Origin of the sequence: Photobacterium rosenbergii (assembly GCF_033022775.1) — a bacterium.
Lineage (GTDB): Bacteria > Pseudomonadota > Gammaproteobacteria > Enterobacterales > Vibrionaceae > Photobacterium > Photobacterium rosenbergii_A.
In genome coordinates, this window is record NZ_JAWJZI010000002.1 from 540,446 (window position 1) to 655,788 (window position 115,343).

General features: G+C 46.7%; 102 protein-coding genes and 1 pseudogene (1 of these 103 cut by a window edge). 60 read left to right on the top strand and 43 right to left on the bottom strand.

Annotation, left to right across the window (positions count from 1 at the left end):
* Positions 1-354, top strand: the 3' portion of a protein-coding gene (locus tag R2X38_RS06600; protein ID WP_166645511.1) for a hypothetical protein. Its footprint begins 51 nt before the window's first position; only the last 354 of its 405 coding nucleotides appear in the window; its start codon lies off the left edge, out of view; it ends in the stop codon at positions 352-354.
* Positions 355-447: 93 nt separating this feature from the next.
* Here the strand turns inward: R2X38_RS06600 and R2X38_RS06605 are convergent, their stop codons facing one another.
* The 7 genes from R2X38_RS06605 to sbcB form a co-directional block, all read right to left on the bottom strand.
* A complete protein-coding gene (locus tag R2X38_RS06605) occupies positions 448-1,419 on the bottom strand; it encodes a TAXI family TRAP transporter solute-binding subunit (RefSeq protein WP_317521380.1) in 972 nt (323 codons plus the stop codon).
* A 146-nt stretch (positions 1,420-1,565) separates the two neighbouring features.
* The gene (locus R2X38_RS06610) at positions 1,566-2,456 is read right to left on the bottom strand and encodes a DMT family transporter (RefSeq protein ID WP_317521381.1); all 891 of its coding nucleotides are present in this window, start codon (positions 2,454-2,456) and stop codon (positions 1,566-1,568) included.
* A 185-nt stretch (positions 2,457-2,641) separates the two neighbouring features.
* Positions 2,642-3,529, bottom strand: coding sequence for a cytidine deaminase (gene cdd, locus R2X38_RS06615; RefSeq protein ID WP_317521382.1), 888 nt, complete (start codon positions 3,527-3,529; stop codon positions 2,642-2,644).
* A gap of 189 nt (positions 3,530-3,718) precedes the next feature.
* Positions 3,719-4,399, bottom strand: a complete 681-nt coding sequence (locus R2X38_RS06620) for a CidB/LrgB family autolysis modulator (protein ID WP_317521383.1) — start codon at positions 4,397-4,399, stop codon at positions 3,719-3,721.
* Positions 4,396-4,737 (bottom strand): CidA/LrgA family protein, encoded by a 342-nt coding sequence (locus R2X38_RS06625; protein ID WP_317521384.1) that lies wholly within the window; start codon positions 4,735-4,737, stop codon positions 4,396-4,398. Before R2X38_RS06625 ends, R2X38_RS06620 begins: the two co-directional genes overlap by 4 nt.
* Before the next feature lie 108 nt (positions 4,738-4,845).
* On the bottom strand, positions 4,846-5,385 hold the full coding sequence (locus tag R2X38_RS06630; protein ID WP_317521385.1) for a hypothetical protein: 540 nt from the start codon (positions 5,383-5,385) through the stop codon (positions 4,846-4,848).
* Positions 5,386-5,599: 214 nt separating this feature from the next.
* Complete coding sequence (sbcB, locus tag R2X38_RS06635; RefSeq protein WP_317521386.1) at positions 5,600-7,024, bottom strand: exodeoxyribonuclease I; 1,425 nt, start codon at positions 7,022-7,024, stop codon at positions 5,600-5,602.
* A 306-nt stretch (positions 7,025-7,330) separates the two neighbouring features.
* Between sbcB and R2X38_RS06640 the strand changes: the two genes are divergently transcribed.
* Together R2X38_RS06640 and R2X38_RS06645 are read left to right on the top strand one after the other, a co-directional pair.
* Positions 7,331-8,089 carry a TSUP family transporter gene (locus tag R2X38_RS06640; RefSeq protein ID WP_317521387.1) on the top strand — a complete coding sequence of 253 codons (759 nt, stop codon included), beginning with the start codon at positions 7,331-7,333 and terminating at the stop codon, positions 8,087-8,089.
* A 262-nt stretch (positions 8,090-8,351) separates the two neighbouring features.
* Positions 8,352-10,055 carry a protein adenylyltransferase SelO gene (locus tag R2X38_RS06645; protein WP_317521388.1) on the top strand — a complete coding sequence of 568 codons (1,704 nt, stop codon included), beginning with the start codon at positions 8,352-8,354 and terminating at the stop codon, positions 10,053-10,055.
* Between the two features lie 69 nt (positions 10,056-10,124).
* Here the strand turns inward: R2X38_RS06645 and R2X38_RS06650 are convergent, their stop codons facing one another.
* Positions 10,125-11,165, bottom strand: a complete 1,041-nt coding sequence (locus tag R2X38_RS06650) for a GGDEF domain-containing protein (protein WP_317521389.1) — start codon at positions 11,163-11,165, stop codon at positions 10,125-10,127.
* A gap of 379 nt (positions 11,166-11,544) precedes the next feature.
* Here R2X38_RS06650 and R2X38_RS06655 point away from each other — a divergent pair, with 379 nt between their 5' ends.
* From R2X38_RS06655 to R2X38_RS06720, 14 genes are all read left to right on the top strand, one after another.
* Positions 11,545-11,757 (top strand): hypothetical protein, encoded by a 213-nt coding sequence (locus tag R2X38_RS06655; protein ID WP_317521391.1) that lies wholly within the window; start codon positions 11,545-11,547, stop codon positions 11,755-11,757.
* Between the two features lie 12 nt (positions 11,758-11,769).
* The gene (locus R2X38_RS06660; protein WP_317521392.1) at positions 11,770-12,180 is read left to right on the top strand and encodes a prepilin peptidase; all 411 of its coding nucleotides are present in this window, start codon (positions 11,770-11,772) and stop codon (positions 12,178-12,180) included.
* Positions 12,177-12,644 (top strand): TadE/TadG family type IV pilus assembly protein, encoded by a 468-nt coding sequence (locus R2X38_RS06665; RefSeq protein WP_317521393.1) that lies wholly within the window; start codon positions 12,177-12,179, stop codon positions 12,642-12,644. Before R2X38_RS06660 ends, R2X38_RS06665 begins: the two co-directional genes overlap by 4 nt.
* Positions 12,645-12,714: 70 nt before the next feature.
* Complete coding sequence (gene cpaB, locus R2X38_RS06670; RefSeq protein WP_317521394.1) at positions 12,715-13,578, top strand: Flp pilus assembly protein CpaB; 864 nt, start codon at positions 12,715-12,717, stop codon at positions 13,576-13,578.
* A gap of 9 nt (positions 13,579-13,587) precedes the next feature.
* Entirely contained in the window at positions 13,588-14,766 is a 1,179-nt protein-coding gene (locus tag R2X38_RS06675; RefSeq protein WP_317521395.1) for a type II and III secretion system protein family protein, read from the top strand.
* Between the two features lies 1 nt (position 14,767).
* Positions 14,768-15,883, top strand: coding sequence for a hypothetical protein (locus R2X38_RS06680; RefSeq protein ID WP_317521396.1), 1,116 nt, complete (start codon positions 14,768-14,770; stop codon positions 15,881-15,883).
* Positions 15,876-17,132 carry a CpaF family protein gene (locus R2X38_RS06685; protein WP_317521397.1) on the top strand — a complete coding sequence of 419 codons (1,257 nt, stop codon included), beginning with the start codon at positions 15,876-15,878 and terminating at the stop codon, positions 17,130-17,132. Before R2X38_RS06680 ends, R2X38_RS06685 begins: the two co-directional genes overlap by 8 nt.
* Positions 17,129-18,010 (top strand): type II secretion system F family protein, encoded by an 882-nt coding sequence (locus tag R2X38_RS06690; protein WP_317521399.1) that lies wholly within the window; start codon positions 17,129-17,131, stop codon positions 18,008-18,010. Before R2X38_RS06685 ends, R2X38_RS06690 begins: the two co-directional genes overlap by 4 nt.
* A gap of 74 nt (positions 18,011-18,084) precedes the next feature.
* Positions 18,085-18,984 carry a type II secretion system F family protein gene (locus tag R2X38_RS06695; protein WP_317521400.1) on the top strand — a complete coding sequence of 300 codons (900 nt, stop codon included), beginning with the start codon at positions 18,085-18,087 and terminating at the stop codon, positions 18,982-18,984.
* Between the two features lie 20 nt (positions 18,985-19,004).
* Entirely contained in the window at positions 19,005-19,715 is a 711-nt protein-coding gene (locus R2X38_RS06700; protein WP_317521401.1) for a hypothetical protein, read from the top strand.
* Entirely contained in the window at positions 19,712-20,104 is a 393-nt protein-coding gene (locus R2X38_RS06705; protein ID WP_317521402.1) for a DUF3613 domain-containing protein, read from the top strand. The genes R2X38_RS06700 and R2X38_RS06705 overlap by 4 nt, the downstream gene beginning before the upstream one ends.
* Positions 20,105-20,146: 42 nt before the next feature.
* Positions 20,147-21,829 carry a pilus assembly protein TadG-related protein gene (locus R2X38_RS06710; RefSeq protein WP_317521694.1) on the top strand — a complete coding sequence of 561 codons (1,683 nt, stop codon included), beginning with the start codon at positions 20,147-20,149 and terminating at the stop codon, positions 21,827-21,829.
* A gap of 351 nt (positions 21,830-22,180) precedes the next feature.
* Entirely contained in the window at positions 22,181-23,155 is a 975-nt protein-coding gene (locus R2X38_RS06715; RefSeq protein WP_317521403.1) for a DUF1852 domain-containing protein, read from the top strand.
* 29 nt (positions 23,156-23,184) lie between these two features.
* Positions 23,185-24,246: a methionine synthase gene (locus R2X38_RS06720; protein WP_317521404.1), complete on the top strand. Its 1,062-nt coding sequence runs from the start codon at positions 23,185-23,187 to the stop codon at positions 24,244-24,246.
* On the opposite strand, the gene R2X38_RS06725 is transcribed toward R2X38_RS06720, so the two are convergent.
* Together R2X38_RS06725 and R2X38_RS06730 are read right to left on the bottom strand one after the other, a co-directional pair.
* On the bottom strand, positions 24,206-24,577 hold the full coding sequence (locus R2X38_RS06725; protein WP_317521405.1) for a DUF2237 domain-containing protein: 372 nt from the start codon (positions 24,575-24,577) through the stop codon (positions 24,206-24,208). The two genes, R2X38_RS06720 and R2X38_RS06725, sit on opposite strands and share 41 nt — an antisense overlap.
* A 94-nt stretch (positions 24,578-24,671) precedes the next feature.
* Positions 24,672-25,052, bottom strand: a complete 381-nt coding sequence (locus R2X38_RS06730) for a helix-turn-helix domain-containing protein (protein WP_317521406.1) — start codon at positions 25,050-25,052, stop codon at positions 24,672-24,674.
* Between the two features lie 147 nt (positions 25,053-25,199).
* Here R2X38_RS06730 and R2X38_RS06735 point away from each other — a divergent pair, with 147 nt between their 5' ends.
* From R2X38_RS06735 to R2X38_RS06765, 7 genes are all read left to right on the top strand, one after another.
* Positions 25,200-25,742, top strand: coding sequence for a nuclear transport factor 2 family protein (locus tag R2X38_RS06735; RefSeq protein WP_317521408.1), 543 nt, complete (start codon positions 25,200-25,202; stop codon positions 25,740-25,742).
* Positions 25,743-26,005: 263 nt separating this feature from the next.
* Positions 26,006-26,845, top strand: a complete 840-nt coding sequence (locus R2X38_RS06740; protein WP_411184748.1) for a phosphate/phosphite/phosphonate ABC transporter substrate-binding protein — start codon at positions 26,006-26,008, stop codon at positions 26,843-26,845.
* A 40-nt stretch (positions 26,846-26,885) separates the two neighbouring features.
* Positions 26,886-29,180, top strand: a complete 2,295-nt coding sequence (locus R2X38_RS06745; RefSeq protein ID WP_317521409.1) for an ATP-binding protein — start codon at positions 26,886-26,888, stop codon at positions 29,178-29,180.
* Positions 29,181-29,490: 310 nt separating this feature from the next.
* A complete protein-coding gene (locus tag R2X38_RS06750) occupies positions 29,491-29,946 on the top strand; it encodes a Fur family transcriptional regulator (protein WP_317521410.1) in 456 nt (151 codons plus the stop codon).
* Between the two features lie 84 nt (positions 29,947-30,030).
* Positions 30,031-31,365, top strand: a complete 1,335-nt coding sequence (locus tag R2X38_RS06755; RefSeq protein WP_317521696.1) for a dihydroorotase — start codon at positions 30,031-30,033, stop codon at positions 31,363-31,365.
* Positions 31,366-31,424: 59 nt separating this feature from the next.
* Entirely contained in the window at positions 31,425-31,985 is a 561-nt protein-coding gene (locus R2X38_RS06760; protein WP_317521411.1) for a DapH/DapD/GlmU-related protein, read from the top strand.
* Entirely contained in the window at positions 31,975-32,976 is a 1,002-nt protein-coding gene (locus tag R2X38_RS06765; RefSeq protein WP_317521412.1) for a GTP-binding protein, read from the top strand. The genes R2X38_RS06760 and R2X38_RS06765 overlap by 11 nt, the downstream gene beginning before the upstream one ends.
* Before the next feature lie 115 nt (positions 32,977-33,091).
* Here R2X38_RS06765 and R2X38_RS06770 read toward each other — a convergent pair whose 3' ends face one another.
* Positions 33,092-34,792 carry an alkaline phosphatase family protein gene (locus R2X38_RS06770; RefSeq protein ID WP_317521413.1) on the bottom strand — a complete coding sequence of 567 codons (1,701 nt, stop codon included), beginning with the start codon at positions 34,790-34,792 and terminating at the stop codon, positions 33,092-33,094.
* 76 nt (positions 34,793-34,868) lie between these two features.
* Positions 34,869-35,570, bottom strand: a pseudogene (locus tag R2X38_RS06775) (formylglycine-generating enzyme family protein); the annotation flags it as partial.
* 260 nt (positions 35,571-35,830) lie between these two features.
* Between R2X38_RS06775 and R2X38_RS06780 the strand changes: the two are divergent.
* Genes R2X38_RS06780 through R2X38_RS06790 form a run of 3 tightly spaced genes read left to right on the top strand, consistent with a single transcriptional unit; the run spans position 35,831 to position 39,447 of the window.
* On the top strand, positions 35,831-37,180 hold the full coding sequence (locus tag R2X38_RS06780; protein ID WP_317521414.1) for an anaerobic sulfatase maturase: 1,350 nt from the start codon (positions 35,831-35,833) through the stop codon (positions 37,178-37,180).
* Between the two features lie 15 nt (positions 37,181-37,195).
* On the top strand, positions 37,196-38,227 hold the full coding sequence (locus tag R2X38_RS06785; protein WP_317521415.1) for a tetratricopeptide repeat protein: 1,032 nt from the start codon (positions 37,196-37,198) through the stop codon (positions 38,225-38,227).
* Positions 38,228-38,262: 35 nt separating this feature from the next.
* Positions 38,263-39,447 carry an OmpP1/FadL family transporter gene (locus tag R2X38_RS06790; protein WP_317521416.1) on the top strand — a complete coding sequence of 395 codons (1,185 nt, stop codon included), beginning with the start codon at positions 38,263-38,265 and terminating at the stop codon, positions 39,445-39,447.
* Between the two features lie 249 nt (positions 39,448-39,696).
* On the opposite strand, the gene R2X38_RS06795 is transcribed toward R2X38_RS06790, so the two are convergent.
* A complete protein-coding gene (locus tag R2X38_RS06795) occupies positions 39,697-40,497 on the bottom strand; it encodes a LysR family transcriptional regulator (protein WP_317521417.1) in 801 nt (266 codons plus the stop codon).
* Between the two features lie 257 nt (positions 40,498-40,754).
* On the opposite strand from R2X38_RS06795, the gene R2X38_RS06800 reads away from it, so the two are divergent.
* Positions 40,755-41,894, top strand: a complete 1,140-nt coding sequence (locus R2X38_RS06800) for a GGDEF domain-containing protein (RefSeq protein ID WP_317521418.1) — start codon at positions 40,755-40,757, stop codon at positions 41,892-41,894.
* A gap of 66 nt (positions 41,895-41,960) precedes the next feature.
* Here R2X38_RS06800 and R2X38_RS06805 read toward each other — a convergent pair whose 3' ends face one another.
* The gene (locus R2X38_RS06805; RefSeq protein WP_317521419.1) at positions 41,961-42,857 is read right to left on the bottom strand and encodes a 1,4-dihydroxy-2-naphthoyl-CoA synthase; all 897 of its coding nucleotides are present in this window, start codon (positions 42,855-42,857) and stop codon (positions 41,961-41,963) included.
* A gap of 231 nt (positions 42,858-43,088) precedes the next feature.
* The gene (locus R2X38_RS06810; RefSeq protein WP_317521420.1) at positions 43,089-44,084 is read right to left on the bottom strand and encodes an NADP-dependent oxidoreductase; all 996 of its coding nucleotides are present in this window, start codon (positions 44,082-44,084) and stop codon (positions 43,089-43,091) included.
* A gap of 239 nt (positions 44,085-44,323) precedes the next feature.
* Between R2X38_RS06810 and R2X38_RS06815 the strand changes: the two genes are divergently transcribed.
* Positions 44,324-44,743 (top strand): MarR family winged helix-turn-helix transcriptional regulator, encoded by a 420-nt coding sequence (locus R2X38_RS06815; RefSeq protein WP_317521422.1) that lies wholly within the window; start codon positions 44,324-44,326, stop codon positions 44,741-44,743.
* A gap of 126 nt (positions 44,744-44,869) precedes the next feature.
* Here R2X38_RS06815 and R2X38_RS06820 read toward each other — a convergent pair whose 3' ends face one another.
* A complete protein-coding gene (locus tag R2X38_RS06820; protein ID WP_317521423.1) occupies positions 44,870-45,169 on the bottom strand; it encodes a hypothetical protein in 300 nt (99 codons plus the stop codon).
* A gap of 216 nt (positions 45,170-45,385) precedes the next feature.
* On the opposite strand from R2X38_RS06820, the gene R2X38_RS06825 reads away from it, so the two are divergent.
* Complete coding sequence (locus tag R2X38_RS06825; RefSeq protein WP_317521424.1) at positions 45,386-47,764, top strand: helicase-related protein; 2,379 nt, start codon at positions 45,386-45,388, stop codon at positions 47,762-47,764.
* Positions 47,765-47,944: 180 nt separating this feature from the next.
* Entirely contained in the window at positions 47,945-48,079 is a 135-nt protein-coding gene (locus tag R2X38_RS06830; protein WP_317521426.1) for a hypothetical protein, read from the top strand.
* 88 nt (positions 48,080-48,167) lie between these two features.
* On the opposite strand, the gene R2X38_RS06835 is transcribed toward R2X38_RS06830, so the two are convergent.
* Together R2X38_RS06835 and R2X38_RS06840 are read right to left on the bottom strand one after the other, a co-directional pair.
* Positions 48,168-48,641 (bottom strand): TerB family tellurite resistance protein, encoded by a 474-nt coding sequence (locus R2X38_RS06835; protein ID WP_317521428.1) that lies wholly within the window; start codon positions 48,639-48,641, stop codon positions 48,168-48,170.
* A gap of 197 nt (positions 48,642-48,838) precedes the next feature.
* Positions 48,839-49,372: an LA_2272 family surface repeat-containing protein gene (locus R2X38_RS06840; protein ID WP_317521430.1), complete on the bottom strand. Its 534-nt coding sequence runs from the start codon at positions 49,370-49,372 to the stop codon at positions 48,839-48,841.
* Positions 49,373-49,554: 182 nt separating this feature from the next.
* On the opposite strand from R2X38_RS06840, the gene hrpA reads away from it, so the two are divergent.
* The 6 genes from hrpA to R2X38_RS06870 all read left to right on the top strand — a co-directional run bounded on the left by hrpA (position 49,555) and on the right by R2X38_RS06870 (position 59,847).
* Entirely contained in the window at positions 49,555-53,469 is a 3,915-nt protein-coding gene (gene hrpA, locus R2X38_RS06845) for an ATP-dependent RNA helicase HrpA (RefSeq protein ID WP_317521432.1), read from the top strand.
* Positions 53,470-53,805: 336 nt separating this feature from the next.
* On the top strand, positions 53,806-56,232 hold the full coding sequence (locus R2X38_RS06850) for a DMSO/selenate family reductase complex A subunit (RefSeq protein WP_317521434.1): 2,427 nt from the start codon (positions 53,806-53,808) through the stop codon (positions 56,230-56,232).
* A gap of 10 nt (positions 56,233-56,242) precedes the next feature.
* Entirely contained in the window at positions 56,243-56,860 is a 618-nt protein-coding gene (locus R2X38_RS06855; protein WP_317521435.1) for a DMSO/selenate family reductase complex B subunit, read from the top strand.
* Positions 56,861-56,862: 2 nt separating this feature from the next.
* Positions 56,863-57,642: a dimethyl sulfoxide reductase anchor subunit family protein gene (locus R2X38_RS06860; RefSeq protein ID WP_317521436.1), complete on the top strand. Its 780-nt coding sequence runs from the start codon at positions 56,863-56,865 to the stop codon at positions 57,640-57,642.
* A 220-nt stretch (positions 57,643-57,862) separates the two neighbouring features.
* Positions 57,863-59,176 carry a molybdopterin-dependent oxidoreductase gene (locus tag R2X38_RS06865; protein ID WP_317521437.1) on the top strand — a complete coding sequence of 438 codons (1,314 nt, stop codon included), beginning with the start codon at positions 57,863-57,865 and terminating at the stop codon, positions 59,174-59,176.
* Positions 59,177-59,196: 20 nt separating this feature from the next.
* A complete protein-coding gene (locus tag R2X38_RS06870) occupies positions 59,197-59,847 on the top strand; it encodes a c-type cytochrome (protein WP_317521438.1) in 651 nt (216 codons plus the stop codon).
* A gap of 36 nt (positions 59,848-59,883) precedes the next feature.
* On the opposite strand, the gene R2X38_RS06875 is transcribed toward R2X38_RS06870, so the two are convergent.
* A complete protein-coding gene (locus tag R2X38_RS06875; RefSeq protein WP_317521439.1) occupies positions 59,884-61,188 on the bottom strand; it encodes an inosine/guanosine kinase in 1,305 nt (434 codons plus the stop codon).
* Between the two features lie 276 nt (positions 61,189-61,464).
* The gene (locus R2X38_RS06880; RefSeq protein ID WP_317521441.1) at positions 61,465-62,160 is read right to left on the bottom strand and encodes a DUF2786 domain-containing protein; all 696 of its coding nucleotides are present in this window, start codon (positions 62,158-62,160) and stop codon (positions 61,465-61,467) included.
* A gap of 233 nt (positions 62,161-62,393) precedes the next feature.
* On the opposite strand from R2X38_RS06880, the gene R2X38_RS06885 reads away from it, so the two are divergent.
* Together R2X38_RS06885 and R2X38_RS06890 are read left to right on the top strand one after the other, a co-directional pair.
* Entirely contained in the window at positions 62,394-63,356 is a 963-nt protein-coding gene (locus R2X38_RS06885) for a hypothetical protein (protein WP_317521442.1), read from the top strand.
* Positions 63,357-63,780: 424 nt separating this feature from the next.
* Positions 63,781-64,137, top strand: coding sequence for a helix-turn-helix transcriptional regulator (locus tag R2X38_RS06890; RefSeq protein ID WP_317521443.1), 357 nt, complete (start codon positions 63,781-63,783; stop codon positions 64,135-64,137).
* A gap of 187 nt (positions 64,138-64,324) precedes the next feature.
* Here R2X38_RS06890 and R2X38_RS06895 read toward each other — a convergent pair whose 3' ends face one another.
* The gene (locus tag R2X38_RS06895) at positions 64,325-65,083 is read right to left on the bottom strand and encodes a phosphatase PAP2 family protein (protein WP_317521444.1); all 759 of its coding nucleotides are present in this window, start codon (positions 65,081-65,083) and stop codon (positions 64,325-64,327) included.
* 105 nt (positions 65,084-65,188) lie between these two features.
* On the opposite strand from R2X38_RS06895, the gene R2X38_RS06900 reads away from it, so the two are divergent.
* Together R2X38_RS06900 and R2X38_RS06905 are read left to right on the top strand one after the other, a co-directional pair.
* On the top strand, positions 65,189-66,124 hold the full coding sequence (locus R2X38_RS06900) for a Gfo/Idh/MocA family oxidoreductase (protein ID WP_317521446.1): 936 nt from the start codon (positions 65,189-65,191) through the stop codon (positions 66,122-66,124).
* A gap of 258 nt (positions 66,125-66,382) precedes the next feature.
* Positions 66,383-67,957, top strand: a complete 1,575-nt coding sequence (locus R2X38_RS06905; protein WP_317521447.1) for a BCCT family transporter — start codon at positions 66,383-66,385, stop codon at positions 67,955-67,957.
* 71 nt (positions 67,958-68,028) lie between these two features.
* Here R2X38_RS06905 and dgcA read toward each other — a convergent pair whose 3' ends face one another.
* The 6 genes from dgcA to R2X38_RS06935 form a co-directional block, all read right to left on the bottom strand.
* Positions 68,029-68,997, bottom strand: coding sequence for an N-acetyl-D-Glu racemase DgcA (gene dgcA / locus R2X38_RS06910; protein WP_317521448.1), 969 nt, complete (start codon positions 68,995-68,997; stop codon positions 68,029-68,031).
* Positions 68,998-69,007: 10 nt separating this feature from the next.
* On the bottom strand, positions 69,008-70,012 hold the full coding sequence (gene dgcN / locus R2X38_RS06915) for an N-acetyltransferase DgcN (RefSeq protein ID WP_317521449.1): 1,005 nt from the start codon (positions 70,010-70,012) through the stop codon (positions 69,008-69,010).
* 748 nt (positions 70,013-70,760) lie between these two features.
* A complete protein-coding gene (locus tag R2X38_RS06920; protein ID WP_317521450.1) occupies positions 70,761-72,296 on the bottom strand; it encodes a TolC family protein in 1,536 nt (511 codons plus the stop codon).
* Positions 72,289-75,420: an efflux RND transporter permease subunit gene (locus tag R2X38_RS06925; protein WP_317521451.1), complete on the bottom strand. Its 3,132-nt coding sequence runs from the start codon at positions 75,418-75,420 to the stop codon at positions 72,289-72,291. The genes R2X38_RS06920 and R2X38_RS06925 overlap by 8 nt, the downstream gene beginning before the upstream one ends.
* A 13-nt stretch (positions 75,421-75,433) precedes the next feature.
* Positions 75,434-76,612, bottom strand: a complete 1,179-nt coding sequence (locus R2X38_RS06930; protein WP_317521452.1) for an efflux RND transporter periplasmic adaptor subunit — start codon at positions 76,610-76,612, stop codon at positions 75,434-75,436.
* 104 nt (positions 76,613-76,716) lie between these two features.
* On the bottom strand, positions 76,717-77,604 hold the full coding sequence (locus R2X38_RS06935) for a LysR family transcriptional regulator (protein WP_317521453.1): 888 nt from the start codon (positions 77,602-77,604) through the stop codon (positions 76,717-76,719).
* A 406-nt stretch (positions 77,605-78,010) separates the two neighbouring features.
* Between R2X38_RS06935 and R2X38_RS06940 the strand changes: the two genes are divergently transcribed.
* On the top strand, positions 78,011-79,528 hold the full coding sequence (locus tag R2X38_RS06940) for a hypothetical protein (RefSeq protein ID WP_317521454.1): 1,518 nt from the start codon (positions 78,011-78,013) through the stop codon (positions 79,526-79,528).
* Positions 79,529-79,602: 74 nt separating this feature from the next.
* On the opposite strand, the gene R2X38_RS06945 is transcribed toward R2X38_RS06940, so the two are convergent.
* The 7 genes from R2X38_RS06945 to R2X38_RS06975 form a co-directional block, all read right to left on the bottom strand.
* Positions 79,603-80,163 (bottom strand): hypothetical protein, encoded by a 561-nt coding sequence (locus R2X38_RS06945; protein WP_317521455.1) that lies wholly within the window; start codon positions 80,161-80,163, stop codon positions 79,603-79,605.
* A gap of 191 nt (positions 80,164-80,354) precedes the next feature.
* A complete protein-coding gene (locus R2X38_RS06950; protein ID WP_317521456.1) occupies positions 80,355-81,071 on the bottom strand; it encodes a DUF3581 domain-containing protein in 717 nt (238 codons plus the stop codon).
* Between the two features lie 676 nt (positions 81,072-81,747).
* Positions 81,748-83,517 (bottom strand): bifunctional molybdopterin-guanine dinucleotide biosynthesis adaptor protein MobB/molybdopterin molybdotransferase MoeA, encoded by a 1,770-nt coding sequence (locus R2X38_RS06955; RefSeq protein WP_317521457.1) that lies wholly within the window; start codon positions 83,515-83,517, stop codon positions 81,748-81,750.
* Entirely contained in the window at positions 83,514-84,098 is a 585-nt protein-coding gene (mobA, locus tag R2X38_RS06960; protein ID WP_317521458.1) for a molybdenum cofactor guanylyltransferase MobA, read from the bottom strand. Before mobA ends, R2X38_RS06955 begins: the two co-directional genes overlap by 4 nt.
* Positions 84,082-84,789, bottom strand: coding sequence for an energy-coupling factor ABC transporter ATP-binding protein (locus R2X38_RS06965; protein WP_317521459.1), 708 nt, complete (start codon positions 84,787-84,789; stop codon positions 84,082-84,084). Before R2X38_RS06965 ends, mobA begins: the two co-directional genes overlap by 17 nt.
* 13 nt (positions 84,790-84,802) lie before the next feature.
* Entirely contained in the window at positions 84,803-85,504 is a 702-nt protein-coding gene (locus tag R2X38_RS06970) for an ABC transporter permease (RefSeq protein ID WP_317521460.1), read from the bottom strand.
* Positions 85,505-86,317, bottom strand: coding sequence for a substrate-binding domain-containing protein (locus R2X38_RS06975; RefSeq protein ID WP_317521461.1), 813 nt, complete (start codon positions 86,315-86,317; stop codon positions 85,505-85,507).
* A 287-nt stretch (positions 86,318-86,604) separates the two neighbouring features.
* On the opposite strand from R2X38_RS06975, the gene R2X38_RS06980 reads away from it, so the two are divergent.
* The 3 genes from R2X38_RS06980 to R2X38_RS06990 all read left to right on the top strand — a co-directional run bounded on the left by R2X38_RS06980 (position 86,605) and on the right by R2X38_RS06990 (position 90,934).
* A complete protein-coding gene (locus R2X38_RS06980) occupies positions 86,605-88,092 on the top strand; it encodes a sigma-54 dependent transcriptional regulator (RefSeq protein ID WP_317521462.1) in 1,488 nt (495 codons plus the stop codon).
* An 11-nt stretch (positions 88,093-88,103) separates the two neighbouring features.
* Entirely contained in the window at positions 88,104-90,143 is a 2,040-nt protein-coding gene (locus R2X38_RS06985) for a cache domain-containing protein (protein ID WP_317521463.1), read from the top strand.
* A 404-nt stretch (positions 90,144-90,547) separates the two neighbouring features.
* Positions 90,548-90,934 carry a hypothetical protein gene (locus R2X38_RS06990; RefSeq protein WP_317521464.1) on the top strand — a complete coding sequence of 129 codons (387 nt, stop codon included), beginning with the start codon at positions 90,548-90,550 and terminating at the stop codon, positions 90,932-90,934.
* Between the two features lie 74 nt (positions 90,935-91,008).
* On the opposite strand, the gene R2X38_RS06995 is transcribed toward R2X38_RS06990, so the two are convergent.
* Positions 91,009-92,283 carry a transglycosylase SLT domain-containing protein gene (locus R2X38_RS06995; protein ID WP_317521466.1) on the bottom strand — a complete coding sequence of 425 codons (1,275 nt, stop codon included), beginning with the start codon at positions 92,281-92,283 and terminating at the stop codon, positions 91,009-91,011.
* Positions 92,284-92,504: 221 nt separating this feature from the next.
* Between R2X38_RS06995 and R2X38_RS07000 the strand changes: the two genes are divergently transcribed.
* The 5 genes from R2X38_RS07000 (at position 92,505) to R2X38_RS07020 (ending at position 96,010) form a co-directional block, all read left to right on the top strand.
* Positions 92,505-93,020: a lecithin retinol acyltransferase family protein gene (locus R2X38_RS07000; RefSeq protein WP_317521467.1), complete on the top strand. Its 516-nt coding sequence runs from the start codon at positions 92,505-92,507 to the stop codon at positions 93,018-93,020.
* Between the two features lie 161 nt (positions 93,021-93,181).
* Positions 93,182-93,463 (top strand): polyhydroxyalkanoic acid system family protein, encoded by a 282-nt coding sequence (locus tag R2X38_RS07005; protein ID WP_317521469.1) that lies wholly within the window; start codon positions 93,182-93,184, stop codon positions 93,461-93,463.
* A gap of 233 nt (positions 93,464-93,696) precedes the next feature.
* A complete protein-coding gene (locus R2X38_RS07010) occupies positions 93,697-94,326 on the top strand; it encodes a phasin-related domain-containing protein (RefSeq protein ID WP_317521470.1) in 630 nt (209 codons plus the stop codon).
* A 77-nt stretch (positions 94,327-94,403) separates the two neighbouring features.
* Positions 94,404-94,763 (top strand): phasin family protein, encoded by a 360-nt coding sequence (locus tag R2X38_RS07015; RefSeq protein ID WP_317521471.1) that lies wholly within the window; start codon positions 94,404-94,406, stop codon positions 94,761-94,763.
* Positions 94,764-95,071: 308 nt separating this feature from the next.
* Positions 95,072-96,010 (top strand): alpha/beta hydrolase, encoded by a 939-nt coding sequence (locus R2X38_RS07020; RefSeq protein ID WP_317521472.1) that lies wholly within the window; start codon positions 95,072-95,074, stop codon positions 96,008-96,010.
* Between the two features lie 81 nt (positions 96,011-96,091).
* Here R2X38_RS07020 and pbpG read toward each other — a convergent pair whose 3' ends face one another.
* From pbpG to fdhD, 7 genes are all read right to left on the bottom strand, one after another.
* Positions 96,092-96,988, bottom strand: a complete 897-nt coding sequence (gene pbpG / locus R2X38_RS07025) for a D-alanyl-D-alanine endopeptidase (RefSeq protein ID WP_411184765.1) — start codon at positions 96,986-96,988, stop codon at positions 96,092-96,094.
* A gap of 130 nt (positions 96,989-97,118) precedes the next feature.
* The gene (locus tag R2X38_RS07030) at positions 97,119-97,472 is read right to left on the bottom strand and encodes a hypothetical protein (RefSeq protein ID WP_317521474.1); all 354 of its coding nucleotides are present in this window, start codon (positions 97,470-97,472) and stop codon (positions 97,119-97,121) included.
* Positions 97,473-97,701: 229 nt separating this feature from the next.
* Positions 97,702-98,334: a TetR/AcrR family transcriptional regulator gene (locus R2X38_RS07035; RefSeq protein WP_317521475.1), complete on the bottom strand. Its 633-nt coding sequence runs from the start codon at positions 98,332-98,334 to the stop codon at positions 97,702-97,704.
* Between the two features lie 85 nt (positions 98,335-98,419).
* Positions 98,420-98,938, bottom strand: coding sequence for a DUF2505 domain-containing protein (locus R2X38_RS07040; protein ID WP_317521476.1), 519 nt, complete (start codon positions 98,936-98,938; stop codon positions 98,420-98,422).
* A gap of 11 nt (positions 98,939-98,949) precedes the next feature.
* Entirely contained in the window at positions 98,950-100,935 is a 1,986-nt protein-coding gene (locus R2X38_RS07045) for an SDR family oxidoreductase (RefSeq protein WP_317521477.1), read from the bottom strand.
* A 568-nt stretch (positions 100,936-101,503) separates the two neighbouring features.
* Positions 101,504-102,418 carry a helix-turn-helix transcriptional regulator gene (locus R2X38_RS07050; protein ID WP_317521479.1) on the bottom strand — a complete coding sequence of 305 codons (915 nt, stop codon included), beginning with the start codon at positions 102,416-102,418 and terminating at the stop codon, positions 101,504-101,506.
* Entirely contained in the window at positions 102,418-103,335 is a 918-nt protein-coding gene (fdhD, locus tag R2X38_RS07055; protein WP_317521480.1) for a formate dehydrogenase accessory sulfurtransferase FdhD, read from the bottom strand. Before fdhD ends, R2X38_RS07050 begins: the two co-directional genes overlap by 1 nt.
* Before the next feature lie 271 nt (positions 103,336-103,606).
* On the opposite strand from fdhD, the gene R2X38_RS07060 reads away from it, so the two are divergent.
* The 10 genes from R2X38_RS07060 (at position 103,607) to R2X38_RS07105 (ending at position 113,993) form a co-directional block, all read left to right on the top strand.
* On the top strand, positions 103,607-104,077 hold the full coding sequence (locus R2X38_RS07060; protein WP_317521482.1) for a DUF3305 domain-containing protein: 471 nt from the start codon (positions 103,607-103,609) through the stop codon (positions 104,075-104,077).
* A complete protein-coding gene (locus tag R2X38_RS07065; RefSeq protein ID WP_317521484.1) occupies positions 104,067-104,777 on the top strand; it encodes a DUF3306 domain-containing protein in 711 nt (236 codons plus the stop codon). The genes R2X38_RS07060 and R2X38_RS07065 overlap by 11 nt, the downstream gene beginning before the upstream one ends.
* A gap of 281 nt (positions 104,778-105,058) precedes the next feature.
* Positions 105,059-106,738: a 4Fe-4S binding protein gene (locus tag R2X38_RS07070; protein WP_317521485.1), complete on the top strand. Its 1,680-nt coding sequence runs from the start codon at positions 105,059-105,061 to the stop codon at positions 106,736-106,738.
* Positions 106,739-106,747: 9 nt separating this feature from the next.
* Complete coding sequence (locus tag R2X38_RS07075; RefSeq protein WP_317521489.1) at positions 106,748-107,353, top strand: molecular chaperone; 606 nt, start codon at positions 106,748-106,750, stop codon at positions 107,351-107,353.
* Between the two features lie 199 nt (positions 107,354-107,552).
* A complete protein-coding gene (locus tag R2X38_RS07080; RefSeq protein ID WP_317521491.1) occupies positions 107,553-107,792 on the top strand; it encodes a twin-arginine translocation signal domain-containing protein in 240 nt (79 codons plus the stop codon).
* Between the two features lie 13 nt (positions 107,793-107,805).
* Positions 107,806-110,661, top strand: coding sequence for a formate dehydrogenase subunit alpha (locus R2X38_RS07085; protein ID WP_317521492.1), 2,856 nt, complete (start codon positions 107,806-107,808; stop codon positions 110,659-110,661).
* A 12-nt stretch (positions 110,662-110,673) separates the two neighbouring features.
* Positions 110,674-111,291, top strand: a complete 618-nt coding sequence (gene fdh3B, locus R2X38_RS07090; RefSeq protein WP_187462056.1) for a formate dehydrogenase FDH3 subunit beta — start codon at positions 110,674-110,676, stop codon at positions 111,289-111,291.
* A gap of 99 nt (positions 111,292-111,390) precedes the next feature.
* The gene (locus R2X38_RS07095) at positions 111,391-112,467 is read left to right on the top strand and encodes a formate dehydrogenase subunit gamma (protein ID WP_317521493.1); all 1,077 of its coding nucleotides are present in this window, start codon (positions 111,391-111,393) and stop codon (positions 112,465-112,467) included.
* A 260-nt stretch (positions 112,468-112,727) separates the two neighbouring features.
* Positions 112,728-113,438, top strand: a complete 711-nt coding sequence (gene cobB, locus R2X38_RS07100; RefSeq protein WP_317521495.1) for a Sir2 family NAD+-dependent deacetylase — start codon at positions 112,728-112,730, stop codon at positions 113,436-113,438.
* A gap of 99 nt (positions 113,439-113,537) precedes the next feature.
* Positions 113,538-113,993, top strand: a complete 456-nt coding sequence (locus R2X38_RS07105; RefSeq protein WP_317521496.1) for a hypothetical protein — start codon at positions 113,538-113,540, stop codon at positions 113,991-113,993.
* Positions 113,994-114,046: 53 nt separating this feature from the next.
* On the opposite strand, the gene R2X38_RS07110 is transcribed toward R2X38_RS07105, so the two are convergent.
* Positions 114,047-115,090, bottom strand: coding sequence for an extracellular solute-binding protein (locus R2X38_RS07110; RefSeq protein ID WP_317521497.1), 1,044 nt, complete (start codon positions 115,088-115,090; stop codon positions 114,047-114,049).
* Positions 115,091-115,343: the final 253 nt, after the last annotated feature.

Consider the following 115,343-nt stretch of genomic DNA (forward strand, 5'->3'; position numbering starts at 1 on the left):
GCTCATGCATCGCAAGCTGTTGGTATCTTCTTTGGTAGCCCGATGTCGGGTATTCAGTACAAGCACAATGATCTGCGTTTCTCATTGGGTATCGACGACTTTGGCTTGGCTTTCGACAAAACCTTCAACCTAGGCTCTCTAACTCAAGATCCAGGTATGAACAACCTTTACACTTTTGTGGGTGCTCAATACGTTGACAACAAATACAACAAACTTGGTGTTCGTGGTGGTATTGGCTTCCAGGTGCCGGTAAACAGCTTCGAGTTCTACGGTGAAGTTGGTCCGACTCTGTATGTAGTCGAAGATGTCGACCTAGACCTTGAAGGTCAGCTAGGTTTCCGTATTCGTTTCTAATTTATTAGCGGAATACTGTTTGCCCAAGCTGCTTGGGAAAAGCGAGGAGCATCGTGTAAAACGATCTCCTCGTTTTTGTTTGGGTATATCTAACTACTCTTCTATTAGCTTAGCTTCCAGATAATACTTTCTTGCACCATCGTGGAGTGGTGCAGTGAGACCGTCTGCGACCATTTGCTCCTTGGTGAGGATGGCAAAAGCGGGATGAAGCTTTTTGAAGTTCTCAAAGTTATTGAACACCGATTTGACCACTTCATAGATGATATTTTCATTTACAGCCGCTGATGACACAAGGGTGGCACCGACCCCGAAGGTTTGCACGTTGTGGTTGTTACCGCGATACATTTTCGCCGGTATGGTTGTCGTGCGATAGAAACTGTTCTCCTCAACCAATCGGTCCACCACTGGGCCAGAGACATCGACAATCACACTCTCGCAGGCTGTCGTAGCTTCCTTGATTGCACCGCTAGGGTGGCCAACGGTATAGACGATGGCATCGATTTTGTTCTCGCACAGGGCGTGAGATTGGTAAGACGCCTTTAATTCGCTAACCTGGGCAAAGTCTTTTTTCGTCCAGCCATAGGCTTTCATTAGCATTTCCATCGTATTGCGTTGACCCGAGCCCGGGTTGCCGATGTTCACCCGTTTGCCTTTGAGATCCTCAAAATTCTTGATGCCGGAATCTGCCCGGGCGACCACAGTGAAAGGTTCAGGGTGAATAGAAAACAAGGAACGCAGTGATTTGAACGGGCCTTTGCTTTTAAATTTACTGGTGCCGTTGTAGGCATGATATTGCCAATCTGATTGAGCGATCCCTAAGTCCAGCTCGCCGGCACGGATGGTGTTGATGTTATATATAGAGCCGCCGGTAGACTCAACCGAGCATCTTACGCCATGCTTCTTTCGATCTTTATTGACCAGGCGGCATATGGCACCGCCTGTCGGGTAGTAGACGCCGGTTACACCACCGGTACCGATAGTGACAAAAGATTGAGCTTGTGACATTGAAGAAAGTGATAGCAGAGCGCTGCTAATAAATAAGAAAGCTAAAGCACGCCAAGACATTCCGTAAACCTCGTATCTATCTGGTTAGGCTGAGTGTAGACGGTGAGGTTATGAGATTTGTCGTGCGAATAAGACAATCCCCGGTTGCCTTGGGAATTATCACCAACCGGGGATTGAGTCTGAAACAGACGGGGTTATTGTGCCGGTTATCCCTCCGTCCGCACCGCTTTTTTGTTTTCCCACTGGGTAATGAAAGCAACAGAAGCAATAATGATCGCAGCGCCTAACCATAATCGACCTGGTGGTACCCAGCCAAATACCAACCAACCGCCAAGGACATTGAGCGGCAATTTGGCGTGATCAAACGGCTGTACAAAAGACGCATCGGCAACCGCATACGCTTTGGCGATAGCCCATTGTGCTAAGGCTGTGAGCAAGCCTGCAGCACCGAGTAGCAACCAGGTCAAACCGGTTTGCGGCAGGGTGAACTCTGGTACAGCAAGGAATAGGTTGTAAGGTGTGATAAGGATCAGCAGGTAAACCACAATGGTGGTTGGTGATTCACTGGCCGACATCTTCTTGACCATCAGCGAGTAGCACGCCCAGAAAAACGCAGCCGCGACGGGTAACAGTGTTGCCCAGCTGAAGCCGTCAGACCAAGGTTCGAGAATGATCATGGCACCGCTGAAACCAGCAAGGGTCGCCAACCAGCGCGCGGTACCGACGTTTTCTTTGAGGAATATGCCTGCACCAATGGTGGCGAATAGTGGGGAAGTCATTAGTAACGCGATACCTTGCCAGATAGGCACAGGGTAGGCCAATGCCCAAAGCCATAGCTGAATACCGATAACAGCGAGAAATACGCGAAAACAGTGTTGGCCAAAATGCTGGGTACGTAGGGCATTGCGAAGTCCCAGGGTTCTAAGCCAGGGAAAGATAGCGACCAAAGCGATAAAGTATTGAAACAGAGCAACAGTGGTTGACGGAATATGAAGAATCATACTCAAATATTGCGCTAGGCTGTTAACGATAGCGAAAGCCAGGCCGGCAGTGATCATCCAGCTGGCCCCTTGGAGCGGGTTGTGTTGATGCGACATGTAATAATGATTGGTTGAGTTTATAACTTGAAAATCATACTCCTACCGCTAGCAAGAGAAAACCGCTTTGTAAGAGAAAACTACTTTTATGAGAACACAACCGACAATGACAAAAAAAGCATAAATACAAAAAAACCGCCAATTGACGGTTTTTTCAGTCAGATGCTTTATTCAGTCAGATAAAGTTAGGCAGCAACATAAGACAGCGGAATATCTGGGTTCAACGCTTCCAAGGTGGTTTGCGTATCAGATAGGTGGCTAATAGTGCTGTCCGCTTTCTCTACCAATGCCGCTTCTTCAATCTCAGCCAACGGGTAACCAGCCATATTCATGTTAATCAAAGCAACCTGTAGTGGAGGAAGGCTTGGATTAAACGCCGCGTTCTCGGCATACATACCAATGAAAGTTCTACCGTCTTTTGCTTTCAACGCTACACCGCTGAAGTTCTTGGTGTAAGGAGCATGGGCACGGTTAGCTGCTTGGCATGCAAGCTGAACAAGCTCTTCAGAGGCTTCTGTTTCAATACCGTTGTCCACTTTGGTAAGTAGTGCATCAGTAATGTTCAGGTCGGCAGGGCCAAAAGATTCAGGTAGGTATTCTTGTAACGACTTTGCAGCACGTTCAGGCAGTTGAACAACCAGCTCTTTTGCGGTTGTTAGTTCGTTCATGAACTGACGGCAGTGACCACAAGGGCTGTAGTTAATCGTGATATCAGAAATACCGGTTTCGCCTTTCACCCAAGCGTGGCTGATGGCAGATTGTTCGGCGTGGACCGTTTGAGAAAGGCAAGCGCCAACGAATTCCATGTTAGCACCGAAGTAAAGCGTACCAGATTGACCACGTACAATCGCGCCAACATAGAAGTTAGAAATAGGTGCAACAGAATAAGCAGCGGCAAGCGGAAGTAATGCAACACGCAATTCACTGTCAGTCATGTTAGTTTTCGACATTAACTGAGCAAACACCTCAGGGCTTAAGGTGGCATCGAAATTCTCGGCTTCTAACACTGGTTTGATGGCAGAAGCTAGATCAGCGGGTAGAGCGCCTAAAGCATCCATTACTTTAGTGTGCATGAGTTTTCACTCCGTCTTGTGTATGGAGAAACATTGTAGGCTTGGTAATCGCATATTTGGGTGATCTTGATCACATTTAGCAATGTGCTGTTGCATGGTTTGCATTAATGCGAGTCGGGTCACACAGGTTCTAAAAAAATTATAGAATATTATCAGTTATTTAGTATTGTATTCGATTACTAGCACAAGCTAGCTAAACACTGCCATGATGAGTGGAAACAATAAAGGCGCCAAAATTGACGTTATTACACCACAAATCACCAGTGCCAATGAGCTAAATGCCCCTTCCTGATAATTCTCTTCTGCAGCCTTTGCCGTGCCTAATGCATGGGAAACGGTTCCCATGGTTAAGCCTTTAGCAATAGGTGCTTTTACGCCGATAAGCCGAAACAAGGGATAACCCAATACTGCACCGAACAAGCCAGCAATAATAACCATAATAGCGGCAACAGAAGGTAGTCCGCCAACTTGCTCTGCAACGGCCATTGCAATAGGTGTGGTAACAGACTTGGGCAAGATAGAAGCTGTAAGCTGTGCATCTGCGCCAAGCGCCAAGGCAATACCCGCACCGGTAACCATAGAAAGTATACTACCCACTAAGCAGGCTGAGAAAATGACCTTCCACTTTTTTCGGATTTGGCTTAATTGTTCATAAAGCGGGAAAGCCAAGGCAACCACTGCAGGTTCAAGTAGCGCATTTAGCCATTTATTCTGCTCAAAATAGTTCTCGTAGGGGACTTCGAGCCACATCAGCAGCGGAATAATTACAAGCAAACAGATGAGAAGCGGGTTAACGATCGGATGCTGGATATGCTTGGAGATATAACGAGCCGTATAGAACACGACCAAGGTAGTCAGCAGCCAGATCATTGTTTTTCCTTATAGTGTGTTGCCAGGCCAATAACGACGAAAACCACCACACTACTACCGATAGTGCTAAGAAGAATGATAAGAGTGTTATTGGTAAGTAGATCGAGGTAGTTAATCAAGCCGATGCCGACAGGCACAAACAGCAGTGCCATATGGCGTATTAAAAAATGACAGCCTTGCATAGCCCAGTGAGCAGGGATAAGCCCCATAGAGAGAATGGTAAACAAAATCAGCATGCCGATGATGCTACCTGGGATGGCTAAACCGGTAAGGTGTTGAATGCCTTTGCCTAACATTAGGCAGACAAAAATGATAAAGAAAGAACGTAGATATGCCATGAGCCCTTCAGGTGTGGGTGAAGAAACTCATTTATCATACAAAATAAATGTGATCTAAGCCACACTTAGTTGCTTCGGATTTTTATAGTTATGCTTTGGATTTTGCAGTTATAAATAGCCCATAAAAGAAGCGGTAATGACTCCGAGCGCCATTAATGCCAATACAGCCACAGACACTTTATGCGCAACACTGGTTTTGACTATTTCTTCTGTTGCCGAGCGAAACTCTTGATCATCGTGCTGTTGAGCTGGCGGTGTTTCAGGGGCTTTTGTTTGTTCTGGTTCATGTACCAACCGACACATTTGGTCCGGTAAGGGCACCCTGAAACCATATGGCGCAACGACTTCTATGTCGATTGCCATTTTGCCGTGCTGGTCGAGTTTGGCCACTAGAGGTTTAAGCACGGTGTTAAGATCGTAGCGATGGTTGCCGCTGTCTTCATATGGGTCTAGCTGACTGAAGGTTTTGTTGTGCAGTTGTTCATGGCTGATAACCTCACCAGCACAATAGCATAGCGCCTCAAGCAAACGAGACTCGTGTAAGGTAAGTGGGGTTTCTGTTTTGTCTCGCCATACCAACAAGTGGACATCTGGCTCGAAATCGACATTAGGAAACCGGAAACAGCGTGTTAAAGATTGTGTTGTCATATCAATCACTACAATTCAACCTTCGAATCCATGAATGACAATTTAAAGATCCATCACTACTTAGTGTTGGTGCACTTGCGGTGTTGCGCAATCTCACAACGAAGAATCATGACTGTTAAAAAGCCCCTTGGCTGCATGAGCACAAGGGGCTAAAAAATTTTGACCAAATTTCAGCTAGCTAGCAAAGAAGCGAGTTTTGCCTATGGTGTCTAGTTTACACGAGCGTTTGTACGTAATCGTAGACAGCTTTTAGGATCTTCATGTTCTTCTCACTAGACTGGTGCTCCATGGCGACGTCCTCGAGGTTTTGCATGTAGCTTGGCAGGTTCTGTTCAAAGAAGTCCTGGCAGTGATGCTTCCACTGCTGCTGCTCTTGGTAATCCAGCGTCATTGGAAAGTTGCGAGCACGGTAGCGGAACAATAGGGGCTTGATACGTTTATCGCTGACATTCAGCTCTAGCTTGCCCAACTCTTCTTCTGGAGTTTTCTGGATGATGTCGATGGTCGAACGATCAGCATTAGAGAAGAAACCGTCGTAAAGCATGGCATCGACATTGTCATGTTTTTCAAACTCACGCTCGACGCTGTAAATCGCCAATAGCTTCTCACGTACTTCTGGGTGTGCTTTCAAGGTGGCCAGGTTCTTCAGGCAAGCTTCACGGTCGATGCCGATACGGGCAGCATCTTCAGCACGTAAGGTTTTCGCCGGCGCAAGTACTGGGCACTTGTTCAGGTGAATAAGCTTAAGGGGTACCGGTAGCTCGTCTGGGCCTAGATCGGCACGCTTGGTGTAGAGACGCTCACGCAGCTCATCGGCAGATAGCTCGATAAGCGGGGTAGGATCCAATGCCAAGTTAACCGTGATCACCGCATTCTTGTTATCCGGGTGCCACGCCATCGGTACAATCCAGCTGGTATTGCCGCACTCAACACCGAACATGCCTGAGACATGCATCAGCGGTGTCATTTCAACAATATCAACCAGCTCCTGCAGCTTACGTTTGTTGCGCAGTTTGAAGAAGTAATCAAACAGTTTCGGCTGGTTTTGTTTAACGATTTTTGCCAACTCGATAGTAGCGTATACATCGGCCATCGCATCGTGGGCATTGGCGTGCTCGATACCGTTGGCTACAGACAGGTGTTCCAGCTTAAAGCTTGGCAAACCTTCTTCGTTGGTCGGCCAATTCATGCCGTCCGGACGCAGCGCATAACACGTACGCATGATATCCAATAGATCCCAGCGCGAATTGCCGTTTTGCCAGCTCCAGGCATATGGGTCGTAGAAGTTACGGTAAAGGGTATAACGGGTAACTTCGTCATCGAAACGCACATTGTTGTAGCCAATCACACAGGTATTCGGCCTGGACAGCTCTTGGTGAATGCGGGCAATGAACTCGGGCTCTGACAAGCCTTTCTCATGGGCTTCCTGCGGCGTGATCCCGGTGATGAGGCAAGCTTCAGGTGAAGGTAGGTAATCCACAGGCGGCTTACAGTAGATCACCAGCGGCTCACCGATGATGTTCATGTCCATGTCGGTACGCACACCAGCAAACTGGCAAGGGCGGTCTAGTGCCGGGTTAGCACCGAAAGTTTCATAATCCAGCCAAAACAGGGTTGGCTGATTGTCATTGTTGCTCATTTTTATCTTCACACGGGTAAAGTGTCATCTGGCTTAATGATAACAAAGAATTAGGGGTAGGGGCATGGCTAAATTTGTGTTCAAATCCTCGACAGTTTCTGATGCTGTTTACCTTTTTGGTTATCCATATATTGAGATGTCTAACACTTCAACTCTCATTGACTCGTTGTGACTATTTATCGAACCACTGTATGAACCTTACCCGCCAATCTTACTTACATTTTTTAAGGCGAAGCCCATAGAAATGATATAGGTAAGACGTCACTATATTGGCCTTAATATTGATGTGTTGTTTAAAGGTGAGCTGTGGAAGTTACATTGGACCTTGTTGCGATTTTTTTCTTCGTGGCATTACTGGCTGGTTTTATCGACGCAATTGGAGGTGGGGGCGGACTGATCATTCTTCCTGCATTGTTGTTGGCAGGTCTAAGCCCTGCGCAAGCATTGGCTACAAATAAATTTCAGGCTATTTTTGGCAAGATATCTTCTGTGGGGTACTTCGCCAAACAAGGTTTTTTGGATATATCAAGCCTGAAAGTCCCTTTGCTATTTTCATTTCTAAGCGCTGGCTTTGGTGCTTTCTTGGTTCAGCGTATTCCATCATCAATACTTGGCCAGTTTTTGCCCTTTATGATTTTGGCGGCCATGGTGTATATATTATTGTCACCACGCCTTGCAGACTTTGATACCCAAAGTCGGATTTCTATGGGCGTGTACAGTTTTACATTCGGTGCATTGATCTCTTTCTATGATGGCTTTTTTGGCCCGGCATCAGGTTCATTTTTTGTGATCAGTTTTGTCGCCCTGTTGGGCTTTAGCACGGCTAAAGCTGTCGCTCACGCCAAGCTATTATTGCTCGTGACTAATCTTGCCGCTGTGTTGATGTTTATGACTGGAGGGGAAATTCTCTGGACGTTGGGGGGCGCCATGGCAGCAGGACAATGGATTGGTGCTAAATACGGCTCGAAATTGGTCCATCATAAAGGTAGCAAGGTCGTCAAACCAGCCCTCATAGCGGTGTGCTCGATCATGCTAGGGAAATTGGTTTATGCTAATTTGTTCTAGGTTACTTAGATAGATAACGGCGGGAAACTCCCGCTTTTTGCGTAGTTTTATACTTTTTCTTTGGCACAAATTCGCATACATCCTTGCTAGTGGTCGATATAGCATCAACACCTGAACCTAGGGCAATGTGTGCAGTTTCTTCGTCGCAAATCAATAGCCCAGCAGGTGGCTTGTCGAAGTGATTAATGCCTTTTCGTCGATGTAGACGTATCATTGCTAATAGACACTTAGGTGTAAGTTGAAGACATGGAGACTTAAAGCGATGAGTAAACAAGATAGGGCTGGGAAGTCAGCCAACATATTTAATCTTAATGAGTTTGCTAAGGCTTCTGATTACTCTTTGCTAGATACGCTCAATCCAGACCCCGATGCCACAGAAGACGGTATCGACTATTTTCCGAGACAAGTGTTATCAGGGCATTATGTGCCAGTTAAACCTTCACCGATTGCTGAACCTATCTATGTCAGCCATAGCCATCAGTTTTTCGAGGAGCTGGGATTAGACGATAGCTTGGCGCTAACGGAAGAGTTTGCAAAGCTATTTTCTGGTGATATTGCCGATGTACCTGCACCGATGCGAAAGATGGGCTGGGCGACAGGTTATGCGTTATCCATTTTTGGCAATGAATACACAGAGCAGTGTCCCTTTAAAACGGGTAACGGCTATGGTGATGGCCGAGCCATTTCGGTGTTTGAAGGGGTACTAAATAATAAGCGGTGGGAGATGCAGTTAAAAGGCGGTGGACCGACGCCATACTGCCGCGGTGCCGATGGAAGGGCCGTGCTGCGTTCGAGTGTGAGAGAATTTCTAGCTCAAGAGTATATGCATGCTCTTGGCGTACCATCAACCCGTTCGTTAAGCCTGTTTGTATCGCAAACCGAAACCGTGGACCGCCCATGGTACAGCGAGGGATCTCGCTCGGAAAACCCGGATATTATGGTCTCCAACCCTGTGGCTATTTCTACTCGCGTTGCCCCTTCATTCTTGCGAGTTGGCCAGTTGGAACTCTTTGGCAGAAGGGCTCGTGTTGGCTCCCGCCCAAATGCAATGGCAGAGCTTGAAATGATGGTGCTGCACATTATCGAGCGGGAGTACAAAGACCAGATTGCTGCTGATCTGCCAATGGCAGATAAGTTAATTACTCTCGCGACAGAGTTTCGGGACAGATTGACGTCCTTGATCGCCAACTGGCTGCGAGTTGGTTATTGCCAAGGCAATTTCAATAGCGATAACTGTGCTGTGGGGGGATTTACCATAGATTACGGCCCATTTGGCTTCTGTGAATACTTTGACCCTTACTTCCAGCCTTGGACGGGCGGTGGCCGCCATTTTGCTTTCTTCAACCAACCATTGGCTGCTGAGAAGAACTTCGATTCTTTTTGTTCAGCGTTAAGGCCACTGCTGCAATCAAACCCACAAGCATTAGAGCAACTGGAACAAATCATCGTGGGTTTCTCCACGGTGATGGAGGATAAAGTCAGTAGCATGTGGGCTGCGAAACTTGGGCTAGAAACACTCGATAGCGAGTTGTTTACCCAACTTTTATCATTGATGATGAAAACCCATGTTGATTACACCATCTTCTTCCGCCAGCTCTCAAATCTTCCAGAGGAGATTTCCGGGATTTCGGAGAGCTTCTATGCAACGCCAAGTAAAGAGCTTGAAGAAGCATGGAACCAATGGCTGAGCTTATGGCGTGAGAAGTTCAACCCAGCACTGAGTTTTGACGAGATTTCAAAACAAATGAAGCGGGTGAATCCAAAATACACCTGGCGTGAGTGGCTCGTTGTTCCTGCTTATGAAAAAGCGACGAATGGTGATTTTGCGCTTATCCATGAACTGCAGCAAATTCTTGCCAATCCATACGATGAACAGTCTGAATGGGTGGAGCAGAAATATAATCAGTTAAGACCGTTAGAGTTTTTCACCGCTGGCGGCGTATCTCATTACAGTTGCTCATCTTAGAGGTTTGAGGCAGCACTGTTGTTATGGTGATGATATTTAGAATAACGATGTCTGGAGCCCATCATTTTCTTATTTGATGGCTTTTGCGGTATCGCGCTCGGCTTCGGCGATATCGCTGAAGTATATATAACGGTTTTTTCCTGCATGTTTGGCGTTATACATTGCGCTATCAGCAGCGCTGATCAATGATTCGGCAGATAGGGCATCGTCGGGGAAAATGGCAATACCGATGCTGGCAGTGACGTGGCAGTTTTCATGAGCAATGGTAAAAGGGTTGGCCAGGCTGCGTTGCAATTTCGTCGCAATAATATCTAAATGTTGCCTGTGAGGGCTACTTTCTAGGCAGGACGTCTTTGCTGACGTATTGGGTTCAACGCCGATGTCTGAATTAGGCTTTACCAGCTGGATCCAAATGACAAACTCATCGCCGCCGAGCCTGAACACCTCATCTTGGATCCGCATACAACTGCGCATACGTTTCGCTCCTAGCTTTAGTAGAATATCGCCGGTGTCATGGCCCAGTGTGTCATTAACTACCTTGAACCCGTCGAGATCAATAAACATCAGAGCGAAGGGAGCCTCGAGAAGTTTTCCCTGTTCCATGTATTCGGATAAACGGATTTCCAATGCCCGCAGGTTTGAAAGTCCTGTTAATGGGTCTTCGTAGGCTGCTTGATGGAGAGACCTTTCTTTTGAAAGGGCGGCTGTAATATCGCGCTGGGTCCCGACCAATCGGTTGGGATCGCCTGGCAGGCCACAGGCAAGCAGTTCTACAACGCGTTGTGAATGACTGTCTGCGCTTGCAATACTCAGCCTAAGTATTTGTTGCTCTGATTTACCGGCCAGCGATGAAAGTGACTCCAGCTTGGCGGCATCCCAATGAGATAGAAACCCCCGCCAGTCAGAAAAGTTTAGTGGGCGATGTGACTGGATCCCGTAGAATTGGAATAAATATGGGTTGAAATAGATCTTACCGGTGGTGAGATCCCACTCCCAAACCCCTAAACCGGCAGCCGTGGTACTGATATTAAATCTTTGATTGGCATAAAATCGGGATTTAAGTTTACGCAGTTGAATGTTTTGCTTTATCCACAGTATCGCTAGGGTCAATATAATAAATAAACTTGACCCGAAGTAAATAATGGGGAAAGACAAAGACTTTATGCTGGTAAGCATTCAGTACCCAACCACTCAATTAATAAGATTAAAAATAAGAGTCTTTTAATAAATATATTTTAGTGGGAAATAAAGTTAATTACTTGGTAGTTATAGAAATCTTGAACATGATCACACAATAATAGCGGTGTAAATCTATAGGTTATGAATTTTTGACTATCATGCTAGAAAAATTGGACAATCAAGTTTGTTCTTCTAATCTTTAATCTTGAAGTCGGTGATAGAAGTAAATGTTGTTGATTTTAATTATGAATACGAGATAACTCCATTCAAATGAATAATCGTTTACTGTGTTTTTGTGTGAGGAAGTATGATGAAGGGACTATTGGACCGCACTAAAGGCTTGCTGGTACGTCTGGCTCGTGATGATAAAGGGGCGTCGGGGATTGAGTATGTATTGATTGCCGCGGTGGTGGTGGCTGCAGTTTTGACGTTGAAAGATAATATTGATAGTGCCTTTACAACTAGTTCAGATACATTAAGTGCTGCTGTTAGTTCTGCTAATTCAACTATAACCAGTCCGTAAAAAAAGCACTTGATGATACTTGTTATTGTTTTATTGCTAATAGCCATCGCCTATTGTGATTTGGAAGCAATGACAGTGAGCAACGGCTTGATCGCGGCTTTTAGTTTGCTGACGTTGACAATGGCTGTAACACAACAGGGGCTGGTGGCGAGTACCGCCTTCCATTTTTCGCCCTGGCCGATGGTCGTGGTGTTGCTGATCACCCTGCCGGGCTTTGCCGCAGGGTTATTTGGCGGGGCTGATGTAAAAGTGTTAGCGGCGCTCTCCTTGATCACTTCGTTGTCGCAGATACTGGCAATATTGCTGCTGGCCTTTGCCCTGTTTGCCTTCTATTGGCTGGTGGCTATTCGGGAGCGGCAGCAGAAAGGGCCGTTTATACCGAGTTTGCTGGTTGCGACAGCGGTGGTGGCATGGCTCGGATGAGAAGACTAACCAGTAATACAAACAGAGTATGTCGTCAGTACGGTGCTGCTGCCCTTGAGACGATATTGCTGATGCCTCTGGTGTTGGGATTGCTGTTCATGATGGCCCATTACAGCCTGATTTTTGTCACCATCCAGCTGTTTAACTTCACTGTCGAGGAAGCATTGCGTCAGGGAGTCCGTTATGTTGATGAAGAATGCTATTACGGTGGCGGTTGTGACAGCTCGGCATTGCAAGCTCAGCTTGAATCCAACGCTGACGCGATACTTCATGGGCTAACCGGCGACAGCTTGTTCGGCCAGACTCTGGATGACAAGTTTACGTCAACCGCATCGTTACTTGATAGTGGCGGCTGTTGTCAGTTGATGGTCAGTTACCCGTATTCAGAGGCGCCTTTTCTACCTGTATTTCTTGATTTCACAATACCAAATACTTTATCAGCATCGGCAGTTTTGGAGTATTAAGCGAGCTAGCACCAGACATTTAAGAGCTATTTTGGCAGGGACGCAAGATGATAGGCAGGGGAGAAATGCCATGCAGGAACACTATTTAAAAATAGCAGCTGCAATGCTGATTGGCTTGGCACTGCTTATCGGCGTCTATGGGATATTCCTCGGCCAGCCGGAAACCCAGCGGATTGATAGAGCCACACCCAAGCCATTGGTAACCGTGGTTCGCTACACCTCCAACCTTCCTGCTGGAACCTTACTTAGTGCAGATATGATAGAAACAGCGCCGATCACCGATCCAATGGCTGGAGATATTCGCGATCCTCAGCAGTATCTCGGCAGGAGGTTGGCCTTCAGTGTTCGGGCTGGAAGCAGGTTGCGCGATGCCCAGTTTGCGTTGCCACGTCCGTTGCTGGATGCCCTCGAGCCGGGATACCGTGCCCTGGCCTTGCGATCAGATGCGTTAGTCATTGTGGGCGGTCATCTGAGAAGTGGGGACTGGGTGGACGTACTGTATCTGTTACGGGCCAATAAGGAGTCTGGCCATAACAGTACCGCGAGGCGATTGCTGAGTCGGGTCAAAGTATTGGCTGTCGGGGCTGAGACCGGTGTTGAGACTGCAGCCGCTACGCAAACTTCTAAGCAGTCGAACAAACGCAAGTCAGCGAGCAGCGGTGGGGCGGGAACCCTTGTGTTGGCCGTACCAGAAGAAGAAGTGACACAGCTGATGTTGGCAGAAAGTACAGGCCAGATCAGATTGGCGTTGGTCGGCACCCAGGAACCATTGACGGCCAGTGCCAGCCATGTCATTTCGCTAAGGTCGTTGGGTGAATACAAAGAGGTTGATGTTGTGGCTCCCAAGCCTAAGACCATGAAATACCGTTATGTGGCCCCCCAGGTAGAAATCTACCAGGGGGAGGAGCGCACATTGGTTCGAACTCGTAACTGACAGGGAGCAATGCATAAAATGCAAGGATGTTGGCAGGGTGCGTTGTTTGTGCTGGTGCTGTCTTGGTCGTCTTGGCTATCGGCGACAGACTATACAGTTACGACTGGAGAGCAGCAACTGGTGCGCGAAACCCGTTCGATTACCCGGGCTGCGGTTGGCGACCCGGATATAGCGGGACTTAAGGTGATCAGTACCAAGGAAATGATGCTGACGGGTAAGCTGCCTGGTTCTACCACTTTGCTGCTTTGGTCGCGGGGAGCGGATGAGCCGCAGCGACACCGGATCACTGTGTTGCCACAGTCGGTCGCCACCACCGATATTCAGGTCCAGACTGATATCAAGGTTGTGGAGATCAGCCGTAGTGCACTGAAGGAAGCGGGGTTTTTCTTTGGTAAACAGGGCAATACTGTTGTAGGCATTGGCAACGCAGCTTCAATGTCTGGGGTCGATTTTACTGAAGATGCGATAAGCCTCCTGAGTAACAATAACTTTCTGCCGGGCTCTGGCGCCTTCAATTTGGTAATCGGCAATGTATCTGATGCATTGCTCGGCACCATCAGCGCGTTGAGCCGCAATGGCTTTGCCTATACCTTGGCTGAACCGAGCTTGGTGACCATGTCCGGTCACTCTGCAACCTTTCTTGCCGGCGGTGAGTTTCCCTATCCGGTCAACGGCGGTGATGGGGATGTGACCATCGAATTTAAGGAGTTCGGGATCCGACTCAATCTGACCCCGACCGTGCTTAAGGATAACCGTATTATTCTCAAGGTCGCACCTGAGGTCAGCGAACTTAATTATGCCCAGGGGATCAGCTCGACCGGAGTGCTGGTACCGGCCCTGTCAGTGCGACGGACTGATACCACGGTACAGTTGGGGGACGGTGAAAGCTTCGTGATCAGCGGGCTGGTAAGCCGAAACACCATGAAAAATGCCGATCGTTTCCCTGGCCTGGGGGACATTCCTATCTTGGGTGCGTTTTTTAGCTCTAGTCATTTCAACAGCGAAGACAAAGAGATCATGATGGTGGTAACTCCGCATTTGGTCAAGCCATTCGCCCGCAACATGCCTTTGCCTCCTTTACCGGGTGAGATGTACCGTCGCTTTGAACCAGGCTTTTTCGAACTTATCTTCCTTGATGCGGAGCCCGATCCGCTACCCGCAGGAATGGGTTTCTCTCAGGAGTACTAATATGTATATCATTGCCTATGACAAGGATGGTCGATATCAAGATGATATAGCTGCAGCCCTTCCATCGGGCGGTGAGATCATCTGGCTCACTTCGCCAAAGGATCTTGTCTCTCAGGAAATATGGTGGCAGGCCCAAGTGCTGGTGATTGCAGCAGAGCATTGGCCGGATGAAACGGTTGAACAACTGCTTGATACCTTTTCGCCACGCCATTGTATATTGCTTGATTTCACCCCTGAGTGCCAATGGTATGGGTTGCCGCACCGTGACAATTTGTCTCTTTGTGAGCCGGAAGATCTGGCTCACCGCTTGTCAGGGTTGGTGTCTATGGAAACACACCCGCCCAAACGTTTGGCTTTGATGTCGGCGACCCAAGGATTTGATGTTTGCTTGTTGTCGTTATCGCTGGCCTGGCAAGTGACGGCCAGGTCTAAACAGCCTGTCTTGATCTTGGATCTTGGCCAGCCGGGTAGCGATATTGCCGGCTACCTCAATAAGCCTGCTGGGGTCAACTTTATCCGCCTTCTGGAGCATAGTACGGTTATCAACCCGTCTTGGTTGAGTGCCAACGGTGCTGAGTTGGTCGCGGGGATCCATGTTGTTGGCATGCCGGAGAGTGAGTCGTTCGACGCCCCGGACAAAGACAGTCTAGTGACACTGATGGATCAGTTAGAGGCGAGTTACAGCACCATTATTATTAATCTGGACGGTATGCCGCCGTGTCCGTTGTTGTATCTGTTTGCGGCGCGTTGTGATCAGCACTGGTTATTGACCGGCCAAAAAAATGTCAGTTTGGTAAAAACCCGCCGTTTGGCTGAGAGCTTATATAACAAAGGGGTGCGCCCCGGTGGCGTGAATTTGATTCTAGCTCCGTATTTGTTATCGGTACTGCCAGACAAAGAAACTATAGCTGAGCAGCTTGATTTGCCAGTTCGTGGTGTGTTGCCTTGTGCCCATTCTTTGATCACTGATATCAATGCTGGGACACTCTTGCCTCCGACAGGAGAGTATAAGCAGTTTTTGCATGCTGTTGACCAGCTGTTGCGGGTACGTTCGAAGAAAATGCCTTGGTTTAACAAAATTACCGGGATGTTCAACCGAGAGGTAAAGTATGAGTGAATCCCTTTGGTGGCCAAGCCGCGAGGTCAAGGTTCAGCATGATGAAACACGGCTTGAACTCAAAGCCGAACTTCACCGTTATGTGATTGAGCGGTTGGAAGAAGATGATCTGATGCATGAAATGGAGAGGGCTGAGTTGCACCCGCATATATATGACTACGTGCGTGCTTATCTCAGACGTCACCAGCCTGTTGTTGTCCAGGATGATATTAATGTTTTAGTGGCTGAACTACTCGACGAGATCTTAGGGTTTGGACCGTTGCAAAGCCTGCTGGACGATGACGAAGTCGATGACATTATGATCAATGGCCCCAAACTGATCTATGTCGAGCGACAGGGACAGCTAGTTAAAGTGCCATACCGATTCATGGACGATCAGCATGTGCTACGGGTGATCCGTCGGATGATAGCGCCACTGGGGCGGCGTATTGATGAAGCTAACCCTATGGTCGATGCTCGACTGGCTAACGGGAGCCGGATTAATGCGGTGATACCTCCCCTGGCCGTTGATGGCCCTTGCTTGTCGGTGCGTAAGTTCAAAACCGAGAGGATCACGGCTGAATTTCTGATCCAAAAGGGGTCCATGAGCTTGGCCATGCATCAGTTATTGAAGAGCAGCGCTAGAGCGCGGCGTAATATATTGATCAGCGGTTCGACCGGATCAGGTAAAACCACCTTGCTCAATGTGCTCAGTCAGTATATCAACTCCGGTGAACGAGTGGTGACGATAGAAGATGCCGCCGAATTGCAGCTGCGTAATGGCCATGTAGTGCGATTGGAGACACGCCCGCCCAATACTGAAGGCAATGGAGAAGTTACCCCACGTGATTTGCTGAAGAATGCCCTGCGAATGCGTCCGGACAGAATTATTCTCGGTGAAAGCCGGGGTGGGGAAGTTCTGGATGTATTGCAGGCGATGAACACCGGGCATCAGGGATCGATGAGTACCCTACATGCCAACTCCCCCCAGGATGCGTTGATCAGATTGGAAATGATGGTGAACATGACAGGTTTCACCTTGTCCCCGTTGCTGCTCAAGCAAATGATTTCGACTGCCTTGGATCTGGTGGTGCAAATAGCCCGGCTGCCGAGTGGGCAGCGTGTGATCACCCACATTATCGAGGTCATGGATGTTGCCGACGGTCAGATCAGGACGCAGTTATTGTATCAATACCGCAACGGAACATTTGAAAAGGTTGATAACATGTCTCCTAAACTGTCCGCAGAGCTGGAGGAGGAGTCGCAGTGAAGTTTTGGCTGCTGCTGGCTTCGGGACTGTTGCTAATTGGTGGCGGTTTATTGTTGCTGGCAGCTCGTATGGCGAATGGTGAATCGGTACTAGAGAAACGGGGAGATTCGCAGCCACCAACGTTTCCGCTAGCCGCTCGCTCAAAGGGGGAGCGCTGGCAGGAGCTGGCCAGAAAGCTGGGGCTGAGTGATGAATGGCTTTTTTGGGTTGGGGGCTTATCTGTACTGGGTGCTGGCTGTGCGGCGGCTTGGTATTGGTCGGGGTGGCTTGCCGCTGGCGGATTCTTTGTTCTCTTTGTACTCAGCCTGCTGGTTTGTGGTTATATCCGAAAGCAGGCGTTCAAGCGCCGGATCCTACATCAGCTACCAAGCTTTATCGCACAGGTCAATCGTCGGGTTAAAGTCGGCATGTCGTTGCATCAGGCCGTCGTGAATTCTGTCGATGGTAGCGCCTACCCTTTGCAAGATATTGTGATCCGTGTTGGCCAACGAGAAGCTTTGGGGGCAGAGCTAGATGCGGCTTTTATGCGGGAAGCACAGATCACCGGGGTCAAAGAGTTTATGTTGCTGGGAGCTGTATTGAAGGTCAATCGCCAATACGGTGGCAGCGTCAGCTTGTCGTTGGAAAACTTGATAGAGCTACTCCATCAAAATGAACGTAGCCAGCGCGAGCTAAAATCCCTGACAGGTGAAAACCGGATAACAGCATGGGTGATGGGACTCACTCCGTCGGTGATGGGAGGGTATATGTTTGTTGATGATCCGCAGGGGTTGCTGAGTATGTGGCAAGATCCCTCCGGGCAGCATGTATTGCTTATCGCTTTGGGAGCACAGGTCGCTGGCGCATTGATGCTGTGGCGCATGTTTCGCTCATTGTGAAGGTTCGAGCAATTGTTCACTGCATCGGTTTTTATTTTCACAAAGGGTGTGGGTCACTGTTAAAAGAGGAGTGAGTGTTGAGGCAAATACCTGATGTGATCATATGGTGTAGCCTGGGAATGGCCATGCTGGCGCTTGTGTTGTTTGTTGTGGCTGCAAGGCAGCAGCGGGCAAGAAAGGTTGAACGTAACCTGGCCAATCGTTTGGGTAAAGGTCATCGTCGAGAGCAAGTGCTCCAGCAAGGGCAGCTGTGGTGGAGTAGAACTAAGCGCTATGATCACTCTTTTATTGTCGATGTCATTGGGATGCTGCGTCGAGCTGGATATATATCAAACCGTGAGCAACTGCAGTGCCTGCTCAAGCTTCTAATGCTCTGGTTAGGCATTCAGGCAGCTATGATCGGCTTGTTGGTAGAGGGCGTTGCATCACAGCACCCAGTTGGCTTTATGGTTATCGCTGCTGCGGGTGGGGCTTATGTACTGATCTTGTGGTTGCGTCGTCGTGCAGCTGCAAGGACTCGGTTGATAGATGAAGAAATAATAGTCGGCTTGCAGATGATGAAGAGCTTATGGGAGGTTGGGTTGTCATTGGAAAGCTTGCTTAGGGTCTATACCCAAGAGTTGGCACTAATCACTCCAGAGATCAATAAGGAGTTTCGGTTGGTGCTAAGCAAAATAGAAGCTGGCCAGGATCGAAATATGGTATTTACTGAAGGTGCAAAGGCTACCGACTCGCCTGGTTTGCAGGATGTGCTGACCATGTTTGCTCAGGCTTCGGTTTCAGGAGGAAGCATGTCAAATACTTTCAACCAGTTGACATTGCTGTTACGGGATCGGCGGCGTACGCAATTGCAGGAGAAAGTCACCAAACTTTCTGGACAGATGTCAGTGGTGATGATCGTGTTCCTGTTTCCGGCCTTGCTGGTGGTAATGGCCGGACCCGGTATGATGTTGCTAGGTCAGGCGCTGGGCTAAATGCGCGGAGGAGTATAGAAATGAAAGCAAGGGAAGCTGCAACTCGCTTGTTATTGGTGGTGCTGTTGCTGGGGCTCGGTGGCTGCCAGAATCCGGGGCAAGCAAGCAAACAGAAGATAGAAACAACGGGAAGCTGCGGTGACCGGTTGTCTTCGGAGCAGGGTATGGCGATGTCGATGATCCAGCAGCAAATAATGGGCCGACATTTTTACTCCGCTCTGGCGGAACTTGAGCGCCTGCCTTTGTCGCCTGACACTCGCTTGCTCAAGGCAGACAGTTACCGTCATTTGGGTAAATGGCACCAGGCCGAACCATTGTATAAGCAATTGGTTGGTACCTGCCTGGCGGGGCGGGCCTATCATGGTTTAGGGCTAGTGTCTGCCTATCAGGGCGACACCGATTCGGCGATGGATTGGCTTGAGCAGGCAGTCAGCGCTGCACCGGTTTCGGCTGATATCCGCAATGATTTTGGTTTCTTGCTGCTGGTGATGGGGCAAGACGACAGGGCTTACGATCAGTTGTTTACTGCACTCGAACTTGAGCCCGAGCATCCTAACGCGGGTAAGAACCTTTGGTTTTTGCTGTTGAAAAATGAACAGCACCGCCAGGCCGAGACTTTGGCAAGCCGATATCATTGGGGAGAGCAGACTCAGCAGGAGATGCTTTCTGCCATTAGCCGGTTTAGGCCATTGGCGCTTAACTCTACCATCTCCTTAGGAGAGCAGAAATGAACATATCTTTGATCTTGTATATACAGTGGTTTTGGCTGTTGCTGGCTGGTGTGGCTTTTACTTGTCAGGTACATGCTGGGCTTGATCCCGTAGGGACGAACCAGGAGGATAAGTTGGCACCAAGTGCTGTGCCTAGCGCATCGAGTGGTGATGTCTCTGACTGGGCTTTGGGAAGCGAGCCGGCGATATCTAACCGCCCCCGTCAACATAACCAAGCGCTGGGGAATACCCGGATGTGGCTCAAGTTGCAATCTGGCGGTCAATTGGCCACCAAGCATACCGATAGCTTGTTGCCGGATGCTGCTAATAAGGTAGAGGTTAGAATGCTCAACAGTTTCTCAACACCGATCCCAAGTAGATTTATTTCTGACTCGCTCGGGGGCGGCTAGGATATGGCCTGTCAATATCAGCGGATTTCTTTTCAACGAGGGATGGCAACCGGGTTAATTGTTTTGATGGTAGCTATGATAGCCTGCGTTGCCTTCGCTGTTGATTCTGGGCGGTTGTTGATGGAAAAGCGGCGCCTTCAGGATCAAGCTGATATGGCCGCCTTGGCGGCGGGGCGGCTCGGTTGTTATATTGATGCAGAACATGAAGCAGATGAACTAAAGTCGGCGGTGGAGGCGAACCTAGTAGCAAACGGTTTTGATTTTCATCTCGATGGTAATGAATACACTGTCGGTTTTGGATGGTCAGAGGCCGATTTTTCTCAGGGCTCCTGGGTAATTCACGATAACTCTGACAGCGTACGCGATGCCGCCAGGGTGACCTTGAAAAAGGACGTTTCCGCCAGCCTGTTTCCCCGTCTGTTCTCTGGAACCTCAACTGTTACCCTGATGGCCAATGCTGGAATAAATAAGCAGGCCTGGGTTCGGTTTGGGGTCGGTAGCACAGCGGCGAGTGTGGGAGCGGTGCACAACAGTACGGTAGCACTGGAACTGATAAACCTGATTCTGATGGACTGGGTTGGGGTAGAATTGACAGCATTGTCGTATCGGGAGCTGTTGTCAAGTACTGTCTCGGTCGGCGAGATGAGTGCTTCGGTGGGCGATGATATGGGTGACACCGTGTCTATGGGGGATGTGATCGATGTCCTCAACCAGGTTTCGGCCCTTAGTGCTGAAACCCTAAATACCCTGGATAGCATCAAAATTGCAGCTGGTGACGAAACCCTCTCCTTAGCAGATTTTGTTTCGGTGGTTTCAGAACCGACCGATAACTCGTCGCAATTGGCGAGTGAACTCTCCGCCTATGACTGGCTGTCGGCGTCGTTGTTGGTGGCAGTAACAAATTCTGGCGATGTATTTGATGCGACAGGGTTATTGTCGGAATCGACGGTTACTGCGTTGGGCTTCGATAGCTTGGGCGTTTCTTTGCAGGTGACCGAACCCGCGAAGTTTCAAGTCGGACGGTTACCGGCAGAGGGAGACTATGTAAGTGAAGCCAAAACAGCCCAGCTTGAGCTGGAGCTACAGGTTAATGCTATAAGTATTTTATCTGGGCTAGACCTCGGTATAATCTCGGTAAAAAGTGCGGCTCTAGCTGTAAAGGTCGTTGGGGCTCAGGCCGAGACCAAATTAATGGATATTGATGGTTGCTTTTGGGGTGAGGACAACACGGAGACTGTGGCTTTTGAATTCGAGTCTAAGTCCTCACTACAAGATTTACAGCTCGGGGGGGAAAGCGGTACTAGCCAGCCATTTTCGATTGGGGTTGAAGTACGGCTTGCTGTGATTAAAGTGCCGATAGATATCAATATCAGCGCGGTTTTTACAAATGACTCTGATGTATACTCGCCGCATAGCGAAACTCTACTTGCCAGCGAGGCCTTGCCTAAAACGTTTAGCCATGTAGCGTCTAGCTCTGTGGATGAGATGTTTTCCGATGTATCGTTATCTGCTTCGATTGCCGATGCAGGGAGTATCAGCTCGGTGCTCGGCATTGTGAATGGATTGATTGCGGATGTACTGCTGCCGGGGATTTTGGACCTGGTACTGCAGCCATTAGCGAACACTGTTATCTCCCCTTTGCTGGCCGATCTCGGTGTTGCAGTTGGCGAGGCTGATGTGATTGTCTTCGATATCACCTTTGAAGGTGGCAGGCTGATTGAATAGCCTGTTTGTTCAACCGGATTAAACGAAATCCTGCTGCTGAATATCCCAAGGCCATGCCTCATAGGAACTGTTTCCTGTGGTGTAGGCTATCAGCGTCGATACCGTATCCTTAGCCCTACACCATGAACGACAAATATAAAATTTGGCATTCAACCCAACCCGAATCATGAAATTTCCTCATGTTCTTTGTGAAGCAAAACCAATTTTATTCAACACGTGAACACAGTATAAAAAAGACTGCTCTTAGCGTTAGGTAATTAACGGTTGGGAAAATATAAACAAAACTATCCCCATAAAAAGAGTAAGGAATAAGGTCAGTTGTTTTCAAAGGATATAGGATACCAGTTCACGATGACTAAAGATTTTACATTTGCTATTAAAAGCATTTGTTTTGATGAGAATTATCAACCATCAGACAATACGCGTATCACGACTAATTTTGCTAATTTGGCTCGAGGAAACAGCCGCCAAGCGAACCTTCGCAATGCACTACGAATGATCGACAACCGCTTTAATGCCTTGGCGCATTGGGATAACCCTAATGGTGACCGTTATTCAGTTGAGCTTGAAATCATCTCTGTAGATATGAATATTCAAGGCAATGGTGAAGCCTTTCCATCAATTGAAGTATTGAAAACCAATATTGTTGATCGAAAAACCAACGAGCGTATTGAAGGGATTGTTGGCAATAACTTTTCCTCATATGTAAGAGATTACGATTTTAGTGTTCTGCTGTTAGATCATAACAAGAACCAAGCCCAATTCAGTATTCCAGATAACTTTGGTGAATTGCATGGCAAGCTCTTTAAGTCTTTTGTGAGCTCAGAATCTTACCAGCAGCAATTCAAAAAACCGCCAGTGATCTGTTTGAGCGTGTCGGACAATAAAGTTTATCGTCGCACTGAGAATCAGCATCCTGTGTTGGGCTTCGAATATCAGCCAAATGAGTCGTCATTGACCGAGCAATATTTCAAAAAGATGGGCTTACAGGTTCGCTACTTTATGCCGCCGAACAGCGTTGCACCGTTAGCGTTCTACTTCTTCGGTGATTTGCTCAATGATTACTCAAACCTTGAGTTAATTAGCACGATTAGCACTATGGAGACATTCCAAAAGATTTACCGACCTGAAATTTATAATGCCAATGCGGTTGCCGGTAAGTGTTATCAACCAAACTTGAAGAATTTAGACCACTCGTTAACTCAAATTGTTTACGACCGTAAAGAACGCAGTCAGTTAGCGATTGAGCAGGGGAGATTTGCCGAGCAGCATTTCATCAAACCCTATCAATCTATTCTGGAGCGATGGTCTGAAAATTACGCGTAATCAATAACGAGAATCTGGACGGAAAAACGATGAAAATACTATTACCGACTTCAACGGCGGGAAGCTTACCTAAGCCTTCATGGCTGGCTCAACCTGAAACATTGTGGTCACCATGGAAACTGCAAGGTGACGAGTTGATTGATGGCAAACGCGATGCTTTACGTGTCTCTTTGCATGAACAAGAACTGGCCGGGATTGATATCGTGTGTGACGGCGAGCAAACGCGCCAGCACTTTGTCACCACCTTTATCGAACATCTAAGCGGCGTAGATTTTAATAGTCGCAAAACAGTTAAAATTCGTGACCGTTATGAAGCAAGCGTACCGACGGTAGTGGGGTCGGCGAGTCGCCCAAATTCGGTCTTTGTTGAAGACGCTAAATTCTTACGTCAACAAACTAAAAAACCAATTAAATGGGCGCTGCCCGGTCCAATGACGATGATCGACACCCTTTACGATGATCATTATGGCAGTCGGGAAAAATTGGCATGGGAGTTCGCCAAAATACTTAATCAGGAAGCCAAGGAATTAGAGGCGGCAGGGGTCGATATCATTCAATTTGATGAACCAGCATTTAATGTGTTCTTTGATGAGGTGAATGATTGGGGCATTGCTTGTTTAGAGCGTGCAATCGAAGGATTAAAATGCGAGACGGCAGTACATATCTGCTACGGCTACGGTATTAAAGCCAATACCGACTGGAAGAAAACACTTGGCTCTGAGTGGCGACAATATGAAGAAGTGTTCCCTAAATTGCAGCAGTCGAATATCGATATTATCTCGCTAGAATGTCATAACTCACGAGTGCCTATCGACTTGCTTGAGCTTATTCGAGGCAAGAAAGTGATGGTAGGGGCGATTGATGTCGCCACAAATACCATTGAAACCCCTGAGGAAGTTGCTAGTACATTGCGTAAAGCATTGAAGTATGTTGATGCCGACAAGCTTTATCCTTGCACTAACTGTGGTATGGCGCCTCTGTCACGGGAAGTCTCTACAGCTAAACTTAACGCCTTAAGTGCGGGGGCAGATATTGTGCGAAGAGAGCTTTCTAGTGTGCATCAACCGCGTGCTGCTTTAGTACATCAATAGGGATTATATCTAAGGTAGTTACTTCGCAACTGGCCAATATTACTGGTGGCGCGCAACCTGCCTGCAATGCCTCTTTCCAGCGCTGGGCACATAGGCACCAACGATCGCCGGGGGCGAGGCCGAGAAAGCCAATTTCCGGCCTTGGCGTAGACAAATCATTGCCCTGTGCTTTGGTAAAGGCGAGAAACTCTTCCGTTACCAAGGCACATACGACATGACGACCAGCATCGCTATCATCTGTGCGGCAATAGCCATCCCTAAAAAAGCCGGTTGTAGGCGAGCAGTTACAGAGAGCCAAGGGGCCGCCTAACACGTTAATTTTACCAGTCATGGTCACACCTTGTTTTAGACTCTTTTACAGGCTAAACGATCAAAGTGTAGTTGATAGCTTCTTGCAGCCATCAAGGAAATAAGAGTCGTCAGATTCAACTTCTTTCATCATAGGCTTTTCGAGCTTGTCTGATATCGTCTTGGTGCTGATCTGCCCAAGTGACTAATTGGTACAATGGTTTAACTAAGTCGCGTCCCATTTCTGTCAGGCAATACTCGACTTTTACCGGGACTTCAGGATATACGGTCCTGTTAACATAACCTTCGCGTTCTAAATCTCTTAACGTTTGGGTCAGCATGCGTTGGGAAATTCCTTCCACCCGGGACTTCAGCGCATTAAACCTTTCTGTTCCGTCAACTAAAGCAAACAGAATAAGCATTGACCATTTGTCACCGATCTGCGCGACAACATTGCGTACCGGGCAATCGTCATTGTTATAATAAACGCGTCTTTCTGGCTTGGCTGTTGTTGTCACTTTTCTATTCCTTCTCGCCGTTGGATTGAACACAGGTTACCAAAATGTGCCTACCGCACATTTCGGTGCCTTCTTGTACTGTAGGTTACTATTAATTACTATGGTTATCAATGTATACCTAATTGGAAAAGTGCTTAGGAGTGAGTTATGTGGAAAGCAATGACATGTTTGATTTTTCTATTAGCAAGTAACGTAGTTGATGCCAAAAGTTCTGATAACCTGATCATCGATCTGGATTCACTGCAAAAAACGAATTGGACAGAGCAGGAATTAAACAACGCAAAAATAGTGACTGATTTTGTACAAAACCTTATGAATAATCATAACTTTGAGTATGTTCTGGAGCACTACAACGATAGTGCTTATGTTCAGCACAATAGAAACCTACCGGATAAAATTACCGGGTTAGTGGGCTTTCTTGAAGAGTTTGTAGAGGAATACCCTGACTACACGTATGACGTTAAGCATATCTATGCCGATGGTGACTTCGTGATATTCCATTCTCATGCCACGTTAAATAAAGAAGATAGAGGCAATGATCAAAAAGGCATGAATATTATCGATACCTGGCGCATCGAAGAAGGCAGAATTGTTGAGCATTGGGATTCTATTCAGGCACTTGATTTCTCAATGAGGGTATACTCACTCATCAGTGGCGGCGATATCGCTAACTCGAATGGCGTGTTTTAGGCAGCTAACAGCACTTTATATGAAGCTCTGTATTGATGGTGAGTGACAATGATTGAATACGCATGCCTCACCATGAATATTAGAGCTTTTATATATCTCAATATCTAGGTAACGTCCTCTCTTTTATTTTCCCTCTTCGCACTGCCTAAACTTGGCACCTTTCTTGACTATCTTTCTGTATCAACAGCAGAGTGCTGTTAAATACATGAACTCGCCTTGATGCGGAAGAGATCTGATCATAGGCAGTCAAAGGGAGAGGCAAGATGCGAATCAATTTGAAAAACAAAATCACATTTGCAGCTTTCGCCATGGCGTTGTGGTTTACCTGCGGTGTAGCAGCAAATTCTAAAGCGGAGAATACCCCAAAACAAACACTGGTTTTTGGTGTTGTGCCTCAGCAATCAGCCGCCAAGCTTGCCCAGCAATGGGGGCCGCTGCTCAAGGCATGGAGTGAGGTGACCGGCTTAGATATTCGCTTTGCAACCGCACGAGATATTCCCACTTTTGAGCAGCGCTTGGCCGCTGGCGAGTACGACCTAGCTTACATGAACCCGTACCATTTTACCCTTGTTAACCAGAGTCCAGGCTATACCGCACTTGCAAGAGCGAAAGATAAGCGGATTACAGGGATCATGGTTGCGAAAAAAGATTGGCAGGGAAGGATTGAGGACTTTGATAATGTATTTCTTGCCTTCCCGGCGCCACGCGCCTTTGCCGCATCAATCCTGACCCAATCAGAACTACGCCAGAAGGGGCTCTCCATCTCCCCTAAGTATGTGGGCTCGCACGATTCGGTCTACATGGCTGTAGCAAAAGGCCTCTATCCCGCAGGTGGCGGGGTAATGCGGACTTTCAATAGTTTGGATGTGTCAATCAAGCAGCAACTCACTGTGATTTACCGAACCAATAGCTATACCCCTCACGCTATTGCATTTGCCGATGACTTGGATGGATCAACGGTTTCAGCTTTGCAGCAGAGCATAAATGTATTGAACCAGCACGCTGACGCGAAAGCGGCTTTTGCAAAGCTAAGTATAAAAGGGCTTGAGCCGGCAAAAGACAGTGACTGGGATGATGTCGTCGCACTCGATATCCAATTGTAAGCATCAACAATGCTGAAGCTGAAATTAGTGAGGCTAGGTTATGACACTACGTACAAAAACGATATTTGGTATCGCACTAATAGAAGCCTTGGTGTTGGCCGTTTTGATTTTTACCGGGCTGAAGTGGCTTAAGACTTCTAACGATAGTCGTCTTGAAACGGGCAGCAAACAGCTAGTCAGCGTGTTTGCGAGTGCTTCTCGGGATGCTGTTTTGGCAACGGATTTGGCCTATTTGGACAGTTTTGCACAATCTATTACCGCTGAGCACAATCTTGTCTATGTCCGTATAACTGATCGTAATGGCTTGGAATTAACCCGTCATGGTGACTATCAAAATGTCACAACCCATAACTTACCATCAGAAGTCCATGATGGTGTCTATGATGTCTGTAGCGAGATAGTGGTTGCTGGTGAATATTATGGCAAAGTCGAAATGGGGGTGAGGGTTAAGGATTTTCAAGCCCTAATGTCTCAGGCTACACGAATGAGCTTACTGATTGCTCTAATAGAAATGACCTTGGTTGCTATCTTTTCGTTTGCCCTTGGTACCTATTTATTACGCCGGTTAGAGCAACTAAAAAAAGGGGTAGAGCAAGTTGGTGAAATTGGACCCGGTGGGCAAATTACCATTACGGGTAATGATGAAGTTACCAGGGTTGGTGAAGCATTTAACCAGATGTCACTATCGCTGGCCAATGCACAGGCAGACCTAGCTAAAAAACACCAACAGCAAATTGCATTGACAGAGAAGGTCACAGAGCTTGCTCAAGTTGCAGAGCATGCCCGTGATGTCATTATCATTACTGATGCCAAAGGCTGTATTACCTGGGTTAACCCCGCCTTTGAAGCCCTTACCGGTTACTCAGCAAAAGAGGTATTGGGGAGGCAACCTGGTGAGTTGCTGCAAGGAAAGGGGACAGATAGCGAAACTGTCACGCAGATGTCTGATGCATTAGCTGAAAAGAAAGCGATTAAAGTCGAACTGCTAAATTATACCAAGCAAGGGCAAGCTTACTGGGTTGAGATGGATATTTCGCCTGTGCTGAATGACGCTGGAGAGGTCGTTCGCTTTATTGCTGTTGAGCGTGATATCACCGAGCGCCGCCAAGTCAATAAGCGCCTTGAAGAAGCGTTGGAGCAGGCAACAAAAGCTAACACAGCCAAGTCAGAATTTTTGGCTAATATGAGCCATGAAATCAGAACCCCGATGAATGCGGTAATGGGGCTCAGTGAAATGCTACTGGATAGCGAAGTGACTTCCGAGCAGCGTGAAAAATTGAAAATCATTAATCAATCTGCAGAAAACCTTGTGGCTATCATTAACGATATTTTGGATTACAGCAAAATTGAAGCAGGAAAATTGACCCTCAATGATGCGCCTTTCGATTTGCGTGAGGTATTAGAACAAGCCGTTGAACTGAGCGCTTACCAAGCTAAGAATAAAGGCTTACCAGTGATACTGGATATGACGCCAAGTATCAATACTCAAGTGATCGGTGATAAAGGACGTCTGAACCAAATACTATTAAATCTCCTGGGTAACGCAGTGAAGTTTACCCCCAAAGGCTATGTAAAATTGTCGGTTAAAGAAGATCTTTCAGGTCAAACACCAACTTTCCGGTTTACAGTAGAAGACACAGGGATGGGCATACCGGCAGAACGCCTACCGTTTATCATGGATAAATTTGAGCAGGTCGATAACTCAGCTACGCGTGAATTTGAGGGAACCGGCCTGGGGCTGGCTATTTGCAATCATCTCGTTGCGTTATTCGGCGGTAAGCTGCAGGTTGAATCAGAAGAAGGTAAAGGTTCAACGTTCTCATTTTTAATTGGTTTTAAACCGCAAGCTTCTTATGTCGCAGGTACATTTGATGTGATTGCTCGGGCTGATAATTCTCACTTTGTTGATGAAAGTAAGTTACCTGTTTTAACTGTGCTGTTGGCAGAAGATAGTCAGGTAAACCGCATGTTGGTAGAAGCGATGTTAGCTAACAGCAACTTGAAACTGATTTTTGCCAAAGATGGAGTAGAAGCTGTAGAACTGTATCAACAGCATCAGCCCGATATGGTTATCACGGATATCTCAATGCCGAACAAAGATGGTTACGCTGTCACTAAAGAAATCAGAGAAATGCAGCAAAGTAGTCAATCCAATTGGTGTCCGATCATTGCCTTGTCAGCTCATGCGATGCTAGAAGAGCAAGAAAACTGTCACCAGCGAGGGTTGGATGATTATCTAACTAAGCCGGTTAAGAAAAATGAGCTGGTGGCTATGATCGCGAAGTGGGGTGATCTTGCTGATAGCGCTCCCGAATGTAGTTCAAGATATGTTTAATCTGGCTCTGCGCATGTCTACGGCCAAGGTAGTAAGCGTACATGTCGTGGTATTCGGTATTCTTGTAAGCGGCACGGTAATGGGAAAAATGTTGCTGCTTCCATAAGCTAATTATTAATCGTCACCAGGAGCTCATGGATTAATGAGCTCCTTCAGCCTTCCTCACATGATACCCACCAAATTGTCTAATCAAATTCTACTTTATAAGATGCTAGCTTGCTGAAACTAAACATTATGTTATAACATAACATTAATGGATTGGTTTTATTGAGAAGGTCTTATTAAACATAAGGTTTCAAGGGTATACACAATGAGCAACATCGACGCTCTTTTAGAGCATGCAGAGCAGAGTTGTAAAGCTCGGGGTAAGCAGTTAACAGTTAAAAGAAAGCAGGTGCTACATGGGTTACTGCACTCCCAAAAAGCACTGTCGGCTTATGAGTTGATAGATTATTGCAAGGAGCAATTCAACCATAGCCTGCAAGCGATGTCGGTATACCGAATTTTGGATTTCCTCGAGCAAGAGCATTTAGTTCATAAGCTTAAGGTATCGAATAAATATGTGGCTTGCTCTCATATCCTTTGTGACCATGAACATGGGATCCCGCAATTTTTGATTTGTTCAAGTTGCAATAAAATCAGAGAGTTAACTATTGATAAGGGCATGATAAATAGCCTGAAAGCTAATGCCCGCGAAGAGGGGTTTACTGTGATCAGCCCTCAACTTGAAATTAGTTGTGTATGTGATGAATGTATTAATTCGTAAAGTACATCAACAGAACATAGTGTGAAGAACAATTAGGAAAGGCATTTAGAAATAGCTTTCTACACATGGAGACCATATAGAGTGATGTCATCAACGCTAATTAAAAACGCCAGGGTGGTTAACGAGGGCAAGGTGATTGAAGCCGATGTGCGGATTGTCGGCCAAAAGATTGAAACAGTTGAGAATGACATTTCAGCAAAACAAGCAGACCAAGTGATAGATGCTAAAGGCAGTTATCTATTACCGGGTATGATCGATGATCAAGTCCACTTTCGGGAACCAGGTTTAACGCATAAAGGGTCTATTGCGACGGAATCACGTGCAGCTGTTGCTGGTGGTATAACGAGCTATATGGAAATGCCTAATGTCAGTCCTGCAACGACAACCATTGAAGCGCTCGAAAAAAAATATGCCATTGCAGCGCAAAAATCACTGGCAAACTATTCATTTTATCTAGGAGCGACGGAAGATAATTTAGAGCAAATCAAACGACTTGATCCGACAAGGCATTGTGGTGTCAAAGTCTTTATGGGGGCTTCGACAGGAGACTTGTTAGTGGAGCACCCTCAGGCACTTGATTCAATATTTCGAGAATCACCGGTGCTCATTGTTACCCACTGTGAGAGTGGGCCGGTTATCAGCCAAAATCGTGAAGCTCTTCTTAAAACCAAATCAGAATTGACTATTGCTGACCACCCTAGGTTACGAGATGCGAATGCATGCTTTGCTTCGTCGTCGCATGCAGTTGACCTAGCCAAGAAATATCAAAGCCAGCTCCATGTGCTGCACATCACTACCGAGAAAGAGTTGTCATTGTTCGAGTCAGGCCCTATTCAAAATAAGCATATTACTGCTGAAGCTTGTATTCATCATTTATGGTTTTCTAATCAGGATTATGCCCAGTTGGGTAACCTGATTAAATGTAATCCTGCTATTAAATACCCGTCAGATCGCGATGCGTTAATCCAAGCATTGCATAACAATCAGATCGATATCATCGCAACAGACCATGCGCCACATACCTTGGAAGAAAAGCAAGTTCCCTATGAGCAAGCGCCAGCCGGCCTTCCTTTGGTACAGCACGCCTTGTTAACCTTGTTAGACCATGTAGCTAAGGGGCGGTTGAGCATTACCCAGGTTGTTGAGAAAACAGCGCATAACCCTGCAATACGCTATGCAATCAACGACAGGGGATACATCAAAGAGGGGTATTTCGCTGATTTGGTGTTGGTTGATGAGCATTCACCGACGATTGTGACCCACGAAAACAGCCTTTATCACTGCGGCTGGACGCCTTTTGCGGGCTATCAGTTTTCGTCGAAGATTAAGAGCACTTGGGTAAATGGCCAACAGGTATTTGATGGCGAAAGATTGACTGCCAGCAGTGTGCCAGCGATGGCAATGACATTCGACCGATAATGGCTTGATGAGCAGAGTTACATTAACAAAGATTCAGAAAATAAAATTAAGAGCACATTATGATTAGAAGAAACCCAAGCGGCCACCTGCCAGTTGTCTCTGAAACTGCTTTTATCGACCCAACCGCTATCATTTGTGGCAAAGTCATTATTGAAGATAACGTGTTCATCGGCCCTTACGCGGTCATTCGTGCCGATGAAGTTAATGAAAATGGCGACATGGAGCCTATTTTGATTAAACGTGACACCAACATCCAAGATGGGGTAGTCATTCATTCAAAGGCTGGTGCTGCCGTTACTATCGGAGAACGTTCATCCATTGCCCATCGCTCTATTATTCATGGCCCATGTACAGTGAGCGATGATGTGTTCATCGGTTTCAACTCGGTTGTGTTTAGTACTGTGATTGGTCAAGGCTGTGTGATCCGCCATAACTGTGTTGTTGATGGGCTCGACTTACCAGAGCATTTCCACGTACCGCCAATGACAAACATCGGCGCTGATTTTGACTTAAACAGTATTTCAAAAGTCCCTCCAGAGTATTCCGCTTTCTCGGAATCTGTTGTCTCTGCAAACCATACCCTTGTTCAGGGCTATAGGAGAATTGCAAATGAACTCTGACAATGAACAAATACTCGCGGTACCCACCAATATCGTGACAGGCTTTTTGGGGGTAGGAAAAACATCCGCCATTCTGAATTTGATGAAACACAAACCAGACAATGAACGCTGGGCGGTTCTGGTTAATGAATTTGGCGAAATAGGTGTTGATGGCAGCCTGTTTGAAGGGCAGAGAAGCCAAGAGCAACAGGTGTTTATTCGTGAAGTCCCGGGTGGCTGTATGTGTTGTGCAGCTGGTTTGCCGATGCAAATTGCGCTAAATCAATTGTTATCGGAAGCTAAGCCGGATCGATTACTGATAGAGCCTACAGGGCTTGGCCATCCTAAAGAGGTTTTGCAGGTGCTCTCATCAGAGCATTATCGCAATGTACTTTCATTGCAGAAAACGCTGACCTTGGTCGATGCCAGAAAATTGTCTGACTCTCGATATACTAGCCACGATACCTTTAATCAGCAAATCGCTATTGCCGATACCGTAGTGGGTAATAAAGTCGATCTTTACCAAGGAAACGAAAAAGAGCAGCTTCATGCTTATGTAGAACTACATGGTAAGGCGCATACCCAAGTCATCTTTGCTCAGCATGGAAACATTGCGCTGTCTGAATTTGAAGGGCCAACCGCTGCTCAAGAACAACCGGCACACCATCACCACCATGGTCATTCAAAGCCACTAGTGTCTGAACAACCTATGCCAGAAACGGGGGTGCTTAAGGCAACGAATGAGGGTGAGGGGTTTGTAAGTGTAGGCTGGCGTTTTGCACCGGATAAAGTCTTTAGTCGTCAAAAATTGGTTACTTTACTTGTGAGCTTGAATGTAGAGCGGATGAAAGCGGTATTTATCACTGATTATGGCGTGTTTGGTTACAACCTAACTCCAGACGGGCTGACAGAAGTCGAATTGGATGATTGTATGGAAAGTCGTATCGAGCTTATCTCTGATAACTTAGACGATACACTTGAAGAGCAGATATTTAGTTGTGTAGAGGGTTAACCTTGTATTACCTCTGACAGCCAAGGATCTCTGTCAGAGGTATTACCTAGAGACAATATCACTATTTTGAAATGACAATGTTACCTATAAGTCACTGTTACCTATTGGTCACTGCCTAGTTTCCATTATTCACTTCTTTCAGTACCTCTCCCGTTGCACCACTAGGCAAAGTAATGCCAAGCGTATTCGACAAGGTTGGAGCAATATCATATGGGGTGATCTCGCGTGTCACTTTATTGGCTTCTATACCATTACCTGCGAAGATAACCGGGACATGGGTGTCGTATCGCCACGGTGAACCGTGAGTAGATGCGATAGTTAATCCATCCATATCATTGATATAGGTACGTGGGGTGAATACCAAGTATATGTCACCAGAACGTTGTGGATGGTGGTTATTTGTCACCAGGCGCATTACACGGTTATCAGGCAGTGTATTGCGCATGATATCTGTGCTAGTGACGGCATGTTCTATGCCTTTAACTTTTTCGACTTCTTCTGCAACTGCCCGTTGTACTGCTTCAAGTGAGACCCCTTTGTCTTTAATTACCTCATGGTTGAGATAGATGTACGGTTGTGAGTACAAGCGAATGGCGTCTTCACCCAAGCCAAACTCTTTGTTTAGCCGGCTAACCAGTTGTTCGCTGATAATGGTGTCTTTGTTGAAGTACTTTGCGGTGTTATAGCCTAGTGCGTTCACCGTTGGGGCAGCTTCTGGTACGCCATGATCGGCTGACAGTACGATCAGGGTATTATCCAAGCCGACTTGCTTTTCGACATTCCCCAAGAAGTTAGCCAGCGTCTGATCAAGGCGGATCAAGTTATCTTCTGTTTCGAGGCTTGATGGACCATACATATGGATAACGTAGTCATTAGACGAAAAGCTTACGGCAAGATAATCGGTGAAGTTGCCTTGGCCTAACATTTCTTGCTCAAGCAGCGCCGAGGCAAAATCAGCGGTGAGCTCATCGCCCGCAGGGCTTAGTGTCAGCATGGTGCTGAAATATTGAAAGCTTGAAGGGCCATAAGGGTGCGGGAAAGTTCGCTTGAACCCTGCAAGATCAACCTTTTGCTCTTGCGGACCTTCTTTCAGCGTGTACTTTTCCCTTTCAAGGCTGAGATCCCACTTCTGTTTGCTGTAACGAGCAGGGTAGCCTTGGGCATTCCACTCGGTGACCCAAGCTGGGTATTCATCATAGTAGTAATTGCTGGTGACAAACTCAGACTGGGCTTTAGAGAACCAGAAGGCTTTGCCCGAATGGCCTGCCAATGAAATTGCACCACGATCTTTTACCGATACCGAATAGATTTTTGATTCGCCATTGCTGGCAACCGCCAGTTCATCGCTGAAAGTAGTCGAAAGAATAGGAACCGGTGAGCGGCCATCAAGCTTGGCGGTTTTCTGGGTCGGGTCGATTTCCGTCGACTGATTAACGCCTGCACCTTGGGTCAGCATCGCGTAGTCACCATCTTCGACGTTATAGACCAAGCGCTCTTTTTGACGGTCGTACCAAACGTTGCCGACCATGCCATGGACACTCGGCGGCGCACCTGTCGCCAGAGAAACGTGGCCAACAATGGTCTCGGTATTGCCATGCTGATAATGGGCGTTAGTGTAATAGACGCCTTCGTCCATTAAATAACGGAAGCCTTTATCACCGAAATTGTGTTTATAACGCTCCAGCAAATCACCACGCAGGCCATCAACGGTGATCTGTAAAACTAATTTCGGCGAAGATTGTGGGGCGGCCACAGCATGTGCTGAGAGTAAACTTAAGCTAAGACATAACAGGCGGGGTACTGTTGCTATCTTCATTGATAGAGGCTCCGATATTATTTTTAAGAACACTTGAAGTGTAGAAGAGAAGTTAACTTCTTTCGTTACTGGGATATTAATTGGCGTCTCGAACAAGCCTTAATCCCATGTCCGCCATGATGATGTTTTGGCTGGCAAAATCACGTCGGTAGCTTTCCGATAAGTTTTCATCATAAGCAAAACTGCCACCACGCACTGATTTATGGGCGAGGCCAATTTTGGAATCTTGCGTGTTATTAGGGTTGTCAGTTGGGCCATAGCGGTAGAAACCTTCGTCATAGGCATCAATCACAAACTCACCGACGTTGCCTGTCATGTCGTATAGGCCAAGCTCGTTAGGCATTTTCTGGCCAACAGGGTGAGCGCGGTTATTGGCATTACCGGCATACCAGGCCACATCTTCGATACTGTCTGAGCCGCTATAGGTATAGCCTTGGCTATTGTTGCCCCCTTTGGCGGCAAATTCCCACTCAGCCTCGGTTGGCAGGCGGTAATTGGCTCCCGTTAGGGTGTTGAGTTGCTCGATAAAGTAGTTTGCCTGCTGCCAGCTTAAGTTATTCACCGGCACATCAGGATCGCTGAAATAGCTCATTGAAGAGCCCATCACTGACTCAAATAATGATTGTGTCACTTCGAATTTAGAGATGTAGAAGCTATCAACCGACACGGTTCTGGCTGGCGATTCTGCCTTGCTGGCCTCTGACAAGTTTGAACCCATCTCAAATTGCCCACCGTTGACTAGCACCATATCCGTTTCAATTTGCTTCATCACCGGATGAGGTTCGCTGGCAAACAGATCTTTGTTGATCCAAGTTGCAGCGGCGACCAAGGTGAGCCCTGATAGAGTAATAAATGTAGCCCGTTTTAATGTTGGTGATGGCATAAAGGGTCTCCGTGAATCAACAAACAGATCATTGAATTTAGGAGAAACATTGTATGGAATTTTGCCATACCTAAAGGTTATAAGGGGTATAACAAGCGCCTTGGTGTAGCACGCATTATTATTTACTAACTTAATTGTTCATAAGTAGGTGGAATATGCTGATTACTCAGGGCCCGCAATACAACGGTAAGGCATCAAAGCGATTACATGTAATGGCAAAACCGATTGGCGCCATGTGCAATATTGACTGCACATATTGTTATTACCTGAGTAAGCAGGATTTGCTTGAGTACAAAAAAGGTTGTTCTCCTATGATGGATGAGGGCACCTTGGAAACCTACATCCGACAATATATCGAAGGCCAGAACACGCCAGAAATCATTTTCTCATGGCAGGGCGGTGAACCGACCATGCTGGGTGTTGATTACTTCCGGAAGGTGGTTGAGCTACAAAAGAAGTACCAGCCAAAAGGTGTCGTGATTTCGAACGACCTGCAAACCAACGGGACGCTGCTTAATGATGAGTGGTGTGAGTTTCTGGCCGAAAACAATTTCTTAGTTGGTCTCAGCATCGATGGCCCAGAAATGCTGCATAACGCTTACCGAACTAACAGGGCGGGGCGTGGCACCTTCAAGCAGGTCATGGCTGCCGTTGAGGTACTGCACAAGCACCAAGTGAAATTCGCTACGCTGACCTGCGTGAACAACTTAACGAGCAAGAACCCGTTAGAGGTATACCGCTTCTTGAGAGACGAAGTGAGATCGCCTCAGGTCCAGTTTATCCCCATTGTCGAGCAGAAGACATTCCGTACTACAGCCCCACAGAAATGGAATCCGCACGAGCAATTACGCCAAGGCGATAAGCGTTTAAATCCATGGCACAAGAACTCAGTGGTTGAGCCATGGTGTGTTTCTGCCGAAGGGTGGGGCGACTTCTTGATTGCTGTCTTTGACGAATGGGTACAGCATGATATCGGCAACGTATTCGTTCAGTATTTTGAAGCCAGTGTTGAAACCTGGATGGGGCGAAAGAATCCACTTTGTACTCTGGGTGAGATTTGCGGTAAAGGGCTGGCAATGGAGCCAAATGGTGATGTCTTCACCTGTGACCATTACGTTTACCCAGATTACCGAGTCGGCAATATCCATCATCAAAAAATCGATGTTATGGCTTATTCAGAAGCACAGCAGAAATTTGGTTTTGCTAAATCCCGTTCATTAACCAGCCAGTGCCAGCAGTGCGACTACAAGTTCGCTTGCTTTGGTGAGTGCCCGAAAAACCGATTTATTCGAACCAAAGAAGGTGAGCCAGGCCTGAACTATTTGTGTGCTGGCTGGAAGAAGTTTTTCTCGCATGCGGACAAAGCGATGGCGCTTATTTTGCGGTCAACTGGCCATCCGGTCGCCCATGGAAAATATTCCGATGCCGAATTGAAGAAGGCCATACAAAGGCAAGGCATACCGAACATGTCATCTCGCCAGCCATTATTCCCAACTCGTTTTTAACCTGAGGTAAAGGTAATGCAGAAATCACTGATTGCACTGGTTCTGAGCGCATCATTTGCTTTGCCGATGCTAGCGATGCCTTCGTATGCTGAAACAAAAGTGGATCAAACATCGAGTAAAAACCAGCTAACTCCAGTTCAACAAAGACAAGCAAAGCAGATCCAGCAGTGGGTGATGACCGCGCAGGATCATCGCCAAGATGATGAAAAGCGTGCCGAGGCCTTGCGGCAATTAGCACGTTACCCGAACCAGAATAGCTTGGTTGCCGTTGCGCGTGGCCTTCAAGATGACAACCCGCAGGTAAGAGAAGCTGCTGTGGTGGGTGCTGAGCCTTATCAGTTTGCACACCGCTGGCGGTTGCTCTCGGTGCTGCTTCAAGATAGTGACCAACATGTCCGATTGGCCGCAACCACAAACTTAATTCGAAATTACGGCGAAATGGATGTTGAGCAACAGGCATTAATGGAGGCGGCGACGACGGAGTTAATCAAATACCTCAAAGGGAAGGCCGATCAATCATCCCAGTTGCTGTTGGCCGATATATATCGCTGGCATCAGGAGTTTGATGAAGCGCACCACATCTATAACACCTTACTCGATAGTGATAAACAAAATCCGCAGATTTGGTTAGGACTGGCAGATAACTATCGAGCCCAAGGGGATGACCAGCAAGCGAATAAGGTGCTGGAGCAAGCACAAAAAGCATTGCCAGATGAAGCAAATTTGTTTTATTCCCAAGCGCTGACTTTGGTCAGGCTTGATGAGAAAAAACAAGCTGCAGATGCGATCAGGAAAGCGACTCAACTCTCGCCAGACAACAGCTACTTTTGGTATTTGAATGGGGTATTGCAAGAAGTTTTCAATGTCGACGAAGCAACAACGTCATTTGAAAAAGCCTATGAAATTTCTGGGGCGCCAGAGCAGCTGTATGCCGTGTGTGATATTTACGTGAGATATGGTCATCTCAAAGCTGATGCATGTTTGGAATCACTGGGTAAAGTCGCCCCCGCCTTTGTCATAGACGAACTAAAATCTAAACGGGGCTAATAGACCCACAATTATAAATAATAATGAGGGAGCAAATGCGACCATTAAAATCAGCACTGGCAGTGATGTCAGTATTGTCTTTACCTGTCAATGCGAGTGGCATTTTTCTGCAGGAAGCAGTAACTGCGAATGCAGGTACAGCGGGAGCGGGGGATGGTGTTTATACAGGGTCGGCTGCGGCGATGTGGGTCAACCCGGCGACGATGAGCGGAATGGGTGAGAGCCTCACGACGTTTAATTTGCTTGGGTTTGATCTCGAAATGAAATATCGGGACAACGGTGATAATGGCGACGGTAAAGCCCACTCGGTGCTGCCATCAGCTGGTGCATTCCATGCCCGCCAGGTGACCGATGATCTCCATGTCGGTATTGCCCTGGGTGCCGTTGGAGGCTCGAGCTTGTCATATGGCACTGATTGGGCAGGTGCTGCAGCACTGGATAAAATCACGTTGACAGCTATGCAGATCAACCCTGCCGTCAGTTACCAAATCAACCCGCGGTGGTCGGTTGGCGCTGGGGTTCAGCTGAGCTGGGCGTCTTTAGAGCAATCTACAAGCTTGCTCGATATCGATAAAGATACTGATTGGGCGTTTGGTGCCAACTTCGGCGTCATGTATCAGCACGATGAAAGGTTGGTATTGGGAGCGAGCTACCGTACAAAGTTGGATCATGAATTTGGTACTCGTGTATCAGGGCCAATTGATGGTCCAATTTTCAGTAGTCTGCGTACAGACATAACTGTTCCAGCTATTGCAGATATCAGCGCCAGTTATGCGGTCAACCCGAAGTTAGATCTACTAGCTTCCGTGCAGTGGCACCAGTGGAGTGAGTGGGATAATACGGTGATGGAGTTTGGTCTTTTTGCCGGCCAAACGAGTACGGCTACGATTGATCGTGATTGGGACGATGTGTGGAAGTTTGCCTTTGGTGCTGATTATCAGTTAAACAGCCAGTGGCGATGGAAAGCGGGCTTCTCGTACGAAACATCCCCACAAGATGATCCAACTAAGCAATGGGTAGATGTGCCTGTTGGCGAGCAATATCGTTACTCGGTGGGTGCAGCGACGAAATGGAATGATGTCACTGTCGATATGTTCTATGAGTACGCTGATTTGGGTGAAGTGGATATTAATCGAAGCTTTGGCGAGCTTCCATTGAATGGTATCAACGGTACCTTCGACAGCCGGATTCACTTCTTGGGTGTGAGTTTTACCTACTAAATTTGAATTAATCACTTATAAAAAAAAGCCAAATCATGATGATTTGGCTTTTTCTTTGTTTCTAATATGTCTTTTTAACACTGATTGACGTACTTGCTTTAAGTGCATTTGGGCTAATAATTTAACTTGCTGAGAATGGCTCATCACTTATCCTTGAGGGGTATAAAATGAAAGTGGATTATATAAGTGATGTTAGTGACAATGATGATAGCCGAAATTCCGACAGGAATAATGTGCCACAATGTTGGTTTAATAACCCTCAAACGTTTCTATTAGCGGTACCAGCAACTTAGTTAGCCATTGGATTTTTTCCGACTGTCGCCGTGATGCTTTGGTGATAATCGCAACCGTGAGATCGATGTCGTAATCGGTTTGCTGGTTCTTATCAGGCGCATAACGAAGTGTATAGCAGGTATCCATTAATTGTGTGGTAAGAATATGATTGTCAGTAAAAATTTTGGTTTCTATTGAAGGGTCGATCATCTCATAGCGATTATCATATTCATTGACACCCGAAATTATATATTTTACGTACTCACCATCTGTATTGCCTTCGAAATGTCCCCGACCTTTAAACAAAGGTTTTTGGTGTAATGTCTGGGGTTTGTTGTTTAAGATATGTATGCCGATATCGACAACTTCCTCTTGGATCATGGTTTCACTCAGCGGGCTCCATTGGCGAATATCGATAACGGCATCAGTTTCCTTTCGGATTGCGTCAATAATATCTTTGCCAATAGTGATTAGGTATGGCTCGATAATATGCAGGGTGATTTTGTCGAGTAATTTAGGATCAAATTCTTCAGGCTCTAAGGCAATATTGACTTGGTCTAATGCTGAGCGAAGTCTTGGCTCAATAGAAACCGCATAACTGGTGGGCGTCAGCCCTTCGGCGGTACGGACAAAAAGCGGATCATCGAGATCTTCGCGAAGTTGGGCTAATACTTTTGAAACGTAGGATTGTGACCGGCCAAGTTTTCGGGCGGCTCGGGTCGTAGAGTGGGTTTGCATTAATGCAAGAAAAACATGGAGCGCATTTAAATCATTCATAAATCAATAATTTCTGTTATTCCATAACATGATTATCTATTAATCTTAGGTGAAATGAAAGCAGATTGATGTGGTATCTTATTGGAATAACGGTAATTCTAAAGATAATTGTGATCTGGTTATAATGGCTTCGTCAGTTAAGGAAAGGTGGCTAATAAGGTTTTCCAGAAGCTTTATTCTTTTTGAAGACGGACAATAATAACCAATATGCTAGGGATTAGCCTTTATGTTTCCGATGTAAGGGCATTTTTTTATTTATGTTTTATCGAAGAACAGAATTAGAAAAAAATATACAGCAGCATAATGGGAACTACCTCTTTCAGGTCATTATCTCTGTTGTCGTTATATCGATGGTGTTGTCACAAATGACAGACTTTTGGTTAGATGAAAGCTTAATCATTGATAAAGAGATAGAAAGGGTACATGTAAAGCTACTGTTTCTCTATGGATTCCCTGTTCTTGGTCTAGGGCTATTGCTATCAGGGTTTTTTTCAGGGCAATCAGTTGTGTATCAGAAAATAAGTATTTTGGTGATGATGAGTATAGTTGCAACTATTCATACATTATCAATCTCTATGTTCTCAGATATCTCTATTATCAGTTTGATGATGATTACCTTAGTTGCCAAACTATTGGTTTTTCCTCCTACGTTCTCTTTATTGGTTTATACAATCTATATATTGCAAGCAAACATGATGGTTGAGATTTTTCACTCTGGTATGGTGCTGTATGCAGATTATTATTTCTCTTTAGGTGCCATGTATGTTTGGTTGAATTACATATCAATCAATAACTACCGTTGCTATGTTCGCGATTATTACCACGAGCAAAAGAAAAAATCCTGGATGGCAAAGACTGTTATTCGTAACCGAGAAGTCGCCGCTAAAAATATTATCCTCAATGGTTACTCATATATTGATGAAGTGACCGGCCTGCATAACCGGCGCTATTTGCAAGAACACATGGCGTCGCTGAATCAAGGAACTAAGCAGCAACCGCTTGGTGTACTACTCATCGACATTGATCACTTCAAGCAAGTGAATGATGTCTATGGTCATGCAAAAGGCGATGAGTATTTAAAGCAAGTCTCGCAAACTCTGCGAAATGTGTTTAAGCGCAAGAGTGATGTCATTGCTAGGTACGGCGGCGAGGAAATTGTCGTTATGCTGACTGGGATCAGCAAAGCAGATCTGGAAGAGAGAGCGAGGCAAGCGTGTGAGGCTGTGAGGGCGCAGGCCTTAAAACACCCGCTACGAGACTTTGTGAGTGTCAGTATCGGTGGTATCCATGCTAGAGCAGGTTTTCACCCAGCCGAGCAATACCTTGATGAAGCCGATGCGTGTATGTACCAAGTGAAATCCAGTGGACGCAATGGATATTTGGTGGAGTCCAGTTAGAAATAAAAAAACGCGACCAATAATGGTCGCGTTTTTTTATGTATGGCAATGTTTCTTAGCTAAATATCAGTAATGCCAAGGGAACTTGCTGAAATCTTGGTCGCGTTTTTCTAGGAACGCATCACGGCCTTCTTGGGCTTCGTCAGTTCCGTAGGCAAGGCGGGTTGCTTCACCTGCGAATAGCTGCTGGCCAACTAGACCATCGTCAGGTAGGTTGAAGCCGTACTTCAACATACGCATCGCTGTTGGCGACTTGCTGTTGATCTCTTTCGCCCAGCGCAGAGCTTCTTCTTCCAATTCGAAGTGATCAACCACCTTGTTTACCATACCCATCTCAAAGGCTTCTTGTGCGCTGTAGTTAAAACCGCAGAAGAAAATTTCACGGGCACGCTTCTGGCCGATCATCTTAGCAAGGTAGGCTGAGCCGTATCCGGAGTCGAATGAAGCGACATCTGGGTCAGTTTGCTTGAAAATCGCGTGTTCTTTTGAGGCCAGCGTTAGGTCACAAACAACATGAAGGCTATGACCACCACCAACAGCCCAACCTGGAACAACCGCAATCACCACTTTAGGCATAAAGCGGATCAGACGCTGCACCTCAAGAATGTGCAGGCGACCCATACGGGCTACGTCAGCCTTGCCGGCTTCTTCACCTTCGTACTTGTAACCGTCTTTGCCGCGAATACGCTGGTCGCCACCTGAAGAGAATGACCATTGGCCTTTTTCTGATGGACCGTTGCCCGTGATGAAGACACAGCCAACATCTGACCACTGGCGTGCGTGATCTAGTGCAGTGTATAGCTCATCGACAGTTTTTGGGCGGAAGGCGTTAAGACAGTCTGGACGGTTGAATGCGACACGTACCGTGCCTTGGTCTTTGGCGCGGTGGTAAGTGATATCTTCAAAGTCGAACCCTGGAACTTCTTCCCAAAGCTCAGGATTAAAAATCTCTTTGCGGCTCATGATGACGATTGCCTGATTTATACAAAAGGTGATGTAAGGCTAGGGAGTTACAGCTAAATGTCAATGGTTTATGAAAGAATGTGACTAGAAGGCGAATGTTTTAGGGGAGGTGGGATATTTATCCGTCAATATAGTGTGGTTTTTTAGGTGTATTAGCCACCAGCGACTAAGAGATAGCTGGTGGCTAATTTATATATGCTTGGTGATTGTTGTACTTAAGCTAGGTGGGGATCACAGCTTAACGAGCATTTTACCCTTGTTTTTACCTTCAAACAGACCGATGAACGCCTCTGCTGCTTGGTCGATACCTTGGTATACGGTCTCTTCGTATTTCACTTTGCCTTCTGCAATCCATTGACCCATTTGTTGTGCGTACTCACTGTAATGAGCCCAGTGGTCGAAAACAATGAAGCCCTGCATCTTAAGTTTCTTGATGATCAACATGGCCATGTTGCTTGGGCCAGGTTGCGGCTCAGTCGCATTGTACTGCGAAATTAACCCGCACACTGCAATACGACCGTAGTCATTCATGTTGTTCAATGCCGCTTCCAAGTGCTCGCCACCGACATTTTCGAAGTAGACATCAATACCTTGAGGAGCGGCGTCAGCAAGTGCTTGGCTTAGGTTGTCCGCTTCTTTGTAGTTGATTGTGGCATCGACACCCAAAGAGAGAAGATATTGGGCTTTTTCTTCTGAGCCGACTGAGCCAATAACCGTGCAGCCATGCATTTTGGCAATCTGGCAGGCAATACTGCCCACAGCGCCAGAAGCGGCCGAGATAAAGACGGTATCCGTTGGTTTAAGCTCGGCAATTCGGAAAAGGCCGGTCCATGCCGTCATACCCGGCATACCCATGATCCCTAAGAAAGTTTGCTCTGGAAGTGGAGTATTAGGCAATAAGGTTAACCCATTTCCATCACTGACAAAGTGGCTACGCCAACCCAACATGCTGCTGACTTTGCTGCCGGCAGGGAAGTCGGGGTTATTCGATTGGACAACTTCACCGATAGCACCGCCTTCTAACACTTCGCCAATTTGAAAAGGTGGAATGTAACTCTTGCGATCGATCATGCGGCCCCGCATGTAAGGGTCGACCGATATCCAGGTGTTTTGAACCAATATCTCTCCCTCTTTTAATTCGGGTAGGGCAACGGAGACAAGTTCGAAGTTATCTGCAGATGGCGTACCTTCTGGGCGGGATGCAAGGTGGACTTGTTGGCTGTTCATTCTCAATCCTTATCAGCTTTGTGAGATGCTGTTTATCGTTGAATAGGGTTTATCCCAAAATACTTAATGCAATAAATGTTAGCGCACAAACTATTTGCCTATTAACATAATGATTGATTTCGACACTTGCAATAGGTTTGCGAGAAAATAATTTGTGCGCAATGTATTTTGTTCCTCGTTCAATCTGTTATCATCGCAACAGAATTGAATAAGACAGATGAATAAACCCGGATCTTAGTATGGCCCAGAAGCTTTCTGACAATGTGTGTTTTGCCTTGTATACCGCGTCGAATGCGCTGGTAAGGGCCTATCGTCCTTTGCTTGATGAGTTTGACCTAACCTATCCGCAATATATTGTGATGCAGTCGCTGTGGTACAACGATGGTGTCAGCTTAAAGGAAGTCTCCAACAGCACCCAGCTTGACTCGGGCACTTTGACGCCAATCGTTAAGCGCTTGGAAGCGAAAGCACTGTTGACTCGAAAAGTCTCTGCTGAAGATGAGAGAAAGAAAGTGATTTCCCTGACTGAGAAAGGGTTACTTTTGCGCGATAAGGCAAAAGATTTGAAGGCACAGCTGGAGGCAAAATCGAGTATGCAACGAGAAGATGTTGAGATGCTTAGGAAACTTTGCCTTGAGCTAGCTGATAAGTTGGCTTAGAAACTTAAATTTTATGTCTGTACTAAAACGTCATTTATAGCCTGAATATTAATCAGGCTAGTTATAGTCAAGGCAAAAGGTTGTTTAATGATGTTTAAAGGCTCTTTAACGCTTTGATCAGAAAGCTTAGCTACAGGTGAAAGAGTGATTTTTAAGTGTACCGGTTAAGGCAACAGTTACACTATTTTTTTCACAGCATGCATACTGATATTTACCAATTAACTTACCTTCAGTTCCGTTTTCAGACCGATATACTGCCACAGTATAGTCATATGATTGGAAGTAAGGTTTATAGTGAACGGTTTGGCCTTTCGCAGCGGTTGATGTCCAATATGACCGCTTAATCAAGTCATGCTGCATTTCTACGTAAACACTTGGTTCATCAGATAGCTCATTGACGAAGTTAATATAATGATCCTGACTCATGATAGCTCCTTAATATTAATAATAGTGATGTTCTTTGTCACAATCTAAATATATGTCTGAGTAGAAAAATTAAATATTACAGATTATTACGACGACCAAATTGAGACCGAATAACAAAAAGATTTTATCTAACTGTTAACGGGAGTACCTTTCCGGTGACATGTTAAGGAAAACTTGCCACAATAACGGCTATGTTGTAGATGCCAAACCGCTGTTATGTCTATCTCTCTACCTATTGATTCGCTCAAAGCTGACTTCCTTGAATGCCTTACTCACTCTCATCTCGTCGTGTCTGCCGAAACAGGCTCGGGTAAATCTACCCGCTTACCAGTATGGTCAGCAGAAAATGGACGAGTATTGGTGGTTGAACCAAGACGAGTAGCCTGTCGTTCTCTGGCTGAGTTTGTTGCCAGTGAAAAGAACGAAAAAGTCGGTGAATCGGTCGGATATGCCATTCGTTTTGACAATACATTCTCTGACGACACCCAGGTTGTTTTCGTTACTCCGGGTGTAGCATTACGCTGGTTGAGTGAAGATGGGCTTGCCGGTTTTACCACCATCATTATCGATGAATTCCACGAGCGACGTTGGGATACAGACTTGTTGTTGGCAATGCTTAAGCAAAAGGATAGCCATCGGCTTGTAGTGACATCGGCAACGCTGGATAGTGAAAGATTGGCCGCTTATCTGCAGGGTGAATGCCTCAATGCCAAAGGGCGTAACTTCCAGGTGGCTGTTGAACACATTGCTTCAGACAGCCGCAATATGCCTGATGTTCGCCACATCGAGAGTAAAGTCAAAGAAGCAGTACTTACCCGATATGAAGCGCACCAAGATATTTTGGTTTTCTTGCCGGGCCGCAAAGAAATTGCTCAGTGCCTTTCAACTCTTAAGCAGACTTTCAGAGAGCAAGTTGAACTCGGCTTGCTCGACATTATCCCTTTGCATGCATCCGTAAGTGATGATGAGCGCCACCGCGCCCTGACGGAAAGTGACAAACAACGGATTATTCTGGCAACCAATGTTGCTGAAACGTCATTAACAATACCCGGCGTGACGCTCATTGTTGATACCGGTTTGGAGCGCAGAACGCATCAACGCAATGGTCGAACGGTACTCGGCTTGCACGCTATTTCTAAAGCCAGTGCTGAGCAGCGTAAAGGGCGGGCAGGGCGAGTAACTGATGGATTATGTGTCCGGTTATTTGGCAAGGCTGCGCCGCTGGAGTTGATCACACCTCCTGAGATGCACCGAGAAGAGTTGGTTGAGCCTATGTTGGCGGCTGCTTGCTGTGGTTATCCGTTAGATAGCCTGGATTTTGTCGATACTGTTCCAGAAAAGTCTTTGCTGATCGCCAAGGACAAACTCCTGCAAATGCAAGCAATTGATGATGAAGGAAAGGCGACCGACCATGGTCAAATTTTATATCCGTTACCGATAGATACCTTGTTTGCACACCTGATCACCGCAATGCCAGATAAAGCCAGCCGTGAGGCGATGGTGGATCTGGCTGCATCGCTCAGTGTTTATCAGCGCATTTGGCAAATGCCATCTGGTGAGGAAGCGCCGGAGAAGCTGGCACAATGGGAGACAAAACATTGTGACGCGATGGCACTGATAAAGCTATTGCGCGGCAGTGAACCTGAATGGCTAACCTTCGATAAAGAGGTGTTGGCTGAAGCGAGGATGCTTTCAGAGCAAATGCGTGAAGCCTTGGAGCTCCCAGCCTTGGAAGTGGCTTCGTCGGTAAAAAGGGATGAATGGCTATTGGCGGTGATGAAAGCGGCTCCTGAACTGACTTTTGTCCGTCGGCAAAAGCGTCGGCAAGCTTTAGGCAATGGTTACAGTGAGGTGAGTACTGGCCGTGACAGCCGATTCCCAGAGAGTGCAGAAGCCGCGGTAGTGTTTGATCAGTTTGCTCTTCCGGGTAAAGGGGTGAAGCAGAACTTGGTGTTGGCGACCTGCATGGCACCTGTCACCTTTGCATTAATGAACCAGCTCGGCATGGGAGAAGAAGTGTATGGCGAAACCCAAGTGTCCGATCAGGGTTGTTTGGTTGAAAAGCAAAGCGTTTACGCAGGGAGAGTGATCCACTCTGATTGGGTCGCTCCGCAGGGCGCTTCAGCCCAAGATACATTTATCGATATGATCCTTGATGGCTCAATTTTGCCGGGGCTAAGCGAGAAAGTCACAGCAGATATCCACCAGTGGAACTTGTATTTAGCCTTGGGCAACTACCAGTCAGATGTCTGCTCGCGAGCTGCCGAGCCAGTGGATGTACGTGAGTGGTTAGGTGAGCAAATCGAAGCGCTTGGGGTGGAATCCACAGAAGATTTTGATTTATTCACCAATGATGACATTATTTTTGACGGGATCCCGGAATGGGAGCGGGCAGATTTTGACCAAGCTTATCCCTACAAGGTATCCCTGACTGACCTGACTATGCGGATCGAATATCACATACCACGAAAATTGGTGTTGGCTATCCATGAGAGCGGCAACCGTAAAGCGGATCCAAAGCGATGGGAGTTACCCCGCTGGCAAGGCTGGAAGGTACAGTACCGTAAAGCCAGCCGTACCATCGATGTACGCTAGAGAAGTGCGCTAGAGATGCGCACTAGTAGCAAATCTAATGCTTTCCTATTTCCTCCATCAAGGCTCAATATAAATGTCACACTGGCGTGTAATTAATGGTGGAGGAAAGCCATTGTTAGTATCGGAAAACGTTATCCAGTACGCTTAGTTGATATCAGTGACGAGTATCTAGAAGGTGTGATGGGGCAAGTTTATGATGCGGTGGAAACCGCTCCTATGTCAGCAAAAGATATTTCAAAACAAGCTAACTCATTAAAATATTCCGGTTGTTTTGAAGGGGTACATGCTTTAATTCAGGAACAACGAATTGCTTAGAGCTGTTCAATATTTTTGGCTTTTCAATGAGTAAAATGCACCTAAGCGGCCTGCTAAAATCGGACCGCTTGGGGTTATCCCGCTTCGATTAGCGATTCTCCTTCAGTTTATCGGTCAAGTTCTGCACCGCTAATTTCGCCCTGATAAACTCGGAGTGGTCGAGATAGATAAGCTCGGCCACTTGGCGGATCACGGCTTCTTCCATTGGGTCTAATACACCATCGGCATAGGCGACTTGCCACATGGCTTCAATCAGCTCGTAGCGCTGTTCGGGCTCTAATGAACGTAGTTTGCTGGTGAAGTCATACAGCGAAACCGATGACTTGCTCTGAAGGAGTGCTTTTTCCAGTAGCGCTTCAGCGTTTTCTTCACTGATATCGAGCAGGTAAACTAGTTGGTGGCGCTTGGCTTGGATCTCCCTTGGGTCATCGCTGTGATCGGCGTTTGAGACCTCGCAGAGCAAGCATGCCATGGAGAGGTGGAGTGTCGGGGTATCAACAGCACCGCCATCTGTCCCTTCATTCATCACTTGGCGGAAAATTGTACGCAATTGTTTGAACATGCTGAGCCTCAGGTTTCATTTCTATTAAGTATAAGACTCTTCCTAGTGGCATGGAGTTCCTTACATATGTCTCAATTGGATGTTTAGTCAGCAGTTATTCAATAATAATGGGTGTGAAGGTAGATGAGAGAGTTGATAAGCAGGAAGAAGTAGCTTGGAATTATGATCCAAGCCACTTATATCAAGAGTATTGGCGATTAGAAACGGGCGTTAATGATCGGGAATACTGGGATATCTTTGCTGATGAAAGTACCCGATTTGTCGTAGTTGATTAGGCCAATCTGAATACCTTTTTCAATGCGGTCAGTGGCGTTGATGAAACCAAGCTGTAGGCCGTTTAGGCTGCCTGCGTAGTTAAGCGCACCGAACTGAAGGCCAGTGAATTGGCTGCCAGTGTAGTTGGCAAAACCAAAGTCAGCACCAGTTGCAGTGTTGTCGTTCCAGTTCGCTAGGCCAAACTTAACACCAGTAGAGTCGCCTGTTACACGGTTTGCACCGAATAGGATACCGAAGCTCAAGCCTTTGAAAGTTTGAGATTCAGCTAGACCAAGCATAGGTAGCTGGAAACCAGTAACAGATGGAGTCTGTCCGTATAGAAGAGAAGCGCGGAAACCGTGAACATTGCCGTCTGGTAGGTTGTTGCCTGGTACTGAAAGCTGTACAGGTTGGTTAGCAAAAGCAGGTGATGCCATCACAGCTGCCAGCGCAAGGCTAACTAGTGTTTTTTTCATTATTTTTACTCTATGTATGAAGTTGCGACAAAATAATACCTGAAGACATATTTGTGCTGCAAATTATGTCATACCAATCGCTAGTAAATTGGGCTGCAATTCTCGTATGCCGCAAAACCACAGAGTTGTGGTAGAATTCGTTCAATTTTGTGAAATACCCAGCTGAAATATCAGGAATTCCATTGACTCAGTCGAATACTCCTCAGGCTAACGTTTTAAACAACGAAAAAACACTCAAAGCTGCGATTAAAGATTGCATGATGCGCGATCAGTTTCGTTTGCACAAACGCGTGCAAGGTGCGGCAAGAATCAAGAAAGAGCAGGCTAGACATGCTGTGTTTGACGAGATCGCACTAGATATCGCCAAATCTATGCAGACTGTGCAGATGCGTGCTACCCAGCGACCGACTATCTCTTACCCAGAGCAGTTGCCGGTCAGTCAGAAAAAAGACGAAATCGCAGAGGCAATCAAGAACAACCAGGTTGTCATTGTCGCCGGTGAAACGGGCTCGGGTAAAACCACCCAGTTACCTAAGATTTGCTTGGAGCTAGGGCTCGGCACCAAAGGTATGATTGGTCATACCCAGCCACGTCGATTGGCAGCTCGTTCCGTGGCAAGTCGTATTGCCGAAGAGCTCGAGTGCGAGCTTGGCTCTTATGTTGGTTATAAGGTTCGATTCAACGATAAAGTGTCGGATCGCAGCCAAATCAAGTTGATGACCGATGGTATCTTGCTGGCCGAGATCCAAAACGATCGCTTTTTGAACCAATATGACACCATCATTATCGATGAGGCTCACGAACGTAGCCTTAACATCGATTTCATCATGGGTTACTTGCGTGAATTGCTGCCTAAGCGCCCAGATCTTAAAGTTATTATTACCTCGGCAACTATCGACCCTGAGCGTTTCTCTAAGCACTTCTTCAATGCACCAATCATTGAAGTTTCAGGCCGTACTTACCCAGTAGAAGTACGCTACCGCCCTGTGTCTGAAGACAGTGAAGATAGCGATCGCGATCAGCTTCAGGCGATTTTCGATGCGGTAGACGAACTGTGTGATGAAGGCTTGGGCGATATCCTGATCTTTATGAACGGTGAGCGGGAAATCCGTGATACCGCCGATGCATTAGAAAAACGCAACCTGCGGGATACCGAAATTCTGCCATTGTACGCCCGCTTGTCAGCCGGTGAGCAAAACCGCGTTTTCCAGACCCATGCAGGTCGCCGTATCGTGCTGTCGACCAATGTTGCTGAAACCTCGTTGACGGTTCCAGGTATTCGATATGTTATCGACCCGGGTACAGCCCGTATCAGTCGCTATAGTTACCGTACCAAAGTACAGCGCCTGCCGATTGAGCGTGTATCTCAGGCGAGTGCCAACCAGCGTAAAGGTCGATGTGGTCGTGTTGCTGAAGGTATCTGTATTCGTCTGTATTCAGAAGAGGACTTCCTGTCACGCCCTGAGTTTACTGACCCAGAAATCCTTCGTACCAACCTTGCATCTGTTATCTTGCAGATGACGGCGATTGGTCTTGGTGATATCCAAGCCTTCCCGTTTGTCGAGGCGCCGGATAACCGTAATATCCAAGATGGTATCCGCCTGTTGGAAGAGCTGGGTGCGATCAATACCAAAGCGAAAGATCCGCGTAAGCGACTATCTACCATTGGTCGCCAGTTGGCTCGCCTGCCGATTGACCCGCGTTTGGCACGTATGGTGTTGGAAGCGCCTAAAAACGGTTCATTGCGTGAAGTGATGATCATCGCTTGTGCCTTGTCGATTCAAGATCCGCGTGAGCGTCCTTCTGATAAACAACAAGCTTCCGATGAGAAGCACCGACGTTTCTATGACAAAGAATCGGACTTCGTGACTTTTGTTAACCTGTGGGATTACATCCAAGAGCAGCAAAAAGCGTTGTCAGGCAACCAGTTCCGCCGTCAGTGTAAGAAAGATTACCTGAACTACCTGCGTGTCCGTGAGTGGCAGGATATCTACTATCAGGTCAGCCAGGTTGTCAAAGAGCTTGAGTTCCGCATCAATGAGCAGGAAGCCAGCTACCAAGGTATTCATACTGCGATTTTGGCCGGTATGCTGTCGCATATTGGCCTTAAAGATCAGGAGAAGAACGAGTATCAAGGCGCGCGAAATGCACGCTTTAACATCTTCCCGGGCTCAGGCATTTTCAAGAAACAGCCTAAGTGGGTCATGGTTGCCGAGCTGGTAGAAACATCACGCTTGTGGGGTCGTATTGCGGCCAAGATCCAACCAGAGTGGGTAGAGCCTTTGGCTGAGCACCTGCTTAAGCGAAGCTACAGTGAGCCTCACTGGGAGAAGAAACAAGCTGCGGTTGCTGCTTTCGAGAAAGTGACGATTTATGGCATCCCAGTTGTTGCCAAGCGTAAAGTGAACTACGGCAAGATTGATCCTGTTATTTCTCGTGAGCTGTTCATCCGTTCGGCATTGGTAGAAGGGGATTGGGACACCAAGCACAAGTTCTATCAACAGAACCGTAAGCTATTACGTGAAGTTGAAGAGCTGGAGCATAAGTCACGCCGCCGCGACATCCTGATTGATGACGATGAGCTGTTCAATTTCTACGACCAGCGTATCGATCACACTGTAGTATCAGGCCGTCACTTTGATACATGGTGGAAGAAAGCCTCACGTGAGAATGCTGAATTGCTTAACTTTGAGCGTGAAATGCTGTTCAAGGGGGATGCAAGCCATGTTACCGATTTGGATTACCCGAACTTCTGGCATCAGGGCAACCTGAAGCTTAAGCTGAGCTACCAATTTGAGCCGGGCGAAGACAGTGACGGTGTAACGGTTCATGTTCCGCTACCTATCTTGAACCAAGTTGAACCTGATGGCTTTGATTGGCAGATCCCAGGTCTACGCCAAGAGTTGGTGGTAGCACTGATCAAGTCTCTGCCAAAACCAGTTCGTCGTAACTTCGTTCCTGCACCAAACTACGCGGATGCATTTTTGTCACGGGCAGAAGCGATGGCAATGCCACTGCTAGATTCGTTGGAAAAAGAGCTCAAGCGTATTTCGGGTGTCACCGTGTTGCGTGAAGACTGGAATTTGGATCAGGTACCTGATCATTTGAAGATCACTTACCGTGTGGTTGATCACCGTAACCGCAAGCTACGTGAGAGCAAGGACCTGTACAGCCTCAAAGATGGCCTGAAAGAGAAGGTTCAAGAAACCCTGTCTAAAGTTGCCGATGATGATATCGAGCAGGAAGGCCTGAAAACGTGGAGCTTTGGTCAGCTGCCAGAGCGTTATCAGCAAAAACGCGGTGGGTTTGAAGTGAAAGCTTACCCTGCGATTGTTGATAACAAAGACTCTGTTGGCATCAAGCTGTTTGAAACCGAAGAAGAGCAGCGCACCGCAATGCAGCAAGGTCAACGTCGCTTGGTATTGCTCAACGTGCCTTCTCCGATCAAATACCTGCATGCTAATTTGCCGAATAAGTCGAAGCTAGGTCTGTACTTTAACCCTTATGGCCGGGTGATGGACTTGATTGACGACTGTATCGCCTGTGGTGTCGATAAGCTTATCGAAGAGAAGGGCGGTTTGGTATGGCAGCCGGAAGCTTTTGAAGCACTTAAAGAGCATGTCCGCGCCGAGCTTGGTGATACTGTGGTAGACATTGCCAAGCAGGTTGAAGAGATCCTGACCACGGCATTCAATATCAACAAGAAGCTGAAAGGCCGTGTAGATCTGACCATGGCTTTTGCCCTGTCTGACATCAAGGCACAGATCGAAGGGTTGATTTTCAAGGGCTTTGCGACGGAATGTGGCTGGAAGAAACTGCCAGATATTCTTCGTTACATGCGTGCTATAGAGCGCCGTATGGAGAAACTGCCAATTGACCCGAATAAAGACCGCATGCATATCATGAAGATTGATTCAGTGGTTTCTGATTATAAAGAATTGCTGAACAAGATCCCTAAAGGTCAGCCTGTCCCTGAGAAGGTGAAAGAGATCCGCTGGATGATTGAAGAGCTGCGAGTCAGTTACTTTGCCCAGCAGTTGGGTACGCCTTATCCGGTATCGGATAAACGTGTTCGCAATGCGATTAACGATTGTTAATGTATTCTCTTTAATTATACCTTTGAAAATGGCAACCCAAGTTGGGTTGCCATTTTTATATCTTTTAAAAGAGAACGAAGAAATAACCGTAGCAATTATCCTCTATATATCATGATGTTAATAATTATCATTGCTTAGTTAACCTGATTTACTTCAAGTATTCTGAAAGCGAATAATCGCAACTCTTGGTGATCTCAATACCACTTTATGGTTAGGTATTTGGATGCTGATAAATCTATTGATATTAATCAAGACTCACAATGTGTGGCCCGCCGTAATCTGGATATAAACCCGGATTAGTTAGATACAACAATTAATACAATTAAGGCGGTGGCAATGGATAGTCATAAATTTAATGCCTTCATGAAGGGGTTGTCTCGTAGGCAATTTCTTGGGCATTCAGCCAAGGCTGGGGGAATGGCAGCAATTGCTGCGAGTGTCCCACTTCCTTTCTCTAAATCAGCACAAGCGCAAACACCGGTTAACGACACAGATGAAAAAATCTCATACAGTGCATGCTTGGTGAACTGTGGCAGTCGTTGTCCTTTGAAAGTACTCACTAAAGACGGTGTAGTAACTCAAATTTCCACCGAGAGCGGTATTGATGACGAGGTTTGGGGCCAGCACCAAATCCGTCCTTGTCTGCGTGGCCGTTCGGTAAAATGGAAAACCTATAGCCCGGATCGTTTGAAGTATCCGATGAAGCGGGTGGGCAAACGTGGCGAAGGGAAATTCCAGCGTATTAGTTGGGATGAAGCGACCACCATTATTGCTGACAAGCTCAAGTACACCATCGAAGAATACGGTAACGAAGCTATCTATTACCAATATGGTTCCGGCTCTACAGGCGCTAATTTACTCGGCCGAAATGCCAATAAGCGCTTTTTAAATACCATCGGCGGATTTTTAGAGCAGCACGGTACCTATTCAACTGCGCAAATTTCTACTGTTGAGCCGTTTGTATACGGTAATGGTCAAGGTAGCCTGATTTCTAATATCGCGCATTCAGATTTAGTGGTCATGTTCTGCCAAAACTTGGCTGAAACACGAATGTCGGGTGGCGGCCAGATAGCCGAAGCCTTCGAAGCTTTAAAACGAAGCAATGCCAAAGTCATCATTATTGATCCCCGTATGTCAGATAGCAGTATTGCGTTCGATGCCGAATGGATACCGATCAAGCCAGGTACCGATGCGGCTTTAGTGGCAGCTCTTGGTCATACCTTGATTGTTGAAGGCTTAGCAGACGATGATTTTATCAACCGTTACACCGTTGGTTGGGATGCAAGTACCCTACCAGACTCAGCACCTCAAAATGCCTCTTACAAAGATTACATTCTTGGCAAGGGCTCTGATGGTATTGAAAAAACGCCTGAATGGGCGAGCCAAATTTGCGGCATTTCACCGGTAAGGATCAAGCAACTGGCAAGAGAAATGTCGGGTGCTAAAGCCGCTTGGATTTCTCAAGGGTGGGGCTTGCAACGTACCGCCAACGGTGAGCAGTCTGCACGGGCAATCATGATGCTGCCAGTGATGACCAAGCAATTCGGTAAGCTGGGTACCAACACCGGTAACTGGGGCAGCAGTGTTAAATATGTTGTTCCTGGTTTTGCTACGGCAAACCCTGTTAAGACTTCTATTCCTTGTTTTCTATGGACTGATGCCATTACCCGCGGGACAGAAATGACCGCTGAAAACAGCTATATCCGCAACAAAGATAGGCTGGAAACAAACATTAAGTTCCTGTGGCACTTTGCTAGTAATGTCACCATGAACCAGCACTCGGATCTCAATAAAACCCATGACATCTTACAAGATGAATCAATGTGTGAATTTATCATGGTATGGGATCACCATATGACCCCATCGGCGCGTTATGCCGATATCTTGTTGCCCGATGTCACGACGCTGGAAACCAGTGACCTGATTGATAACTCCTACGCGACTGGGGCATACCATTATGTCACTCGTCTGCAGCCTGCAATTGAGCCGTTATGGGAAAACCGCCCGACGTATGATGTTTTGGCTGAAATCGCCAAGAAAATGGGGACCTATGACGCCTTTACCGAAGGTCGGTCTTATGAGGAATGGATTGCCCATTGTTACCACAACCTGCGCAAGAGTAACCCGCACCTACCTGAGTTTGCCAAAACCGATGGCATGGGAGTAATCGATCGCAAACTGGCCAAGGCAGAAGACCATATAGCGCTTAAAGCCTTCAGGGATGATCCTCAAGCCAACCCGCTAAAAACCCCATCAGGCAAAATTGAAATGTACTCTGAGCGCCTGGCAAACATTGCCGATACGTGGGAGTTGCCAGAGGGCGATAAGATCACCGCTGTTGCTGAGTATTGTGAGAGTTTCGAAGGCTTAGGTGAACCTGAGCGCATGAAGCAGTTCCCACTGCAGATGATTGGCTTCCATACCAAAGGCAGAACCCATTCTACCTACCATAATGTGCCGCAACTTCGCGAAGCGGTTCGGGATGAAGTGTGGATGAACCCAGTCGATGCCGAGTCACGGGGCTTGATTCAGGGCGATCGTGTGCTGGTGTTTAATGATCGCGGTGAAATCCATATGCCTGTGAAAGTCACCGCAAGGATCATTCCGGGGGTTGTCGCCGTTCCGCAAGGGGCTTGGTATCAACCGAATAAGAAAGGAATCGATGTCGGAGGGTGTATCAATACACTGACGACTCAGCGGCCTTCTCCTTTGGCAAAAGGTAATCCGCAGCATTCTAACTTAGTGGAAATCCGAAAGGCTTAGGGGGTGAGTAATGGCGCAATATGGATTCTATATTAATTCCGCAAAATGTACCGGGTGCAAGACGTGCTCGGTCAGTTGCAAAGACAAGAAAGACTTGGATGTTGGCCCTAAACTACGCCGTGTTTACGAGTATGGTGGCGGCACTTGGGTGCAAAAAGATGGTTTGTGGCAGCAGGATGTGTACAGCTATTACGTCTCGATAGCCTGCAATCATTGTGATGAGCCAGCCTGTGCCAAGGGTTGTCCAACGGGCGCAATGGCTAAGCGTGAGCAAGATGGGTTGGTGGTTGTCGATCAAGACCAGTGTGTCGGTTGTAGGTACTGTGAAATGCGATGCCCATACGGTGCGCCACAGTTCGATGCTGAAAAGAAAGTCATGAGCAAATGTGATGGTTGTTTCGATCTGCTTGATCAGGGCAAATCACCAGTCTGTGTTGAGGCGTGCCCGCAACGGGCAATAGAGTTTGGGCCAATAGCTGAGCTGAGGGAAAAATACGGTCAGCTTAATGAAATCGCCCCTCTACCTAATGCGAGTTTGACCAAACCGAATTTGGTGATTCACCCGCATTCGAAATCAAGGCCAAGTGGCGACAAAGCAGGTTCTATTCAAAATAGGGCGGAGGTGTAGTTATGCAAGAATTACCGTTGGTGTTTTTCACCGTATTGGCTCAAGCGGCCGCTGGCGCTTATTTGATTTTGCTCTTGAGTCAGCCTCTCAATGGTATGGATGAACGCAAATTGTCTATTGGTATACTGGTGTCCATGGCTTTGCTGTCAGTAGGGATGCTCGTTGGTATGTTCCACCTTGGTATGCCAATACGTGCATTGAACCTACTAGCTGGTATTGGCCGCTCACCAATGAGCAATGAAATCCTATTGGGAGGGGCTTTTAATGGCTTTGGGATATTGGTCGGTTTGGCCGGGTTCTATGGCAAAGGAACCGCGGCACAAAGAAAAGCATTGCGTTGGGTAACCGCGGTCTTTGCCATTGCCTTCGTCGCCACCATTCCGAAGGTTTACCAATTGAGCACGGTGGCTGCATGGAATACACCGCACACCACCATTCAGATGCTCGCGTCAGTCTTTATTACTGGCGGTGCGTTGGCCGCTGTTTTAGGGGCGTTCCGACATGGTGCCGCGGTATCAATTGCTGCGGTGTTTGTTACTCTGGCTCTGCGTTTTGATTATATTACTTTTGTCACGGGGGTAGAGCCGACGTTGGCTGCTCAACAGAGTTCTCTATGGGTCACACAGGCCATTGCGCTGTTAATTGGTGGTGCGCTGGCCTTCTTTGCCCTCATGAAACAAAAATCGGCCCCACCGATACTGCTGTCGGTTTGTGGTTTGCTGGTAGTTGGTGAGCTGGTCGGTCGCGTGAGCTTTTATAATCTTTGGTCGATCACTATGTAGCTATCAAGATGGATAGCTTTGGAAGCCCAGTGATATAACCGAAGTGAAGTAATTAATTAGCCGGTCAGCCTAAAGACCGGCTTTTTTATGCCTAAATTGCAGTGCATGTTGTTAAGGCTGTGAGTCGTCGACTAATGTTAACGATATCCAAAAGTTGGACTATCAAGGTGTAGAGGTCGGTTATACAGGTGATCTGGCGTTAATGACAAAGGAGCGCAATATGAATGAAAAAGATAAAGGTAAGCTTCACGGGATCTATAAGTATTATGAGAACAACCCGGATTCAGCCGATGAAAAAGTTTTCGGCCGCGTGAGCTACCCGGACCGGCGCGGCTTTTTGAAGGGGGCAGGGTTGGCTACCATGGCCGCGGTACTCGGCGGTGCGATTCCCTTCCACCGGAATATGCCTGCAGGGATCATTCCGGCAGCGTTTGCCGAAGGCTTGGACGATGTCGTGATTGAAGGCAAGGATGGCCTGACAGTGCTCAACGACAGGCCGATGAATGCCGAAACGCCACCTCACCTTTTGAACGACGATATCACGCCGACTCAACGACACTTCATTCGCAACAACGGAATTCCTCCGACAGGTGTGGATCCGGAAACCTGGCAGTTGACCATCGACGGGATGGTGGATAAACCGCTGACATTGTCCATTGCCGATCTCAAGAAAAACTTCGAGGTTGTTGAGCAGCAACTGGTTGTGGAGTGTGGGGGCAATGGCCGTGCTTTCTTTGAACCCAAAGCAACAGGAAACCAATGGACTTACGGTGCGGTTGCTTGCTCAAACTGGACCGGAGTCAGACTTGCTGATGTCCTCAAGGCCGCCGGTATTAAGGAGGGCGCGGTTTATACCGCTCACTACGGTGCCGACAAACACCTGTCTGGTAAGGAGGACAAACTGCCCATTTCGCGTGGAGTGCCGATACAAAAGGCAATGGGCAGTGAAAATCTTATCGCCTTTGCCCAAAACGGCGAGGCGTTGCACCCAATGAACGGTGCACCGCTACGGTTGGTTGTACCCGGCTGGCCCGGCTCATGCTCACAGAAGTGGTTGACCCGAATTCAGATTAGGGATCAGGTTCATGACGGGCCAAAAATGACCGGTACGTCATACCGCGTTCCCAATAGGCCAGTTGCTCCCGGAGAGGACGTGGCCAAGGAAGATTTCGATATCATAGAAAGAATGCCGGTGAAGTCGCTGATCACATCCCCGCAAACCAATACCGTAGTGAGTGGTAGCGAAGTACAGGTGCGCGGTCATGCATGGTCTGGTGATCGCAAAGTGGATAAAGTGCAGATATCCATCGATTTTGGTGCCACCTGGCTGGATGCTGATCTCGCTGCCGCGGCCAACAAGGGAGCCTGGCAGACCTTTACTGCCAAGGTGAACTTTCCTCTGCCGGGTTACTATGAGATCTGGGCCAAGGCGACGGATGATCAAGGGATCAGCCAGCCATTCGCCATTGCGTGGAACCCGAAGGGTTACCTCAACAACACCTATCATCGCGTCGCGCTAGTTGTGAAAGGGTAAGCGTATAGAAGGGATGCATAATGCTGCGGATTGCTTTGATCGTATTTGAAACTCTGTACCTGTTCAGCGCAGCCGCATCAGCGAGTGAAGATTTGGTTGCGGCCGGTGAGCAGCAAGCAAGGGTATGCAAGGCGTGCCACCAATTTGAGCCTGATGGCGCCGTGGTCGTTGGCCCACCTCTGTGGGGATTGGCTGAGCGGAATATCGCCAGTTTCGAGGGGTACAATTACAGTGTCGGCATCAAGCAGCATCAGGGGAAATGGACGGCGGAAAAGCTCGATGCCTTTTTGGCGTCACCCGCGAAATTTGCCCCAGGCACCAACATGGTCTATCCCGGGGTGAGTGACCCTGCTGCACGTGCAGCCATTATTGCTTGGTTAGCGACAAAGAACACTGTGCCTGCAGACTGGGTGGTGGCTAGTACTACAGGAGAGGTGAAGCCGGCCGGGACAGGTGGGCTATTGCCGGGCGAAAATGCAGAATTGGTCGCGGCAGTTTGTTCAGCCTGCCATTCTTTGCATTTGGTTACGCAACAGGGACTGAGTAGGAAAAGGTGGAGCGAGACCCTAGAATGGATGGTCGAAGAGCAGGGTATGGATGAGCTTAGCCCTGAGGAGCACGAAGCCATAATCACCTATTTATCGACCTATTACGGACAAAAAAGCCGATAAACACTGTTTATCGGCTTTTTGCCTTAGGCGGGGCGATTATCGCTCCCAGTATGCTTCTTCCAAGCAGTCTTCACGCTCTGGCAGTCCTCGTGATAGGCGAGGGGCATGTTGGGTCAATACTTCGTAGCTTACACGGTTTGAGTATTGGCAGATCTGCGAGAATGAGGAGTAGCTTAGGAAATCACCGACGTGTTTACCTGAGTTAGGTACATTCGCTTTGTGGAAACGATTTGCAGACATATCATGCAACAGAGCAGATAGCGCGGCATCTCCAGCACCGTTGGTGTTTTTGATTTCAACTGGGCCACCAAGGTATGGCGCAATGTGTGAGTAAACACGGATTGGGTTGTCACACGATGTCTTTCTCATTGGACGGCTGAATTCATACTTGTTGAAATCAGCAATACGGCCTGGTAGAAGAGGTAAGGTTGATTCGCGTTTCAGCTCATCATCGGTATAACCTGCCATGTAAAGGCCTACAGGGCCTGCAGTACATAGTACCAGGTCAACCCACTCAAGGGCTTTGTCAGCGGCAATAAGCGGATCTTTTTCACCCGTTAGAGCTTCTGCTTCTTCTTCGTTCATCGCAACACACGTTACGTGCTCTTTGAGGAAATCGATCCACCAATCTTGCATGCCTTCAATGACATACTTGGTACCAAGAGTCAGAACAACAGGTACATTGTGCTTTTTAGCGTGTTCGATAGCCTTCAGAGCGGAATCTTTCATCGGATCACCCGGTTTTCCGCGAACCAAGTACGAAGACAGAACAAGTGCAGATGCATTTTCAAACGCAGCTTCAGGTACGAACTCAGGCTTAAGCTGATTCATTTCCCCTTCATTGATCGCAAAAGTGCGTTCACCGTCTTCGGTGATAAGGGTGTAGCAGCGACCAATAGGGCCTTCAACAGGTTGCAAGAAATCTAGATCCATGCGGCTAGAAGTATTACATAGGTAGCGGTAAGCGTAAGAACCGATTTTTAGATCTTGGCTCATCACGCCAAGAAGAATTGACTTGTCATCCGCAAGAACAGAGTAGTTGTGCAGGGTGTTACCAATGGTATCACCTGGGTACTCGTGGCTGATAAGGTTGCGTTCTTTCAGCTCTTGGTAAAGCAATTCTGCTTTATCTTCAGCAAGTACCAATGAATGGCCTTTGCTTAGGTTGTGACGTGCCAAAAATTCATCATCGATACGCGCTTCGATATCTACGATAGTTTGGCCGACACCCACAAGGTGAGTACGAGATAGCGGATTTTCTTGCTGGATTTGAGCTACTAATGGATCGCGGGCATTAACTGGGAAGTAATGCTTTGATTTACGCTGACCAGGGAATTTCATGTTTGAAGGCTATCGGTTAAAGGGAATTTTGTTTCATTGTATCATAAAAATGAGATTTATATCCCACTTCATGACGTTAAGGTGACATTTTGTGATTGGTTGCTGGTTTTTTGTTCTGATTAAAATGGCTGGTAGTCCTGATGGGTATAACTGCTTATTTTACAAACAAAAAAACAGCCACAAGATGGGCTGTTTTTGATAAGTCGGAAGGTAACTATACCTTAAAGTTCATATCATGCTCAATAGCTAGGCATTTGTGCTAATGGTGACATTGCACTACGAAAGCAATTTGGGCTGAAAAGCTTTTTCGCCAGCGACAGGGCGATTCACTGAAATTGAGCGACCTTTCTTCATGCCCTTCTCATAATCATCCGTTAACGCATTCATGGCTTCTTGAAGCTGTTTCTTGAAAGTTTCACGATCAAGGTTTTTGAATTCCTTGTCGATGAAATTGCTCATGCGCTGGTCATGATCATCGTCGGTATTAAGTTCTGGTAGTTTTTCCAGAGCCCCTTCAAGCCAGCCAGCAAGGAAAGACGATACGCGGCGGGTCACTTCTGCATTGCTGGTGCCAGTGCCCTGGAAGCTGTTTCTGAACTGGCCAGTCTGCTGATTCATTTCACGGTACATGACGTCGAAAGCGAAGGCTGCGAAGATGGCTCGTTCTGCTACACCAATAAATTCCGCCTGCTTGAGGCCTTTATGGTTGGTAAGAACGCACTCAACACCGAAGCGGCGGTTGATACCACGAATGATCTTCAAGATCTGCTGACTGATGTCGGCCGGAAGCAAGGTCTGAGTCTTAGTCTTGCCCATCTGGATAAACTCGATGTCATCTTGCTCAAGACCATATTTCAGCATCAGACGATGCGCCATCTTGATCGCTTGCGCGGCTTCATTGACGTTGGCGGAGTTACCCAGCTCTAGGCATTTTGCAATTTTTTTGAGCGCCTTTCGCTTCTGTTCAGACATTCGATTGCACCATGATGGAAAAGGGCACATATTTTAACGTGTTCGCATAGCCAGCACAATTCTCTTAAGCGGATACTTTATGCAGTTTTTATCTTGAATTTATGCGGTCCTAGCGGTTGCTATGTATTCTCTGTATATCAGCAATTTGCAAGTACTTCGTCTTGAGTCTTGATTACGAGGTGCGCATAATAGGTTTAAGTCACTTCACAGTTTTTCTTTTGGGTATTTTTGCTATGACAGCGACCTACCAATCCGTTGATGTTCCTTTTGAATATCGCCATACCTGCTGGTTCTGTGGTGAGCCTTACTTTGAGTCGTTCGCCTTCCTACCTTCACCTAACTATGATCACCAGAAGCTACCGGTGTTGCTGCCTAGCTGCCAGGAATGTTATGGCATTTGCAAAGGCGTCAAAGCGAGTGACCTGGAGCTGCTTCGTGACAAAGTAAAAGAGCAACTCCACCGAAAGTACCAGAAGCATCTTCAGATTGGGGTCAACTGGACCAAGGAAGAGCTGGAACAGTCTGAGTTTGAAGGCAAGGCATTGGAAGGCTTTCGCGAGAGCGCTTGGAAAATGTTTGAAATTGCCAAAGCACGAGTTAACTATCAAGGTTGGCCCTTAACTGTCGATGGTTTACCGGTCGCTGCTTTGAGTACTAGTTTTCATGTTCAGTTTGATGGGATTACTTACACGAGTTTGAGTCATGCCGTGGAGCAGTTGGCAAAGTCTTACAACATTCCTCAGGAATACCTTGAGGAAGTGGTTGAGGTAGTGGGGCGTGATCGTCTGCCTTATGCCATTCGTTTTGCCAAAACGACCTATGGTTACTCTCTGGCAGAGCGCACGGCTAGCATTGATAGTTTAAAGGCCCTGTTAGCGGAAGAAGCTGCATTGGCTTTGCCTGAAACGAGCAAAGCAAAGGGGGTTGATGTTAACCTCGGTGATATCGTTGAGCTTATTCTGCACCGTACCATGATCCCGCCCCATGCGACTCAGTGGGTATTGAAGCAGGGGATTAAATCCTTGAATCAGCTTGCCGAGCAAGAAGATGCCTTTTTTGAACATTTCGGGGCTGATTCTGAACTAACGGCGTTTACTTATTTTACCGCTATGCAGATTTATCTTGAGCACCGTGAGCTTGACCCTGAGTGGGCTGAGCAACAGGATCCGAACCGACAGTGGTTCGATAAGCTATAAGCTAAACAAGCTTTTTCTATTTCTAATACCGCAATGGAGCTGCAGTCATTGTAAGCAGTAGAATAAAACTGAGAGGCAGATGCGCTTGATGCTATTGAAACAAACAGCATCATGAAGATGACAAATTTGGCAATCATCTTTTGCAAGCGCCTAAAGACCCTTTATTGGGTAGACAAGCACAATATATTCATCATTTTTTGGACTGAACTATCTTAAGAGCAAGACAATGCACTGTTTGGACAAAAAATGACAAGTCTATGAATGACCATTTGTTTTTAATGAAAACGGGTTAGCCCCTTATGTGACGTGGCTTTGAAAGCCTTTAAGCCTTACTTTTCTCTGACAAAACCGATTTAAGGATCAGCTTAAATAAGTACAACGAAAAAATACAAGTGCGCTAGGTACAGGGCGCAAGGAAACTAAGATGCAATATACAGAACAAGACCGTCAGGTTCTTCACGATACTTGGATGAGCTACAAAGCAAAGATGCGAGTAACCCAGATTGAAATGGCTAAACGTCTAGGGGTGAGCCAGCTAGTCTTTTCTGACATTCTTCGTGGAAGTGTTCCTCTAGAACACCGTTTTGTCACCCAGTTCTGTAGCTATATTGGTGTCGATCCAATGCTGACCTTGCCGTCACTTCGTAACCAAATGGGTGGTGAAATGCCAAATTCTGTGACCCTGACTAATACCTTCATTGTTGATGGTGACATCAGAAATGTACGATATGAAGGCAATCAGCTGGTTGTCGAATACGTACATAGCGTTGAAGTGCATTAAGTCTGTTTATTAAAACCCTTTTTGATGCATTGCTTGTCTGACACCTCTGCCGATAGTTTTTTACTAAATTATCGGCAGAGGTGTTTTTGTTTAAGCCAAAGACAGTGAAAACATCAGTAAGGAGTGGACATGATTCTTGACCAGCAGATGTTCTCGGATGGACTGACCTTGCTGCTAAGCGTGCGTATTAAACTGTGTGCTTAGCCCTTTGCTCAGTCAGCTTTTGTTGCTTTTCCGGCGATAATCCCCATTCTGGAATACAGAGGTACAAACAAGCGGCGCCGAAAATAGAAGCCAGCAGATCAGTCGGCCAATGCATGCCCAACCAGATACGGCTGATACCGACACCAACCGCCCATAGAATAATGATGCTTGCAGGTACAATCTGTCGACGTCTTAAGAAAAAACCACCCCAGAAAGCCACACAGACTGCGGTAAAAATGGTGTGTCCAGATGGCAGCGAATAGTTGGTTTCTCCTTGCCAATGACTAATGCGCCAGTGGCTGACATTTTTACTGGCTTCTTTTACGGCTTCTTCTTTCTTTTCCTGGCTCAGTGCATAGAACGCTTGAGGCGTGTCGACAATGTGAAGCGCTTGAAGCTCATGTGTATATGGTCGAGGGACCTCAGTGATGTGCTTCATCACCGTTTTTGCCACAAAACTTAAAGCAAGAAGTAGCGCAAATTGAATACCTAGTTTGATCAGAGACTTGCGTGGTAACCTTAACACGATTGGAATGAGCATAAATACGGCGACGGATACCAGGAACCCTGGGTTGCCTGCGGAATGCGTTAAAAGCGAAAACAGCATTCCGCTGGTATCGGAAACAGAACCATTCAAGTTGGCTTGAGAATAAAATACCAACACCGCAGACAAGACAGTGGTCATTAACAAGAGCGCGATAAGGCCGGGTATTTTTTGTTGGATGAATGGGCGGAGAGACATAATCAATACACTTCATAAAATGGAGACGGGATTCTATCAGAGTTTACTCATGAAAAAGTAAAATAAGTGTCATAAACCGTTAGCTTAAGTTTAGTAAGGAAGAAGATGAAGATTGCCCTGATTGGATTAGGTGATATTGCCGTGAAAGCCCACTTGCCAGTACTGACCCAAATGGAAAACGTAGAGTGGGTATTTTGTACCCGTAACCCTGAACGCTTACAGCAACTGGCCAGGAAATACCATATAAAGGAAAGCTATACGGATTACCGTGAACTCGCTAAGGCAGGAATAGATGCCGTCATGATCCACTGCGCGACGTCTTCACACCCAATGTTGGCTGAATTTTTCCTAAAGCTTGGTTTACCTGTTTTTGTCGATAAGCCGCTTGCAGATAGTTACGATCAATGCGAACGGCTGTATGAGCTGGCTGAAAGCCAACAAGTTCCTTTATTTATGGGCTTTAATCGCCGTTACATTCCTCTTTATCAGCAGCACCTGCCTGGTCTAACTAGCGACATACCAACAACCTTGCCTCTACTATCTTTGCGTTGGGAGAAGCACCGCCATGATTTGCCGGGCGAGGCACGTACCTTTATCTTTGATGATTTTATTCATCCACTGGATAGCATTAACCTCAATGGCAGTATTGCACCTGATGATACCTTTGTGACCAGTCAGTTTGTGCAAAGCGGTGGGCAAAGGTTATTGGGAAGGTTGGATGTACAATGGCAGCAGGGACAAACGCTTTTCCATGCATCAATGAACCGCCAACATGGTTCAACCATGGAAACGGTATCGGCCAATTATCAAAATGCCAGTTACCGGTTTGACTCCTTTACTGAAGGGAGTTGCTGGCGAGGCAATAAAGAAGAACGTCTGAGGTTAGCTGATTGGACACCTATGTTGGCGGCAAAAGGGTTCCATGCCATGGCGGAGCATTGGCTGCAAGTGGTAAGTACAGGGAAGCAGGCACTTTCCCTTACTCAGCGTAACCTGCATAGTCATTTGTTAGCTGAGCATTTGGTTAATCAAGTGAAGTGAGTGTTGCGGGCACTTTGATACTTCGGGTTTGATGTGATTTTGAACTATGTCACAAAAAATATTTCGTGTTCAAAGTATTTGGCTTGCGGTGGGTAGCAAAACTTATAACTACCTCTAATAGTTGACTATTTTGCTGGGGTGTCTGTAAATAGTGCTATGTGTTTGAGTTGTCATTATAAAATATAAAGAAATATTTCACTGGTGTGGCGGGGAATGTGCTGTTAAAGTGCCGCCCCTCACACACACCGTGAGATTATTATGCTAAGCAATACCCTAAAAGGTAGCGACAAAACAGTTTCAGTTCTAACGATTGGTTTCCTAGGACTGTTCCTCCTCTTCTCCCTCTATGATTTGACATTGGTTAGTCAGATTATTGATACCGCTTTTTCATACTCTACAGCTGCATTTGGCCAATTCTGGCAGTGGCTGATGGTGATCAATCTTGTTATTGCCTTTGTGATCGCAGTAAGCCCATATGGCAAACAGCGTCTTGGCGCTGTGGATAGCAAGCCGACAATTGGCACATTCCGTTGGCTAGCGATGATTATGTGTACACTGCTTGCAGGTGGCGGTGTGTTCTGGTCTGCGGCCGAGCCGATCTACCACTTCATGACGATGCCGCCAAGCTTTGATGGTGTGGAAGCGCAGACATCTGCTGCAGTCGTCCCTGCGCTTAGCCAAAGTTTCATGCACTGGGGCTTTTTGGCATGGGCTGCACTTGGCACGCTAGCGACGATTGTACTGATGTATGCACACCATCAAGGTGGGGTAAAACTTCGCCCACGCGCGCTGCTTTATCCTATTGTGGGTAACAAGCTAGAGAACCATTGGGTTGGCTCCGTAATTGATGCATGCTCAATCATTGCGGTAGCGGCAGGTACAATAGGCCCAATCGGATTCTTGGCTTCTCAGCTAGGCTATAGCCTTGAAGTGGTTGCTGGCATTGAAAATAACGCTTCAGGTCAGATGGTGATTTTGGCCGTTGTTGTTGCGATTTACTCGCTCTCTGCTTTCACCGGTATGGATAAGGGCCTTCAGTGGCTGAGCCGTTTCAATATCGTCGGCGCGTTTGCACTGCTGATGGTTATGCTGGTCTTTGGTCCTACCCAGTTTATCTTCGAGCACTTTGGCTTAGCGTTCGCTTCTTATATTCAGCAATTACCGGAAATGAGTGTTAATGCGGATAGTTCTGCTTGGAGCCAGTGGTGGACATGGTTCTTCTGGGGCTGGTTTATCGGCTTTGCCCCTATGATGGCTATTTTTATTGCCCGTATCTCTGAAGGCCGCAGTATTCGTGAGCTGATCCTGACCATCGCAGTAGCCGCGCCGATTGTAACCAACTTCTGGTTTACGGTATTGGGTGGTACAGGGATTTTCTTTGAACTTCAGGTTCCAGGCAGTATTTCTGGCCCGCTTGCTGACTCAGGCCTGCCAGCAGTATTGCTAGCATCACTGGCTCAACTTCCGTTTAACGAGTTACTGATCCCCGCGTTCTTGGTACTGACGACGACATTCGTTGTGACAACTGGCGACTCCATGGCTTACTCAATTGCCCTTGTGGTTTCTGGCGACAATCAGCCATCAAAATCACAGCGTCTGTTCTGGGCATTGGCAATGGGCGTGATTGCTGGTGTGCTACTACTTGCTGGTGACGGCGGTCTAAATGCACTACAGTCGTTTATCGTGATCACTGCAGTACCTGTTTCCATTTTGATTGCGGTTACCTTGGTAACTGGCCCTATCGCGGTTTTGCGTATGCAGGGCAAGAAGGCAGAATCTCAAGCTAAAGCTCAGCAAGGCTGGGAGCAAGCAGAAGTGGCTAGTCAGTCGTAAACTATTTACTTGATAAACTAAAGCGCAAGCCATTGATGTGGCTTGCGCTTTTTTGTATCCAAATAAATCCACTAAGTTAAGATAAAGCCATTCTGATAAACCAAACCATTCTCACGGTCATGTTTTAATAGTACTGGACCGTCTAGGTCGACTAACTGAGCCTGGCTGGCAACAGGTAGGGCGGCTTCCATAGCCAGTGAGGTGCCGACCATGCAACCGACCATGACTTCCAGCCCTTGGGCTCTAGCTTGCTGTGCGAGCTTTATGGCTTCAGTTAATCCGCCAGTTTTATCCAGTTTGATATTGACCATTTCATAGCATCCCTCCAATCCGGCGAGGTCACCGCTAGTATGGCAGCTTTCATCGGCACACAAAGGGATAGGGTGAGGACAGCCTTTCAACAAATGATCTTTACCAGCAGGTACAGGTTGCTCGATCATTCGAATTTCAAAGACATCTAACGAACTGAACAATTCGGCTAAAGGTTCGTGCTCCCATGCCTCGTTGGCATCCAAGATGATTTCACAATCTGGCGCCGCTTCTCTTACCGCCGCGACCCGTTCGACGATTTGTTTATCATCCAGCTTTACCTTGAGTAATCTTGCCCCCAAATCACAAAGCTCTCTCGCTTGTTGGGCCATTTTCGGTGGAGTATCGATTGAAACCGTCATCGCCGTGGTGATCTGTTGCTTGATATCAAACAGCGGTGCAGGAAAGTTTGTTTCAGCATTGAGCCGCCAGAGTGCACAGTCGATAGCATTCCTAGCCGCTCCGGCAGGCAACTGTGGCACGAGTTCCTGCTGAACAGACTTGGCTGACAAGCCAGGGTGTTGTGCAAGAACCTCATTAAAGTCTTCTATTTGTTTGATCACACTTTCGATGCTTTCGCCATAGCGGGCATAGGGAGTACATTCGGCATTCGTACTGCGATCACCCAGCTTTACAGTGGCTACAACAACGTCTTGATGGGTTCGGCTACCGCGGGAAATAACAAACGGTCTTGCCAGGTCGAAGCGCTCGTGACGGGCAGAGATTTCCATGGACGCTCCTTTAAAACTGATGAAGTTGCTCGGCAATGGTAGATACACCAAATCGAACTGGGTCAGTAACTGGCAACGGGAACTGACTAGCAAGCTGTTCACAGTATGCGCGGGCATCTTCAATATCCAGTGCTGAGGTATTGAGACAGATCCCGACAAATTGAGCGTCAGGGTTGGTCAGTCGAGCAGCCGCTAAGTTGGCTTCCATCACGGACGCCAAATCAGGCATTGGCATGTGGGGGAGGTGACGAATGTGCTGTCGTCCTACTTCGTGGCAAAGCACCATGGCATCAGGCTGGGCACCATGTAAAAGCCCAAGGCTGACACCAGCGAAAGAAGGGTTAAGCAGCGAACCTTGTCCTTCAATGACATCCCAATCATGCTCCTCAAATGATGGACTTATCGCTTCTGTGGCACCGGAAATAAAATCAGCCACCACGGCATCAACGGCAATACCCTTACCAGCGATAAATATCCCTGTCTGACCCGTTGCGCAAAACTGGGTGTTCAACCCCTGATGATTCATCTCTTTTTCGAGCGCAAGGGAGGTATACATTTTCCCAACCGAGCAATCCGTTCCTACTGTCAGTAGCCTCTTGCCTTCTCGTGGCTTACCGTTGCCAACATCCAAGTCGCCATCGAAGTGGCGGACATCGAAAAGCTTACAGTTATTGGTCCTAGCTTTTTGTGCCAGTGTCGGGTTATCACCCAAACGTTGGTGCATGCCCGACGCCAAGTTAAAACCGATGTCTAGGGCGCGTTCAAGGGTCGCCAGCCAGCTTTGTGGAATATAGCCACCTGAGTTTGCCGTTCCCAAAACCAAGGTTCTAGCGCCTTTGGCATAGGCATCTTCTAAGGGAAGATCTGCTAAATCAAGACTGACAGTATCCGGTGTGAGTCGAAGCTGGCCAACACAGATCTCCGGCCGCCATTGAAGTATGCCCCTTGCCGTTTTGACAGAGAGGGGATCTGTGACATCGCCGAGGAATAACAGGTAAGGTTGTGGAATTTGCATGGTTCATCCTTGGTATTTGCTATAGTAATGACACCTTAAATCAGCATAGACCCAAGCTCGAATACTTAAATGTTTCAAGGGTATAACTTCAGGTTATAGTCCGTGAGTTGCTCTATTTATATCACCGGATATCAGCAGCAAATGCCAAAATCAGTCTTGGGGGGGAAGTGAGTTCTTTAGCTTCTATTCTCAATGACGAGTGATTCAAAGGGGGGGGGGCGTAGTGAAATGTGCCTCCTTAAGGAGGGCTTACTCGTCATCATGTCTTGGGTATTACTGTGTTCTAACTATTCAATTATGATTGAGAGTTAGGTTTATTACTTACGCTTTTGCTTGGTTTGAGATTTAACACGCTTAGAAAGAATGTAGTGCATTGCCATAAGAGAATCGTAGTTCATGAGAGTCACCTCTGTTATGTTTCTGTAATAAATTTACTTGTTGGTGGCTTGGTTGCTGCCACAAGATGAATATTAGTGTGACTTGCGTCACTTTTCAAGTGGTTATTGGCATGCGTAATCTATGGGTGTGTAATTTAATTACAAAAAATACAGTTGAAGTGAACAGCGATAGAAAAGATTGATAATTGAAGTTTTGGTGATGGTGATCGAGATATTTGTCTAGCTGTATTTGCCTCATAGCAGCCATCCTATTGCGTAATCTTGTGGAAAAGTCATAAGGATGGCTGTTTTGTCAGTTCATGAAAGATACTGACCGTGGTATTGACGCGTGTATCGCGAAAAAAACAATGTTATTGACTGTACTGCTGGTTATATAGGGCATCCGTTGACGGTAATGAGTCAGGCATTGGTACATCTGTTTCTACCCAGCCACCACCCAGTACCTTGTATAAGGTGATTAAATTGAGCTCCTCAGAGAGCTTGGTATTGATGAGTTCCTGTTGGGCGGTATAAAACTCACGTTGTGAGTCAAGTACTGTGAAGTAATCATCAACCCCTTCATCAAAGCGTAGGTTTGATAAACGGAAGCTTTCACCAGTGGCATCGACCAGCATTTGTTGGGCTGATACCTGGTCTTTCAAGGTCGCTTGGTTCGCTAGCGCGTCGGCAACTTCCCGAAATGCAGTTTGTATAGCCAGCTCGTATTGGTTTAGCGCAATTTGCTGATCAGCAATGGAAACATCAAGTTGGCTGTCGAGTTCACCCCAGTTAAAAATCGGCAACACGAGATTTGGTGTGAATACCCAGCTCCGGCTGTCACTAGAAAACAGATCATCAGCCGATGCACTGAGTAATCCACCAGTTGCGGTGAGAGAAATAGTCGGGAAATACGCCGCTCTTGCCGCGCCAATATTGGCATTCGCCGCACGTAGTTGGTGTTCGGCAGATAAAATATCAGGGCGGCGAAGCAGTACGTCAGAAGGTACACCGACATGGACAGGCGCAAAACCGATGTTATCGGCTAACTGAGGGAGCAGGTGAATTGGCACACGTGTACCGACTAATGTGTTTAGTGCGTTAATGTCGACATCCACTTGGCTGGTGAACAGGGCAACATCTTTAAGTGCGGTGGCAACGGTCGTTTTCGCCTGTGACACATCAAGGCCGGTTGCTACACCACTGTTAAAACTTTTTTCTGTTAGCGCTAATGAATCTTGCTGAACCCGCAAAGTATCTTCGGCTAAACGTAACAAGCGCTGATCAGCAATCAGGGTTAAGTAGGATTCAACGACACTGCTCACCAAACTGAGTTGGGTATTCTTCCGCGCTTCGATCGTAGATAGGTACTGCTCAAGTGCTTGCTGCTCGAGGCTCTGAATCCGGCCCCAGAAGTCAATTTCATAATTGCTTACACCAAGGTCAACACTGTATTGGCGGCTGATCGTTGAATTACCATTATTAACGTTTTCAGACAGCCGCTGGTTCGCGCCAGTGACACCGAGGTCGATATTCGGCAATCGGTTAGCACGCTGAATGCCGTATTGGGCTTCAGCGCGTTGGATGTTCAATATAGCAATCCGGACATCCCGGTTGTTGCGAAGTGCGAGTTCGATGACTTGTTTGAGCTTGTCACTTTGGATAAATGCCCGCCAATCTTCATAGGGAGAGACCCGGCTGATTGATGGCTCAAGACTTGCTGTCTGGCTATTGGATATACCGGGCACATTACTACCGGTATAAATTGAGAAGTTGTTAGTACTTTCATCCACAGGCCATGCCGTATCAATAGGTGCGGCTGGCTGTTGGTAGCTCGGAATAAAGTTCGTACAGCCAGCTAAATTTATGGCTGCATAGATACAGAAGGCCAGAGACGTTGTTTTAGTCATTCTTTGCCTCCACTGCAATAGCTGGCTCTTTATCTGGCCCATAGAACACCCGTGTGACAACCACAAAGAATAATGGGACAAAGAATATGCCAAGGAAGGTAGCGGTGATCACGCCACCCACCACGCCGGTACCAACGGCGTTCTGTGCACCTGAGCCAGCCCCGCTGGATATTGCCAAAGGCACAACCCCCATACCGAAAGCAAGTGAAGTCATCAAGATAGGACGAAGGCGGATTTTGGCCGCGTGAATAGCCGCCTTGAACATATCTTCCCCCGAGTCGTGGTATGACTTGGCGAACTCGACGATCATGATGGCATTTTTCGAACCGAGCCCAATGGTCGTTAATAATCCGACTTGAAAATAGACATCATTATCGAGCCCAAATACTAAGGTTGCTGTCACCGCCCCCAGTATGGCTAACGGTATGATGAGAATAACCGAGAAGGGCACCGCCCAGCTTTCATAGAGTGCGGCAAGGCAAAGGAATACGATGAGTATCGACAAGGCGTAAAGCAAAGGCGCCTGACCACTGGAGATACGCTCCTGATAAGACATACCGGTCCATTCAAGGCCAACCCCTTTGGGCAACTGGCTGACGATCTGTTCCATTTCCAGCATGGCCTCACCGGTACTGACGCCAGGCGCGGGCTCACCCAGTATTTCCATGGCAGATGTACCGTTATAGCGCTCAAGGCGTGGGGAACCATAAGTCCATTCCCCTTCACTGAAGACCCGCATAGCCACCATCTCGCCGGATTGATTGCGGACTTTCCATTCCATGATATCTGCCGGATTCATGCGAAAGGCCATGTCGGCTTGCACGTAAACCTGTTTGATCCGGCCTCGGTCTACAAAGTCGTTCACATAGTTACTACCCAGTGCTGTACCCAAAGTACTGTTGATATCATTGATCGACACGCCCAGAGCCCGGGCTTTTAACTGATCGATTTGGATATGGTACTGGGGGGTGTCATCCAGCCCGTTAGGGCGGACTTGGATAAGGTTCGGGTTCTGAGCGGCCATGCCCAAGAGTTGATTTCTTGCTTCTGTCATTTTCTCGTGGCCAAGCCCCGAGCGATCTTGGAGGAACATATCGAAACCGGTAGCATTACCCAACTCCATAATAGCGGGAGGGGCGAAGGCAAAGATCAACGCTTGTGGGATTTCAGTGAAGGCCATCATTGCCCGCCTGACGATAGCACCTACTTTATCCTCATCGGCGGATCGCTCGCCCCAATCATTCAGAGCTATAAACATCATACCGGTATTGGCACCAGAGCCCGCAAAGCTGAACCCAGAGACAGAGAATACAGATTTGACGTTTTTCTTTTCTGTTACCAAAAAATGATCTTCCACTTTATCGAGGATTTCCAAGGTTTGTTCCTGGGTGGAGCCACTGGGTAACTGCACCATACTCATCATGATGCCTTGGTCTTCATCGGGAAGGAAACCGCTTGGCAGGCGCAGGAACAATAGGGCCATGATGGCGCCGATAGCTAAATATATGAGCAAGAAACGGACACTTCGGTGAGTGATGAAGGTGACCGCGGAAGTATATTTTTCAGTGGCTTTATTGAAATTGCGGTTGAACCAGCCAGCAAAGCCCGTGGTTTTGTGTCCGTCGGTGGTTTTTAGCAGGCTGATACATAAAGTCGGAGTCAGAATGATGGCGACCATTACCGAAAGGGCGACTGCAGTAACGATGGTGATTGAAAATTGGCGATAGATTGCACCGGTAGAGCCTGCGAAAAAGGCCATAGGGATAAAGACCGCGCACAGCACCATACCGATACCCACAAGGGCACTGGTGATCTCCGTCATCGACTTTTCAGTCGCTTCCCGAGGCTCTAGCCCTTCCTCCTCCATGATCCGCTCTACGTTTTCTACCACCACGATGGCATCATCAACCAGCAGGCCGATTGCCAATACGAGTGCAAACATCGTCAGGGTATTGATGGAATACCCCAGAGCGAGCAGCACGGCAAAGGTACCGAGAACCACGACCGGTACGGCGATCGTCGGGATCAATGTTGCCCTGAAGCTCTGCAAGAATAGCAACATCACCAAGAATACCAAGAAGATGGCTTCGAGAAGGGTTTTAACCACTTCCTCTATAGAGATTTCGATAAATGGCGTGGTGTCATAGGGGTAGACAACCTTGATACCTTCGGGAAAAAAAGGAGTGAGCTCATCAAGTTTTGCCCTAACTGCATTGGCGGTTTCAAGTGCATTCTTACCGGTTGCCAGGGCAATGGATATCCCTGTTGCCGGCTGCTTGTTGTAGTTCGAGACCGTTTGGTAAGACGCTGAGCCTAGCTGTACCCTAGCCACATCTTCCATCAGTACCTGAGAGCCATCAGGGTTGACCTTGAGCAAGATCTTTTTGAATTGTTCAACGGTCTGTAATCGTGACTGGGCGGTAATAGTGGCGTTTAGCTGTTGACCTGGGACAGCAGGTGCTGCGCCGAGCTGACCTGCTGATACTTGGGCATTCTGCTCTTGTATTGCCGCCACGACATCAGACGGCATCAGGTCATAATTTTCCAGTTGGTAAGGGTTTAGCCATATCCGCATAGCATACTCTGCACCGAACAACTGGGTTTGGCCCACGCCATCCACTCGGCTTAGGGGGTCTAGCACGTTACTGGAAATGTAGTCAGATATATCTTCATTGGTTAAGGATGGATCGTCGGACACGAAGCCAATTACCATCAGAATAGAATTACTGGCTTTCTCTACTCTCACCCCTTGGTTTTGCACTTCAAGTGGTAGTAAGGGGGTCGCAACAGAGAGTTTGTTTTGCACCTGTACTTGGGCAATGTCAGGGTCTGTACCAGCCGCAAAGGTAAGGGTCGTAGTGATATTACCGAAAGAGTCCGACGTCGAGGACATATATAGCAGGTTATCAAGGCCATTCATTTGCTGCTCAATGACCTGAGTCACAGAGTCTTCAGCGGTTTTCGCCGATGCACCGGGGTAGGTTGCAGAAATCTGGATTGCTGGCGGGGCAATGGTCGGGTATTGGGCAATGGGCAGCAAGATGATGGAAATCACCCCTGCCAACATCACCAGAATGGCAAGCACCCAAGCAAAAACAGGTCGCTGTATAAAGAAATGAGCCATGACCCCGTCCTATTTACTTCGAAGGATTGTTAGTCGTTGTGCTGCTGATTTCATGGGACTTGCTGACAGGTGCACCAGAGCGGACAAACTGCAAGCCGTCGACAATCACTTTATCGCCGACGTTCAACCCTTTAGTGATCAGCCATTGATTATTCACGAGCCGATCGGTCTGAACGGTCTTTACTTCCACTTTGCTGTCTTGTCCGATGACGCTCACCTGGGCGTCTCCCTTGGGAGTGCGGGTTAAGGCTTTGGCTGGAATTAAAATCGCCTTATCGACCACACCTCTTGGAATCGATGCCCTGACAAACATGCCGGGAAGCAGAATTTGTTGAGGGTTTGGAAAAGACACCCGCAGAACAAAAGAACCGGTGGTTTCATCTATATTAATGTCAGAAAAAAGGATAGTACCGGGCTGGTCGTAAGTAGTGCCATCTTCAAGAGATAGCTGAATATCACTTAACTCAGCATCGCTACGCTTGAAAGTGCCTTGAGCCAACTCTCGCCTAAATTGCAACAACTCAGTACTCGAAGCGGTGAGATCGACATGCATAGGGTTGTAAGTTTGCACTGTTACCAAAGGCGCGGATTGATTGGCTGTCACCAACGCACCAGCGGTGACAGAAGATCGTCCGGCACGGCCATTAATAGGGGCGTTGACCTTGGTATAGTTGAGGTTGATTTTGGCATTTTCGACACTGGCCTTGGCACTGGCAACGTTTGACTGTGCTTCTTGGAATGTCGCAACAGCATCATCATAATCCTGCCGGGAGACGGCTTTTTCCCTTACTAGGCGGCGGTACCTATCTGCACGATTTCTTGCTGTGGCCAGATTAGCCGTGGCTTTATTGAGATCAGAGCGGGCTTGATCCAGCGAGAGCTGAAAAGGCGCTGGGTCGATTTGATAAAGGGGCTGGCCCTTTGTCACCATGGTACCTTCCTCAAACAGTTGCTGGAGGATGATCCCACCCACTTGTGGCCGAACTTCAGCCTCATAGGAAGCGACTGTTCGCCCCGGCATTTCATCGCGCAGCTCTACTGACTTAGTTGCGACGGTGACATAGCCAATGTCGTATTGAGGCCCTTGCGGGGCTGTAGCTTGTTTGTCTTCACAGCCTTGAAGGAAGGCGAAGCTTAACAGGGCTAAAGACAATGAGAACGGTTGTAACAGTTGCTGCTTAACACTGATCATTTCGCCAACCTACCTTAAAGCTACAAACTAAAAGTGTGACTAAGCCTTGCTCTAATTATTAAGAGTTATGATTAGCTTATTCAGGTTTGCGACAAGACAGTGTCTTATCTTTGCGCAGGATTCTCTTTTAAGTACTGACAAAGAAGTTCAATAAACTGATTAGCCGTTGAGGATAAAGGGGAATGGTCGGCAAAAAGCAAGCTGATGGTGACAGGGACTTGTTCTGCCAATGAAATAACCCTGACTTTATCTTGGTAGTTATTTGCTGTCCAAGGGTCAACTATCGTAACGCCCATGCCCTGAATCACTAACTCAGCAGCGGTAGAATACGATCTTACTGATAATTGAAAGTGATAGTCTGGTTGGTGTTTTAGGACCATGTGTTTAACTGTTTGTCCTAGCGGGTCGCGCGCATCTAAACCAATAACAGGAGCAACATCAAGAAGCTCAGGTATGGACATTGAATTCGAATGCCAAGCATAACTTTCTGGCAGCAAGGCGACCATTTTGGCCTTTTCTAACTCTTGGCTACTAACCCTTGGTGGAGCGGTGTGGCCAAAGCTGATCGCGAAATCGAGTTGATTTTCCAGTAGAGCATCACAGAGCTCATTTTGATTTCCTGTCGAGATCTCTGCTGATACTGGAGATGATTGATACAACTTAGCCAATATCGGTGGGATGAGGTTGGTTGAAAGAATCGGCGGAGCGCCAATTCGAAGATGGGAGTGTCCTTTCTGCAGTTTACTGGTGAGGGATTGCAGGTTTCCCACTTGACGATAGAGCTTTTCAGCTTCAGGTAGCAAGGCTTCGGCTTGTTCAGAGGGGATAAGTCGGCCTTTGTGACGGTGGAACAGAGGAAAACCAAGCTGGAGCTCTGTGTGAGCGAGTACTCGAGTGATATTTGGTTGTGAAACGTGCAGTACTCTAGCAGCCCCTGACACACTGCCGCTCTTCATTACAGCGTAAAATACCTCTATCTGGCGTAAATTCACAATCTAGCCCTATCTATCCTTGGGGTGAAAATGTATATAAAAACATACTTTTCTCAGTAAGTCATTTTGACAGTATCATCATATAAGAGCAATCGAATGATAACGGCTAAGGGGAAAGAGAATGCGGAATATTGGTAAGTTCACACAGTTGGTGACAATTTATTGTCATAATTTTGCATTAATGTCATTTTATTGTCCTGTTGTGATGCTAAGCTATTAATATTAAAATAAATAGATAATATTTACTTAATTATATATTTGTCATTTTTTGCCATATCAGAATGATTGGCTATATTGAATATATATTTACTTGTCGGGTAACTGTCTTTTTATAATGATTCCATTGTCGCAATTGTCAGCGCAAATTTGCTGCGAAAATAGAGAGCGAGCTTTTCAAGTAAAGCAAATGTTTGTAAAGGCAGGCATTGTTAACGTGGATGTTGTTGATTTTAATCAGCTAAAAACCAAGTGTACCATTCACGATGTCTATTTTATTGACTATGAATATCAATATCAAGAAAAGGTTTCTGACTATATTGTTGAAAAAAGAAACAGTTCTTTTTTTAAGCGATACCCACTGTTTTTATTAGCATTATCAGAACTGGCCAGTGATTTTGACTGTAACAGCGCCCGGTCCCTGGATGCTGACCATGTTGTTACTGGCTTATTTAGTTATGAGCATTTTAATACATTGCTCAATCGGTTATTAAAGCATAAAGCGTTTTATGAAAATGTTTTCCAAAGTGCTGGGCATAACTTAGCGAGGTTCACGGCAAGTGTCAGTCAGTACAAAGACAAGATAAAAAACCCTCAGTTGCTGAACCTTTCATTGCTGTCACTGTATAAACAACAGATGAATAATGATTTTCTTAGCTTATATCAACAGCATGACAGGGCATTGATAGAGCCGAGCAATATCATTCATTTCAGTGACTTTTGCCCCGAGCCAAAGAAAAGTATTTCGGCTCTGCAATGGTTATTAAAGAAGGATGAACTGCCTTTTATAGTCCATACCCGCTTGGCTGAAGAGTACCAAAAGCTCAATAATATCGAAGCAATTTTCCAGCACAGGTATATAGCATTCGAAACAAACCCTGCCAGCCAAGAGGCATTTGTTGAGTTAGTTCGATGCTTGATTGAGCAAGAAAAACTTGAGTCGTTATCTTTGGTATTGGCCAAGCGGCTGCAGTATATGCCGAGCAAGCTGGAAGACTATTGCCAGTTAGCAATTGAGCTTTCAGATGCCATTTTGTTTTCTGGTATACAAGTGAGCAAAGACCAGTACAGAACATTGTTTGAGCCGGTATTGAGAAGCCTGTTCAAGCGTTTACCGGCAGACAAGCGTGAAGAACTCGTTGCGTTAGTCAATTTGCTTAAGACCCTTCATATCAATAAGGCGGGGAAGGGGCTTAAGGCGAGAGCAATGGCGCTGGACATCTATCACAATGATGTGCTGAGAAAGAGAAAGCCTTGCCTGCATCTGAATCTTGTTTCGTTACGTGTATTGGCAACTTTTGGTGAGGTGAAGTTGTGTTTTTCATTGGTTAATAAAATCAATGCGTTGGAATTGCACAAACAAAATACAGATTTATATAAATGGGCGGCGAAACCTTACAGCAAGCTACAGAAAGTCTATATATGGTTAAAGAAGTTACCGAAAATCGTCCCCGAACAACAACAAAGCCGAGTGATGACCTTGGATGTAGTGGAAAGGTATTACCCTTTTTCATTTGATATCAATTGCATGATTCTAACGGCTCTTCTCACTGTTGATGCATCAAGCAAGCAGCAGGCGTTACAAGTTATCAAAAGGCTCAAGCGCAGTAACTATACCATCCGTCATTTAGATTTAGGGACAGAGATTATGCGGAGTAAAACTTATATGGATGCCTTGCAGAATCACCCAGTTTCTCGAACTGCTTAGTACGAGCCGATTGCAGTATAGAAAACCCGGCTAGTAGGCCGGGTTGGGTTATCGGTAAAAATCGTACCGTCAGATTATTTGTCCGCAACCGGAACCATAATGTGGACATATGGGGTATCTTTCCACATTACATAAGGACCTCCCGAAGATGGGTCATCTGTCATACCTTCAAGCATCGCTTTAGGCACAATAATCATTAGGTGTGGGCCGGTTTCGGTGTAATCGTCAGCATTTTTAGGGTCTGGATGATAAGGATCAGAGTTACTGACACCAGCACCGCGGTCACCTTGCAGCATATAGGAAATGCCAATCTTGGTTGCGGTATAGTCTTTCTTGTTGATCATTGCAGTCAACATTTCCATCCATACGGCATCGTTACACATAGGCATGCCGTCATCCGGGAAGGTATCTGGCATGCAAGTCCAGCCATTAGAACCTTCTACCACCACCTTGCCGTCAACGACAATAGTTGCTTCATCACTGATTGAAGCGGGGGCGGCAGACTTGGCCCTGCCTATTTTTTCTGTCATCAAATCTTCAGACATCTTATTGTCTTCAGCCAATACTGGCACTGCAACTAAGCTGGTTGACAGAATGGCTGATACGCAAAGAGCTGATTTTAAGAGATTAACCATGATTATTTCTCCACCTAGTCTGAAATCAACATCATGGAATGAGTTGTCACACTTTTATGACAACATAAAGTATAGGGTCTTATGGAGGATCAATCGGAGAACATGCTGGTGGCTAGCGTGAATATGGTAATAAAAAGCCGTCATAAAGACGGCTTTAAAGGATAAATCATTCAGTTAGCAGTGAATCAAATTTAGGCGGCAATGGCTGAGAATTCAGCCTTACGTGCATTGAAGCGCTCAACCAAATCGTCAATCGCTGCTTGGTCATATGGCTTCAGGCCACTCATAAGCATGCGCTTACGCCCAGTACCGACCACTTCACCGTTTTCCTTGAAGTGGAAGATAAGTGTCACGCTACCACGCTTACCATCAACTTCGATTTCGGACTCGGCTAGCTCAACCGTAGGGGAGGTGAGGTCTAGGCGCTCAAAGTTGAGCTCCATGCTCTCGTAGATAACCAATGGACGCGCTGTGTTGATCATGATGTCCTTAGATTTCATCAAAGGAACCATGATGTGTGGGAAATTCATACCCGAGAACTGAACGTAGCTTTTGGTCACCTGCTCGATAAGTGATTTATCTGTGGTGATGTCACCTTCACGAGTAACATGTAGATACTCTTTATCCGCATCATCAACAATAGCGAAATCGTTGAAGCAGCTGTGTTTTGCTTTCAGGCCGATGCCGTCATTGATCATGCCTGCAAATTCAAAGCGCATCTTTTTACTGATGCCAGCACGTGAAAGTACAACTGAAAACAGAAGATCACCAGGAACGCAGAAACGTTTGTTATCTTCATCGTGAATGGGATTGAAATCGCCAGCGATTTTCTTTGCAAAGTGACTCGCTTGCTCACGGGTAAAGCTGAATACACCATTCTCTTCTAAGTAATATGAATCTAGAAACATGCCTAACGTACTGATAGTGGATTAATTAAACTGTCAGCTATTCTACCTGATATCTTCATCAAAAATGGTCCAGCCAGTGAAAAATAGCTAAGCATAGAAATTAAATCAGGTGATAGTGACCCAAAACTCATTATAGTGACCGGCCGAGTATTATACCAAATCACTATGATTGATTACATTTGTCACAGTTATGGAAGCGAGTATAGCGTAAGAAAATATTTTTAGTGCAACTCAATACATAATTTTGTACTATTGCTGAAAACGACAAGGATGACAATAACATACAAATCCTAACGAAGAATGATATAAAGTCGTTTATTACCTTTCTGATAAGCATTGGTTCAGCTACATCGTAAAAGCCCGCTTTAAAGGAAAGAACAGACAGGTTCCTCAATTATTGACGAACAATGGCTAGGGTTACTTTATCTGAGCAATTCCAAGATGCTGTGTACAAGCGATATGCGCGTACGGAGCACAATAAACCATCTTCTAGACGTGTAGAAGCTTAGGAAAAATATAGTAGCACGGAAGCTGCAAAAAATAAGCACTCAGTAAACGGTGGCTTAAACACCGTTTGCTGAGTGCTCATAATCATGCAGCGTACTCTCTCAGGCTGGTAGTCTCTGCAGCTGTTATCGACAGTGCAGAGACCAAACCACCATTATCTCTTTACTCTTTAGATCCGGTTTTCCAACGGAATCACACGCACTTTCTCACCAATTTCTACTCCTGGTTGCTCAGGTAGGATTTCAATCAAGCAGTTGGCTTCACTCATTGAGCGAAGGATGCCAGAGCCTTGCTTTCCAGCACTTCTTACTGTTAGGCGGCCGTTAGCATCAATACCAAAGATCCCGCGGCTGTATTCAGTGCGACCAGGGCGGGAGCGCAGTTTTTCTTCTGCAACAGCGATAAAGAAAGGTGCTTGCCAGTTGTGCATACCTTGAAGCTTGCGGATAGCGGGTTCTACAAACTGCATGAACGTAACCATAACGGCTACAGGGTTACCCGGAAGGCCAAAGTACGGCGTGGTATCAATATGACCGAAAGCGAGAGGGCGACCCGGTCTCATATTGATACGCCAGAAGTTGATTTGGCCTAGTTTATCCAATACGGTCTTGATGTAATCAGCATCACCGACTGAAACACCACCTGAAGATAAGATCAAATCAGCTTGCTGGCTGGCAGTTGTTAGCGTACTTTCCAGCGCCTGCTCACTATCTTCGATGATGCCGAGATCAATCACCTCACAGCCGACTTTTCTGAGCATTGCATGTAGCGTGTAACGGTTTGAGTCGTAGATACAATTTGGTTTCTGCGCTTCACCTGGGTGTTGCACTTCATCACCGGTAGAGAAAATAGCCACTTTGACCTGTGGTCTGATCGTAACAGTGTTCAACCCCAGTGAAGCAATCATACCCAGTTCAGGTGCTGTGATTTGCGTACCGCTTTGAACCGCGGCTTGACCGATGGCAAGGTCTTCACCGGCTTGACGAACATTTTGTCCTGCTTTGATCACCCCAACACCCAAGTCAAAGGTGACGCTGTCACCGGTCTGCTGGGCTTGTTCTCGCATTATCACCGTATCTGCATTTTGCGGTACGGGGGCGCCGGTCATTATTCGGACGGCTTCGCCTTGATTTAAAGGTTTGTCATAGCTGTGCCCGGCCATTACTTGGGCAACGACTTGATAGTTTTCTCGGCCTAGATCATCGCTGCGAATGGCGTAGCCATCCATCGCGGAATTGGTGTGTTGCGGTACATTGACGGGCGACAAAATATCGCTTGCGACAATTTGTCCCAATGCCTCTTTTAACACAACGGTTGTTTCGGTATTTGGTGCGACAATCTGGCTCAGGATACGATCACGGCCTTCGGCAACAGACAGCATTCCTGATGGGTCAAGGTCACTACAGTTCAGTGTTTGGCCAGAATGTTTGTTGGTGAAGTCAGCGACGAAGGCGGTGAGCTTGTCGAGATCATTGATATCAAGTTTTGGAAGGTCAGTTTCAGCCGGTGTGTCTGACGCGACTGCAATGATGTTGTCATCTTCAGGAAACAGCCATGGTTTGCCAATTTCTGCGCGGTGAAGCTCAATTTTAGGAAAGCTCAGCTTCTTGAAGCCTTCTACCAAGATCAGGTCAAGTTCGTTGAGATCAAGTTGGGCAATGAGCTGGGGGAGAGAGGCTTCCTCTTCTGGTGTTTCGGTAACCATGGCACGGCGATAGCGTGAAGAGATCAGCATTTGCGCGGCACCTGCCTTGCGAAGGCGGTACGAGTCTTTCCCTTCTTTATCGATATCAAAATGGTGATGTGCGTGTTTGATAACCGCAACACGAATACCACGCTCTACGAGTTTAGGCAGCATGGCCTCTAGCAGGGTTGTTTTGCCTGTTCCGCTCCATGCGGCAAAGCCCAGCAAAGGCAGGGAAGATTGAATTGGGTTCATAGTGCTTGTCCGAATTGTTCTAGTTCTTCTGGCGTATTTAAATTGACAAAAGCATTGGGCTGATCACTGAAATCAACTGTGATCATATTGCACTGGCGATAGAGTAAAATGATTTTTCGATCGCCATTTTCCAAAAACTGCTCGAGCTTGGGCAAGATGCGGCGATTAACCAGGGTGACAACCGGTTGAATGTGCTCACCATCGTGTGCCACTGCTATGTCGGTAAGACTGTCACAAGCGCTGCTCATTCTATCGACAAGATCAGCGGGAAGGGCGGGGCAGTCGCAAGGTACAAACCCTATCCATTCGGATTCGAGGTGGTGTAGCGCAGCATGCATCCCGCCAAGAGGGCCCGGGTAATTCTGGATGTGATCACCAAACACGGTGCCATATTGGCGGTAAGTTTCTTGATTGCGGTTAGCGTTGATAGTGATTGATGCGGTTTGCTTAGCAAGAGTGTCGATGACATGTTCAATCATTGCTCGGCCTGCGAGCGTCACTAATCCTTTGTCATTTCCCCCCATCCGGCTGGCTTGACCGCCAGCCAAAATGACCCAGCTTGTGTTATCCGGCGTAGGCATATTTATTATTGTCCTCTTCAACGAGCTGCAAATCAGCGCGTTCAATGAGTTGAGAATCAGAAATTGTCCACTGGCGACGGCACAGTTCAGTCAGCGCATTTTTTTGGTGGCTGGTGATCACTAAGCTGGTTCCACGAGCCAGTAGGTCTTTGCACAACACAACTAACCTATCAACCGACTCTTGGTCTAGGCTAGCACTGGATTCATCCATTAACAGCACCGCAGGTTTTATCGCCCAAGCTCGCGCCATAGCAACACGCTGCCTTTCACCGCCTGAGAGAACAGAGATATGTTCGTCCGCCAGTGTTTCCAAGCCTACCATACGAAGGGCATTGATTGCCTCTGCCCGTCGGTTTCGCCGCTCTCGAATGGTGAATTTCAAACCATAACTGACATTGTCCAACACTGTACCGTCAAACATGTATGGGGTTTGATGCATATAGACAACGCCGCTATTGGATTGTGCGCAGAACATGCGCCGTAAAATTGAAGGCTTGTTTATGTTGATCGAGCCGGTACTAGGGCGTTGCAGGCCACTCAGAACTTTTAATAAAGTGGTTTTTCCAACACCGTTGTCGCCACTTAGATAAATCGCATCACGGGGCCCAAGGACAAGGTTAGGGATGTGGAACAGTAGCCGGTCTTTGAATCGAACCGATAGGTCTGTGGCCTCGATAGAGAGTTGTGTCATCAAATTCTCCGGCTTAGTTAGTGCGAAGGTGGGCTTTGCCACGCGCAACAGATAGGAAAAAGTTTAGCCCTAAAGCCAAAATCAGCAGCACCATTCCTAAGGCAACACCTTGGGCAAAGGCCCCTTTGGAGCTTTCCAAGGCGATCGCTGTTGGGATATTCCTTGTCGAGTTGAGGATATTACCACCAACCATCATGGAACAACCAACTTCGGTTATCACCCGGCTGAATGCAGCAATAACAGCTGCTAATAAAGGGAAACGACTTTCCCACATTAGGCTCATGAATGCTCTTGGCAAGCTGGCCCCTAAAGTGAGAGAGGTTTCCCAGGCGCGTTTATCACTGTTTTGAAACGCCGCATGCATCATAGAAACTAAAATCGGCAAGCAGATCAGCATTTGTCCTAAAACCATCGCCTGCTGGGTAAATAGCATTTTCCAATCACCTAATGGTCCAGCCCGTGATAACAGCATGTACAGTAATAGGCCAATGACAACAGTCGGAATGGATTGGCAAGTATTGAACAACGATAGAATCACCCAACGCCCAGGAAAACGGCCATAGGCAAGAGCAAAGCTAATTAGTAGTGCTGGCAAAAGCACAAGGCCAATTGCCAGCAGTGAAACCGAAAATGAAACACCAACGATCCCCCACAGGGCGGCATCGCCGCTAAACAGCAGTTGGATCGCTTGGTGAGTGGTTTGCCAGATATCCATTTACTGAGCAATAGCATCCGCGACAAAAAGCTGTTCGCCGTGTCGCTTGTAGTCGTTGATCATGTTCTGCGCTTTCGGGTTTACCAACCAGTCACTGAAAGACTTGGCACCTTGGTAGTTAATGTCAGGGTAACGGCTTGGGTTTACCAGAATAACCTGATACGGGTTGAACAGGCGAGAGTCTCCTTGTAGGACAATCTTAAGATCTAGCTTGTTCTGGTAGGCCAGCCAAGTGCCACGGTCTGTCATGGTGTAGGCCTGAAGCTCAGAGGCCATATTCAATGTTGGGCCCATACCTTGGCCAACTGCTTTGTAGCCACCGAAGTTTGGTTCCATTTTTGTCTGCGCCCAAAGGTTGAGCTCTTTTTTGTGGGTACCAGAATCATCACCACGTGAGACAAAGGTTTCGTTTTCGTCAGCAATGGTTTTTAGCGCAGTGGTGACGTCTTTGATTTCACTGATATGGGCTGGATCAGATTTAGGGCCAACAATGACAAAATCATTGTGCATAAGTTTACGCGGTAGGACACCAAAACCTTTTTCAACAAAGGTGGCTTCAGCTTTTGGTGCGTGGGTCATCACTAAATCAACATCACCGTTTTCACCCATGCGCAGAGACTTGCCTGTACCCGCAGCAAGTACTTCAACCGTGTAACCGGTATCTTTCTTGAACTCGGGTAGCAGGTAGTCCAATAGGCCAGAGTGATATGTACTGGTAGTTGTTGCCAATCGCACCGTCATATTCTCTGCAGCTTGAATTGCAGCTGAAGAAGCCAGAGCCAATACAATAAAAGTTGTTTTTAATAGTTTCATAGGTCTTCCTGACTGAACGTCATTTTGTCATTTATTTTACGCAAGTGAAGCGAAGCTCTCCAAAGGAGATATTCTTCATCGTTATGAGCGAGTCAATAAGCAAATCAAATGCCAACTTGAATATGTTGCGTATAATACCTTCGTGAATACTGATAAGATAATGATTTGAAACAAAATATTCGTCAATCTTCACATTGTTTGAAAAACATTTTGAAACATCTTTGACAGACATAATGAGAGTGAGACAAAATGTCCCACCACTATAACCATAATATATTTAGGTTTTTATGTCTGAAAATGCGTCAGTGTCATGGTCTGCGGTATCGGTTTTGGTCGTCGATGACGAGCCGGGAATGCGTGCCATTTTAAAAAAAGCATTGAGCAAACAATTTGCTCAGGTTGATGTTGCAGGAAGCATTGAGGAAGCGGAAGAGCTGCGTAAAAGGTGCCATTTCGATCTGTTGATTGTTGATATCAACTTGCCGGGCCGCTCCGGGATCGAGTGGCATGAAGCCTTTGATCCGCAGACACGTCGTAGCGACGTTATTTTTATGACGGGTTACGCTGATTTGGAAACAGCGATTAGGGCACTGAGGGCTGGCGCGTCAGATTTTATTCTCAAACCATTCAACCTTGATCAAATGATGCAGTCGGTACAGCGCTGTATCGAGCGTCGTTTGGTTGAAAGACAAAACTTTGCGCTGCAGCGAGATGTCGAGCGCAGTTATCCGGTTGATATTATCGGTGACGCGCAAAGTACCTTGTCGATGAAAAAACTCATTGCCCAAATAGCACCTTCACAAGCTGCAGTATTAGTAGAAGGTGAGTCTGGCACTGGTAAAGAGCTCGTTGCTCGTGCGCTACATCAACTGAGCCAGCGTAGTGGCCCCTTTGTACCATTGAACTGTGGTGCTATCGCGCCTGATTTGCTTGAGAGCGAGCTATTCGGCCATGTTTCTGGTGCATTTACAGGTGCGAAGAAAGGCCGTGAAGGTCTGTTCCGCGTGGCAAACAACGGCACCTTGTTCCTGGATGAGATTGGTGAAATGCCACTCTCTATGCAGTCATCCTTACTGCGTGCGTTGGAGCAGAAAGCGATTCGCCCTGTGGGTGCCGAGCGTGAAGTACAGGTGGATGTCCGAATTGTTGCCGCAACCAACCGTAACCTGAAAGAAGAAGTGGCCGAAGGGCGCTTCCGTCGCGATTTATATTATCGCCTTAATGTGCTGACGGTCGAATTACCAGCATTGCGTGAGCGTTTGGATGATATACCCGCGCTGGCCCATCACTTTACTCAGCAACTTGCCAAAGATTTAGGTTCCAAGCCTGTTAATTGGACTCATGAAGATATTTCTGCGATGCAGGCTTATGATTGGCCGGGTAACATCCGTGAGTTACGTAACATGATGGAACGCTGTTTGTTGTTGGGTAAGCCCCCCGCAGATTACTGGCGTGAATTGGCCGGCGAAGCCCCTTTGCGTGCCAATACTGTGAGTGACGCTGTCACTGAAATCGCTTCAGAAATGCCCGATAGCTCTGAGCAGGCATCTTTGTCATCAGCTGCCCCATGCCAATGTCAGGAGGGGGATGACACCACATTCTGCTATCCAAGTGATTGGACACTGAAGGAGGTCGAAAAAGCCCACATAATGCAAGTTGTCGATTCCCATGAAGGTAATAAGTCTGCTGCGGCTAGGCAGCTTGGTGTGGCGCGAAAGACGCTTGAGCGAAAATTCAAAGAATGGGCTGATGAGGTCCTGACTTCAGCAGAGTAATAAGGCCAATTATGAAGCAGTGCATTGCGATTTGGGTTCGGCGCTTTCGGACTATGGTGCGTTATCGGTTACTCCTGCTGACTTCTGTGCCGATAATTATAACGTTATTGGCATTGATCGCCCTGACCATGTACTGGACGGTGATTTACACCTGGCAAAATGCCTTGATGAATGTACGGGCTGACCTTGCTGTTGCTCATCACAGTATGGAGTTGTTGCAAAAAGAGCAAAGAATGCGGTTGGGCTCTCTGACGGAGTCTTACCAATTCCAGACTTGGCTCAAAGAAGATCAAAGTCAGCTGATTGATTGGGTCAAACAACAAGCCGGTCAATATGACTTGGACTTTGTGGTTATCCATCCGGCTTCCGCCCTGGGTGAATTTCCCAAGGCAAATCGACAGCTCCTGCAGCAGGGAGAGGAGCAGACTTTCTTCCAGAGGTTGGCTTCTTATGAGTTGGATGACCTTCATCCAGATCTGCCAGCACGGGCCCAAATTCCGTTGCTGAATGAAAAATCTCTGGTATCCGACGGGCTGATCAGTCGCAGTTTAATACCGATTTTCAATCAACAGGGCGACTTGCAATGGATAGTCGATGGCGGGATTTTGCTCAATAACAGTACCCAACTCGTCGACCGCATCCGTGACTTGGTTTATGCGTCGGATACTTTGCCTGAAGGCAGTATCGGTACGGTTACGCTATTTATGAGCGATATTCGAGTCAGTACCAATGTACCTTTGGATAGCACCCAGCTAAATGGCCGAGCCATTGGCACACGAGTTTCTGACGATGTGAAAGAATCGGTCCTCAAACAGGGTGATATGTGGGTCGATCGGGCTTTTGTCTATGACGATTGGTATGTCTCGGCCTATGAGCCTCTGAAAGACTATAACGGCAATATTATCGGGATGCTTTATACCGGATATCTCGAATGGCCGATGATCAAAATCTACCTGACCAATATTGTTGAACTCGGGGTGGGGATCGTATTGGTCTTATTGCTTTCTGGGGTGATCGTCTACCGTGGTGCGAGGGATCTGTTTCGGCCTATCGAGAAAATGCACCAAGTGGTTTCTGCGATTCAGTTAGGCCTAGACCGCCGTATAGGTAGCTTGGACTTAACACGCGGTCATGAGCTTCAAATTCTCGGCAAGCAGTTTGATACCATGCTTGATCAACTTCACCAAAGGAATGAGGTAATCAAGCAGGCTTCATTGCAGCTCGAAGATAAGGTGCAAAGGCGCACTCAAAGCCTGCGAGAAAAAACCGAGGAGCTAGAGCAGCATATTAAACTGCTGAACCAGGCCAGAAGTAAGTTGGTTAGTAATGAGAAGTTGGCGGCCTTGGGAGAGCTAACCGCAGGCATCGCCCATGAGATCAATAATCCCACAGCGGTCATTTTGGGTAATGTAGAGTTGATGCAGTTTGAGCTGGGTGATGATACAGAGCGTGTCCGGGAAGAGCTGGAAGCTATTCACGGGCAGATTGACCGTATTCGCAATATTACCCGAAGCCTGCTGCAATATAGCCGACAAGGTGGTGTCCAAGATGAAGTGACTTGGCAGCATTTGAATCCCATTGTCGAAGAAAGTTTGACCTTGGTAAGGAGTGGCACCAAGAAATTCGATGTTGAAATCCAAACTGAACTCAATGCACGTTGTAGTGTAGAGGTTAATCGCCACCAAATGCTCCAGGTATTAGTGAATTTACAAATGAACGGCATTCATGCGATGGATGATCAGGGCATATTGGTCGTCAGTACTGAAGATTGGTTTGATGAAAAAGGCGAAGCGATTGGTGCCATGGTCAGAATAAAAGATCATGGTTGCGGTATCAGCCAAGAAAACATCGAGCGCATATTCAATCCTTTCTATACCACCCGAAGGAGCGGAACGGGTTTGGGACTGTCGGTCAGCCAAGGTATTGTCAATGGGATAGGTGGTGATATCGAAGTGGAGTCCGAAGTGGGTAAAGGATCGGTATTTACAGTTTATCTGCCGGAAAAAGCCAATAGCGAAAACAAGATGATTGTAGACTTAGAGACAATTTAGGTCATTAAAGTAAAAAGGGCATGTTTTAACATGCCCTTTTTACTTTAATGAACGCTTTAACAATAAAAGTTTCATCGCTTTTTACCGTGAGGTGATTACATGAAGACGAGGCCAACAACCATAAATGCCAAGCTAGTGAATACTGTACGTGTGATGATGCCTGTGTGAGTTGGATTGATCATTTCTTGATGCTGCATATATTACCCTTTTATGACAAATTGAAGATCTTTGTGTTTTTCTTTTCACTTTTTCATCATAGATCAAATTTCTTATATTTGAAGCATTAATTGATAGAATTGTGCACACTGTCGATTTGTATGATATATGCCGGAGGTGCATAAAATCTTCGGCATTATTTTTTGAGTGTCTATAATTGCAGAAAAGGCCAAGTTACGGATGACGCTATGAAAATTGCAGTTTTATTACTCGGAGCCTTGCTTCAATTTTTTGCTCTTTATATCGCGTTTTACTCAGACCTTCCTGGAAGCATCTATTTTGCGACATTAATCTCTGTGGTGGCGATGGCATGTGTTTTGGTTATTCGACATCTTGTTGCCCCTGTGTGCTTAATGGCCGGGATATTGATTGGTTTGTCTCTATCACACAATGAGTCGGATCTGAAAACACTCAACGTCCTAGAAGGGCAAATGTTGGCCTGGTTTGAACCAGAGGGACACGGTTTTGCTCAGTCCATAGAAACCGAAACGGAAATTACTCACTTAAACATCCCGCCCATTGAAACAACGACGGTCCCAAAAGAAGAAACTCTTGCGGCCGTTACCTCGAACTAAGCAAGCTAGCTTGATTGTTATTCAGGCAGTGCGCCATAGAACAAAAATAGCACTTTGTGGTGTGAGTTGACCTGCTACTCACTGACGTTGGGGATTAACAGCTTTTGGCCTGCAAAAATGGTAGCGTCACTGAGGTTGTTAACCTGCTTGATTAAATCAACCGAAATGTTGTTGATGTAGGCCAGTTGGTTAAGTGAGTCTCCCGCCTGAATATCGTAGACGTCGTAAGTTTGTTTGGCGTAGGTGCGGGCATTCTTATGCTCGAAGAACAGGGTTTTGTTCTTCATCGGCATCAAGATTTTGTTATCTTTGTTTTTTCGGGTATAGCCTGCGGTGTAGCCAGGGTTGTAGTGATACAGCTCTTTGCTAGATAAACCAGAATATGCCGCAACTGTACCTAGTTTAATCCTTCGGCTTATCGTAATTTCTTCAAGTACAGGCTCAGCTTTGATTGTGTGGAGTGGAAGATCGTAACGATAGCCGTGGTGTTTAACCAGGTCTGCCATGGCTAACAATTTGGGTACATAGTGGCGGGTTTCTTTGGGAAGTTTAAGAGACCAGAAATCTGTCGATTGGCCAAATTTTTTGTTTTGCTTGATAGCCGTCCTTACTCGGCCGCCACCCGTATTGTATGCAGCAATAGCATGCAGCCAATCCCCATCAAACTTTTCGTACAGGTATTCGAGGAGATCCAGGGCAGCCTCTGTTGAATAGACAATATCTCTCCGCCCGTCATAGCCTTTTATAATATCTAATCCAAACGTTTTACCGGTAGGCTCAGTAAACTGCCAAAGACCTGCCGCGCCTTTGTGTGAGTAGGCAAATTGATCAAAGCTACTTTCAACAAAGGGCAGAAGGACCAGCTCTATGGGTAAGTTGCGTGCTTTAACTTGCTGGTAAATATAATAGAGAAATGGCTCTGCCCGGGCTGTGACTTTTTCTACATGGTAGGGGTTGTTGACATACCAGCGTTTGTAATAACGGATAGTACGGTTGTTTGGCACCTTCATCGTGAGCTCGCCGGCAAGTAGATCCCACATATCTGGTTCTTGTAATTCTTCTTGTGCAGTGTTGTCGTGAGTGGCGAATGTTGGATGAAGAACAGCAGGGCTTGCAGTTAACTCATTGATATATAATGTTGGCTTTGAATTTGGTAGGCGGGATCCTGTAGCAATAAAACTGCCAGCAAACAAACGGCTATCTACTTCACATTGATTATCAGCATCTTCAGGTAATGACTGAGCAGAAGCGGTTTGCGCGCTTAGATCTCCTTGATTAACCGTTGGGATTGATTGACATCCAATGGTGAAACATATGAACAAAAACAAAAATATACTTCTCATGATCATAATAAATTATCGCCAGTCAAAAATTTATTGTGATGTCTGTCATTATTTTGACGTCTTTTTTTATGTTAGCAGTGTTCAGGTAGATTGGAAGTAAGCTACCAAGGTAAAGCGCGTGACAGCCCGAAAATATGTGTTCTTATTCGAAATGAGACAAATTTCACATTATTGCTTAGTAACAACTAGGCTTTACGATACTGATAGCGACTTGGATAGACGTATTTATGCAGAGCACAAATTTTCCGGCCGGTACGGTATTGAGAATTCGCTGTAGTACTTATTGGCACTACGGCATCGCTGATGGTAGAGGGTATGTTATTCATAACTCGAAGAAATGGCGTCGGGTAGAGCGGGAGACTGAGGTCGAATTTTCAGAAGGGCGTCGGATAGAAGTCAGCGATATTGCAGGCCCTTATCCTCGTGCGGCAGTGCGGTATGCCAAATCAAAACTTGGCCGAACTTACAACTTGTTTAACCAAAACTGTGAACAATTTGTCCGGGAAGCCCACGGCTTGCAGATAGAGTGTACTCAATTTCAGCGTTTGGTGGTCGCAGCGGCAGGTGGGTACATGACACTCAGCGCCCCTTCGACTGTGATCAAAATGGCGGGGGTTGGTTTACTTCTCGGAGCTGTGCTAACGTCATCTGAAAAGCAGCCTTACCATAATGCCGTCAAAGGTGCCAAACTGGCAGTCGGTGCAAGCTTGATTCTGCCGACGTTGCTTCGTCGCTTGCTGTGATGACGTTTGTGATTGAAGCAAATATGACAGGTGATACACATTCTCTTAGGGTATCTGCAACAAATTTCAAAATGTTAGATCTGCCCCACAGAAATTTTTACAGTTAGGCCGTATGTTAACAAAAGGTGACTGAGTAAATACACTAATGCGCGAGAACTTCTGTGACGATTTTAATTGAACGCCATCATGACAGAGCACATGATGACATTACTACGCTAAGCGAAAAAATTGCAGGTCAGCTTGAACAGGAGTATGGCCTTACTTGGTCCTGGCAAGACGATAAAATGCATATCAAACACTCTGCTGCTAGAGGCTACTTGCATGCCGAGGATGGGAAGATAACCATTCAGCTTCAGCTTGTCGGTTTTGCAGCTGCCTTCTTTGCATCAACTATTGAAAGCCATATTACTGAACAGCTCGACAAGCATCTTCTTGCGAGTTAATTCAAAATAAATTCATGATTTTTTAAAAGGGCTCATCACGAGCTCTTTTTTTATCCTCTTGATCTATAGACTATTTCTCGGCATCTCCTGTGACGGTCCTCACAAACCAATTCTCTATCGCGATAAAGTGTTGTTTTAGGGAGAACATTCTAATTGAAATTCGTAAATTAAATACAAGCAGTCAGGCAATACCCACTGGCTGGCATTATCGCACAAGTATGGAGGGGAAACTGATGGGGATTTTTAAACAGACTGCGGAAGAATCCAATAAAGAGCAGATTCGTGACGCAATGGTATACAACATTTGGTTAGCTGGCCTTGGTGCCTACGCCAAGAGCGCTGAAGAAATGAATCAGCTTTCTGATAAAGGCAAGAGCCTATTTGATGAGCTGATTGAGCGTGGACGTGCAGTTGAGTCGAAAACTAAAGAGCGAGTTCACACAGCACGCAGCCAAACTTCAGTTGCGATTGAAGAACGCATGCACAACATGGTTCAGAAATTCATTGGTTTGGATAACGAGCGACTAGATCGTGTTGATGACAAGATCGACCAGCTAACTGCCAATATTGAAGCTTTGGTAGAACGCCAGAAAGCTCAAGCTGAGAAAAAGCCGGCTCCACGTAAGCGTACTGCTGCGAAAGCCACTGAAAAAGCAGCACCTGCAGCCAAGAAACCAAGTGTTGCACGCCGTAAAACAGTAAAAGCTGCTCAGCCAGTTCCAGCGGCAAAGCCAGAAGCTGAGAAAAAAGAGGTCGAGGCGCCGGTAAAGCCACAGACCGCAGCGGCAACTAAAGCTGTTGCGGAGCCAAAGGCTAAACCTGAAGACAAGCCTGCGGTAAGTACAAAACCTGAAGTGGTGTAAGCATAGCTTCCAATAGATATGCAGCCGTGAGTTAAATCGAGCGTGCTTAAAGCAAGATAACGCAAGAGGATATGATTATGAGCAACAATACAGTAGTGAAAGCGGCAAAAAATGTCGTTGAAAGTGGTGAAGGCATTGCACGTAACATTTGGTTAGCAGGCCTTGGTATTTACAGCCGTAGCTTGGAAGAAGCTCAGCAGCTTAATGAGAAGTCAAACCAAATGTTTGACGAGCTTGTTGAGCGCGGTAAGGAAGTCGAAATCCAGGCTAAAGAGTGTATTGGTAAGAACACGGAAAAAGCGACTGAGGAAGTAGAAGCAGGTATGAATGATCTGTTCTATCGCCTAAGTGGCGTTGACCGTGAGAAGCTTGAGCGTATGGACGAGAAAATCGACAAACTGACTCAAGCCGTTGAGAAATTGGCAGAAGCAGAGTAACTGCCAATACGGAGCTACGTTTATGCCAGCCAGACAATAAGTAGCTCCGGGCTGACCAACCGTTCCCAGTCTGCAGGTTGTGAAGCCTTTAGGTTGCGCGTGGGCCATGCACGCGCACCTTTTTTGCTTTTTTTGCTGCCTTCATCGGCAGAGTTTTTTTGCACCCTAGAAAAACAGCTGTTTTAACCTTAAATAACAGAAAACTAGGCACTTCTTAAAATTATGCATCATTTTTTTGCTACCAGATATTGACCAAACCCCTTGTTTAATTCTAACTTTGTAAATGAATTGTAAAAAAGGTGGCGTATATGGATAGTTGGCGTAATAGGGCTTTCAACAAGGTTTTATTCCGAATTATGCGGCAACGTCTTGCAAATTGTGAATCAACCGAAGAAATGCGAGATCTCATTTTATCTATTGATAACTATGGGCCTTTTATTGCTGCACCGAAGGGGATGGAGATCACGCCAACCCGTTTCGCCGATGTGTCTTGCGATTGGGTCGATATGCCCAAGAGCAGTGGTAATAAGATTATCCTTTACTTCCACGGGGGAGGGTTCTGCTTTCACAGCCCAAAGATTCACAATGCCTTTCTCGCCCGTCTGGCCAACTACACCAGTTCCCGAGGCCTCATGGTCAACTATCGCCTAGCACCAGAGAACCCTTATCCAGCGGCCCCCGATGACTGCTTTGCGGTCTACAGAGGGTTACTGGTAAAAGGCTACCACCCACACCAAATCTTCTTTGCTGGGGATTCTGCCGGTGGTAATTTGGTACTGACGACCATGCTGAGGATACGCGAAGCCAAATTGCCGCAGCCTGCTGGTGGTATTCTGATGTCGCCGGTGTCAGATATGGCCGTCACTGGCGAATCCGCCTTCAAAAAATGTAAGGACGATCCTTTCTTTGATTTAAGTACCTTACTTTTAATGCGCAATAATTACATTGGGATGCAAAACCCTTGTGATCCAGATATATCCCCATACTACGCTGACCATCATGATCTGCCACCGACATTTATCACTGCGGGTACCGAAGAGTTGCTAATGGATGATGCCACTCACCTCGCGGAGAGGATGGGGGCAGCCGGTAATGATGTAACCATCAATGTGGTTAAGGGTGTACCTCATGTCTATCCGCTGTTCTACCAACTAAGCGAAGCTCGGGATGCGATGAAGTTGATGGCTGGATTTGTACAAGAGAAATTCAAAGAGGCCAGTGAGTCGATTGATAAGAAAGCCAGTTGAGTTGATTGAGATAATTTCTATGTAATAAAAGAGAGCCCATTTCAGGGCTCGTTTTATTTTAATAGCTCAGAGCTGTCGGCATTAGTTTGTTAAGGTTGAGAGCTTATGCTTTTGGTAGTGCATTGCTGATTCCGATACCTTACCGCTATTGCCACTCTGCAGCCATTTCTTAATCCTGCCAGCATCACCCACTGGCGTAAGCTTGCCATAGGCATCCAGCGTTACAATAAGCAGTTGCCGGCCCTCTACATGGGTAACCATGGCCAGGCAGTGCCCTGCAATGTCCAGATAGCCCGTCTTGCTCAATCCGACCTTCCACTTCTGCCCCCTAACAAGCGCATTGGTATTGGTGTAGCCAAGTTTGTAACGGGGCTTCTTGAAATAGGCGGTATGGACAGGTGTGGTGCTGTATTTCTTTATTTTAGGGTAGGCGTAGGCCGCTTTGATCATCTTGGTGATATCTGCAGCGGTAGATACGTTATTCGGATCTAAACCAGAGCTATCAACAAATACAGTATCTGCCATACCGAGAGCTTTTGCTTTGGTATTCATAGCTTTGATAAAGGCATCATAGCCCCCAGGGTATTGCCGTGCCAAAGCCGCCGTAGCGAGGTTTTCAGAGGACATCAAGGCAATATGAAGTGTTTCACCACGTTTTAGCGTAGAGCCCATTCTGATACGCGAATAGCCGTTGTATATTCTTTCTTTGTCAATTTTTCCAAAGCTAATGGCTTCATCCAATGGAAGCTTGGCATCCAGCACTACCATCGCTGTCATCACTTTGGTCAGCGAAGCGACTGGCATCACTATGTCTGAGTTTTTCTGGAAAAGCGTCTGGTTGGTGTCGAGATCGGTAACGTAAGTACTGACTGAAGCTGTTTGGATGTTGGCTGTGTCTAGCTTACTGGCATGCGCTGCGAAGCCTGACATGAGCAGGCCAATGGCGATAAGTCGATTGAGATGGCGAAACAAAACCACTCCTTGTTGATATAACGGTTTATTGCATTATAGGCAAGGGTAGCTTGAGGGCAGGGACAGGTAAAGTTAGTTTAACGTTAATTGGGAAGAACTCCCTGTCATAGTTCATCCGTTAGGGTGCTTGATCATCTTAGCCTTTGTCTTCCCACCATTGGTACATACATAACACAAACCCAAGCGCACCTATGGTCGTCATCAATTGGTGAGTCAGCTCATTGAGTAAGTTAGGCTCAATGGACGAGGCCATAATCGCCACAGTGGCAAATGCGTAGGCCAGGTAACCCCATGAGCTACCGCGATATAACTGCAGCACTTCCAGTGCGATGAACAAGACTGATGACACGATATAGAAGCGATAAAACTTGCTGATAATATCGGTATAGAACTCACCGGCGAATCTTACCATTAACCAATGAAAACAGGCGTAGAAGACCGCAATACAGATTGTCGATTCTGATAGGCTTTTTATCAACTTAACGTTCATCCGCACTCTTCCAAAAATCACCTTACAATATAGATTTACATACTCTACCTGATGATGTTATTTCAAACTGTAAGAGTGTATTTGCAGTTAAGAAAAAGCTCGTTTAATGTTAGGAAAACTCAGAGTTTTACACATTAAGATTTGTATAAGTCGAATATAAAAAAACACCCCATTAGGCATGGGGTGTTTTTGATTATCCTCAATAGGAGCTAAATCTAATTTTGAAAGATTATGTCACTAACTCTTCAACCAAATCTTGATGGGTAAAGAAAGGGGACTTCGCGTTCTCGGTAAGATATGGTTCAACCATTGAAATGAGACGCAAAACGCCAGAGCGAGCAAGATCGCTTTCGGTGTAATGATCGTCAAGCAGAGTTTGATAGTTTAGCCAGTTTAAGCTAACTAGCAGGAGATTATCTGCCAACAGCGGCAGACTCTGTTCATCGCATTTGAGCTTACCCAGTTCGACGAGATGCTTTAACATGTCATTGCACAAATGGCGAAGTTTGAGGATCAGAGATCTGATCTTACGCTTGATCTGTGGGTTCTGGCCGTTAAGGCTATCCAAGTTTCTGAACAAAAAGCGGTAATGGGTAAATAGCGCCATTACGGTATGCATAAATGGCCAGTAGTCATCAAAGTCCTTGACTTGGCTTGCATATTCATTGCTGATGGTTGTCAGGGAGTTCTGTAGCTCATTGACGAGGGTCGCAATAATTTCATCTTTGCCACGGAAATGGTAATAGAGGTTACCAGGGCTGATCCCCATCTCGGTAGCGATGATTAACGTGCTAACTTGGGCAACACCATCACGATTAAACAGCTCAAGACTAACTGACAAAATCCTATCTTTGGTTTTCATCATCTTTTCCTTGTTATTCGAGCTTCACCTTCGACATAACCATCATTAGCATACTTTGACTATGCCGAAGGTGATGGGGGGAGCATTATTGCTCTTCGGCAACCAATTGCGGCAGTACTTCACGTAGGAAGTCGTACTCGCCTTGCATTTGCTCTTTCATATCACTGCAAATGAAGGAAACCAGGGTGCTGCCTACCAATGGTATAGCTGACTTCACATCCATGGTGACATGGTTTGAAGTGGCAATGCCTGGGCGGGTTGCTGGCTCACTGAAGATCATTTGGCCTTCGATTGTCGCTGGGACACCCAAGATTTCAATCTGCAGCTTACAGACCAGTTGCTCATTTTCCTGCCAATGCCATGACTCGGTTTGCTTGATGGTGTTGTAGCTACCAAGCAAGCTTTTCAGCACTGCAGGTACGTTCGCTGGCATCTCTCGTTGGGTTTCTACTCGGAAACCATCTTCTGTCTCTTCAAGCGTAGCGACACGGACATTCTTGGCACCCAGTTTCTGGTACTTTTCAGTAATGAGGTCTTCTTCACTGAAATAGCGCAGTAAGGTATCAAGATCTTCTTTGTAGTCGTGGATTACTGAAACTTGCATTGCTTACATCCTTACATGTGTATTTCGCGCATGATGCTATTAATAGCCACTACATCAGCAGAAGGCTGTTTAGGTTCCGCGTCTTCACCATCGTGCTTGCCGTGGTCTGGGTTGTAACCCGTTGCCATCAGCAGTTCACCCAGTTTCGGATAGACGCCGTGGATAAATGCGCCAAGTAGGCCGAGTTTGGTTGCAATACGCTTCGGTCGCTCAATAATGGCTTTGATAATTAAGTCAGCCGCTTCTTCTGGAGAAAGAAGTGGGATACCACCTTCAGCTTCACGGTAGTGATCAGAGATCATGCGAGTTTCAACTAGCGGCATGTTGATGGTTGTGAAATCAATGCCTTGTCCACCTAGCTCAGTACTTGCTGTACGGGTAAAGGTATCCAGTGCTGATTTTGATGCAGCATAAGCAGAGAACAATGGCTGGTTAGTCAATACCGCAATGGATGAGATATTGATAATGTGGCCTTCTCCGGCTTCGATCATCTCAGGTAGGTTACCCAGAATCATGCGCAGCGCACCGAAGTAGTTGATCTGCATTGTACGTTCGTAATCGTGCAGGCGGTCTGTTGCTTTTTCTACCGAGCGGCGGATAGAACGGCCGGCGTTGTTGATAAGAATATCAACCTTGCCATGGTCGTGTTTGATCTGCTTGATCACTTCCTGAGACGGCTCATCCTGGCTTAAATCGCACTGATAGATGAAGGCGTGGCCACCCAAGCGCTCGATTTCATTTCTAGTCTGTTGCAGGCGCTCAAGGTCACGGGCAATCAGAACTAGGCGAGCTTTCGTTTTTGCCAGTTTAAGCGCAGTAGTGTAACCAATGCCTGAAGAGGCACCCGTAATCACTACCACTTTGTTGTTCACACAGCCTTGTAGGGTTTTCTCGACATGTAATTCTGGGTCCAGGTTACGCTCCCAGTAATCCCAAATCTTGTCTGCGTAATCAGCTAGACGAGGGCAGCTGATGTTACTGTCAGACAGCGCGTTTAGCGTGTTGCTGCAGTCGAACTGAGTAGGGTAGTTGAAGTAGCTCAGCGCATCTTGTGGCATGTCCATCTCTTTGCTGATCGCATCGATAAAACGCTTGAGCGCTGGAACTTGACCAAGCTGGGACCAGAAATGCGAAGGGATCATGCGGAACACACGCATGTCCAGACGCATTGCCATACGTGGCGCATGGCCTGCTTCGGCAAATAAGTTAATCACTTCACCTGAGCGGTATGGATCAGGGTCCACGATATGGAAACACTGGTTATCCAGTTCAGGTTTGTGAGAAATATGGTCAATAGCATCGGCAACATAGTCAACCGGTACTAGGTTTAGGCGGCCGCCTTCAAGGCCTAGAAGAGGAGCCCACTCAGGTAGTGCGCGGCGTAGCTTCTGGATGATCTTGAAGAAGTAGTATGGGCCGTCAACACGATCGGCTTCACCCGTTTTTGAATCACCGATAACAATGCCCGGACGGTAAGCACGCCAAGGGATAGTCGCTGTTTCTTGTACAAGTTTTTCAGCGTTATGCTTGGTTGAGAAGTAAGCATGCTCAAGGCCAGTCGCCTCGTTAAGCATATCTTCGCGGAACCAGCCACGGTATTGGCCCGCAACAGCAATTGAACTGAAATAGTGGAAACAACCAGCATTAATGCGCTCGGCGAAACGTAGTGTATGTTCAGTGCCTTCAATATTGGCGCGCATCATATCTTCTTCGCTAGCAGTCAGATCATAAATAGCTGCCAGGTGGAAGAACTGATCAATTGTTCCAGTGAGTTTCTTGGTATCTTCAGCTGAGATGCCAAGGTTTGGTTCGGTAATCGAGCCCTTGATGCAGTGAAACTTGTTCTTAGGCAGATTATGTTTTTCTAACAGAGCTTCCAGTCTATCTTCAGAAATTTTGTCATAGGTGAGTAGGTAGATATCACCAGGACGTTTAGCCAGACGTTGTAATAACTGAGAACCGATAAATCCAGTTGCGCCGGTAATGAAATAATTCATGACCACTCCTTACGCGGTATTTATTTTTACATTCAATTGCAGAGTAATTTACTGGTCTGATGACCTTCTTCAGTGTGCATTCAGTGGCAGATATCCTCAAAGCAAATCGTGAATAAATGTGCTCTAGATCAAGATTCCTTGGGGGAATTATACGGTTTAGAGCAATTGCTCACGTTTTTTCTTTTTGGGTTTCATTTGTCACATCTGACCAGTGATAAATATCGGATATATGACAGGTGCTAAACATTAATAAATGTATATAAGCAAAAGGTCTAACACCCTTGACTTTATTGATTGGTTTATCTGTAAAGTCATTAGATAACAGTATGAATGGTAGGAAGAAAGAGTCTTTTTCAGGGGGAACTAGCGTGAGGTGTGCTTATGATGGCAAAATTTGCGTTTTTCATCTTGATAATCTCGTATTGATGGCATTTATCGTAGGCAGGATATAAAGGGAAAATTCTTTTTGATAGCGATTTATTAAATTCCATAGAGGGGCATCTGCGGCCCCTCTTTGTAGAGTTATGTGTCTTTAGCAAGAGTTAGTTTCGGGTTCTTAGCGGGGTGGCTACTTACCACTCCAAACCTGCTGACCACTACGGCTAAAGTTATAACCGCCTAGCTGATCACCTTTGCCCTGAATAGTATTGTCGCCTAAGGCGTGGAGGAGTTTCTGTTGCAGATCTCTGAAATAGATATTTTTCGGGATCACCAGCTCAAAGGCTTCAGTACAAAGCGGAATAAATCCAAGGCCAAATTCCCCCGCGGTACTTTGGCTGGCACATCCAACATCGGCCTCACCTCTGGCGATGTTGGATGCGAGTTCTCTTTCACTGTTGCAGGTTCCTATACTGGTCAGCATTTCAACCGTAAAAGCGTGCGTGTGCAACCATTCAGATAGGGCTCTCATGCTACCGGCACCTTCTTGGCGCATTGCCCAGCGCCAACGAGAAGACAGTAGCTCCTGAGGCTGAATAGAGCGGTTATTTACGCAGTCTGCTATCTCTTGAGATACCACTAAACCTTGCTGGCGTTCGAATGCATGGATAAGAACCCAGTTACGATGACCGCTGTATTGTTGCAGTAATGCGGGATGGCGAAGAGCGGCTTCTTCGGCATGTCCCCAATGAATGCAGCACATATCGACATGACCTTTACTCAACATTGCCAGGCCTTGGCGAGTACCAGTAGAGGTATAACCAATTAAAGCAGTGCTGCCTAGTTTATTCGCCATATCACCCACAATCATCTGTAGCAGTGGATCATCGGAGCCCGCTATCAGTAGGCGATCATTCAATACCCCATTGTGGCAGGACTCAAGTAACCATTTGTCGAGCATTGCTTTGGGGAAAAGCCATTTGCCGGTGACTTTAGTCGCGGGTAGTAATCCATCGTTGGCAAGGGCGTATACTTTCTTTTCATTCAAATCGAGATATTCGGCCACTTGCTTGGCATTCATGAAGTCTGGGTAGCTATTTTCCATTATTTGTTACCACCTTGCTGGTGGCCAGGATGCTGCTGATCAGTTTCGCCTTTATGCGTTGGTTTATGTGCATCTTCGACAGATAGACTCTCAGTATTACCTTTTACATCAAGTATTAGGTTCTCTACGCCGTTATACACCTGGAAGCGGTGGCCCTTGGCGCGGGCGATCATGGTGATCCCCAGTTTTTGCGCTAGTTCGTAACCCATTTGGGTTGCGCCGGAACGAGAGAGCAAAACAGGAATGCCCATCTGAGCCACTTTGATCACCATCTCTGAGGTCAATCGTCCCGTGGTGTAGAAAATCTTGTCGGCACCTTGCTCACCTTTGAGCCACATTTCACCAGCTAGTGTATCAACAGCGTTGTGGCGGCCTACATCCTCAACAAAAGACAAAATCTCCGTGTCTTTGCACACCGCACAACCGTGAACGGCACCGGCAGCTTTATACGTTTCGTTATGGTGGGTCAGCGACTCAAGTAAGCCATAAAGCTTTGATTGGGGAATACTTGGTTTAGGTAGTTGGATACCTTCCAGTTTCTTCATTACGTTACCGAACATGGTGCCTTGGCCGCATCCTGATGTAACGGTTTTCTTTTCCAGCTTTTTTTCTAGGCCATCGGTATTTTCACGGGTAATGACGGCGGCGGAATTGGTTTCCCAGTCGATGATCAAAGATTCGATGGCATCAATATCTTCAATAAAGCCTTGGTTTTTGAGATAACCAAGAACTAAAGCTGAGGGCCGCTCACCCAATGTCATCAGGGTAACAATTTCCACCCAGTTTAAATAAACGGTAAGAGGGTGTTCGCAGGCAATTTCTTTTTCCATCATATCACCATATTCATCCATGACCTGGACGGTCATTGTCTGACTCACGGATGAATTTGTTTTAATTATTTTTGGCAAATGGCTCATCAATTTATCCTGCTGTTGATGGTTGTTACTTGGCATCTAAAGGAAATCTTTCTGTTGGATGTGTTCATGTATACGCAACACTATCTGGAACGTCTACTTTTAAAACATAGATTAAGTCGTTGTCAGTTGTATAAGCAAACATCATTCCAACTTATTTGTTTCGGGAAATGTCTTTGCTTTACATGTCGTTATTAAAGTTGGTCTGATATTTGCTTTGTAGGTCTAGAAATAGGAGCTAGACAAGCCCAAACCAAAAAGTTAAGGAGGGAATGTGCCTGAACAATATAAGAACGAGTCACTTTGGCCGATAGCGTTTCGCTTAGTGTCAGAAGAGAAGCAAATTGGTCGTTGGACAACACTTTCTTGGTCAATTGAAGACGTTTGTTTATATGACGAAGATGAAAAAGCGACACTGGCAAATAAAGAAGGTGGCTATGTGATGCCATTGGAACTGCATCGCCACGAACGTTCTGACTACCGCTTTAACCTCAGCTCGCGTGATCCGCACTTATTTATTGTTTGTGAAGAAGAAAACGAACAGCTATCGCCATTACTGATTACGGCCGCCCAAGGGTTGGCAAGTAGCTACATGGATGGTGACTATCAAGTTCTTCATATAAAAGCACCTTTACAAATCCAAGCTTGGATGGAGGCCTTTATCGGTCGTCATGGCGAACAAATCGAATATCGCCGTAAACGTTGTAAAAACAAAGAGCAAAAAGGGCGTTCTAGTGGCAACTAACTTCTTCCAGCGTTGGTCTCAGCGCAAAATCAAGGCCAAGGATGAAGGCGAACCTCATTTAGAACCGGATACGAAAGAGCAAGAGCTTATCGGTCATGAACCGGTTGTTCAGAAACTTGTAAAAGATGACCTCGACCCTTCTGAGTCAGAGAGCACAGCTAGCAACGAGACTGTGAAACTTGATGATGAAGATAACGGCTCTGATCCTCAAACCACACTTCCTGAGTTAACCCTTGCTGATGCGGCAAAGGTTACGTTTGATTCTGGTGTATCAACCTTTATGAAGCAGGGGGTTGAGAAGTCGGTGAAAAAGGCGGCGCTGCGCAAGTTATTTCACTCTGAAGAATTTAACTATATCAGTGACATGGACGATCATACGGAAGATTTTTCCAATGTGCCCGTTCTTGATACCAAGGTGACTCAGCAGTTACGTCAATGGGTCAATGAGGTTGCGGAAACGGCAGAGGAAGCACTCAATGCTTGTACAGAAGCGGGGAGTGAGGCTCATACAGTTAAGAACACACCAGAGCAGCTTGAAACAGCAACACCAGGGTCTTACGCACAAGGCACTGATATACAGGGCTTTGGCACACAAGGCTCGGACGCACAAGATCCTGATTCTAATGATGCCGTAGATGTTGAAACCGGCCTAGCACTTTCTATCCCTACTGAAATAGAGAGTGAAGAAAAATCATCTTAATAACTAACAACAAACTGGGACAAAAAGGGAAAAATACCCTTAGAAATGATCGGGACATTTTGGCGCAATAGTCACCAAGGGGTGGGACAAATTGTCGCTAAGCGGTTCGGTCAATCTGTCCTAAATAGATTTTGACTCCCTATAAGTCATTTTACTCCGTGAAAAGTTGGATCGGTTATTGCTCTAGTAAAGAGTATGAAGCGAATTTTTTAGAAAATCCTTTTCTAAACAGTGAGTTTCAATCGCCACTGACTAACGGTGACGAGTAGACAGGAATAATAATGTTAAATAGTACACTTGAAGCACTATCCGCTACCAAAGCGCAAAATGGTAAAGCGAGACTGGCTGCCATAAATGGTACCGTCGAGCTTTCCAATCTCATTCCACCAACGGTTTCTTATGAAAGCCGCGGGAATGTGTTGCTGGTGGGTGCAGAAGACGTTATCACAACGCTTGAAACACAGTTTAGCTCGCTGAATTCGGTAACCCTACTTGCCACAGCGAAGACCGACTCTGAAGAAAAAGCCAAAAACAGTGTTAAACGGAATAACCTTTACTTTGCTTCTAAGGCAAGCGTGAAAGGTTACCTAGGCGCATTTGAAGTCTCCTGTGATGTCGAGAGCTTGTTAACGACAGTGAATCTGGCAAAAGTGGCGATTGGCCGTGATTGCTTTGATTTGATTGTTGATATGACGGACAAGGGCCTATCCGAGCTTGAAATTTCTGCTCCGGGTTATTACGCCGTTGGAACAGGTAAAGCGAAACTGGCCAATGCCATCGAAGATCTTCCTGAGATGATTGGGACATTTGATAAGCCGAAATACTTTCGACTGAATCCTGATCTTTGCGCGCATTCATCACGTGGGGTAAAGGGATGTGAGCGTTGTGTTGATGCTTGCCCAGCGGGTGCATTGTCCAGCACTGGCGATCATATAGAAATCAACCCATACCTTTGCCAAGGTGTGGGAACATGTGCGACGGCATGTCCGACTGAAGCGATTTCTTATGCGCTACCGGATCCGGCAAATACCCAACAATTCGTTTATCGACTATTGGAAAACTATCGAAAAGCAGGTGGTAAAAACCCGACATTGCTTTTCTTTGGTAACCGTGATGAAGACAAAGTAAATGCGAGCATCTCTGATCTACCTGAGTCTGTTATTCCCGTTGCATTGGAGGAACTGGCTACGGTAGGTATTGATACTTGGTTTAGTGCATTGGCCTATGGCGCGCATCAGGTACTTCTAGCAACGAACACCTCTTATATTCCTGACACTATCGATCGTGTACTACGTGATGAATTAGCAACGGCTCAGTCATTTTTGGCTGATATGGGCTATGACGTTGAACGTATTGCTCTGTTTGATTTTGCTGATGCCAAGACCTTCACGGGTTTTGACTCTGCATTATTGAATGTAGCGACTCCACTGGAAGGCGGTAAACGCGCGAAGTTGTTTACGGTTCTTGATGCCCTTTATGAAAACGCGGCGGTAAAACCAGAACGTACTGCGGTAACTGAAAATGCCCCTTATGGTTCCGTTGAATGCAAGTCTGAAGATTGCACCTTATGTATGGGGTGTGTGTCTGTATGCCCGACGCGAGCACTTCATGCCATTGGCGAGCGTCCTGGTCTTTTGTTTATTGAACAAGATTGCGTGCAATGTGGCATGTGTGAAAAAGCGTGTCCTGAAAAAGTGATTTCCCTCAATCCGGGTATGACTTGGAATGCTCAGGCTCGTCAGGAAGCACAGGTTCTGCATGAGGAAGAAGCGGCTTGTTGTTCCAGTTGCGGTAAACCATTTGCTCCGGCTTCTATGGTGAAAATGTTGACCGAGAAGTTACAAAATCACTCGCAGTTTCAGGGAGAAGCTATTCGTCGCTTAAATATGTGCGAAGACTGCCGTGTTCGCGATATTTTCTCGACGATCGTCGATGATCCTGAAAGTCAGCTAAAAGTGTAGGAAAAGCAAATGGAATCAGTACTTCAAACTCACCCAGAAGACAGTGCTCTGCGTGTTGAAATATATGGCTTGTTGGCACATTTGTTTCGCAAGGCACCGGATCAAACCGTTATAGGTTGGCTTTCTGCACTAGATGTTTCAGCCAATCAACATGCATCTTCATCTAACACAATGGCAGCCTCCTGGTCTGTTCTTAAATTGGCAGCCAAAACGGCTACTGTGCTGTCTGTCGAAGAGGAATATCAAGACCTGTTTATTGGCATTGGCCGTGGCGAGATTGTTCCATTTGGATCTTGGTACCTAACCGGTTCATTGATGGAAATGCCACTTGCCCATCTTCGTCGTGATCTCATGCAGTTGGGTTTTACCCGTGAAGAAAATGTCAAAGAGCCAGAAGATCATATTGCTGCTTTATTGGAAGTGATGGCGATGCTGGTGGAAGGGGGAGACAAGCATTTGCAGCAAGTTTTCTTCAATCGCCATATCGCGGCTTGGTTTGAGCGACTATGCGCTGATCTTAAAACGGCTAACAGCGCGGTGTTCTATAGCGCTGTCGCTGAGCTGGCTTTGCAGTTCCTGCTGGTGGAGAAAACACGATTGGTAGAGGTGAACTAGACTTTACCTAATTTTCATTTTTGTGACGACGTAACTGCTACCGCTACCTAGCTATGTAATGAGCGATGCAATGAGGGTGCTCAGTGGATAGTTGGAACAAGCCTTTTAAGTCGTTATTTATTATACGAAAAACTTAGCAAAAAATTGATTTCCGAAACGGGTTGATCGGATTCGGGAACACGATAAGGAGCAAGCTTTTATGAGTGAGCAGAACAAACCTAGTCAGAAAGAGACCAGTCATAATGAAACCCGTCAAAGCCGACGCCAGCTATTGAAAAATATTGGCTTGAGCGTGGCGGCTGGTGCTGCTGTTGCAGGTACAGCAACTGCGGTTCAGGCGAAGGTCGACAAGCCTGAGGGCTATAACAAAGATCAAGATGACAACACTACTGGCTATCGCGAAACTCAGCATATTCGCGATTACTACGAAACCTTGTAAGGCGGAGCAATAAATGAAACTGACTAAACGTTCCGATAACGTAAGCAAGGACGAAAACCAGCTAGGTATTTCGCGTCGTTCCTTTATCCGTAATTCATCACTGGCAGCTGCTGGTGGTATGGCTGGTGCAAGCATGTTTGCACCGGGCATGATGAAAAAAGCCGAAGCTAAAGATGTTGATCCTAAAGCACCGGTTGAAGTGAAGCGTACTATTTGTTCTCACTGCTCTGTTGGCTGTGGTATCTACGCAGAAGTGCAAGAAGGGGTTTGGACTGGTCAGGAGCCAGCATTCGATCACCCATTCAATGCTGGTGGCCACTGTGCAAAAGGTGCCGCACTGCGCGAGCACGGCCATGGTGAACGACGAATCAAATACCCAATGAAGTTGGTTGACGGTAAGTGGAAAAAGCTTAGTTGGGAGCAGGCTTTGGATGAAGTCAGCCAGCAGGTTAAGAAAATCCGTGAAGAGTCGGGGCCAGATTCCGTGTACTGGTTGGGCTCTGCAAAGCATAACAATGAGCAGGCCTACCTGTTCCGTAAGATGGTCTCGCTATGGGGCTCGAACAACGTTGACCACCAGGCGCGTATCTGTCACTCCACAACCGTTGCCGGTGTAGCGAACACCTGGGGTTACGGGGCGATGACTAACTCGCTCAATGACATGCACAACAGTAAGTCGATTTTGTTTATTGGCTCAAACCCCGCAGAAGCGCACCCAGTTGCGATGCAGCACATTTTGATCGCCAAAGAGCGCAACAGCTGTAAGATTGTCGTTGCGGATCCACGCCGAACTCGTACTGCCGCGAAATCAGATCACTATGTATCTCTGCGTCCTGGCTCTGACGTTGCCTTTATCTGGGGTGTGTTATACCACATCTTCAAAAATGGCTGGGAAGATAAAGAATTCATTCGCCAGCGGGTTTGGGGCATGGATGAGGTACAAGCGGAAGTCGCTAAATGGACACCCGCTGAAGTAGAACGCGTAAGTGGCGTACCTGAAGCTGATGTCTACCGTACAGCTAAAATGCTCTCCGAGAACCGTCCAGGCTGTGTGGTTTGGTGTATGGGGGGTACCCAGCATACCACTGGTAATAACAATACGCGTGCTTACTGCATCCTTGAGCTTGCCCTTGGCAACATGGGTAAATCAGGTGGCGGTGCCAACATCTTCCGTGGCCACGATAACGTACAGGGGGCGACGGACTTTGGCGTACTGTCTGACAACCTGCCAGGTTACTACGGTCTTTCTGAAGGGGCGTGGAAACACTGGGCGAAAGTATGGGATGTGGATTACGAGTGGCTGAAGGGCCGCTTCGACCAGAATGAGTACCGTGGCAAGAAGCCAATGAACAATGCCGGTATTCCTGTTTCTCGCTGGATTGATGGTGTGCTTGAAGACAAAGCCAACATCGAGCAGAACGATAACATCCGAGCCATGTTCTACTGGGGCCATGCGGTGAACTCGCAGACCCGTGGTACCGAAATGCGCAAGGCAATGGAAAAACTGGATATGATGGTGATTGTTGACCCATACCCAGGTGTTGCCGCAGTCATGAACAACCGTAAAGACAACGTTTATTTGTTGCCAGCAACAACCCAGTTCGAAACTACAGGTTCTGTAACGGCGACTAACCGTTCGGTTCAGTGGCGCGATCAGATCATTGAGCCGCTATTCGAATCCAAGCCTGACCATGAAATCATGTACTTGCTTTCTCAAAAGCTGGGTCTTTCCGAGCAGCTGTTCAAGCACATCCGTGTTGAAAACAACCAGCCTGTAATTGAAGACATCACCCGAGAATACAACAAGGGGATGTGGACTATCGGTTACACCGGCCAGAGCCCTGAGCGCCTGAAAGAGCATCAGCAGAATTGGCACACGTTCCATAAGACTTCTTTGGAAGCGGAAGGTGGCCCAGCCAACGGAGAAACCTACGGTTTGCCGTGGCCTTGTTGGGGTACACCAGAGATGAAGCACCCTGGTACTCATATTCTGTACGATACATCGAAAACCGTAGCTCAAGGTGGCGGTAACTTCCGCGCCCGTTTCGGTGTAGAGCGTAATGGTGAAAGCCTTCTAGCAGATGACAGCTTTTCGCTAGGTTGTGAGCTTGAAGATGGTTACCCAGAATTTACCGACAAGATGCTTAAGCAGCTTGGTTGGTGGGATGACCTTACAGCAGAAGAGAAAGCGCAAGCAGAAGGTAAGAACTGGAAAACTGACCTGTCTGGCGGCATCCAGCGCGTTGCCATCAAGCACGGCTGTATCCCGTTTGGTAACGCCAAAGCACGTGCTGTGGTATGGACATTCCCAGATGCAGTGCCGCTTCACCGTGAGCCGCTGTATACGCCACGCCGTGACCTTGTAACAGATTACCCAACGTGGAATGACAGTGAAGCCATGTTCCGTCTGCCGACTTTGTACAAGTCAATTCAGGATAAAGACGTGTCAGGCGAATACCCAATCGTATTGACCTCTGGTCGATTGGTTGAGTACGAGGGCGGTGGTGATGAAACCCGTTCTAATCCATGGCTGGCAGAATTGCAGCAAGAGATGTTTGTAGAGGTGAACCCGAAAGATGCCAATGATATTGGCTTTAAAGACGGTGAAATGGTGTGGGTTGAAGGTGCCGAGAAAGGCCGCATCCATGTTAAAGCCATGGTAACGCCTCGTGTGAAACCGGGAATGGCATTTATACCGTTCCACTTCGGCGGTAAGTTCCAGGGTGAAGATCTTCGTGATCGATACCCTGAAGGCTGTGCACCGTTTGTTTCAGGCGAAGCGGCTAACACGGCAACTACATATGGTTATGACCCTGTGACCCAGATGCAGGAAACCAAAGTTACCCTCTGTAAAATCTCTAAAGCGTAAGGAGTCATTCTGATGGCACGTATGAAATTTCTTTGTGACTCTAAACGTTGTATCGAGTGCAACGGTTGTGTGACAGCTTGTAAAAACGAAAACGATGATGCACTTGAATGGGGTATTCAGCGCCGTCGCGTCGTTACACTTAACGATGGTTTGCCGAATGAGAATTCTATCTCGGTAGCCTGTATGCATTGTAGTGATGCGCCATGCATGGCGGTCTGTCCGGCTGACTGTTTTGTGCAGACCGAAGACGGTATTGTTCTGCATGACAAAGATCTCTGCATTGGCTGTGGCTACTGCTTGTTTGCTTGCCCGTTTGGTGCGCCACAGTTCCCGCAGCAAACCGCTTTTGCGGAGCGTGGCAAGATGGACAAATGTACATTCTGTGCCGGCGGTCCGAATGTCGAAACAGGCTCGGTAGAAGAGAAACAGAAATATGGTGCCAACCGTATTGCTGAGGGCAAACTTCCAATGTGTGCTTCGCTGTGTTCAACCAAGGCACTGCTGGCAGGTGATGCAGCGAAAATCTCTGATATCTACCGTGAGCGTGTTGTTGCCCGTGGTGCGAAAGAAGCAGGCTGGGCAAGTACTGATGACCTGGCTTACGATGCCGCCAAGGTGCGTAAGGCATAACAGGGCGTAGCAAACGAACAAGAGGTAATCTCTATCGCTGAGATTGCCTCTGGGTAAAGAGATATGAACATAACTGTTGAACAAACAGTCGGGAGTAATATGACTAAGCGAATTCAACACTGGTTCTTTTTGCTGACTACCGCCATGATATTGATATTTTCACTATCTGCGGCAGCGAGTAACGAAAACAGTGCTAACTCTGAATCTGAGCGCTTGGGCGAGTCTGTTGTAAGGCATGAAGTCATCGGCTTTGCCGGTGCTGACTATTGGCGTGCGGTGAAAGATGGCCAAGAGGGCTATACCACATCGAAGTCACCAGAACACGGTGTGCTGATCAGTGTGCCGGGGCAGACCTGGTTCATTATGAAAGAAAAGTGGATGTCTCCACTTGGCGCATTGGCGATTTTCGGCAGTTTGGTAATGGTTGCGCTGGCGTATGTTGTCGTGGGCCCGTTAAAGCTAAGCAATCCAAAAACAGGCCGTAAGATCAAACGCTGGAGCCGGTTGGATAGGGCGTTGCACTGGAGTTTAGCTTTCACCTTCTTGACCTTGGCATTTAGTGGATTGACGCTGGTTTACGGTAAGTACTTTATTAAGCCAATCGTACCTACAGAGTTGTGGGGCTGGGTGATAAATGCAGCCAAGCAATACCACAACTACATTGGCCCGTTGTTTGCGATTTTCTTGGTAGCGGTTCTGGTTAAGTGGTGGCGAAAGAGTATCTTTAACAAAGTCGATATGCAGTGGTTCATGAAAATGGGCGGTATGGCCGGCAAGCATAAGGGTAGCCATCCGTCAGCTGGGTTTTCCAACGCTGGTGAGAAAGTCATATTTTGGTTGTTGATTTTCTTCGGCGCTTTTATCGTTGTTAGTGGTTTCATCCTGGATTTCCCGATCTTCGATCAAACGCGCCGCGATATGGAGCTGTCGCACTTAGTGCACATGCTTTCTGCGTTGATACTGATATGTGGTTTCATCTTCCATATCTACATTGGACTATTCGGTATGGAAGCGGCTCTGGATGGTATGATCACCGGTGAAGTGGACGAGACCTGGGCTAAAGAGCACCATGACTTATGGTACGAAGAAGTCAAAGACTTGCCGGAGAACCAGCCCGGTTTCGATGAAAAAGCCGAAGCCGATAAGAAGGGCAACGCTGCACAGGATAATGCTTAACAGCTAACTTAATTTATAAATGTAAAATCGGTAGCTAACGCTGCCGGTTTTTTTTGTGGCTTAATATTTATTAATTAGAGACTTACGGTAAATTTTCAGTATCATGATCATTCAAGCTCGTGGTGAAGCAGGCATACCCTAATGCACTATAACTTGTTATTTGTTGTCTATAATTAGACTAATGTCGTAGGCGCTTCACTTATAACCACATGAAAACAATGGTATAAAGCTTATTAGCATATCAAAGAAAGGACACGGCCATGCTTTTCCCATATCGAAATATTGTTGTATTAACCGGCGCGGGCATTTCTGCAGAGTCAGGCATCCGTACTTTCCGTGACCAAGATGGGTTGTGGGAAAATCACCATATTGAAGATGTGGCAACGCCAGAAGGGTATTACCGCGATCCGGCACTGGTACAGAATTTTTACAACCAGCGTCGCCAGCAACTTGAAAGCGGCGCGGTATTTCCCAATGATGCCCACAAAGCGTTGGCTAGGCTCGAACAAGAGCTGGATGGCAAGGTCACCATCGTTACTCAGAACATCGACAACCTACATGAAGCTGCAGGCAGTAAGAATGTGATTCATATGCACGGTGAATTATTGAAAGCTCAGTGTAGTGAAACAGGCCAAACGGTTGAGTGGAGTGGGGATATCTCGCTTGATGATCACTGCCACTGCTGCCAGATGCCAGCCCCGATGCGTCCTAATGTTGTATGGTTTGGAGAAATGCCAATTGGCATGGATCGTATCCATGACGCTTTGCTTGAAGCAGATCTATTTATTTCCATTGGTACTTCCGGTGCCGTATATCCTGCCGCTGGTTTTGTCCATGAAGCAGCTATGCATGGTGCGCACACCATTGAGTTAAACTTAGAGCCAAGTGAAGTTGAAAGTGAGTTTGCTGAGAAACGTTATGGCCCGGCATCTATGTTAGTCCCAAACTTTGTTGATGAGATTCTGGGATAAGATCTATTACTGCTTTGAATAAACACTGCTCGCATCAACTGGGGAGACTATACTTTTGCAAAATGTGTCGATTTGACGGATGAATGCCTCGGAGCTGCTATGAAAACATTGATAATTTCATTATTTTCATTATTTTCATTGTGTTGTTACTCGCAATCCATCTCAGAGTTACTCGTAGAAAATATGCAAAAAAATCGGGATAACTACACATGTCACGTTAGTGAGTTAGTCTCTTCCGAATTCAAAGAGCTTGCTGTATGTGTTGAGGGGACTAATATTTGGGCAGTAGAAATAATTAATATGTGGGTGACTTATTTCAGTACAGATAAAGAGAGTCGTGAAGATTCTGTGACGTTTAGGGAAAGAGGTCGCCGATTGATAGAAGGTGCAACCTATGTGTACTCTGTTAAGATGGTTGACCAAGAAAAAACAGCTTCAGAACCTGAGTATATGTCTATCATCTGTAGTAACTGTGAAGGACTGGATTCGGGCTCGAAACTTGATGATACATCTTCGTATTTATTCGCAGCATTAAGTCGGCTTTCAACGAAATAACGCGCCAAACAAAAACTCGGGCCTGAGCCCGAGTTTTCAATAATAAGGAAAGATTACTGACCTGCTTTAAGCTTCTGATAGTACTCTTCGTAAATCGTATTGGCACCGTTTACGCTGTCTTGCCATTCTCCGGCATCCATCACGTCTTGTGGTGGGTAGATGCTTGGATCATTTACAAACTCTTTAGGAAGCTTATCTTTTGCTGTTGCAACTGGCGTTGGGTAACCAATCTCAAGCGCAATTTTCGCTGCATTCTCAGGACGAAGAAGGAAGTCGATCATCTGGTGCGCTGCATCGATGTTCTTGGCGTTAGCTGGAATAGAGATGCTGTCCATCCAGAAGATCGCACCTTCTTTTGGCCATACGATGTCAATTGGTGCACCTTCTTGACGAGCCATGTATGCAGAGCCGTTCCAAAGCATACCTAGAGACGTCTCGCCAGCCATGTAAGGGTTGGCAGGGTAGTCAGAGTTGAATACCAATACGTTTGGCATTAGCTTCTTAAGCTCTTCGTAGGCCGCTTTAATCTCTTCAGGATTTTTGGTGTTCGCAGAGTAGCCAAGCTTACGAAGGGCGATGTGAAAGAACTCACGAGCGTCATCCATCATCATTAGCTGACCTTCCCACTTAGGGTCCCAAAGGTCTGCCCAGCTTGTTACTTCTTCTTTGTCCATCATATCAGTGTTAACACCGATACCGGTTGCACCCCAGATGTAAGGGATAGAGTAGTCATTCTCAGGATCGAATGGCTTGTGCAGGAAGTTAGGATCGATTTCGTCAAAGTGGCTAAGCTTTGTCCTGTCGATTTTTTGCAGCATATTTTCTTCACGCATTTTCGATACGTAGTAGGTTGAAGGAACCACTAGATCGTAACCGTCGCCATGGGTTTTCAGTTTTGCGTACATGGTTTCATTCGACTCGTAGGTCGAATAAATCACTTTAATGCCCGTTTCTTTCGTGAACTGTTCCAGAACTTCTGAAGGGATATATTCAGACCAGTTGTAGAAATAAAGCTCTTTGTCTGCTGCTGTTGCCATGTTCGAAAACATAGCCATTGCACAAACACCACCGGCCATTAAAGAAGACCATTTTTTCATTGTTATATGCTCCAAACTAAATGGGATATTGAGAGTGTTCTCTAGCGAATGTACTAATTATGGATGAAAATCATCACTGTGAAGTACTAACCGCTTCTCCTGCAAAGTGTCGTTATGCTCAGCCCGTGAGCCGAACGTCGGATGTTTACCCTTGTGTCTAGGGTAGTAAGGTTCTGTAAAAAACACTGATAATACAGCGCTTTTAAGAGCATATTATAACAGGGAATGGAATGACTATGATATGGAATATCAA

Bases quoted from the DNA above. Each gene is read 5' to 3' on its own strand.
- R2X38_RS06605 (WP_317521380.1), bottom strand. From the start codon at position 1,419: ATGTCTTGGCGTGCTTTAGCTTTCTTATTTATTAGCAGCGCTCTGCTA.
- R2X38_RS06610 (WP_317521381.1), bottom strand. From the start codon at position 2,456: ATGTCGCATCAACACAACCCGCTCCAAGGGGCCAGCTGGATGATCACT.
- cdd (WP_317521382.1), bottom strand. From the start codon at position 3,529: ATGCACACTAAAGTAATGGATGCTTTAGGCGCTCTACCCGCTGATCTA.
- R2X38_RS06620 (WP_317521383.1), bottom strand. From the start codon at position 4,399: ATGATCTGGCTGCTGACTACCTTGGTCGTGTTCTATACGGCTCGTTAT.
- R2X38_RS06625 (WP_317521384.1), bottom strand. From the start codon at position 4,737: ATGGCATATCTACGTTCTTTCTTTATCATTTTTGTCTGCCTAATGTTA.
- R2X38_RS06630 (WP_317521385.1), bottom strand. From the start codon at position 5,385: ATGACAACACAATCTTTAACACGCTGTTTCCGGTTTCCTAATGTCGAT.
- sbcB (WP_317521386.1), bottom strand. From the start codon at position 7,024: ATGAGCAACAATGACAATCAGCCAACCCTGTTTTGGCTGGATTATGAA.
- R2X38_RS06645 (WP_317521388.1), top strand. From the start codon at position 8,352: ATGAGTAAACAAGATAGGGCTGGGAAGTCAGCCAACATATTTAATCTT.
- R2X38_RS06655 (WP_317521391.1), top strand. From the start codon at position 11,545: ATGAAGGGACTATTGGACCGCACTAAAGGCTTGCTGGTACGTCTGGCT.
- R2X38_RS06660 (WP_317521392.1), top strand. From the start codon at position 11,770: ATGATACTTGTTATTGTTTTATTGCTAATAGCCATCGCCTATTGTGAT.
- R2X38_RS06665 (WP_317521393.1), top strand. From the start codon at position 12,177: ATGAGAAGACTAACCAGTAATACAAACAGAGTATGTCGTCAGTACGGT.
- cpaB (WP_317521394.1), top strand. From the start codon at position 12,715: ATGCAGGAACACTATTTAAAAATAGCAGCTGCAATGCTGATTGGCTTG.
- R2X38_RS06675 (WP_317521395.1), top strand. From the start codon at position 13,588: ATGCATAAAATGCAAGGATGTTGGCAGGGTGCGTTGTTTGTGCTGGTG.
- R2X38_RS06680 (WP_317521396.1), top strand. From the start codon at position 14,768: ATGTATATCATTGCCTATGACAAGGATGGTCGATATCAAGATGATATA.
- R2X38_RS06685 (WP_317521397.1), top strand. From the start codon at position 15,876: ATGAGTGAATCCCTTTGGTGGCCAAGCCGCGAGGTCAAGGTTCAGCAT.
- R2X38_RS06700 (WP_317521401.1), top strand. From the start codon at position 19,005: ATGAAAGCAAGGGAAGCTGCAACTCGCTTGTTATTGGTGGTGCTGTTG.
- R2X38_RS06705 (WP_317521402.1), top strand. From the start codon at position 19,712: ATGAACATATCTTTGATCTTGTATATACAGTGGTTTTGGCTGTTGCTG.
- R2X38_RS06710 (WP_317521694.1), top strand. From the start codon at position 20,147: ATGGCAACCGGGTTAATTGTTTTGATGGTAGCTATGATAGCCTGCGTT.
- R2X38_RS06715 (WP_317521403.1), top strand. From the start codon at position 22,181: ATGACTAAAGATTTTACATTTGCTATTAAAAGCATTTGTTTTGATGAG.
- R2X38_RS06720 (WP_317521404.1), top strand. From the start codon at position 23,185: ATGAAAATACTATTACCGACTTCAACGGCGGGAAGCTTACCTAAGCCT.
- R2X38_RS06725 (WP_317521405.1), bottom strand. From the start codon at position 24,577: ATGACTGGTAAAATTAACGTGTTAGGCGGCCCCTTGGCTCTCTGTAAC.
- R2X38_RS06735 (WP_317521408.1), top strand. From the start codon at position 25,200: ATGTGGAAAGCAATGACATGTTTGATTTTTCTATTAGCAAGTAACGTA.
- R2X38_RS06740 (WP_411184748.1), top strand. From the start codon at position 26,006: ATGCGAATCAATTTGAAAAACAAAATCACATTTGCAGCTTTCGCCATG.
- R2X38_RS06745 (WP_317521409.1), top strand. From the start codon at position 26,886: ATGACACTACGTACAAAAACGATATTTGGTATCGCACTAATAGAAGCC.
- R2X38_RS06750 (WP_317521410.1), top strand. From the start codon at position 29,491: ATGAGCAACATCGACGCTCTTTTAGAGCATGCAGAGCAGAGTTGTAAA.
- R2X38_RS06755 (WP_317521696.1), top strand. From the start codon at position 30,031: ATGTCATCAACGCTAATTAAAAACGCCAGGGTGGTTAACGAGGGCAAG.
- R2X38_RS06760 (WP_317521411.1), top strand. From the start codon at position 31,425: ATGATTAGAAGAAACCCAAGCGGCCACCTGCCAGTTGTCTCTGAAACT.
- R2X38_RS06765 (WP_317521412.1), top strand. From the start codon at position 31,975: ATGAACTCTGACAATGAACAAATACTCGCGGTACCCACCAATATCGTG.
- R2X38_RS06770 (WP_317521413.1), bottom strand. From the start codon at position 34,792: ATGAAGATAGCAACAGTACCCCGCCTGTTATGTCTTAGCTTAAGTTTA.
- R2X38_RS06780 (WP_317521414.1), top strand. From the start codon at position 35,831: ATGCTGATTACTCAGGGCCCGCAATACAACGGTAAGGCATCAAAGCGA.
- R2X38_RS06785 (WP_317521415.1), top strand. From the start codon at position 37,196: ATGCAGAAATCACTGATTGCACTGGTTCTGAGCGCATCATTTGCTTTG.
- R2X38_RS06790 (WP_317521416.1), top strand. From the start codon at position 38,263: ATGCGACCATTAAAATCAGCACTGGCAGTGATGTCAGTATTGTCTTTA.
- R2X38_RS06795 (WP_317521417.1), bottom strand. From the start codon at position 40,497: ATGAATGATTTAAATGCGCTCCATGTTTTTCTTGCATTAATGCAAACC.
- R2X38_RS06800 (WP_317521418.1), top strand. From the start codon at position 40,755: ATGTTTTATCGAAGAACAGAATTAGAAAAAAATATACAGCAGCATAAT.
- R2X38_RS06805 (WP_317521419.1), bottom strand. From the start codon at position 42,857: ATGAGCCGCAAAGAGATTTTTAATCCTGAGCTTTGGGAAGAAGTTCCA.
- R2X38_RS06810 (WP_317521420.1), bottom strand. From the start codon at position 44,084: ATGAACAGCCAACAAGTCCACCTTGCATCCCGCCCAGAAGGTACGCCA.
- R2X38_RS06815 (WP_317521422.1), top strand. From the start codon at position 44,324: ATGGCCCAGAAGCTTTCTGACAATGTGTGTTTTGCCTTGTATACCGCG.
- R2X38_RS06820 (WP_317521423.1), bottom strand. From the start codon at position 45,169: ATGAGTCAGGATCATTATATTAACTTCGTCAATGAGCTATCTGATGAA.
- R2X38_RS06825 (WP_317521424.1), top strand. From the start codon at position 45,386: ATGTCTATCTCTCTACCTATTGATTCGCTCAAAGCTGACTTCCTTGAA.
- R2X38_RS06830 (WP_317521426.1), top strand. From the start codon at position 47,945: ATGGGGCAAGTTTATGATGCGGTGGAAACCGCTCCTATGTCAGCAAAA.
- R2X38_RS06835 (WP_317521428.1), bottom strand. From the start codon at position 48,641: ATGTTCAAACAATTGCGTACAATTTTCCGCCAAGTGATGAATGAAGGG.
- R2X38_RS06840 (WP_317521430.1), bottom strand. From the start codon at position 49,372: ATGAAAAAAACACTAGTTAGCCTTGCGCTGGCAGCTGTGATGGCATCA.
- R2X38_RS06850 (WP_317521434.1), top strand. From the start codon at position 53,806: ATGGATAGTCATAAATTTAATGCCTTCATGAAGGGGTTGTCTCGTAGG.
- R2X38_RS06855 (WP_317521435.1), top strand. From the start codon at position 56,243: ATGGCGCAATATGGATTCTATATTAATTCCGCAAAATGTACCGGGTGC.
- R2X38_RS06860 (WP_317521436.1), top strand. From the start codon at position 56,863: ATGCAAGAATTACCGTTGGTGTTTTTCACCGTATTGGCTCAAGCGGCC.
- R2X38_RS06865 (WP_317521437.1), top strand. From the start codon at position 57,863: ATGAATGAAAAAGATAAAGGTAAGCTTCACGGGATCTATAAGTATTAT.
- R2X38_RS06870 (WP_317521438.1), top strand. From the start codon at position 59,197: ATGCTGCGGATTGCTTTGATCGTATTTGAAACTCTGTACCTGTTCAGC.
- R2X38_RS06875 (WP_317521439.1), bottom strand. From the start codon at position 61,188: ATGAAATTCCCTGGTCAGCGTAAATCAAAGCATTACTTCCCAGTTAAT.
- R2X38_RS06880 (WP_317521441.1), bottom strand. From the start codon at position 62,160: ATGTCTGAACAGAAGCGAAAGGCGCTCAAAAAAATTGCAAAATGCCTA.
- R2X38_RS06885 (WP_317521442.1), top strand. From the start codon at position 62,394: ATGACAGCGACCTACCAATCCGTTGATGTTCCTTTTGAATATCGCCAT.
- R2X38_RS06890 (WP_317521443.1), top strand. From the start codon at position 63,781: ATGCAATATACAGAACAAGACCGTCAGGTTCTTCACGATACTTGGATG.
- R2X38_RS06895 (WP_317521444.1), bottom strand. From the start codon at position 65,083: ATGTCTCTCCGCCCATTCATCCAACAAAAAATACCCGGCCTTATCGCG.
- R2X38_RS06900 (WP_317521446.1), top strand. From the start codon at position 65,189: ATGAAGATTGCCCTGATTGGATTAGGTGATATTGCCGTGAAAGCCCAC.
- R2X38_RS06905 (WP_317521447.1), top strand. From the start codon at position 66,383: ATGCTAAGCAATACCCTAAAAGGTAGCGACAAAACAGTTTCAGTTCTA.
- dgcA (WP_317521448.1), bottom strand. From the start codon at position 68,997: ATGGAAATCTCTGCCCGTCACGAGCGCTTCGACCTGGCAAGACCGTTT.
- dgcN (WP_317521449.1), bottom strand. From the start codon at position 70,012: ATGCAAATTCCACAACCTTACCTGTTATTCCTCGGCGATGTCACAGAT.
- R2X38_RS06920 (WP_317521450.1), bottom strand. From the start codon at position 72,296: ATGACTAAAACAACGTCTCTGGCCTTCTGTATCTATGCAGCCATAAAT.
- R2X38_RS06925 (WP_317521451.1), bottom strand. From the start codon at position 75,420: ATGGCTCATTTCTTTATACAGCGACCTGTTTTTGCTTGGGTGCTTGCC.
- R2X38_RS06930 (WP_317521452.1), bottom strand. From the start codon at position 76,612: ATGATCAGTGTTAAGCAGCAACTGTTACAACCGTTCTCATTGTCTTTA.
- R2X38_RS06940 (WP_317521454.1), top strand. From the start codon at position 78,011: ATGTTTGTAAAGGCAGGCATTGTTAACGTGGATGTTGTTGATTTTAAT.
- R2X38_RS06945 (WP_317521455.1), bottom strand. From the start codon at position 80,163: ATGGTTAATCTCTTAAAATCAGCTCTTTGCGTATCAGCCATTCTGTCA.
- R2X38_RS06950 (WP_317521456.1), bottom strand. From the start codon at position 81,071: ATGTTTCTAGATTCATATTACTTAGAAGAGAATGGTGTATTCAGCTTT.
- R2X38_RS06955 (WP_317521457.1), bottom strand. From the start codon at position 83,517: ATGAACCCAATTCAATCTTCCCTGCCTTTGCTGGGCTTTGCCGCATGG.
- mobA (WP_317521458.1), bottom strand. From the start codon at position 84,098: ATGCCTACGCCGGATAACACAAGCTGGGTCATTTTGGCTGGCGGTCAA.
- R2X38_RS06965 (WP_317521459.1), bottom strand. From the start codon at position 84,789: ATGACACAACTCTCTATCGAGGCCACAGACCTATCGGTTCGATTCAAA.
- R2X38_RS06970 (WP_317521460.1), bottom strand. From the start codon at position 85,504: ATGGATATCTGGCAAACCACTCACCAAGCGATCCAACTGCTGTTTAGC.
- R2X38_RS06975 (WP_317521461.1), bottom strand. From the start codon at position 86,317: ATGAAACTATTAAAAACAACTTTTATTGTATTGGCTCTGGCTTCTTCA.
- R2X38_RS06980 (WP_317521462.1), top strand. From the start codon at position 86,605: ATGTCTGAAAATGCGTCAGTGTCATGGTCTGCGGTATCGGTTTTGGTC.
- R2X38_RS06985 (WP_317521463.1), top strand. From the start codon at position 88,104: ATGAAGCAGTGCATTGCGATTTGGGTTCGGCGCTTTCGGACTATGGTG.
- R2X38_RS06990 (WP_317521464.1), top strand. From the start codon at position 90,548: ATGAAAATTGCAGTTTTATTACTCGGAGCCTTGCTTCAATTTTTTGCT.
- R2X38_RS06995 (WP_317521466.1), bottom strand. From the start codon at position 92,283: ATGATCATGAGAAGTATATTTTTGTTTTTGTTCATATGTTTCACCATT.
- R2X38_RS07000 (WP_317521467.1), top strand. From the start codon at position 92,505: ATGCAGAGCACAAATTTTCCGGCCGGTACGGTATTGAGAATTCGCTGT.
- R2X38_RS07010 (WP_317521470.1), top strand. From the start codon at position 93,697: ATGGGGATTTTTAAACAGACTGCGGAAGAATCCAATAAAGAGCAGATT.
- R2X38_RS07015 (WP_317521471.1), top strand. From the start codon at position 94,404: ATGAGCAACAATACAGTAGTGAAAGCGGCAAAAAATGTCGTTGAAAGT.
- R2X38_RS07020 (WP_317521472.1), top strand. From the start codon at position 95,072: ATGGATAGTTGGCGTAATAGGGCTTTCAACAAGGTTTTATTCCGAATT.
- R2X38_RS07030 (WP_317521474.1), bottom strand. From the start codon at position 97,472: ATGAACGTTAAGTTGATAAAAAGCCTATCAGAATCGACAATCTGTATT.
- R2X38_RS07035 (WP_317521475.1), bottom strand. From the start codon at position 98,334: ATGAAAACCAAAGATAGGATTTTGTCAGTTAGTCTTGAGCTGTTTAAT.
- R2X38_RS07040 (WP_317521476.1), bottom strand. From the start codon at position 98,938: ATGCAAGTTTCAGTAATCCACGACTACAAAGAAGATCTTGATACCTTA.
- R2X38_RS07045 (WP_317521477.1), bottom strand. From the start codon at position 100,935: ATGAATTATTTCATTACCGGCGCAACTGGATTTATCGGTTCTCAGTTA.
- R2X38_RS07050 (WP_317521479.1), bottom strand. From the start codon at position 102,418: ATGGAAAATAGCTACCCAGACTTCATGAATGCCAAGCAAGTGGCCGAA.
- fdhD (WP_317521480.1), bottom strand. From the start codon at position 103,335: ATGAGCCATTTGCCAAAAATAATTAAAACAAATTCATCCGTGAGTCAG.
- R2X38_RS07070 (WP_317521485.1), top strand. From the start codon at position 105,059: ATGTTAAATAGTACACTTGAAGCACTATCCGCTACCAAAGCGCAAAAT.
- R2X38_RS07075 (WP_317521489.1), top strand. From the start codon at position 106,748: ATGGAATCAGTACTTCAAACTCACCCAGAAGACAGTGCTCTGCGTGTT.
- R2X38_RS07080 (WP_317521491.1), top strand. From the start codon at position 107,553: ATGAGTGAGCAGAACAAACCTAGTCAGAAAGAGACCAGTCATAATGAA.
- R2X38_RS07085 (WP_317521492.1), top strand. From the start codon at position 107,806: ATGAAACTGACTAAACGTTCCGATAACGTAAGCAAGGACGAAAACCAG.
- fdh3B (WP_187462056.1), top strand. From the start codon at position 110,674: ATGGCACGTATGAAATTTCTTTGTGACTCTAAACGTTGTATCGAGTGC.
- R2X38_RS07095 (WP_317521493.1), top strand. From the start codon at position 111,391: ATGACTAAGCGAATTCAACACTGGTTCTTTTTGCTGACTACCGCCATG.
- cobB (WP_317521495.1), top strand. From the start codon at position 112,728: ATGCTTTTCCCATATCGAAATATTGTTGTATTAACCGGCGCGGGCATT.
- R2X38_RS07105 (WP_317521496.1), top strand. From the start codon at position 113,538: ATGAAAACATTGATAATTTCATTATTTTCATTATTTTCATTGTGTTGT.
- R2X38_RS07110 (WP_317521497.1), bottom strand. From the start codon at position 115,090: ATGAAAAAATGGTCTTCTTTAATGGCCGGTGGTGTTTGTGCAATGGCT.